The organism is Galbibacter sp. L-19 (assembly GCF_056857615.1).
Genome location: NZ_JBSXNL010000041.1, coordinates 57672 through 171112, shown reverse-complemented (window position 1 = coordinate 171112; position 113441 = coordinate 57672). Strand labels below are relative to the sequence as shown.

The 113441-nt window shown below is 32.8% G+C and carries 92 protein-coding genes, 1 pseudogene and 1 riboswitch (1 of these 94 only partly in view); of the genes and pseudogenes, 35 read left to right on the top strand and 58 right to left on the bottom strand.

Features of this window, described 5'->3' with window-relative positions; all coding sequences use genetic code 11:
• Positions 1-122 (top strand): annotated as a pseudogene (locus AC13CQ_RS05360) (IS982 family transposase); the annotation flags it as partial.
• Here the strand turns inward: AC13CQ_RS05360 and AC13CQ_RS05355 are convergent.
• The 15 genes from AC13CQ_RS05355 to AC13CQ_RS05285 form a co-directional block, all read right to left on the bottom strand.
• Positions 119-412 (bottom strand): hypothetical protein, encoded by a 294-nt coding sequence (locus AC13CQ_RS05355; RefSeq protein ID WP_482882728.1) that lies wholly within the window; start codon positions 410-412, stop codon positions 119-121. The pseudogene AC13CQ_RS05360 and the gene AC13CQ_RS05355 overlap by 4 nt on opposite strands.
• Positions 413-436: 24 nt before the next feature.
• Positions 437-3940, bottom strand: coding sequence for a TonB-dependent receptor (locus tag AC13CQ_RS05350; protein ID WP_008614076.1), 3504 nt, complete (start codon positions 3938-3940; stop codon positions 437-439).
• Positions 3941-4176: 236 nt separating this feature from the next.
• Positions 4177-5310, bottom strand: coding sequence for a FecR family protein (locus tag AC13CQ_RS05345; protein ID WP_008614074.1), 1134 nt, complete (start codon positions 5308-5310; stop codon positions 4177-4179).
• A gap of 70 nt (positions 5311-5380) precedes the next feature.
• Positions 5381-5950: an RNA polymerase sigma-70 factor gene (locus tag AC13CQ_RS05340; protein WP_008614072.1), complete on the bottom strand. Its 570-nt coding sequence runs from the start codon at positions 5948-5950 to the stop codon at positions 5381-5383.
• A gap of 437 nt (positions 5951-6387) precedes the next feature.
• Entirely contained in the window at positions 6388-7338 is a 951-nt protein-coding gene (locus AC13CQ_RS05335; protein ID WP_008614059.1) for a phosphoribosylaminoimidazolesuccinocarboxamide synthase, read from the bottom strand.
• Positions 7339-7564: 226 nt separating this feature from the next.
• Positions 7565-8332, bottom strand: coding sequence for an SDR family NAD(P)-dependent oxidoreductase (locus AC13CQ_RS05330; protein ID WP_008614057.1), 768 nt, complete (start codon positions 8330-8332; stop codon positions 7565-7567).
• A 112-nt stretch (positions 8333-8444) separates the two neighbouring features.
• A complete protein-coding gene (locus AC13CQ_RS05325; RefSeq protein WP_008614055.1) occupies positions 8445-9383 on the bottom strand; it encodes a helix-turn-helix domain-containing protein in 939 nt (312 codons plus the stop codon).
• A 61-nt stretch (positions 9384-9444) separates the two neighbouring features.
• The gene (gene bshA, locus AC13CQ_RS05320; protein WP_008614053.1) at positions 9445-10575 is read right to left on the bottom strand and encodes an N-acetyl-alpha-D-glucosaminyl L-malate synthase BshA; all 1131 of its coding nucleotides are present in this window, start codon (positions 10573-10575) and stop codon (positions 9445-9447) included.
• A gap of 324 nt (positions 10576-10899) precedes the next feature.
• Positions 10900-13824 (bottom strand): serine hydrolase domain-containing protein, encoded by a 2925-nt coding sequence (locus AC13CQ_RS05315; RefSeq protein WP_008614051.1) that lies wholly within the window; start codon positions 13822-13824, stop codon positions 10900-10902.
• Positions 13825-14036: 212 nt separating this feature from the next.
• Positions 14037-14522, bottom strand: a complete 486-nt coding sequence (locus AC13CQ_RS05310; RefSeq protein WP_008614050.1) for a hypothetical protein — start codon at positions 14520-14522, stop codon at positions 14037-14039.
• Positions 14523-14713: 191 nt separating this feature from the next.
• Positions 14714-15505 carry a (Fe-S)-binding protein gene (locus tag AC13CQ_RS05305; protein WP_008614049.1) on the bottom strand — a complete coding sequence of 264 codons (792 nt, stop codon included), beginning with the start codon at positions 15503-15505 and terminating at the stop codon, positions 14714-14716.
• A 138-nt stretch (positions 15506-15643) separates the two neighbouring features.
• Positions 15644-16090, bottom strand: a complete 447-nt coding sequence (locus tag AC13CQ_RS05300; RefSeq protein ID WP_008614047.1) for an LNS2 domain-containing protein — start codon at positions 16088-16090, stop codon at positions 15644-15646.
• A gap of 131 nt (positions 16091-16221) precedes the next feature.
• Positions 16222-17550 (bottom strand): 4Fe-4S dicluster domain-containing protein, encoded by a 1329-nt coding sequence (locus AC13CQ_RS05295; protein ID WP_008614046.1) that lies wholly within the window; start codon positions 17548-17550, stop codon positions 16222-16224.
• Positions 17551-18507, bottom strand: coding sequence for an MlaD family protein (locus AC13CQ_RS05290; RefSeq protein ID WP_008614045.1), 957 nt, complete (start codon positions 18505-18507; stop codon positions 17551-17553).
• A 63-nt stretch (positions 18508-18570) separates the two neighbouring features.
• Positions 18571-19704, bottom strand: a complete 1134-nt coding sequence (locus AC13CQ_RS05285; protein WP_008614044.1) for an N-acetylmuramoyl-L-alanine amidase — start codon at positions 19702-19704, stop codon at positions 18571-18573.
• 42 nt (positions 19705-19746) lie between these two features.
• Between AC13CQ_RS05285 and AC13CQ_RS05280 the strand changes: the two genes are divergently transcribed.
• From AC13CQ_RS05280 to AC13CQ_RS05270, 3 genes are all read left to right on the top strand, one after another.
• Positions 19747-22539 carry a putative LPS assembly protein LptD gene (locus tag AC13CQ_RS05280; RefSeq protein ID WP_008614042.1) on the top strand — a complete coding sequence of 931 codons (2793 nt, stop codon included), beginning with the start codon at positions 19747-19749 and terminating at the stop codon, positions 22537-22539.
• A gap of 74 nt (positions 22540-22613) precedes the next feature.
• Entirely contained in the window at positions 22614-22994 is a 381-nt protein-coding gene (locus tag AC13CQ_RS05275; protein ID WP_008614041.1) for a Rid family detoxifying hydrolase, read from the top strand.
• Between the two features lie 112 nt (positions 22995-23106).
• Positions 23107-24699: a glycoside hydrolase family 10-like protein gene (locus tag AC13CQ_RS05270; protein ID WP_474506847.1), complete on the top strand. Its 1593-nt coding sequence runs from the start codon at positions 23107-23109 to the stop codon at positions 24697-24699.
• Positions 24700-25150: 451 nt separating this feature from the next.
• Here the strand turns inward: AC13CQ_RS05270 and AC13CQ_RS05265 are convergent, their stop codons facing one another.
• The 4 genes from AC13CQ_RS05265 to AC13CQ_RS05250 all read right to left on the bottom strand — a co-directional run bounded on the left by AC13CQ_RS05265 (position 25151) and on the right by AC13CQ_RS05250 (position 32961).
• Positions 25151-26008, bottom strand: coding sequence for an N-acetylglucosamine kinase (locus tag AC13CQ_RS05265; RefSeq protein WP_008614039.1), 858 nt, complete (start codon positions 26006-26008; stop codon positions 25151-25153).
• Positions 26009-26205: 197 nt separating this feature from the next.
• Positions 26206-27207 (bottom strand): type I glyceraldehyde-3-phosphate dehydrogenase, encoded by a 1002-nt coding sequence (gene gap, locus AC13CQ_RS05260; RefSeq protein WP_008614038.1) that lies wholly within the window; start codon positions 27205-27207, stop codon positions 26206-26208.
• Positions 27208-27278: 71 nt separating this feature from the next.
• The gene (gene pfkA / locus AC13CQ_RS05255; protein WP_008614037.1) at positions 27279-28265 is read right to left on the bottom strand and encodes a 6-phosphofructokinase; all 987 of its coding nucleotides are present in this window, start codon (positions 28263-28265) and stop codon (positions 27279-27281) included.
• Between the two features lie 277 nt (positions 28266-28542).
• A complete protein-coding gene (locus AC13CQ_RS05250) occupies positions 28543-32961 on the bottom strand; it encodes a translocation/assembly module TamB domain-containing protein (RefSeq protein WP_474506848.1) in 4419 nt (1472 codons plus the stop codon).
• A 104-nt stretch (positions 32962-33065) separates the two neighbouring features.
• Between AC13CQ_RS05250 and tsaD the strand changes: the two genes are divergently transcribed.
• Positions 33066-34088, top strand: a complete 1023-nt coding sequence (gene tsaD, locus AC13CQ_RS05245; protein WP_008614034.1) for a tRNA (adenosine(37)-N6)-threonylcarbamoyltransferase complex transferase subunit TsaD — start codon at positions 33066-33068, stop codon at positions 34086-34088.
• A gap of 83 nt (positions 34089-34171) precedes the next feature.
• Entirely contained in the window at positions 34172-34876 is a 705-nt protein-coding gene (locus AC13CQ_RS05240) for a 16S rRNA (uracil(1498)-N(3))-methyltransferase (protein WP_008614033.1), read from the top strand.
• On the opposite strand, the gene AC13CQ_RS05235 is transcribed toward AC13CQ_RS05240, so the two are convergent.
• Entirely contained in the window at positions 34873-35604 is a 732-nt protein-coding gene (locus tag AC13CQ_RS05235) for a M15 family metallopeptidase (RefSeq protein ID WP_008614032.1), read from the bottom strand. The genes AC13CQ_RS05240 and AC13CQ_RS05235 overlap by 4 nt on opposite strands.
• A gap of 382 nt (positions 35605-35986) precedes the next feature.
• Between AC13CQ_RS05235 and AC13CQ_RS05230 the strand changes: the two genes are divergently transcribed.
• From AC13CQ_RS05230 to AC13CQ_RS05190, 9 genes are all read left to right on the top strand, one after another.
• On the top strand, positions 35987-36562 hold the full coding sequence (locus AC13CQ_RS05230; RefSeq protein ID WP_008614031.1) for a porin family protein: 576 nt from the start codon (positions 35987-35989) through the stop codon (positions 36560-36562).
• 225 nt (positions 36563-36787) lie between these two features.
• Complete coding sequence (gene nirB / locus AC13CQ_RS05225) at positions 36788-39298, top strand: nitrite reductase large subunit NirB (protein ID WP_474506849.1); 2511 nt, start codon at positions 36788-36790, stop codon at positions 39296-39298.
• A gap of 320 nt (positions 39299-39618) precedes the next feature.
• Positions 39619-39996, top strand: a complete 378-nt coding sequence (gene nirD, locus AC13CQ_RS05220) for a nitrite reductase small subunit NirD (protein ID WP_008614029.1) — start codon at positions 39619-39621, stop codon at positions 39994-39996.
• Positions 39997-40007: 11 nt separating this feature from the next.
• A complete protein-coding gene (locus AC13CQ_RS05215; protein WP_337899989.1) occupies positions 40008-40592 on the top strand; it encodes a DUF4202 domain-containing protein in 585 nt (194 codons plus the stop codon).
• Between the two features lie 5 nt (positions 40593-40597).
• Entirely contained in the window at positions 40598-42409 is a 1812-nt protein-coding gene (locus AC13CQ_RS05210) for a sensor histidine kinase (protein ID WP_008614027.1), read from the top strand.
• Between the two features lie 218 nt (positions 42410-42627).
• On the top strand, positions 42628-43284 hold the full coding sequence (locus AC13CQ_RS05205) for a response regulator transcription factor (protein WP_008614026.1): 657 nt from the start codon (positions 42628-42630) through the stop codon (positions 43282-43284).
• 227 nt (positions 43285-43511) lie between these two features.
• Complete coding sequence (locus AC13CQ_RS05200) at positions 43512-44933, top strand: MFS transporter (RefSeq protein ID WP_335588338.1); 1422 nt, start codon at positions 43512-43514, stop codon at positions 44931-44933.
• A gap of 389 nt (positions 44934-45322) precedes the next feature.
• Positions 45323-48844 carry a molybdopterin-dependent oxidoreductase gene (locus tag AC13CQ_RS05195; RefSeq protein ID WP_474506850.1) on the top strand — a complete coding sequence of 1174 codons (3522 nt, stop codon included), beginning with the start codon at positions 45323-45325 and terminating at the stop codon, positions 48842-48844.
• Positions 48845-48914: 70 nt separating this feature from the next.
• Complete coding sequence (locus tag AC13CQ_RS05190) at positions 48915-50357, top strand: rubredoxin (protein ID WP_474506851.1); 1443 nt, start codon at positions 48915-48917, stop codon at positions 50355-50357.
• Positions 50358-50735: 378 nt separating this feature from the next.
• Here AC13CQ_RS05190 and AC13CQ_RS05185 read toward each other — a convergent pair whose 3' ends face one another.
• From AC13CQ_RS05185 to AC13CQ_RS05175, 3 genes are read right to left on the bottom strand one after another with little or no spacing between them, the layout of a single operon-like run.
• On the bottom strand, positions 50736-51623 hold the full coding sequence (locus AC13CQ_RS05185; RefSeq protein WP_008614022.1) for a molybdenum cofactor synthesis domain-containing protein: 888 nt from the start codon (positions 51621-51623) through the stop codon (positions 50736-50738).
• A gap of 51 nt (positions 51624-51674) precedes the next feature.
• A complete protein-coding gene (locus AC13CQ_RS05180) occupies positions 51675-52112 on the bottom strand; it encodes a molybdenum cofactor biosynthesis protein MoaE (RefSeq protein ID WP_040879745.1) in 438 nt (145 codons plus the stop codon).
• Between the two features lie 36 nt (positions 52113-52148).
• Complete coding sequence (locus AC13CQ_RS05175) at positions 52149-53345, bottom strand: molybdopterin molybdotransferase MoeA (protein ID WP_337899995.1); 1197 nt, start codon at positions 53343-53345, stop codon at positions 52149-52151.
• 343 nt (positions 53346-53688) lie between these two features.
• Here AC13CQ_RS05175 and AC13CQ_RS05170 point away from each other — a divergent pair, with 343 nt between their 5' ends.
• The gene (locus AC13CQ_RS05170; RefSeq protein ID WP_008614018.1) at positions 53689-54957 is read left to right on the top strand and encodes an alginate export family protein; all 1269 of its coding nucleotides are present in this window, start codon (positions 53689-53691) and stop codon (positions 54955-54957) included.
• Positions 54958-55450: 493 nt separating this feature from the next.
• Here AC13CQ_RS05170 and AC13CQ_RS05165 read toward each other — a convergent pair whose 3' ends face one another.
• The 4 genes from AC13CQ_RS05165 to AC13CQ_RS05150 all read right to left on the bottom strand — a co-directional run bounded on the left by AC13CQ_RS05165 (position 55451) and on the right by AC13CQ_RS05150 (position 58649).
• Positions 55451-56179 (bottom strand): LytR/AlgR family response regulator transcription factor, encoded by a 729-nt coding sequence (locus AC13CQ_RS05165; protein ID WP_008614016.1) that lies wholly within the window; start codon positions 56177-56179, stop codon positions 55451-55453.
• Positions 56157-57248, bottom strand: a complete 1092-nt coding sequence (locus tag AC13CQ_RS05160) for a sensor histidine kinase (RefSeq protein ID WP_008614015.1) — start codon at positions 57246-57248, stop codon at positions 56157-56159. Before AC13CQ_RS05160 ends, AC13CQ_RS05165 begins: the two co-directional genes overlap by 23 nt.
• Positions 57245-57541, bottom strand: coding sequence for a DUF4907 domain-containing protein (locus AC13CQ_RS05155; protein WP_008614012.1), 297 nt, complete (start codon positions 57539-57541; stop codon positions 57245-57247). The genes AC13CQ_RS05160 and AC13CQ_RS05155 overlap by 4 nt, the downstream gene beginning before the upstream one ends.
• Positions 57542-57656: 115 nt before the next feature.
• The gene (locus tag AC13CQ_RS05150) at positions 57657-58649 is read right to left on the bottom strand and encodes a Kelch repeat-containing protein (protein WP_008614010.1); all 993 of its coding nucleotides are present in this window, start codon (positions 58647-58649) and stop codon (positions 57657-57659) included.
• A 216-nt stretch (positions 58650-58865) separates the two neighbouring features.
• Here AC13CQ_RS05150 and AC13CQ_RS05145 point away from each other — a divergent pair, with 216 nt between their 5' ends.
• The gene (locus AC13CQ_RS05145; protein WP_008614009.1) at positions 58866-60188 is read left to right on the top strand and encodes a DUF4270 family protein; all 1323 of its coding nucleotides are present in this window, start codon (positions 58866-58868) and stop codon (positions 60186-60188) included.
• Positions 60175-61419 carry a BamG family beta-barrel-assembly machinery protein gene (gene bamG, locus AC13CQ_RS05140; RefSeq protein WP_008614008.1) on the top strand — a complete coding sequence of 415 codons (1245 nt, stop codon included), beginning with the start codon at positions 60175-60177 and terminating at the stop codon, positions 61417-61419. Before AC13CQ_RS05145 ends, bamG begins: the two co-directional genes overlap by 14 nt.
• 42 nt (positions 61420-61461) lie before the next feature.
• On the opposite strand, the gene AC13CQ_RS05135 is transcribed toward bamG, so the two are convergent.
• Positions 61462-62667 (bottom strand): MFS transporter, encoded by a 1206-nt coding sequence (locus tag AC13CQ_RS05135; RefSeq protein WP_418887123.1) that lies wholly within the window; start codon positions 62665-62667, stop codon positions 61462-61464.
• A gap of 87 nt (positions 62668-62754) precedes the next feature.
• On the opposite strand from AC13CQ_RS05135, the gene AC13CQ_RS05130 reads away from it, so the two are divergent.
• Positions 62755-63318: a Crp/Fnr family transcriptional regulator gene (locus AC13CQ_RS05130; RefSeq protein WP_335588327.1), complete on the top strand. Its 564-nt coding sequence runs from the start codon at positions 62755-62757 to the stop codon at positions 63316-63318.
• 84 nt (positions 63319-63402) lie between these two features.
• Here AC13CQ_RS05130 and AC13CQ_RS05125 read toward each other — a convergent pair whose 3' ends face one another.
• Together AC13CQ_RS05125 and AC13CQ_RS05120 are read right to left on the bottom strand one after the other, a co-directional pair.
• The gene (locus tag AC13CQ_RS05125; protein ID WP_008614002.1) at positions 63403-63981 is read right to left on the bottom strand and encodes a YdeI/OmpD-associated family protein; all 579 of its coding nucleotides are present in this window, start codon (positions 63979-63981) and stop codon (positions 63403-63405) included.
• 405 nt (positions 63982-64386) lie between these two features.
• Positions 64387-65343, bottom strand: a complete 957-nt coding sequence (locus tag AC13CQ_RS05120; protein ID WP_474506852.1) for a helix-turn-helix transcriptional regulator — start codon at positions 65341-65343, stop codon at positions 64387-64389.
• A gap of 607 nt (positions 65344-65950) precedes the next feature.
• On the opposite strand from AC13CQ_RS05120, the gene AC13CQ_RS05115 reads away from it, so the two are divergent.
• A complete protein-coding gene (locus AC13CQ_RS05115; protein WP_335588326.1) occupies positions 65951-66451 on the top strand; it encodes a DinB family protein in 501 nt (166 codons plus the stop codon).
• A gap of 108 nt (positions 66452-66559) precedes the next feature.
• Positions 66560-66775 (top strand): hypothetical protein, encoded by a 216-nt coding sequence (locus AC13CQ_RS05110; RefSeq protein ID WP_335588325.1) that lies wholly within the window; start codon positions 66560-66562, stop codon positions 66773-66775.
• A 3-nt stretch (positions 66776-66778) separates the two neighbouring features.
• On the opposite strand, the gene AC13CQ_RS05105 is transcribed toward AC13CQ_RS05110, so the two are convergent.
• The 7 genes from AC13CQ_RS05105 to rpsF form a co-directional block, all read right to left on the bottom strand.
• On the bottom strand, positions 66779-67840 hold the full coding sequence (locus AC13CQ_RS05105; RefSeq protein WP_474506662.1) for a family 20 glycosylhydrolase: 1062 nt from the start codon (positions 67838-67840) through the stop codon (positions 66779-66781).
• A gap of 4 nt (positions 67841-67844) precedes the next feature.
• A complete protein-coding gene (locus AC13CQ_RS05100) occupies positions 67845-68972 on the bottom strand; it encodes a DUF5009 domain-containing protein (RefSeq protein ID WP_245547680.1) in 1128 nt (375 codons plus the stop codon).
• An 809-nt stretch (positions 68973-69781) separates the two neighbouring features.
• Positions 69782-71152: a histidine--tRNA ligase gene (gene hisS, locus AC13CQ_RS05095; RefSeq protein WP_337899998.1), complete on the bottom strand. Its 1371-nt coding sequence runs from the start codon at positions 71150-71152 to the stop codon at positions 69782-69784.
• Between the two features lie 127 nt (positions 71153-71279).
• Positions 71280-71753 (bottom strand): DUF6495 family protein, encoded by a 474-nt coding sequence (locus AC13CQ_RS05090; RefSeq protein WP_337899999.1) that lies wholly within the window; start codon positions 71751-71753, stop codon positions 71280-71282.
• A gap of 98 nt (positions 71754-71851) precedes the next feature.
• Positions 71852-72307: a 50S ribosomal protein L9 gene (gene rplI / locus AC13CQ_RS05085; protein WP_008613963.1), complete on the bottom strand. Its 456-nt coding sequence runs from the start codon at positions 72305-72307 to the stop codon at positions 71852-71854.
• Positions 72308-72319: 12 nt separating this feature from the next.
• Positions 72320-72616 carry a 30S ribosomal protein S18 gene (gene rpsR, locus AC13CQ_RS05080; RefSeq protein ID WP_008613961.1) on the bottom strand — a complete coding sequence of 99 codons (297 nt, stop codon included), beginning with the start codon at positions 72614-72616 and terminating at the stop codon, positions 72320-72322.
• Between the two features lie 5 nt (positions 72617-72621).
• Positions 72622-72960: a 30S ribosomal protein S6 gene (rpsF, locus tag AC13CQ_RS05075; RefSeq protein ID WP_008613960.1), complete on the bottom strand. Its 339-nt coding sequence runs from the start codon at positions 72958-72960 to the stop codon at positions 72622-72624.
• 210 nt (positions 72961-73170) lie between these two features.
• Between rpsF and AC13CQ_RS05070 the strand changes: the two genes are divergently transcribed.
• Entirely contained in the window at positions 73171-73869 is a 699-nt protein-coding gene (locus AC13CQ_RS05070) for a LytR/AlgR family response regulator transcription factor (protein WP_040879742.1), read from the top strand.
• On the opposite strand, the gene priA is transcribed toward AC13CQ_RS05070, so the two are convergent.
• The 4 genes from priA to nadC all read right to left on the bottom strand — a co-directional run bounded on the left by priA (position 73866) and on the right by nadC (position 78774).
• A complete protein-coding gene (priA, locus tag AC13CQ_RS05065) occupies positions 73866-76334 on the bottom strand; it encodes a replication restart helicase PriA (protein ID WP_474506663.1) in 2469 nt (822 codons plus the stop codon). The genes AC13CQ_RS05070 and priA overlap by 4 nt on opposite strands.
• A gap of 194 nt (positions 76335-76528) precedes the next feature.
• Positions 76529-76963 carry a DUF2147 domain-containing protein gene (locus tag AC13CQ_RS05060; protein WP_474507746.1) on the bottom strand — a complete coding sequence of 145 codons (435 nt, stop codon included), beginning with the start codon at positions 76961-76963 and terminating at the stop codon, positions 76529-76531.
• 10 nt (positions 76964-76973) lie between these two features.
• Complete coding sequence (locus AC13CQ_RS05055) at positions 76974-77915, bottom strand: YihY/virulence factor BrkB family protein (protein ID WP_008613938.1); 942 nt, start codon at positions 77913-77915, stop codon at positions 76974-76976.
• Between the two features lies 1 nt (position 77916).
• Positions 77917-78774: a carboxylating nicotinate-nucleotide diphosphorylase gene (gene nadC / locus AC13CQ_RS05050; protein WP_008613936.1), complete on the bottom strand. Its 858-nt coding sequence runs from the start codon at positions 78772-78774 to the stop codon at positions 77917-77919.
• A 119-nt stretch (positions 78775-78893) separates the two neighbouring features.
• Between nadC and rlmH the strand changes: the two genes are divergently transcribed.
• The gene (rlmH, locus tag AC13CQ_RS05045) at positions 78894-79367 is read left to right on the top strand and encodes a 23S rRNA (pseudouridine(1915)-N(3))-methyltransferase RlmH (RefSeq protein ID WP_474506665.1); all 474 of its coding nucleotides are present in this window, start codon (positions 78894-78896) and stop codon (positions 79365-79367) included.
• 25 nt (positions 79368-79392) lie between these two features.
• Here rlmH and AC13CQ_RS05040 read toward each other — a convergent pair whose 3' ends face one another.
• Positions 79393-80466 carry a BamA/TamA family outer membrane protein gene (locus AC13CQ_RS05040; RefSeq protein WP_335589033.1) on the bottom strand — a complete coding sequence of 358 codons (1074 nt, stop codon included), beginning with the start codon at positions 80464-80466 and terminating at the stop codon, positions 79393-79395.
• 110 nt (positions 80467-80576) lie between these two features.
• On the opposite strand from AC13CQ_RS05040, the gene AC13CQ_RS05035 reads away from it, so the two are divergent.
• From AC13CQ_RS05035 to AC13CQ_RS05020, 4 genes are all read left to right on the top strand, one after another.
• On the top strand, positions 80577-81149 hold the full coding sequence (locus AC13CQ_RS05035) for a non-canonical purine NTP diphosphatase (RefSeq protein WP_474506666.1): 573 nt from the start codon (positions 80577-80579) through the stop codon (positions 81147-81149).
• A 127-nt stretch (positions 81150-81276) separates the two neighbouring features.
• Positions 81277-81768: an N-acetyltransferase family protein gene (locus tag AC13CQ_RS05030; protein WP_474507747.1), complete on the top strand. Its 492-nt coding sequence runs from the start codon at positions 81277-81279 to the stop codon at positions 81766-81768.
• Positions 81769-82145: 377 nt separating this feature from the next.
• The gene (locus tag AC13CQ_RS05025; RefSeq protein WP_337900001.1) at positions 82146-83933 is read left to right on the top strand and encodes a DEAD/DEAH box helicase; all 1788 of its coding nucleotides are present in this window, start codon (positions 82146-82148) and stop codon (positions 83931-83933) included.
• 176 nt (positions 83934-84109) lie between these two features.
• A complete protein-coding gene (locus AC13CQ_RS05020; RefSeq protein ID WP_040880091.1) occupies positions 84110-84874 on the top strand; it encodes a carboxypeptidase-like regulatory domain-containing protein in 765 nt (254 codons plus the stop codon).
• A gap of 140 nt (positions 84875-85014) precedes the next feature.
• On the opposite strand, the gene AC13CQ_RS05015 is transcribed toward AC13CQ_RS05020, so the two are convergent.
• Together AC13CQ_RS05015 and AC13CQ_RS05010 are read right to left on the bottom strand one after the other, a co-directional pair.
• On the bottom strand, positions 85015-85554 hold the full coding sequence (locus AC13CQ_RS05015) for an SRPBCC family protein (protein WP_474506667.1): 540 nt from the start codon (positions 85552-85554) through the stop codon (positions 85015-85017).
• A 65-nt stretch (positions 85555-85619) separates the two neighbouring features.
• A complete protein-coding gene (locus AC13CQ_RS05010) occupies positions 85620-86261 on the bottom strand; it encodes a TrmH family RNA methyltransferase (protein WP_474506668.1) in 642 nt (213 codons plus the stop codon).
• Positions 86262-86484: 223 nt separating this feature from the next.
• Between AC13CQ_RS05010 and AC13CQ_RS05005 the strand changes: the two genes are divergently transcribed.
• The gene (locus tag AC13CQ_RS05005; RefSeq protein ID WP_008613927.1) at positions 86485-87171 is read left to right on the top strand and encodes an SIR2 family NAD-dependent protein deacylase; all 687 of its coding nucleotides are present in this window, start codon (positions 86485-86487) and stop codon (positions 87169-87171) included.
• Here the strand turns inward: AC13CQ_RS05005 and AC13CQ_RS05000 are convergent.
• Positions 87140-87607 carry a heme-binding domain-containing protein gene (locus AC13CQ_RS05000; protein ID WP_456867411.1) on the bottom strand — a complete coding sequence of 156 codons (468 nt, stop codon included), beginning with the start codon at positions 87605-87607 and terminating at the stop codon, positions 87140-87142. The two genes, AC13CQ_RS05005 and AC13CQ_RS05000, sit on opposite strands and share 32 nt — an antisense overlap.
• Before the next feature lie 94 nt (positions 87608-87701).
• On the opposite strand from AC13CQ_RS05000, the gene AC13CQ_RS04995 reads away from it, so the two are divergent.
• Together AC13CQ_RS04995 and purB are read left to right on the top strand one after the other, a co-directional pair.
• Positions 87702-88256 carry a hypothetical protein gene (locus tag AC13CQ_RS04995; RefSeq protein ID WP_474507748.1) on the top strand — a complete coding sequence of 185 codons (555 nt, stop codon included), beginning with the start codon at positions 87702-87704 and terminating at the stop codon, positions 88254-88256.
• A gap of 197 nt (positions 88257-88453) precedes the next feature.
• Positions 88454-89797, top strand: coding sequence for an adenylosuccinate lyase (gene purB / locus AC13CQ_RS04990; RefSeq protein WP_008613924.1), 1344 nt, complete (start codon positions 88454-88456; stop codon positions 89795-89797).
• A 439-nt stretch (positions 89798-90236) separates the two neighbouring features.
• Here purB and AC13CQ_RS04985 read toward each other — a convergent pair whose 3' ends face one another.
• The 4 genes from AC13CQ_RS04985 to AC13CQ_RS04970 all read right to left on the bottom strand — a co-directional run bounded on the left by AC13CQ_RS04985 (position 90237) and on the right by AC13CQ_RS04970 (position 92576).
• The gene (locus AC13CQ_RS04985; protein WP_474506670.1) at positions 90237-90788 is read right to left on the bottom strand and encodes a DUF4252 domain-containing protein; all 552 of its coding nucleotides are present in this window, start codon (positions 90786-90788) and stop codon (positions 90237-90239) included.
• A gap of 92 nt (positions 90789-90880) precedes the next feature.
• Complete coding sequence (locus AC13CQ_RS04980; protein ID WP_040880090.1) at positions 90881-91432, bottom strand: DUF4252 domain-containing protein; 552 nt, start codon at positions 91430-91432, stop codon at positions 90881-90883.
• A gap of 102 nt (positions 91433-91534) precedes the next feature.
• Positions 91535-92080 carry a hypothetical protein gene (locus AC13CQ_RS04975; RefSeq protein WP_337900004.1) on the bottom strand — a complete coding sequence of 182 codons (546 nt, stop codon included), beginning with the start codon at positions 92078-92080 and terminating at the stop codon, positions 91535-91537.
• Entirely contained in the window at positions 92064-92576 is a 513-nt protein-coding gene (locus AC13CQ_RS04970) for an RNA polymerase sigma factor (RefSeq protein ID WP_008613918.1), read from the bottom strand. The genes AC13CQ_RS04975 and AC13CQ_RS04970 overlap by 17 nt, the downstream gene beginning before the upstream one ends.
• A gap of 162 nt (positions 92577-92738) precedes the next feature.
• On the opposite strand from AC13CQ_RS04970, the gene AC13CQ_RS04965 reads away from it, so the two are divergent.
• Positions 92739-93932, top strand: coding sequence for a hypothetical protein (locus AC13CQ_RS04965; RefSeq protein ID WP_335587435.1), 1194 nt, complete (start codon positions 92739-92741; stop codon positions 93930-93932).
• Positions 93933-94129: 197 nt separating this feature from the next.
• Positions 94130-95617, top strand: a complete 1488-nt coding sequence (locus tag AC13CQ_RS04960) for a S41 family peptidase (protein WP_008613912.1) — start codon at positions 94130-94132, stop codon at positions 95615-95617.
• Positions 95618-95725: 108 nt separating this feature from the next.
• Here AC13CQ_RS04960 and AC13CQ_RS04955 read toward each other — a convergent pair whose 3' ends face one another.
• Positions 95726-97591: a TonB-dependent receptor plug domain-containing protein gene (locus tag AC13CQ_RS04955; RefSeq protein WP_337900008.1), complete on the bottom strand. Its 1866-nt coding sequence runs from the start codon at positions 97589-97591 to the stop codon at positions 95726-95728.
• A gap of 73 nt (positions 97592-97664) precedes the next feature.
• Positions 97665-97915, bottom strand: a riboswitch (cobalamin riboswitch).
• A gap of 92 nt (positions 97916-98007) precedes the next feature.
• Here AC13CQ_RS04955 and AC13CQ_RS04950 point away from each other — a divergent pair.
• The 3 genes from AC13CQ_RS04950 (at position 98008) to AC13CQ_RS04940 (ending at position 101519) form a co-directional block, all read left to right on the top strand.
• Positions 98008-99171, top strand: a complete 1164-nt coding sequence (locus tag AC13CQ_RS04950) for an ABC transporter substrate-binding protein (protein WP_474506671.1) — start codon at positions 98008-98010, stop codon at positions 99169-99171.
• Positions 99168-100199, top strand: coding sequence for a FecCD family ABC transporter permease (locus tag AC13CQ_RS04945; protein WP_456867415.1), 1032 nt, complete (start codon positions 99168-99170; stop codon positions 100197-100199). Before AC13CQ_RS04950 ends, AC13CQ_RS04945 begins: the two co-directional genes overlap by 4 nt.
• A gap of 525 nt (positions 100200-100724) precedes the next feature.
• Complete coding sequence (locus tag AC13CQ_RS04940) at positions 100725-101519, top strand: ABC transporter ATP-binding protein (RefSeq protein WP_474506682.1); 795 nt, start codon at positions 100725-100727, stop codon at positions 101517-101519.
• Positions 101520-101550: 31 nt separating this feature from the next.
• Here the strand turns inward: AC13CQ_RS04940 and AC13CQ_RS04935 are convergent, their stop codons facing one another.
• From AC13CQ_RS04935 to AC13CQ_RS04900, 8 genes are all read right to left on the bottom strand, one after another.
• Positions 101551-102384, bottom strand: coding sequence for an endonuclease/exonuclease/phosphatase family protein (locus AC13CQ_RS04935; RefSeq protein WP_474506672.1), 834 nt, complete (start codon positions 102382-102384; stop codon positions 101551-101553).
• A gap of 191 nt (positions 102385-102575) precedes the next feature.
• Positions 102576-104237 (bottom strand): sulfatase family protein, encoded by a 1662-nt coding sequence (locus AC13CQ_RS04930; RefSeq protein WP_474506673.1) that lies wholly within the window; start codon positions 104235-104237, stop codon positions 102576-102578.
• Complete coding sequence (locus AC13CQ_RS04925; RefSeq protein WP_474507675.1) at positions 104234-105118, bottom strand: alpha/beta hydrolase; 885 nt, start codon at positions 105116-105118, stop codon at positions 104234-104236. The genes AC13CQ_RS04930 and AC13CQ_RS04925 overlap by 4 nt, the downstream gene beginning before the upstream one ends.
• A 13-nt stretch (positions 105119-105131) precedes the next feature.
• On the bottom strand, positions 105132-107408 hold the full coding sequence (bglX, locus tag AC13CQ_RS04920; protein WP_474506675.1) for a beta-glucosidase BglX: 2277 nt from the start codon (positions 107406-107408) through the stop codon (positions 105132-105134).
• Positions 107409-107462: 54 nt separating this feature from the next.
• Positions 107463-108248, bottom strand: a complete 786-nt coding sequence (locus AC13CQ_RS04915) for a carboxylesterase family protein (RefSeq protein ID WP_008613902.1) — start codon at positions 108246-108248, stop codon at positions 107463-107465.
• Between the two features lie 147 nt (positions 108249-108395).
• Positions 108396-109778, bottom strand: coding sequence for a glucoamylase family protein (locus AC13CQ_RS04910; protein WP_008613900.1), 1383 nt, complete (start codon positions 109776-109778; stop codon positions 108396-108398).
• Positions 109779-109801: 23 nt separating this feature from the next.
• On the bottom strand, positions 109802-111232 hold the full coding sequence (locus tag AC13CQ_RS04905) for a RagB/SusD family nutrient uptake outer membrane protein (protein WP_008613899.1): 1431 nt from the start codon (positions 111230-111232) through the stop codon (positions 109802-109804).
• 20 nt (positions 111233-111252) lie between these two features.
• Positions 111253-113441: the 3' portion of a SusC/RagA family TonB-linked outer membrane protein gene (locus tag AC13CQ_RS04900; RefSeq protein WP_335587441.1), read on the bottom strand. It continues 907 nt past the right edge of the window; the window shows 2189 of its 3096 coding nt (coding positions 908-3096); the start codon falls outside the window, past its right edge; its stop codon occupies positions 111253-111255.

Here is a 113441-nt window from a genome sequence, read left to right as displayed (position 1 = left end):
AATCTTTTGAGGGATTCAAAAACAGAATATTATCTAAGATTACGGCTATGACGGTCATTCAATATATAAACATATTTGAATTCAACAGAAATATCAATAACCTAAAAATCAATATTGCCTAAATGCACAACGGGTTATATTGGTCTATTTCTCCATACACTCCTCCATCATTTGCAGGAGTTTCATCATAAGCATCTTCTCCAGGTATTTCTCCTAATGCTGGAATTGCAATGTCATAATTTCCGCCAAACTGTAAGGTAGCATATACTGCATTTACTCCTTCTTCAAGTTCTGCTTCATTTGTATAAAAGTTATTTGCAACTTTGTCTGTATTTGGGTTTTGGATTAATTCTTTTTCACATGAAACTATAAAGAATAAGCCCCCTATCAATATTATTTTTAATATTCTCATCTCTGGTATTTTATCAGTTAATGATTAATATGCTATTCTTAATCCTACTAAATAGGTTTTTGCTAATGGATAATTAGATCCATCATTATATCCTGAAGTAAGAATATTGGACGATGTTCCATCTGGATTCCATCCTCTATAATCTGTCTTTGTAAATACATTATTTCCAGATACGTATAACTGAAGTTTTGATAAACGTAACCTTTCTAATATTGATTTACTAAAATCGTATGCTATTCTGATATCTCGAAGTCTGATATAATCTCCATTATTTTCCTCTACAACTACCGAGCTACGTAAAATTTTTCTAGAATTTGAAAAGTTTCCAAAATTAGGTTGCCCTAAAAATCCATCTGGATTGTTTACTGGATGGTATCGATTTTCAAAATAATACGTTGTAGGTACAGAAAAGCCTTCTCCAGCTTCCGTTAAAGAAGCCATATCTCCATCCATTAAAGTACGTCCTGAAACTCCATTAAAATTAAAACTAAAGTTAAAACCTTTGTAAGCTACACTTCCTCCAAAACCATAGGTAAAATCTGGTGTATATGTTCCTTTAGACACCTTATCATCATCATTAATCTTACCATCTCCATTAATATCTTTCACTTTGAAATCTCCTGTAAGTGTTCCCGATAAATGTGGGGTATTATCTATTTCTTGTTGAGTTTTAAAAACTCCATCTACTTCATATCCATATATTTCAGCAATAGAACCTCCAACTTTAGTAACAAAAAGTTGATCTCTTCCTGTTGCAATCTCTTCTTGTCCAGGTCCCAAAGCCAATACTTTATTCTGATATGACGTTAAATTAGCATTAAAGCCAAGTCCTACATTTCCTAGCATGAAATTTCTTCCGCTCAATTCAAATTCTAAACCCTTATTTTCCATTTCCCCTATATTGGCTAACACATTCTCATACCCAGTTTGCTGAGGAACAGGAACATTTAATAATAAGTCTTTGGTATTAGTTTTATAATAAGCCATGCTGAAGTTTAACTTATGAAAAAAGCTAAGATCTAGTCCAATATTCATTGCTGATGCTACTTCCCATCCTAAATTAGGATTTGGAGCAGATGTAGTTATATAACCAGCTGCTAGAGAATTCCCGTTAACATAGTTAGAATCTGTAACCAATGCGTACGATCCATAATTCCCTATTTGATTATTCCCTGTTTGTCCCCAACTTGCAGATATTTTACCAAAGGTTAGTATATCTTCTAAAGGCATAAACGATTCTCTAGTGAAAACCCATCCTCCAGATACAGAAGGAAAATATCCCCATCTATTATTACTACCAAATCTTGAGGAACCGTCTTTTCTTATAGCTGCGCTAAAAAGATATTTTGCATCATAGTCGTATTGCAACCTTGTAAAATATGACTCTAAAGCCCATATTGCTAAATTATAATTTGTAGTATGAGAACTTGCTCCTGCTATATTTTTAATATTATCATCGGCAAATCCAGTACCTACAGTACTTGAAAAATCTATGTTTTCCTTTTGAAATGTATAACCTGCTAATAAATCAAAATTATGTTTAGCTAAAGAAAAATCATAATTCAATGTGTTCTCTATTAAATAATTATATCTAGTTTGTTTATCCTGAGTAGCTTCGGCATCAGAACGAGGAGCTGGCGTTCTATATGAACCAACCGAGGATGGATAATAAAAATTGCGAGTGTAGTTTTCATAATCTCCGCCTAATGAAATTTTATATTTTAAATTTTTAACGATTTCAAAATCGGCAAATACGTTTCCAAATACTCTAAATTGTTGCCTATTATCTTTCACCATTGTTGAGGTTGCTAATAAATTTTCAACAGGGGTACCATTAATACGTACTCCTTCAATTTCTCGTTGCTCATTTATTATTTGCTCACTTATATTAATATCTCCATTGTCTGTATATGGACTGTAATAAGAAAAATTTAAAGGAACTAAGGCGATAGCTCCTGAACTTCTACTACCTTGATCTAATGCATTTTGATCTGTAAATGAAGGTTTTACACTTACACCTATATTTATCTTATCTGTTAATTTCGAATTTAAATTTATGTTAGCAGAATATCTTTTTAAATCGCTTCCTATAACAATTCCCTCCTGATTAAAATAACCTAAAGAAGTATAGAATTTTGTTTTTTCATTACCTCCTGAGGCTGAAAGGTTATAATTATACATTGCTGCAGCTCTAAAGGCAACATCCATCCAATCTGTATTTGTAAGACCTGGTTTTCCATCTAGGTAGGGTTGCAGAAAATCTAAATACAATTCTCGTCCGTCTATCCCTTGACCGTTTATAGTTTTAGTAACTCGAACAGAATTAGGATCTGTTGCGCTACGGTTTGCTGGATCTTTGGAAACATACCCCCAATTTCGTGCTTCTGTTATAAATTGTGCAAATTGGTATGCATCCACCAATTCTACACCAGAACTTTGTTCTTGCATCCCAACATAAGTATCTAACGTAATTGTAGTTTTTTCATTCTTACTCCCTTGTTTTGTAGTTACTAAAATAACCCCATTTACTGCTCTAGACCCATAAATAGATGCAGATGCCGCATCTTTTAAAACATTAACTGTTGCAATATCATCTGGATTAATTGAGTTTAATGAACTCCCTTCGGATAATGGAAATCCATCTACAACTATCAATGGATTTGTCCCCGCAGTTAACGTACCAGTACCTCTAATAACAATTTGAGATGCCGCTCCTGGTTGTCCATTTGATTGATTAACTACAACTCCTGACATTTTCCCCGCTAATTGTTGCCCTACAGATGATGACGCTACTTTGGAAAGTTCTTCTTCCTCTATTTTACCTACAGAACCTATTACTTTAGCTTTTGATTGTTGCCCATACCCAATTACTACTACCTCATCGAGTTTTGCAAAATCTTCTTCAAGTGTTACTGTTATATTTTCATTCCCATTTACTGCTACTTCTTTAGCTACAAATCCAATATAAGATACAACTAGAACCGCATCAGAATTAGTAAGTGTTAAAGAAAAATTCCCGTTAAAATCTGTGGTAGCACCATTAGTTGTTCCTTTTTCTAAAATACTAGCTCCTGGTAAGGGTTGCCCATTATCATCTAATACACTTCCATTTACAGATACTTGTACAATAGTAGTTTTTTGCGTTAAAACCTCTGTTTTAATATGCTTATTCGGCTTTAAAATAATTTGGGTTCCAACTACTTGGTAGTCTATAGAAGTATTTCTGAATAAATCTTGTAATACCTCTTCTATTGGCGATTTCTCTACCTTGATTGAAACACTCTTTTTGTAATCTATTTCATCGTCTTTATAAATAAATCGATAATCTGTTTGCGACTCAATAGCTGTTAGTACTCTATCTAAATTTACATTTTGGAGGTTAACGGATACTTTATCTTTTTGTCCGTAAGTTAAATTGGCGTTTACTTGAATTATCATGAAAAAAAATAGTACAACAGACAATTTCATTTTTAAAACATGACTTTGGTGAATAGGAATGTTTTTCCTAATCCTAGTTAGATTTTTCATATTTTTGCTTTTCTTAAAAATGTGGTTAAATAATTTAATCACTCTCTAAATCGGGAAATGTGGCTGCATTTTCCGATTTTTTTATATCAAGAGTTTCTTAGTTAGCTTTCATGTGCTTTTTTATTGTATTTAGTAATCATGCGGAACATCCAGATAAGCATTCCGATGTATGACTAAAAATTAGACATGGATGTTTCATTAGCTTTATTTATTCATAGACTCCATAGTTTTATGTGTTAATATATATTTACTTTATTATTGTTTATTTGATAATGAATTCCATAATATTGTTTAAAAGTTTCTAATACTTCTGGCAACGCCTTATCTTCATTAAAACTTGCTGTAAAAGTTAAATTTGCAATTGAATCTGTAGGCATATCTATTGACACATTGTAGTGTCTTTCTAATTTTTTCAAAATATTTCTAAATGGCATATGCTTAAATACTAACTCGCCTTGCATCCATGAGGTATAAATAGATACATCTGTTTTACCTATTGAGATATTTTCATCAGCCTTCTCCCAGATTGCCATATATCCAGGCTTTAAAAATGTAGTTTCTGTTTTTTTATCTTCATTTTCAGAATACAGCCCTACAGAACCTTCTACCAAAACTGTTTGTACGGTAGCATCTTCCTTATATGCCGACACGTTAAATTTTGTACCATAAACTTGTACTCCAAGGTTATTTGCTCTCACCACAAATGGGTGTAATGTATCTTTTGCTATTTCAAAAAATGCTTCTCCACTAATTAAAACCTCTCTGTGTTTTTGACCGTTAAAATTTGTTGGGTAAGTTATTCTACTCCCAGCGTTTAAGTATATAACAGAACCGTCTGCCAATTCTAGGTTAAATTGTTTTCCGTAGGGTACATTTAAGGTGTTATAAGAAACCGCTTCCGTTTCAATGTTATTAGCTATGTTTTTATATACAATCTTATTTAAACCTTTTACTCCTACCATTTTTCCTGTGCTACTTAGTATTTCTTCTTCAGAGTTTTCAGAAATAACCTTTATTGTACCATCATCTAACGTAAGTGTTATTGCATTTTCTGGAATGGATTTTTGCTGAAAGGAATTTTGAATTAAAAATATATACGCCCCTCCTAACAGCACTATAAAAATAGCTGCGTATTTATAATAAGTCCGTATTGATTTTGAAGATTTGGTCTTGCTCGCTTTAAGCTTAATTAATTCTTTATCTACATTAATTCGGGCTTCGGTTTCCTCAAAGGAATTAATAGTATTAGCAGTCTTTAAAATATTGTAAGTCTTCTGATTTTTATCACTACTAAGAATCCAATTTTCTACAGTCTCCGTTTCTGTAGCATCGGTTTTCCCTTCAATATATTTTTTTAATAATTCTTTCATTTAAAAAATTGCCTCTTTAATTATAGACGATTTAAAATGAAGAATTACCTAAACGAAATTTAGTTTTTTTTTAAAATAAATATGTAATGTATTCTTTTAAATGCAGTCGCATATGCTTTAAAGCATTTGCCAAATGATTATCCACTGTACGTGGTGAAATATCTAATATACTAGCTATTTCTTTTCGTTTTAAGCCTTCATACTTACTTTTTACAAATACTACTTTACATTTTTCAGGTAGTAACGCAATTGCTTCTTCTATCCTTTTACTCAACTCATTTTCTATCAGTAAAGAAGCTGCTTCGTCATTAATTAAGCCTTGTTGAATTTTTTTCTTTTGCTCGGAGAAATTTGATTTAACTTTTAAATGCTTTAAATGATCTAGGCAAGCATTCTTGGTTAAGGTATATAAGTAATTATTAAGATTATTGATTTTAGAGGCAGTATCTTTATTTTCTAAAAGTTGTAAAAATACATTCTGTACTATTTCTTCAGCATCTTCATTAAACACTAAATATCCTTTGGCAATATGAAACAGTTTTCCATAGTATAATTTAAAGATAAGATCAAACCCTTCTTTAGAGTTTATATCTATCTCAGAAGATAATTTTATGTTTCTATGAATTTTATAAGATGCCACTCTAGACGATACCTATTTTATAATGAGACTATTTTCTAAAAGTAAGCAAAAAAAACTATTTTTTATAAAAGGTAAGTTAATACAATGTTATTTGTGTTAAAACAAAAGTTATGTTTTACTTGATAGTATGGATGTCCAGATAACTCATAAGCCTTCTTTAGTTGATCTATTAAAATTGTCAATCTTAAAACGTAAAAGTTTCAACCACTTTTCTCCCTTTTGTTTCCCATATAGGTATCTAGAACAAAAAATACACAAACAAAAAAGCCTCAACATTTACTGTCAAGGCTTAAAATTTATCACTATTATATTATTAAATCAACTATCTTGATTCAAGCGCACGAGGCAGTCAAACCAAACAATCTTAATTTATTTCGAACTTAAGTTTTTCGGTAAACTCGGCACAGGCTTTGGAAATTAAACCCTCTATAAAGGGTTTATGCTTTTAAAAAATTGAGCACATTCTCTTCTATTCTCGATTGAATATTACTAACATCTGCTTTTACAAACTTCTCTCCTGTAATATTTTCATAAAGCTCAATATATCTTTCTGAAACAGACGTTATATAAGCATCGGTCATTTCTGGAATTTGCTGTCCTTCTTTCCCTTGAAAACCATTTTCTATTAACCATTGACGCACAAACTCTTTAGAAAGTTGCTTTTGTGCTTCACTTTTTTCTTGACGTTCTTCATATCCATCAGCATAAAAATAACGTGAAGAATCTGGGGTATGAATTTCATCTATTAAAACAATTTCACCGTCTTTTGTTTTTCCAAATTCATATTTAGTATCTACTAAAATCAATCCGCGTGCTGCTGCAATTTCAGTTCCTCTTTGGAATAATGCACGGGTATATTTTTCTAATACTAAATAATCTGCTTCAGAAACAATTCCCTTTTTTAAAATAGCTTCTCTCGAAATATCTTCATCATGATCTCCTTGATCTGCTTTTGTAGAAGGCGTAATAATTGGTGCTGGAAACTTATCATTTTCTTTTAGTCCTTCTGGCATTGTAACTCCACAAAGCGTTTGTTTTCCTGCTTTGTATTCTCTAGCTGCATGACCCGATAAATATCCACGAATAACCATTTCTACTTTAAAAGGTTCACAAAGCTGACCAACAGCTACATTTGGATCTGGAGTAGCTTCCAACCAATTTGGAACAATGTCTTTTGTAGCATCCATCATTTTGGTTGCAATCTGATTTAAAATCTGACCTTTGTAAGGAATTCCCTTTGGCATAATTACATCAAAAGCAGAAAGTCTATCTGTAGCAATCATCACTAACAAATCGTTTCCAATATTATAAACTTCCCTAACCTTTCCTTTATAAACACTTTCCTGATTTGGAAAATTAAAATCTGTTGCTGTGATGGTATTACTCATGAATAGTATTGTATTATTTTCTTGCTACAAATATAGGGGATATTTTAATTTTTGATGCCTTGTTTTTGATAGTTTAATTGGACAATAATTTAGTTAGGTAATTTAGAAACACATCAAAAGAAAAGGTCTAAAAAGCAATTTCCAATTGTCAAAAGGAGCTTAACAAACTCACTGCAACACGTAGAGATTAGATACTTTTTAGACCTTTTTTTTGCTATATCTGTTTTTAAACCATCATTCCCCCAGAAACCTCTATGCGTTGTCCGTTAATCCAGCGTGCTTCTTCGGTACATAAAAAAGCTACTACACCACCAATATCTTGAGGTAAACCAACACGACCTAATGCTGTTATACCTGCAATGTGATTGTTAATTTCTTTATTATCTCTTACACGTCCACCTCCAAAATCGGTTTCAATAGCACCTGGAGCTACTATATTGGCTGCAATACCTTTTTCTCCTAATTCTTTTGCCAAATATCTGGTAAAAACTTCTACTCCGCCTTTCATTGTTGCATAGGTAGAAGAACCTGGGAAAGAAAAACGAGCCAGTCCTGAAGATATATTGATAATTCGTCCCCCTTTATTTATAAAAGGAACTGTCTTTTGTGTTAAAAAGAAAACACCTTTTAAGTGAATATTAAGCATCTCATCAAATTGCTCCTCGGTAGTTTCTATAAAAGGTGCATACAATGCTGTTCCTGCATTATTTATTAGAAAATCAAAGTTGGGACTTCCTGTATGCTCTTGTAAATGATTAGTTACTTGAGTGATAAAAGCATCAAATGTAGCTATTTTTGAGGTGTCCAATTGGTATGCTATTGCTTTTTGTCCGATTGCCTGAATCTCGGTTACTACGTTATCTGCTTGTTCTTTATTGCTTCTATAAGTAAGTATGACATCAATCCCTTTCTTTGCAAGATTTATAGCCATATCTCTACCTAAACCTCTGCTCCCTCCTGTTACCAAAGCTACTTTGTTGTTTTCTGTTTTCATTTTTTTAATTATTAATTATTATTAAAATTTTGATAGTACAAAGTTCAACTAAAAACAAAGGGGACTGTTTGCAAACATCAAAGGATTGTTTGCAAAATTCAAATAATAAGATTTAAGAACGGAAACTAACTGGAGCTACAGAAGTTTGTCTTTTAAAGAAATTAGAGAAGTGAGCTACTTCTTCAAAGCCCAAACTATAAGCTATTTCAGAAATATTCCAATCGGTTTGCTTTAGTAAAATTTTAGCTTCTTGGATAATTCTACTACTTATAATATCTGTTGTTGTTCTCCCCATATTATCTTTAAGCACCTTGTTTAGGTGATTTACATGAATAGCCAAGCGCTCTGCATATTCTTTTGCTGTACGCAGTACTAGTTTTTGTTCGGGAGATTCTATAGGGAATTGACGTTCTAATAATTCTATAAATAAGGAGATTATCCTTGCTGATGCATTTTTATCGGTATGTAATTGTGTAGCTGGTTGTAATTTTTGTCCTTGATGAATAAGTTCCATTACATAATTCCGAAGCAAATCGTACTTATATACATAATTTGAAGCTATTTCTGTTTTCATTTTATTGAAAATCAGTTGAAGTTCCTCTGCTTCTTCATCTTCTATTTCAAAAACAGGATAGCCTCCAGATTTAAAAATAGGCAACTCGTCTAAAACTATTCCCGTTAAATTTTTTATTAAAAACTCATCCGTAAACACACAAAAAGAACCTGCTTGATTTTCTTCTAATGGAAACCAATGATACGGTACTTTTGGGGTAGCAAAGAGTAGTGCATTTTTTTCAATATCTATAACTTTATCTGCATACTCTGCCCTATTCTTCCCACGTATTAAACTTATTTTATAATAAGCTCTACGGTTATAAGGCATTATATTTTTACGTTTTACCTGCTTTATAGTTTCTGAAATATCGAAAATATTAAAATGCCCTATTTCTTTATTAATTCCAGGTGGTAATAAAGTATCTATATCTCTACCAGTAAATGCAGCAGCTTCTTTATAAAATTCTTCTAAGGAAGTACTTTTTAGTGTTTTCATAGAATTTGTAAAATTCAAAGATACCACAATTCTATAGAAAGTAACTCAAAGTTAAATTATACTAAAAAGCCTTTTTATAAGCTTTTTCATATATTTCTTCATACCTAGGGACTACTTGGTTAATATCAAACAAAGTAGCTTGTTCTCTAGCTTGTTTTTTATACTGATTTAAAACTTTATCTTCTTTTAAAATCTTAATAGCGTTATTTGTCATGGACTCTACATCGCCAACGTTGCTTAAATAACCGCTAAACCCATCTTTATTTACCTCAGGAATTCCTCCTGTATTACTAGATATTACAGGAACTTCATTTACCATTGCTTCTAATGCTGCCAAACCAAAACTTTCGGTTTCAGAAGGCAATAAAAATAAGTCGGAGAAACAAAGTATTTTATCTACTTCATTACTATTTCCAAGAAAAGCAACTTTGTTGCCAATCCCTAATTCATCACACAAAGCTTCTGCTCCTTCTCGTTCAGGACCTTCGCCTACCATTATTAGTCTGGAAGGAATTTCTTTTTGAATTCCGTAGAAAATATTGATTACATCTGAAATGCGCTTTACTTTTCTAAAGTTACTTATATGTGTTATTATACGCTCTTTATCTGTAGCCATCATCCCACGCTGACAATCAGTAAAGCTATGCTTATATTTAGATACATCTATAAAGTTTGGAACTACATGTATTTTCTTTTTTATATCAAAAAGTCGGTTTGTATCCTCTTTTAAACTTTGTGAAACTGAAGTAACCACATCAGATTTATTGATACTAAAAGTAACAGCAGGTTTGTAGAAAGGGTGATTTCCTACAAGGGTTATATCTGTACCATGAAGTGTTGTAACAATAGGAATCTCAATTCCTTGTGTTTTCAGCATCTTTTTAGCCATATAAGCAGCATATGCATGAGGAATAGCATAATGAACATGTAACACTTCCAGTTTATGAAGTTTTACCATATCCACTAATTTACTAGACAATGCTAGTTCATATGGTTGGTAATGAAACAATGGGTATTCTGGTACATTTACTTCATGAAAATGGATTTTTCCACTAAGTAATGCCAAACGAACGGGTTGTTTGTAAGTTATAAAATGAATTTCGTGTCCGCGTGTTGCTAAAGCCATTCCTAACTCTGTTGCTACTACTCCACTTCCGCCAAATGTTGGATAACACACAATCCCTATTCGCATACTTTTTAATTTAAATGAATATACTAAGTTAAAATATTAATTACACCAGAGAGATTTAATGGCAAACTTTTAAGATCTCACTAATTTCTTAGGTGCTAAATAGCTTTTTCTTTTTCTGAAAATAGAACGGTCTTAAAGCTATCTATTAAATCTACAACCTTGGGGCAAGCCCAAGAGGTATTCAAAGGAAAATAATTTAATCCATTTAGACATAAAACCCTTCGGCAAACTCAGAACAGGCTCTGGAAATTAAACCTTAATTATAGATTTAAAACTGAGTCGAAACAATAGGAATATATTTACAAAAGAATTTTTAAATTTCTGTTATCTCTCAATCGATTCATAGATAATCTCCTGAATTACAGTACGCGTACCTTCAGAAATTAATTTTCGATTTAACATGGTTGGATACGTTCTATTAGACAAAAATATATAAACCAAGCTATCTGTAGGATCAACCCAAGCATAGGTTCCTGTAAAGCCACTATGTCCAAAACTCATCATTGATACACAGCCACATGTAGGACCAGATTCTCCCAATTGTGGTTTATCAAATCCTACCCCTCTTCTATTATCTTGGTCGCAATAATAACAGGTATTAAACTTATCTAAGGTTTCGGAACTAAAATAGCGTTTGCCTCCATAATATCCTTTTTGAAGATACATTTGCATCATCTTAGCAAGATCATTTGAAGTACTAAAAAGTCCAGCATGCCCACCAACACCACCAAGCATAGCGGCTCCCATATCATGCACATATCCTTGAATGGTTTGATATCTAAAATAATCATCTACTTCTGTAGGAACAATCTCTCCTTTTCCAAATTTATCTAATGGATTAAAGGTAGTATAATTCATCCCTAAAGATTTATAAAAATTATCTTGAGCTATTTTATCTAATGGTCTATGGTAATAATTTTCTAAATAGCGTTGCAATAAAATAAAGGGTAGGTCGCTGTATCTGTACTGAAGTTTACTCAGCAATTCGCTTTCTTTTATCTGATCAATAATAGAATCTTTATAATCATTTCTAATATAAAGATGATCGGCAACTTGAGTATCAAAATTCTTTGTTGGAGCATCTTTATAATACGTATCTAAGGGCTTTTTGGTCCCTTCATCCAAAGTACTTATATAAAAAGGAATCCAAGGTTTTAAACGAGCGTAATGAGAAAGCACTGCCAACAATTTTAAATCTTCTTTGTTACTCCCTTTCAATTCAGGAAGCATTTCTCCTAAGGTTGAATTAAAAGTAATTTCCTTCTTCTCTACCAATTGCATGATATTTGGCAAGGTAGCCGTTATTTTGGTTAAAGAAGCAAGATCGTATAAGTTATTGCTCCTAACAGGTTCTGAGTCTGCACCATAAGAGAACTTTCCGAAGTTTTTATTATAAATTACCTTTCCTTGTCTTGCAATTAAAATTTGTCCGCCAGGAGTAGCTCCAGAACTAATAGCAAGTTTCATTACAGAATCTACTTTTTTCAGGGTCTTACTATTCATTCCAACCCGTTCAGGAACGCTATACCCTAATCTTGATAAGGAATTGGTTAAAAAACCTCTGTTTTCTGGTAATTTTTCGTGTGCCATAACGGGCAAACTCCCTTTAGAAGCAAGAGCTCCAAATATAAGCTCTGCAGATTTTTCTTGAGAAATAGGATCGTTTAAATAACTTACAATTATAGACTCTATATTATCAATACTTTGAAGGTCTAAAAGTGCATAAGGTTTTACAAAAGCATCAAGAATAACCTTTTTTTGTCGTGCTATTTCATAAATCCAAACCTTCTCTTGATCTGTAAAATCTGCCGCTTTCCAAGGTGTTTGTGTACTTCTATGATGCCCAATAATAACTAAATCATAAGGTTTTATTCTGTTTACAATATCACTTAAATCATCTCCATGAATATAAGCTACAGAGGTATATTTTTTTAATGTTTCTACAAAAGTAGAATTATCTCCATCTCCCATCCCGATATAAGCAATACTTTTCTTATCTAGATCTCTAATTGGAATTGTTTGCTCATCGTTTTTAGCAACTGTAATGGCATTTTCCATTACTTCTTCAAATAAAATTGTATCCTCAACACGATTTAAATCTTCATATAAATGTGCTTGAGCTACCGGTTTATAATTATTTAAACCTACTTTATATTTAGCCTTTAATACTTTTTTTACTGAATATGCTAAACGTTCTTCTGTAATAATTCCATTAGTATAGGCTTCTGTTAACTTTTTTATTCCCTCTGGAGTATCTGCTGATATAAGCAACATATCATTTCCCGCTAAAAAAGCAGAAAGGTCTACATTCCCAGAATCTGCATAATTAGCTACTCCCTTCATCTCTAAAGCATCTGTAAAAATAAGTCCGTTAAACTGAAGCTTATCTTTTAATAATCCTGTTACAATACCTTCTGAAATTGAAGAAGGAAAACCTGGTCGAGACTCTAAACTAGGAACACTTAAATGTGCTACCATAACGCTAGCCAATCCTTTTGGAATAAGTTGTTTATATGGATAGAGCTCTACGCTATCTATTCTTTCTTTACTAAATGTTATTGTTGGTAATGTTTTATGAGAATCTTGCTCTGTATCTCCGTGACCTGGGAAGTGCTTTGCATTAGCCAAAACTCCAGCAGATTGCATTCCTTCCATAAATGCCATTGCTTTTTCTGTAACCTTATCCCTATTTTCTCCAAAAGAACGGTTTCCTATAATTGGATTTTTAGGATTGGTATTAATATCTACATCGGGAGCAAAATTAATATGCATTCCCATCCGTTTTGTATGTTCTCCAATATGTTTTCCTACACGTCTAATTAAATCATTATCCTTAACAGCTCCTAAAACCATGTTGTATGGAAAAGCAAATGTAGAGTCCAAACGCATGGATAAACCCCATTCGGCATCCATTGACATTAACATTTTTACTTTAGAAAGACTTTGTAATTCATTATTAAGTTTAGCTTGACGATACGGACCTCCAGTTGAGAATATTACTCCTCCCACTTGGTATTCGGAAACCAATTTTTTTACATCGTCAATATGTGCTTTTCCTTTGTCGGAAAAAGCTCTGATCATAAATAATTGTCCTATTTTTTCTTGAAGTGAAAGCGAATTATATATACTATCAACCCAAACCTTTTGCTGCTCGCTATCGGTAGTTACTAATGGGTCTACTTGCTGACTAAACCCTTGTATGAAAATAAATAGAAGCCCTAAAACAACACTATTTTTTTTTAAAACCATTGAATAATTTTTACTCAGTAAATGAGACTTAAACCTTCGACTATTTTGTAATATAAAACCTATTATGATAGTTATTTATAAGGTACAATCTTTAAAAATAACCTAATACAGGAACGGCTTTTATACTTTGAGCATATAAAAACATCCCTATAAAACATAAAAACCCCACTAACTTTTTAATTAACGAATCATTAAAAAAGTAGAATAGAGTTCTAATTCATAAATCGTGCATGCCAACTATCTCTAGCTGGAACTTCCCAATAATTTTGGTATTCTTCTTTATTAGTTACCAAATTATTGAATACGATGGTGTTTTGAGAAACGGCTTTTTGTTTAGCCATTTTCTTAAAATCGATAAGGGGCTTGTAGGCAATAAAATCGCCTTGTCTGTAGGAGACATTCATTTTATCGAGGAGATTAACATTGTAATCTACCTCTAGCTGTTGGATAAATCGAACTGAGGCGTCGATTGAGCATCCGCTAGCCATATTAAATTCTTGATCTAATGCAATGATAATAAAACGTTTGTAACGTATTTCAAAAGAGGCTTTTAGATTTGCTCCATGAGCAGTCCATTGCTCTATAAAACTCTCGAGTTTTGTGGTTAATTCTGCTATTTCTTCTTCAGTAAAACTTCTATTTGCTTGGTAAATCCAAACTCTAGCAGATTCTGATAAATCGTTAAAAGCTACAAACATTTTCTTTTTATTTAAAAGATTCCTTTTTCTATTTTTTCTTTAAAGAGTGTTTTTTAATCAACTACCTCGGGGCAAGCCCACAAGGTATTCGGAAACAAATTTAATTCATTTCGACGCAGAGCCCTTCGGTAAACTCAGTAAAGACTCTGGGGAATTAGACCCTCTATGAGGGACTAAAGCAAAAGTTCCGTTTATAAATCTTCTGCATTTGCAATAAGCTCGGCAACATCCATTACTTCAACAGTTCCCTCTTTATCTTTTCCTTTAACCCCATCTGTAAGCATAGTGTTACAAAAAGGACATCCAGCTGCAATAATATCTGGTTTTGTTTCTATGGCTTGCTCGGTACGCTCTATATTAATGTCTTTATTTCCTTTTTCTGGTTCTTTAAACATTTGAGCTCCTCCAGCACCACAACATAACCCTCTTTTTTTACAGTTTTTCATTTCTACTAGTTCTGCATCTAGCTTTTGGATAAGCGCTCGTGGGGCTTCATACACATCGTTAGCTCTTCCTAAATAACAAGGATCATGGAACGTTATTCTTTTACCTTTAAACTTTCCTCCTTCAATAGTTAGTTTTCCTTCTTCTAAAAGAGAACGTAAAAATTGTGTATGGTGAACCACTTCATAGCTCCCTCCCAAAGAAGGGTATTCGTTTTTTAATGTATTAAAACAATGTGGGCAAGCAGTAACTATTTTTTTAATCTCATAACCATTTAAAACCTCAATGTTTGTCATGGCCTGCATTTGAAACAACATTTCATTCCCAGAACGCTTTGCTGGATCTCCAGTACAGCTTTCTTCTGTTCCTAAAACAGCAAAATCTACCTGAGCTTTGTTTAATAATTTAACAAAGGCTTTTGTAATTTTTTTAGCTCTATCATCAAAACTTCCAGAACAACCAACCCAGAATAATACTTCTGGAGTTTTTCCTTCGGCCATCATTTCTGCCATTGTAGGCACTTTTATTGCTTCGCTCATACTGCTTTATTTTCCCTTAATTTGCTGTTATATTTTAAACTGTCATTTCGAAAAAATAATATCCCTATGCCTTAATCGAAATGACAGTAATCAATCCTACTATAGAATTATAAGTTAATAACAGAATTATCTATTATCTTAATCGTGTTTTCCATCGTCAAAAACCTGAATAGTTACTTCCTTGTCAATAAGGTCTGTAAATTTTCCGTTATAACGTGTAGCCTTAACTAAGTGGTTGTCTATCCAATGGTAATTTCCTCCTCTTGGTTTTCCCATTACCATTCCATGATATTTAAATCCGTGACGATTTAACCAATCTTCTGTGGTTTTTCTATGATCTTCTGTACGAGATGTGAAGAAATATATGACATGCCCTTCTTCAAACCACTTGTTTAACGTTTTTAAAGCATCTGGATACACTTGTGCTGTTGCCATACGCTCAGGCTCTTCATTCGGAATATCATCACAAATAGTACCGTCTATATCGATTAAATAATTTTTAATCCCTTTTGGCAAGACAGGACTTATGTGTTCTCCATCTTCCAATTTTTCATTTAGCAATTTTTCAACGTCTTCTTTGTTCATTTTTTAAAGTTATGTTTATTGGTTTCCTCACTTTGTGAGTCCCGAATTCTCGGGGTAAAATTCTCCGACGGTAATGTCGAAATTAATTGGTTATTTTTAATCACTTACAAGATTTAACTATAAGCTAATTTTTATTCATTTTTCCAGTTCAGTCGGTCCATTTGGTTATATGGCCATGGCGCTCCATTGTTTTCTACATTCCCCATCATATTATTAAGTTCCATTGGCGCTGCCGATTGTTCCATTACTAAATAACGACGCATATCCATAATAATTGAAAGCGGACTAATGCTTACAGGGCACGCTTCTACACATGCATTACAGGTGGTACAAGCCCATAATTCTTCTGGAGTGATATAATTGTTTAGTAATTGCTTTCCATCGTCCACAAAAACCCCTTTATTGGCATCCATATTTTTTCCTACCTCTTCCAAACGATCTCTAGTATCCATCATTATTTTTCGAGGAGATAATTTTTTCCCTGTCTGACTTGCAGGGCATTCGCTTGTACAACGCCCACATTCCGTACAGGTATAGGCATTTAAAAGTTGTACCCAATTTAAATCTGTAACATCCGAGGCTCCAAACTTTTCAGGAACATCTTCAACCTCTCCTTCTTCAGGCATTGCAAATGGATCGGCATCTGGATCCATCATTAATTTAACCTCATTGGTAACAGATTCTAAATTATCAAACTGCCCTTTAGGATTTAAATTAGCAAACCATGTATTTGGAAATGCTAAAAGAATATGAAGGTGCTTTGAAAAGTATAGGTAGTTAAGAAAGATTAATATTCCAGTTATATGCAGCCACCATGCGGCTCTTTCTATTATAATTAATGTAGACTCACTAAAGTTTTCAAAAAGAGGTACAAAAAGCTGACTTATAGGAAAAGCGCCTGCTTGCGTGTAATGAGCTGCTCCTGCTAGTTGTAATGTATAGTCGGCTCCATTCATTGTTAAAAATAAAAGCATCAATACTACTTCAAAGTAAAGAATAATATTCCCATCGCTTTTTGGCCATCCTCTCATTTCAGAATAAAAGAAACGCTTTAATTTTATTACATTTCTACGAATCCAAAAAATGGTTACCGATACAATTACTAAAAACGCTAGGATTTCAAAAGAACCTATTAAAAAATTATATACAGAACCTAGAGACGCAAAAACTCGGTGTGTTCCAAAAAGTCCATCTATAATAATTTCTAATACTTCTATATTGATAATAATAAATCCTACATATACAATTACATGCAGAAAACCTGCTATTGGACGAACAACCATTTTTTGTTGTCCTAAGGCTATTCTAGCCATATTTGCCCAACGTTGCGATTTATTATCTGTACGATCTATTGCCTGACCTAGTTTAATATTTCTAACAAGCTTTTTAATATTGCTAGCAAAATAACCTATTCCAGCCAATAAAATTATTGCAAAAAGTATCTGAGGAATATAATTCATCTATTCGTTGTTAGTTTCTTCTTCTGGTGCTTCGTAAGGCTTTGCCTTTTTACCAAAAAGAGAAAAATGGACATATCGTTTCGGATTCAACCTAAGGTCTTCTAAAAGTAATTCCAACTCCATAGAGGCATCTGTTAGGTTGGTATATAACTCTTCATCATTTAATAACTTCCCAACAGAACCATTTCCAGACTCTATTTTCGTCATTATATTATCGAGTTTTGCCATACTACTTTTAAGGTCTCCAACAGCACCGCCAATATCTGAATTTGCAAGCGTATCACTCACTTTAGATAAGTTAGCAGAAAGGTTATCTATATTAGATATGGAACGGTCTAACTTATCTTTATTACTGGCTAATAAAGTATTTAACGTTCCTGAAGCCTGACTAAAATTAGCAATTACTTGGTCTAAGTTTTTTATACTCGATTTTATATTGGCTCTGGTTTCTTCATCTAAAATATCATCAACGCCTACCATTACCGAATCGGCATTTTTGAGTACTCCGTCTAAACTTTTTTGCAATGGCGCCAACTTTTGGGTTACCAAATCTGTTAAGCCTGGTTGCACATTACTTTTAAGTGTATCTCCATCTTTGGATATCGGACTATTATCATAAACAGGAACAACCCGTAAACTCTTCCCTCCAATAATTCCAGTATCATATATTTCTGCTACACTATTTTTTGCAAACTGAAACTCACTATCTACCGTAAAAGTAATAACCAAATTACCCTTGCTGTCTATAAAAGTGATATCGTTTATATTTCCTACTTGTAAACCATTAATGCTTACTGCAGTACCAGAAGATATTCCGTTTACATTTTCGTATACGGCGTAATAAGTACGACTAGAATTGAATAACTTATGTCCTTTTAGAAACGTAAAGCCTAAAATAAACAAGACAATCCCCCCTATTACAATAATCCCTGTTTTAAGTTCTTTAGTTAATTTCAAAAGCTTCTTTTTTTACTGTAAGCAACAAAATTAGAAATAATTTCCGTAAGATTCGTTCTAATTTCACATGGAATTAAGTACGGATTTCACTTTAACTTTTTCTCCATTTTTAAAGGCAACTATAAAACTAGTACCATACCCTTTCTTTTTAGCTTTTTGCTGCAACTCTTTAACACTCTCATAACTAGCTACTTCTCCGTAGTAATAACGATATATATTTCCTTCTTTTTCTCTACTGATAGGAGACAAACCTTTAAAATTGTATGATTTTGTTTCAATAGCGCTCGAACCTGCTGCAATTTGAACCCTAAAAGTAACCCCTTCAACCGTATCTACTCCATCCGAAGAATTTGTAGCGGTGGTATTTGAAGCATGAGAAGTATGGTCTTTAACTTCAAAAGAAAAATCATCTCCAATATTTTCGTCTACAGAATGTTTATATTTTAAAACAGCATCTGCAATAGAAGTTGCCATGTCAGATTTTCCTTTACTAGAATTTAAATAAGACCCTTCTGGCTTATAGGTTAAAAAACCTGTTTCTACCAATACACTAGGCATAAATGTTTGATGTAACACTATAAATCCAGCTTGCTTTACACCTCTATCTACCCGTTTTAGTTTTCCTGTAAAATTATCTTGAATAGATTTAGCCAATAAAATACTATTATCTAAAAACTCTTCTTGCATAATAGTTAATCCAATAAACGATTCTGGAGAGTTAATGTCATAACCAGCATAATTTACTTCATAATCATCTTCTAAATAAATTACAGAGTTCTCATTTTTAGCAACTTCAAAGTTTCTTTTATTAGCATGAAGTCCTAATACAAATGTTTCGGTACCATGCGCACTAGAATTATGAGAATTACAATGTACAGAAACAAATAAATCGGCTTTTGCCTCATTCGCTATTTTTCCTCTAACATATAAGTCTACAAAGCTATCATCCTTCCGAGTATATATTACATTTATATTAGGATCTTTCTCTAAAATTGCTCCTACTTGTAATACTATTTTAAGAGCAATGTCCTTCTCTTTGAAACCGTTACCTAAATTCCCTGGGTCATGCCCTCCATGTCCAGCATCTAAAACTACTGTAAATTTCCCATCGTTCGGTGGCGTTTCTCCATGAGAATATATAATTTGCGATAAGCTTAAACTCATCAATAAAAATAAGGTGCTAAAAAATCTACTCATAAAATAATAACGGTTTAATACAGTTATTTATTTGATTAAAATTTGTTAATCTATAACAAACAGACCAAAAAATATACGTATGTTTGGCACGTCAAAAACCGAGCCATTCTTTATACAAAAATAGGATTAAAAGCTTTGCGAGCAAAGAAACGTAACATACTTTTAGCGCTGTTCTCTCTGTTTATCAGTGGCATTTTTTATGCCCAAGAAAGACCTAAGGTTCAAGCCCTCAATATTGAAGCTCAAAAAGAAGCTCAAGATACTATAAAGATTAATGCTCCCGAGTTATTAATCGATACTGCTGTTATAGATACTACACAAACAGATTCCATACCAAAAGACAGTACAAAACAAGGTTTTCTTCAAGGAAAAATTAATTATAAAGCTAAAGACTACATGAAAATGAGTCGGAAGGAGAAGAAAATCTACCTTTATAATGAAGCCGAAGTACTCTATCAAGATTATGAGCTTAAATCTGGAATTATAGTAATTGACTATGTTACCAATGAAGTTTATGCTGGAAGAATAAAAGATTCCGCAGGCAACCTTACCCAACCTCCTTATTTTAAACAAGGAAATAGTGTTATTGAACCCGATTCTATTCGGTTTAATTTTGACACCAAAAAGGCACTTATCTTTAATTCAAGAACCGAACAATCTATGGGGGAATCTATGAATGTATTTGCCGAAATTGTTAAAAAGGAAAACGATTCTGTATACTTTTTAAAAGAAGGAAAAATAACAACTTCTGAAGATGCCGAAAATCCCGATTATTACATTCGAGTTCGTAAAGGTAAGTTTGTTCCTAACAAAAAAATTATAGCAGGGTTTAGTAATATGTATATTGCAGATGTTCCAACCCCAATTGCAGTTCCGTTTGCATATTTCCCTATGTCTCAAGAGCGAAGAAATTCTGGAATTATAATGCCAACCCCTGGACAAACAAACAGACGTGGGTACTCTTTACAAAATGGAGGGTATTATTTTGCCATAAGCGATTATTTTGACCTAGCGTTGCTTGGAGATTATTACACCAACGGAAGTTATGGTTTTAGAACCGAAACAAACTATGCCAAACGGTACAAGTTTAGAGGTGCTTTAAGGTTTAGATACGAAAACAATATTGAGAGTCAGCGTGGATTTCCAGATTATAGTAGAAGTACTATTTACAATATTCAATGGAACCATAGTCAGGATGCAAAGGCAAATCCAAATTCTAGACTTTCGGCATCTGTTAACTTTGGTAGTAGCCAATATTACCAAGATTCTTTTAATCAATTAAACACCCCTAATTTCTTAAATAACACTTTACAATCATCGATTTCCTACAATAAAACATTCCCAGGCTACCCGATGGTAAATTTAAATGCTACCACCTCTATCCAACAAAACACAAGAGATCAATCGGTTAACCTTACCTTACCAACCCTTCAAGCTAGTATGGAGCGTATTTATCCGTTTGCCAGTAGAGATGGTGGAAAAAGAGGTATTATTCAGAATATAAACTTTCAGTATAACTTTAGAGCAGAAAATAGAATTAGCACTATAGATACTCTTTTGTTTAAAAGTGAAATGTTTGATGATGCTAAAGTTGGTTTCCAACACACCATTCCACTTAGTACAAACTTTAAAATATTTAAGTTTTTTAGTACGTCTGTTGGTGCAAATTATAATGAAGTATGGCAACTTAAAACCATTAAGAGAAACGATTATAACGAGTTATTAGACGAAGCTACCATAGACACTTTAAATAATTTTGATAGGTTTGGAACCTACAACTTTAATGCAAGTATAGGTACAACATTATACGGAACTTTTAACTTTGGAGAGGATAAAAAAATCCAAGCTATCCGACATACTGTTAGACCATCGGTAAGTTATGGATACACGCCATCATTCGACCAATATTACGATGAATATGTTGGAGAGGATGGTGTAGAACGCGAATACACCCGATTTGAAAATGGTATATATGGAACTCCTAGTTTAAGCAATTCCAATAATATTGGCTTCTCATTAAGTAATGTGGTAGAAGCTAAGGTTCGAGACAAAGACACTATGGCTACGGAGCCCAAAAAAGTGATGCTTCTAAATAACTTAAACTTTAGTACCGCATATAATATTGTAGCCGATTCCCTACCATGGAGCCCCGTGAGAGTTAGTGGTGGAACGCAGTTTTTTCAGAATAAAATGAATGTAAACTTTGGCGCCACATTAGATCCTTATGCTATTGATAATAATGGAACTAGAATTGATGTTTTTAACTACGAAAACGGCGGTAGTTTGTTTAGAATGACCAACGCTAATGTAAACGTAAGTTACTCCATTAATAGTAAAACATTTTCTGGAGGAGAAGATAAAGAGCAAGTAGATAATACACAAAGTGGAGGTCGGGAAGACGACTTATTTGGTAGAGCGCAAGACTTTAGTGATGATAGAACTTTTGCCAACGACGAAGAGGAGGAAGACAAGGAAGATTTACCCACAGAAGCGTATGCCGCCAAACTCCCATGGGATTTGAGGCTTGCTTATTCCTTAACCTACTCCAATAGCAATAGGCAAAACGAAATAAGTAATAATTCTCTTATGTTTTCTGGAAATGTAGATCTAACACCGCAATGGAAAGTAGGAGTTTCATCGGGATACGACTTTAAACAAAAAGGATTTACATATACACAGTTAAGATTTTCTAGAGATTTAAAAAGTTTTAGACTTAACTTTAACTGGGTTCCTTTTAGCTCTAGAGCTTCTTGGTTCTTCTTTATCGGAATTAAATCGTCTATGTTAAGCGATCTTAAGTGGGAAAAAAGAAGTGAACCAGATAAGAATCTGTAAATTATATTTCGAGAAAAACTCAATTATCGAATAAAAACATAAAACTTATTCAACCAATAATTCAATAAATAATTATGAAAAAAATAATAAACACCGATAAAGCACCTGCACCACTAGGACCATACAATCAAGCAGTTTTTGCCAATAACACGCTATATATTTCTGGACAAATTGCAATTAACCCAGAAACTAACGAACTTATTACAAGCGGGGTTGAAGACGAAGCAAAATTAGTAATGAAAAACCTAGAGGCTGTTTTAAACGCTGCTGATATGACATTTGAAAATGTAGTAAAAAGTTCTATTTTTTTAAATGATATGAATGATTTTACTACAATTAACAAAATATACGGTGCTTATTTTGATGAAGCTACTGCACCTGCCAGAGAAACTGTTGCTGTAAAAACACTCCCTAAAAATGTAAACGTTGAAATCTCAATGATTGCAGTAAAATAACAAAGTGTTTTACTAGCGCGTTTTGCAAGCGTCAAAAACATCTAAATCTCGGTTTTCGAATAAAAGAGGATCGAAGTTTGCCATTATTTTTTGTTCTTCAATTCTATAATTTATGAAGTCGTTTCTAAAAATAGGTTTCAGTGTATTTATTTTAGTACTGACTTCTGCATGTAAGACTACTTACACTCCTGTTGTTAACAATACTATTAACACTAGCAGTAGTACGTACGTAAATAATCCTGAGGGGATTGATATTTCTAATGATGAAGCTTCAACTTTAAAATGGAATCCTAAAACTCCTTATAATATAGAAGAGTTTAGAGCCGCTTGGATTGCTACTGTTGCTAATATTAATTGGCCTAGCAAACCAGGACTCTCTTCGGAAGAACAGCAAAAAGAAGCTCTTGAACTCTTAGATTTCTTAGAATCTCATCATTACAATGCGGCTATTTTTCAAGTAAGACCGCAAGCAGATGCTCTTTACAAAAGTGAAATAGAGCCTTGGTCCTATTACCTTACTGGAAAGCAAGGATTAGCGCCTTCTCCATACTACGATCCTTTATTATTTTGGATTGATGAAGCTCATAAAAGAGGAATTGAACTTCATGTATGGTTAAATCCCTACAGAGCGCATCATTCTCAAGGAAAAGAAATATCGGAACAATCTATCATAAAAACACATCCAGAACTTGTTGTCAAGTTAGAAAATGGGATGTGGTGGATGGATCCTGCTTTAGATAAAACTAAAGAACATTCGCTTAAAGTTGTAAAAGACATTGTTAGCAGATACGACATTGACGGAATTCATTTTGACGACTATTTTTACCCATACGAATCTTATAATAATGGCAAAGATTTTCCAGATGACAAGAGTTGGAATCAGTACTTAAATTCTGGAGGAAAACTAACTAGAAACGATTGGAGACGAGAAAATGTAAACAGTTTTATCAAAATGGTTTACCAAGCCATTAAAGAAGAAAAGCCTTATGTAAAATTTGGTATTAGTCCGTTTGGAATTTGGCGTCCTGGACATCCAGCTTCTGTTGTTGGCTTTGACCAATACAACAAATTATACGCCGACGCTAAATTATGGCTCAATAAAGGATGGATTGATTATTTTTCGCCTCAATTGTATTGGAAAATAAATAAAGAAGGACAACGCTTCCCTGAGCTATTAACTTGGTGGCAAGAAGAAAATAGTAAAAACAGACATTTATGGCCTGGAATTAAAGTAGATTATGGGGGAGATTTAGAAAATGTTAATGAAATTGATAATCAAATCAACATCACTCGAAATATTCTTCCTAAAAGCAAAGGCTCCATCCATTGGAGTATTGGTCCGCTTTTAAAGTACGATTCCTTAGCTGTAGGTATTTTAACACACTCTTATGCAAAAAAAACTCTTGTTCCTCCTAGTCCGTGGCTAGATAATACCCCTCCAGCAAAGCCTATTGTAAATGCAGTTGTAAAAGAAAATAAAGTAGCTATTATATGGGATCATCCTAACAAAAATGATGTTTCTAAATATGTGCTTTATTACCAATATTCCAACCAAAATTGGAATCATATTATTTTAAATTCAGAAACTACTTCTTATACCCTGCCTTTTATAGATAATCAAAATAATACCTTAAATAAAACAGGAGTTACCGCTGTGGATACTAATGAAAACCAGAGTTTGTTTACTGAAGAAAAACTTCCATAAGTTAATAAACATTTTTATTTAAAAAATCTCCTATACATAGGCTACAAAGTTTTTCTGCCACGAATTCACAAATATTTTTTTGCTTCTTCCTTACCCATAACCTTAATAAGAGAAGAAAAATAAATCTGTGAATCTGCAGCTTAAACTTATAAAACATATTATTGTTGTCCGATAAAGATTAACGAAATTTATTGGACTCCACTTATATCAAGGGTTAATAGAGATTTTTAAAATAGCCCCCTTGCTGTTAATAAAAAGAAAATTTTAACAATGTAACTTCTTTAAACTACTCATTTTATAATAGTTAAGATTTAGTCTTTGTTCTTTTTTCTTACAGCGAAGCGGTCTTGTATTTTTAATCGGACATTAATAAAAACATATCTAAGAACAATAAAAAAGGTTGCTTCTTTACAAGAAACAACCTTTAATTTATAGTTGGTTTTTATTCTTTTTAATCGAATAAAACAGATTTATGATAATCTACCAATCCATCAATCGGCCTCCTTAAAACCTTTCCGATAGACAATCCATTTTCAGAGAGTGTCTGCTTTAATTCGTCTTGTAAATAATAAGCAATACTTCCTATAAAATGAATTGGAACTTCTTTTGCTTGCTCAAATTGAGTAATTGAATTACTAATAAACAATTGCATTCCTTTTTTAATTAAAGACTGACAATATTCTTCATCTTTATTTTGGATTACAAAGCGAGCAAATGTTGCTAAATAAGTATTTGGATTTGGCTGTTTATACAAATGATTTTTAACACTATCCTCTTCAAGATCGTATTCACTTGCAAATTTAACAGCTAATTTCTCAGGAATTTTATGATAGTAATAATCTCTTATTAATTGTCTTCCGAAGTAATTACCACTACAATCGTCCATTAAAATATAACCTAATGAAGTTACCTTCTGAAAAAGCTCTTTTCCATCCCAATAACTACAATTAGAGCCTGTACCCAAAATACAAACGATAGCGTGTTGATCTGGCTCCACAGTAGCGTAGATAGCTGCATATGTATCTTCCTTTACTGAAGTTTTTGCATTAGGAAAGTAATCTGCGAAGATTCCTTTTAAAAATTTTCGCATTCTCTCAGTTCCACAACCAGCCCCATAAAAATAGAGTTGAGTTACTTCTTTTCGATGTTTGTATAGTTCAAAGTTATTAGCCAAACGTTCATTAATAATTTCGCTTGTTAAAACTTCTGGACTTAAGCCCAATGTTTTAGTTACAAATAACTTGTTACCATCTTCATCTAATGCGATCCAATCAGATTTTGTTGCACCACTATCTACAATTAAAATCATACTTTAAGTTTAAGTTAATAGTTTTCTGAAAACTATTAAGTCTGCTTGGAGTTACCCAGAATTCAACAGAAGAAAGCCTTAAATTAATAAGGCTTAAACCTGTCAAATAGTTAGCTTTTGAGTTAGTTTAGTAAGCGTAAGCAGATCTTAATAAAAATTATAATCTTTTCAGATTACTTTTTAGATCCTATTTTAAATTATAATGCAGTGATATATTCTGCTAAATCAACTAGTTTATTTGAGTATCCAGTTTCATTATCATACCAAGAAACTACTTTAAAGAACTTAGAGTTTAATTCAATTCCAGCATCAGCATCAAAAATACTAGTACAAGTTTCTCCCACAAAATCTTGAGAAACTACTAGTTCATCTGTATATCCTAAAATTCCTTTTAATTCGTTTTCAGAAGCAGATTTCATTACTTTTTTGATTTCTTCGTAAGAAGTATCTTTTGCTAATTTTACAGTAAGATCCACTACAGAAACATCGGCAGTAGGAACTCTAAATGCCATTCCTGTAAGTTTTCCTTCCATTGCTGGAATTACTTTTGCTACCGCTTTAGCAGCTCCAGTAGAAGCTGGAATAATGTTTAATAAAGCACTACGACCACCTCTATAATCTTTTCTAGATGGACCATCTACTGTTAACTGAGTTGCAGTAGTTGCGTGAACTGTTGTCATTAATCCTTCTTCAATTCCAAAGTTATCGTGTAATACTTTTGTAATTGGCGCTAAACAGTTTGTAGTACAAGATGCATTAGAAACAATTCTATCTGATGCTTTAACATCTTTATGGTTAACTCCCATAACAAACATAGGTGCATCTTTAGAAGGTGCAGAAATAACTACTTTCTTAGCTCCTGCATCTAAGTGGTATTGAGCAGTCTCTAAAGTAGTAAAAATACCTGTACATTCAGCAACGATATCTGCTCCTACAGCATCCCATTTTAGGTTTTTAGGATCTCTTTCAGCAGTAATTCTGATTGTTTTCCCATCAACTACTAGGTTTCCATCTTTCACTTCGATTTTTCCATCAAATCTTCCGTGTACAGAATCATACTCTAATAAATATGCTAAATGCTCTACATCTAATAAATCATTTATTCCTACAATTTCTACGTTTGGTCTTTTTACTGTGGCTCTAAAAACCAATCTTCCAATACGTCCAAATCCGTTTATCCCAATCTTAACTGTTGACATGTTATTCTAAATTTTTAAATTATTAATTATCATTTTGTCACAATGTGACATTTACTATTTTGGTTTGTTATTTATGTTGACATGATTTCACAAACTCTCATGAGCTCGGAATCAATAGTTGTTTTTCCTTTAATAGCTTGCTCAATTGGAGTAAGAACTATTTCATCTTTAATAATTCCAACCATTAGATTAGATTTACCTTCCATAAGCGATTCTACTGCACGAACTCCCATTCTACTAGCTAACACTCTGTCAAAACATGAAGGAGATCCTCCACGCTGCATATGCCCTAATACAGACACTCTAATATCGTAGTTCGGTAGGTTTTCTTCTACATATTCTGCAAGTTCGAAAACATTTTTACCAGACTTATCTCCTTCAGCAACTACAACGATACTTGATGTTTTTCCACTTTTTCTACTTCTTTCTAGAGAGTGTAATAAACGATCCAATCCTAAGTTAGCTTCAGGAATAAGAATTTCCTCTGCTCCTGCTCCAACTCCAGAATTTAAAGCTAATTGCCCGCAATCTCTCCCCATTACTTCAATAAAAAATAAACGGTCGTGAGAACTTGCTGTATCTCTAATTCTATCAATAGCATCTACCACAGTATTTAAAGCAGTATCATAACCTAAAGTAAAAGTGGTTCCGTCAATATCGTTATCTATAGTACCAGGAATTCCAATTACAGGGTATCCATATTCTTCATTAAAAATCATCCCTCCTGTAAAAGTACCATCTCCACCAATTAATACCAATGCATCTATTTGGTTATCTAATAATTGTTGGTGTGCTTTTGCTCTTCCTTCTTTTGTTCTAAACTCTTTAGATCTAGCCGATTTTAGAATTGTCCCTCCTCGGTTAATAATATTTCTTACACTTCTAGCATCTAATACTTCTAAATCTCCTTCAATAAGTCCTTGATATCCTCTATAGATACCAACACACTCTATATTATGATATGCACAAGTCCTAACAACCGAACGAAGTGCAGCATTCATTCCTGGAGCATCTCCTCCAGAGGTTAAAACTCCTATTTTTTTAATACTCGTAGACATTAATTTTAATATTTGGATCGTAAAACTACCAAAGAAATTTCAATTTTCTCATATTGTTTTGATTAAAAATACAATATTGAAAGTTTCAATCGTTTTCGTTGATAAATTCTTAACAAATGCGTTATTTTTTTTTATATGCTGATTTCCGATTTGATTAAAAAAGTACCTTTTAGAAAGGTAAAATGTTAAATTTTGGGACTATTAATAAGAAAGTAGAAATTTATAAAAATCAAATCTTACAAATTAAGGAAATCGCATTTTACATTTTAGACGAAAATCAAGAAGACTCCTTACGTTTTTTTATCTTGAAATTCACCAATCCATTCCCCATACTTTCCTCTTCCTCTTCTTCTTTTTTAGCTTCTTTTTTAGGCTGATTTTCTTTATCAGGATTGGCTTCAAAAATCTTCCTTAAAAGTTGTCTAAAAGTATCAAACTCTACTTGGTAAGAAATCCCAAACCCTTGTGTATACCCTTGCTGCTGTGCAAAGAATTGCTGAATTTGATCCTCGCGGTTAAATATTCGTGCAATTAAACTTCCTTCTTCATTTAAAAGTATTTGCACTTCCACATCTCCCGCAACAACTGTTTCTGTAACCCCTCCCACAGGAACTCCAATTTTACCATTAATTAAAATCCGTTCACTAATTTGTGTGGAAACGGTAACTCCTAATCGGTCTTCAGAAACAAAATCCAATTCTGGATTCTTTTCTCCAATGTCATAAGATACTCCAACATCAAATTTACCATCTCCAGAATTTAGTACTTGGTTAAATAAACTCGAAGCAGTTTGCACTAAGTTTCCGGTTACAGCGGTTTGATTAATACTTAATTCATTTAAAAATACCCCTTGAGATAGTAATGAAAAAGCTTGGAGCTCTCTTTTAGAGTTATCGTCTAAACGGTATTGTAATTCTGCATTTATAACAGCATTAGCCGACGGAAAATTAATTTCGTAATCCAAAGAAGGCTGCATTAATTGTCCTTGTAATTTTATAATAACATCGGTTTCTAATTTACGAGTAAGCAAACTGTTTTCCAAAAGAACAGCAGGATTTGCGTAAAGCGAATATTTGGCAGCAATATTCATATCTACATCATCTAGTGGATCTCCTTCCCAATTGATAGTTCCTCCTGGTTGTACTACAAAACGTTTGTTTATAAAACCTCCATATTTAAATAGATATTCTCCTGTATAGGTAATAAAATCTCCATACATTCTAAACTTTCCATTGGTATTAATTTCTATAAGTAAGTTTCCTGCGCCTGTACCTTTTAAAGTGCTTCGGGTTTTGGGATCTATAATTATTTCTACCTCGGCATCTGGAGTTACATCTAAATCAAACTGCATTTCTACACCTTTTACTTCTGCAAGTTTTTGACGTTCTGCTTCTTCTTTTGATTCATTTTTATCAATAAAATTAATAATTGAAGTATCTCCTATTTCAGTAATATCACTAACAGGAATTACAAAAGTTGTTCCTTTTTCTGTTCTTGCATTTACATCAATATTTATCATTTTATTGGTAAGCCCATAAATTTGAGCCTTCCCACTTATAAATCCTGTCCCATAATATAAGGATTCTTCTTGCATTTTTGTATTTAGCACCAAAAAGCGTTCGCCTTCAGTATCCAAATAAAGATCGAGATACCAGTCTTTAAAATGATCGTATGTTATAGATCCATTTAGTTTAGCTTGTGTTTTGTACTGGGTGTCTATAATTCCAATATCATCAAATTTAAATGAGCGTCCTTCTAAATTTACATCGGCTATCTTTTCAAAATCAAGATCTACATTTAGATAAGGAATTTTTAATCCGCCATCGGTTATTTGTAGGGCACCATTCATTTCTGGATTTTCTATGGCGCCAGTGAGTTTAAAATCTCCAGAAGCTAATCCACGCATATTAGAAATTACATCTCCTCCAAGCGGACTTAACGCTTTAAGGTTTAAACTTTCCAACCGTCCACTTAAATCTAGTTGTGTACTTTTTTCAGTAGAAATAATGTCTCCTAAAATATTTAACGACTCTCTATCCTGATTTACAATTTTGGCATTTACTGCAAACTGACTCAAATTATCGTTCCCAAGAATGGAGAGAAATAAGTTCCCTAACGGTAAATCGTTTACTTTAAAGTCAGAAATTTTAACATTAGATGAAGGTGTATAATTACTATTACGCTGAAGAATATTTAAGTAACCATCTACAATTCCATCTAGTTTTAAACTATCTACTTCTGGCATTATTTTATCCAAGGTAACCTTATCAAACTGAAGGTCGATATCTTTATAAGTACTATCTCTTAGAGTCCCCTCCAAACTAATTTGCTCGTCTTGGTAATTCATCACTACCCTACTTATATTTATGGTATCTAATGTCTTACTAAAACTTACTTTATTATCTGTATCGTTATCTTCATTTATAATCCAATCTCGTCCTTTAAACCCTAGCTGAGAGCGTTTTAAACCAATTACTGACTCCTGTTTATTATTAAAGGTATGATAAAAATTAAGATTGTAAATATCATTAAATTCTTTCCCTCCTTTAAACTCAGTTCTAAAAAATAGCGTGTCGTTAATTTTGGTATTTATTAAAGAAAAATCGGTAACATCATAAATATTAGATTCGATATTTTGAACTTCTACATAGGTATTATACAGCGGATTTTTATTATCTATTTGAATTTGAATATTATCAAATATATTTCCGTTGGCATTAATTTTAGGAGAATTAAAATTTAGTTTAAAGTCGCCTTCATCTGCAACAATACTTCCTTTTATAAATGTATTACTTCCAAACTCAATTTTTGGGAAAAATACTTCTATAATTTTGTTATAAATTTTAAAATTAAAATCTACATACTGCCCTTCGGCTACGGGTTCTGGCTTATAATTGGTATAAATACTTCCAATAGAATTCTTTACTAAATTCCCCAACTCCCTAACTCTATATTTACCTTTTAACGAGCCCGTTATAATATCTGGAGAATTTACAGTTATAATCCGTTCTTCTTCTTTAAACTCGGAGGTAACCGTAAAATCATCAAAATAATAACTATCATTTTGGTTGGTATAATTTGTTTTATAAAAACTTATTTCTCCTGCAAGATCATACAAGCTATTTCCAGACATATCTGCCACAATATTTCCTTTAAAAACCGAAATACTATCTCTAGAGACAAAATTTAATCGGTTTAAATCAATATTATTTACAGAAGCCACAAATTTAAATTCGTTGGTAGTTCCAGAGAGGTCTGCCAAACCTTTAAAAGCAACATCAAAGTTTTGATCCTTTGAGGTAACAGAACCATCAAACAATTGATCTTTTAAAATCCCAGAAACTTTAAGGTTTTTATATTCGTATCCGTTATAATTTACACTGAAGATTTCTCCTATTATTTCGGTATTAAGCGATTCTTGTTTGAATCCTTGTCCGTCTACATTTACATCTAAATTGGTTAACCCCAACGATTCATCTTCTAGGAAAATTCCCATATCAAAATCTTGTAAAGACAGTAATCCCTTATAAGATGCATTGTCTATATTGTCAATATTTGTAAGTGTTAAATCGGAATACCCTTTTCCTATATCTGAAATCAAATTTACTTTTGCATAAACCGATTGCTCTGTAATTCTCATACTTCCAAAAACGGAAAGTTGACCAAATTTACTAAAAGAAGAAGGTAAGGTTTTACCGAGAATTCCAGGTAATAAATTGGTAAGCTGATAATAATTTGAAGAAACATTATTAATATGAGCATCTATACTAAAAGGCTTTGCTTTTTCGAATAAATTATTAAATACAAAGTCGCCATCAATCAAGGTGTTTCCAGAAGTCATCTTTAAATTATTCATGGCTAACTTATTCAAAACCCCTTCAAAATCTGTTGATAATTCTACCTTTTTTCCGCTTCCAAATTCATCAAAATAAAGATTAATCTCATCCAAAGCTACAGTAGATTCTTCAAAGTTCCCTGTAAGATTTACTTCATTTAAAAAATCTTTAAAATCTTCAATTTTATAATCAAAAACAACATTTCCTTTAATATAAGATTCTGGAGTTTCTATAGATAAACTATCCAATCTCATTGCTGTTTTAGTATAAGAAAAATCTGTCTGCAAACGATTTACAACCACTCCCTTTTTTGTAGTAAAATCTAACTGGTCTACACCAACCGTAACTTTAGGTCCTAAAATTTGAAAAGAATCGGCTTCTATATGAAGGTTTTCTAGGCCAACAATAAGCGGATTTTCTTTATTTTCGTCCACCAACCTAAACTCACTTTTATTAACAGAAATATGAGACGAGGTCATCAAAAAAGGATTATTAGGGTCTCCTTCTCCACTATCCAACTTATCTACAAAAACGTTTAAATTGGTATTATCTTCTCCTTTATGAATTTTTAAATTCAATAATAATTCATCAGCTCGGATATCGCCAAATTCTAGATCGCCTTTAACCACATGGCGTAAACTAAGGATTGAGGTATTTAATTTATTTATATAAACTAAGGTATCCTTTTTATAATCTTCAATATAAACCCCTTTAATATTTACATCTCCAAAAAATGGCATAAACTGAACGCCATCAATATAAATACGGGTATTAAAAGTTTCATTTAAATAATTGGTAGCCCTTTTAGCAATAGAAGTTTGGACAAAAGGTAACGACAGAAAAATACTAGTCAATACCACTATTAGTATTAAAACAAGTAGTACCCTAAATAATATTTTCCTTAGTTTTTTGATAGATTTTAATGTTTTACCTTTGCTTATTAATTTCCAGTTTCAAAGATAGCATGAATACTCAAGATGTTTACATACTAGCGATAGAATCTTCTTGCGATGATACTTCGGCAGCTGTATTACACAACGATAAAGTGTTGAGCAATGTTGTTGCCAACCAAAAAATTCACGAAGAATATGGCGGCGTGGTTCCAGAGCTTGCCTCAAGGGCACATCAACAAAATATTGTTCCGGTGGTTCATCAAGCATTAAGCAAGGCAAATATCGATAAAAAACAGTTAGCTGCAATAGCTTTTACGCGTGGCCCTGGATTAATGGGATCTTTGCTTGTAGGAACTTCCTTTGCTAAGTCCTTGGCGCTAGGTTTAAACATTCCTCTCATAGAGGTTAACCATATGCAAGCGCATATTTTAGCACATTTTATTGACGAGCCTGATACTCCAAAACCTAGTTTTCCTTTTTTAGCAATGACTATTAGCGGCGGACATACCCAAATTGTTAAAGTTTATAACCACTTTGAAATGGAAGTTATTGGGGAAACTATAGATGATGCTGTTGGAGAAGCTTTTGACAAATCGGCTAAAATATTAGGACTCCCCTATCCAGGTGGTCCTTTAATTGATAAATATGCCCAATTAGGTAACCCAAAAGCATTTCCATTTCCTAAACCTAAAGTTGGCGAATTAAACTTTAGTTTTAGCGGCTTTAAAACAGCGGTTCTTTATTTTATTCAGAAAGAGGTAAAGGAAAATCCTAATTTTATTGAAGAAAATTTGTACGATATATGTGCTTCCATTCAATATACAATAATTGGAATTTTAATTGATAAACTGAAAAAAGCCTCCAAGCAAACAGGAATCAAACAAATAGCCATTGGCGGTGGCGTTTCTGCAAACTCTGGAATTAGAAAAGCTTTAAAAGAAGGAGAACAACGTTTTGGTTGGAAAACTTTTGTTCCTAAATTTGAATACACAACAGACAATGCTGGAATGATTGGAATTGTTGGATATTATAAATTTTTAAACCAAGATTTTACAAATCAAACAATTACAGCAAAAGCTAGATTTGCGCTCTAATCTTGATTTGATAAACTAACTTTTCAACTTTCAACGTCTTAACTTTTAAACTTTCAACTTTCAACATATTAACTCACATCTCTATGCAACTTTTTTACGCACCAGAATTAGAAAGCAACGCACAACAATTTACTTTCGACAAAGAAGAAAGTAGGCATATTAGTAAAGTGCTCCGTAAAAAAGAAGGAGATACCTTATATATTACCAATGGTAAAGGATGGCTTTTTGATGCTGAAATAATTAATGCTGACATAAAAAATTGCGTTGTAACTATTAAGGACGCCAATTTAAAATATAAAAAGAATTACTATTTACATATGGCGGTGGCTCCAACAAAAATGAACGACCGCTTTGAATGGTTTTTGGAGAAAGCTACAGAAATTGGTATTGATGAAATTACGCCTATAATTTGCGACCATTCCGAGCGAAAAACTATAAAAATAGAACGCTACGAAAAAATCCTACAAGCAGCTATGAAGCAATCTTTAAATTGCTACTTACCAAAACTAAACGATGCCATAAATTTTACTTCTTTTTTAGATGAAAAAAGAGAGGGTCAATTATTTATTGCACATTGCGAAGAGCAAGAGAAATACGATTTAAAACGAAAAATTATGGCAGACAATAAGGTTTTAATTCTTATTGGACCAGAAGGCGATTTTTCTTTAAATGAAATAAAAACAGCAGTAGATCATGGATTTACTCCTGTAAGTTTAAGCGACAATCGTTTACGTACAGAAACCGCTGCTATTGTAGCCTGCCACATAGTTTCCTTGATAAATTCTTAATTACAATCCCAAGTAAAATTAGCTACTTTATAGTTTAAAGTAGGCTTATAATTATAATGCCACCACTCTGAAGTTATAGCGCCAAAACCGAAAGATTCCATTGTAGTTTTTAATAATTTTCGGTTATCTAACACTTCTTTTGGCAAATCGGTATACGCATGTCTTGCCTTTCTTCCAAAGAAATCAAATGGAGTTCCCATCTCCAGTTCTTTGCCCTCTAAAGTAGTCAACGTAATATCTACAGCGCCTCCCTTATTATGTATAGAGCCTTTTGCCGGATTGGCAACATAAGTAGCATTTGGAACAATTTTCCACATTTTCTTCTGCACATCATGCGGACGGTAGCAATCAAAAAACTTAATCCGATACCCTTTTTCCATAAAAGCCTGATTTGCTTTTAGCAGCCCTCTAGCGGTTACAGCCCGAACATAACATTCTCCACAATCGTAAACTTGTGCTTTTAAAAAATTGTCTTCTGTAGCATACTTCATTTCATAGACAAAATCATCACTATAATCTGCTAATCTTACAAAAGTAGTATCAGAAATAGATGCCAGAGGAGTTATATTTTTTTCGGGTATTGTAGTAGCTTCTTCTTCTACTATTGTGTCTTCAGCTACTTCTACTCCAACTTCAGACGCATTCTCATTAGAAACTTGAGGAGTTTTTGACTTTTGTTTGCAGGATAATAAACCTATAAACATTACTACAACTAATATTTTTTTCATCTGTTACTGTTTATTTGTAAGTATTAGGGAATAAATATGGTTATTTTTTAGCTTCTCTAAATAATTTACCGTTATACCCCTCAAAAAGGTACAATTCCAATTTGTGAGTAAAGGTATAAAAAAGCTAAACATTAAAGTTTTCACAAAACTTAAAACTCATACAATAGAAAATAATATTTAACTAAAATTTTGTAAGACTCTATAGATAAACGGATAGCTAAATCCGTTGAAATACATACACACTTTAATAGTAAATAATCGTTGATAGTTTTAAGCTTTTCTTATAAAACACTTATAAAGTGGTTAACAATTTCGTTTAAATAAGCATCCTACATTTGAACCAGCAAACCAATTTTTAATTAATAATTAAAACTATTTAATCATGAAAAAACACATTTTAGTAATAGCAACTTTATTAGTAGGAACCATAGCAAGCGCACAATCTTGGTCTGATGAGGTCCAATTAGGTGCCCGCGGGGGTTTAAACTTTTCTAGTGTAGCTGGAGATGATATTGACAGTCCAGATAACAGAACCAGTTTTTATGCTGGTTTAGTTGCTGAAGCGCCATTAAGTGAGCGTTTTTCTGTTCAGCCAGAGGTTTTCTATTCAGGTCAAGGATTTGATTTGGATGATATCGATGCAGAATTCCAAGTAGATTATATTCAAGTTCCACTTTTGGCAAAAGTATATTTAGCTGAAGGATTTAACTTACATGCAGGTCCACAAGTAGGTTTTAAAGTGAATGAAGAATTAGATTTTCAACCAACGGAAGATGCTGGAGATTTTGATACCGACCAAATTAATGATATCGATTTTCAGTTAACCGGTGGTGCCGAATATAAATTTGAAAACGGCTTCTTTTTACAAGCCAGATACTCTTATGGATTATCTGAAGTTGTAGAAGATACAGACATTCACAACTCAGTATTTTCAGCTGGTTTAGGATTCATGTTCTAATAACCAAATTTTAAGTTCCCCTAGAACTTACCAATATCCGCACTCTTTATATTTTTAATTTGAGTGCGGATATTTTTATTTAAACCCTTCTATATTACACATCTAAAAATTTTAAATGCCGAAAATCTATGATTCTCTAAAAATTAAAGTCAAAACATGAATTAAGTAATCTACGTATTTAAAATTAAGTATTTTTACTTATATTTGATTCAAAATTACGTAGTCATGAAGAAAATCATAGTAATCGGAAATGGAATGGTTGGTTATAAGTTTTGCGAAAAACTAGTAAATAAAACCAATAGAAATGATTTTAAAATTGAAGTTTTTGGTGAGGAACCAAGACCTGCTTATGATAGAGTGCATCTAAGTGAGTATTTTGGAGAAAAATCTGCCAATGAACTTTTACTTGCTCCAACCAATTGGTATTTAGAAAACGACATTACACTTCATACTTCTTCATTAATTTCAAATATTGATACTCAGAAAAGAGAAATAACTACTTATAAAAATGAAACTTATACATATGATTATCTAGTTATAGCTACTGGTTCGTCTCCTTTTATCCCTCCAATTAAAGGCTCCGAAAAATCTGGGGTCTTTGTATACAGAACGTTAGAAGACTTAGACGCAATGAAAACCTATGCTTCTAAAATAAAAAAAGAAGGAAAAGCACAAGCCGCTGTACTTGGTGGCGGGTTATTAGGTTTGGAGGCCGCAAATGCAGCCAAAGAACTGGGCATGGAAACTCATGTTATTGAATTTGCTCCTAGGTTAATGCCTAGACAACTAGATTTACCTGCCAGTAATCTATTAAAAAGTAAAATAGAACAAATGGATATTAAAGTTCATTTGGAAAAAGCTACCTCAGAAATTATTGGAGAAAATGCTATTGAAGCAATGCAATTTAACGACAATACTTCTTTAAAAGTAGATATGTTAATTATCTCTGCGGGGATTCGCCCGAGAGACGAATTAGCTAGAGAAGCTGGAATAAAAGTTGGAGAACGTGGTGGAATTTGGGTAAATAATAAAATGCAAACATCAGCAGAAAATGTGTATGCCATTGGAGAAGTTGCGCTTTATAATGATGGTATTTATGGATTGGTAGCTCCTGGTTACGATATGGCAAATGTAGCTGTAGAGCAAATTACTGGTGGAGATACTACCATGGTTTCATCTATTGACATGTCCACTCAACTAAAATTAATTGGAACTGAGGTTGCTAGCTTTGGAGATCCTTTTATTGAAAATGATGATGTATCGGTTATCTCTTTTGAAAACAAACACAAAGGAGTTTACAAACGAATTAACGTAACTAAAGATGGTTCAAAACTCTTAGGAGGAATTCTAGTAGGGGATTCTTCAGATTATAATACTTTATTTCAGTTATATATAAATGAAATGAAACTTCCAGAAAATCCTGAAGACTTAATTTTAGGAGCTCGGGGAGGCGAAAGTTCTTCTGTAGGAAGTGTGATGGATTTTCCTGACACTGCACAGATTTGTTCTTGTGAGAGTGTTACTAAAGGGAGTATCTGCGGGATGATAAAAGACGAATCTTGTTGTTCTCTTTCTGATGTTGTAAAAGCAACAAAAGCTACAAGCGGTTGCGGTGGATGTAAACCAATGGTTGTTGATTTAGTAAACGAAACTTTAAAATCTTTAGGAAAAGAAGTAAAAGAAACCTTGTGTGAGCACTTTGCTTATAACCGACAAGAATTATATGATCTTATTAAAGTAAATAAGGTTAAGAATTACGACGAAGCTTTAGATTTATTTGGAAAAGGCGATGGTTGTGAAACTTGCAAACCTGCTTTAGCATCTTTATTTGCAAGCATTTATATGGAAACTGCAAATAAGCAAGTTACCATTCAAGATTCCAACGATAAATTTTTAGCGAATATTCAACGGAACGGAACCTACTCCATAGTTCCAAGAGTTGCTGGAGGAGAAATTTCACCTGAAAAATTAATGGTGTTAGGAAAAGTAGCTCAAAAGTATGACCTCTATACAAAAATAACAGGCGGACAACGCATTGACCTTTTTGGTGCGGAACTCCATGAATTACCTCTTATTTGGAAAGAATTAATAGATGCTGGGTTTGAAAGCGGACACGCATATGGAAAATCCTTAAGAACCGTAAAGAGCTGTGTTGGCTCTACATGGTGTAGATATGGAATGCATGAAAGTGTTTCTTTTGCTATTGAAATTGAAAACAGATACCGCGGATTACGCTCCCCTCACAAACTTAAAGGAGGCGTTTCTGGTTGCATTAGAGAGTGTGCAGAGGCAAGAGGAAAAGATTTTGGACTCATTGCTGTAGATGGTGGATGGAACTTATATGTATGTGGTAATGGTGGTGCAACCCCTAAACATGCAATTCTATTAGCAGAACAATTAGATGATGAAACTTGCGTAAAGTACCTTGATAGATTTTTAATGTATTACATAAGAACTGCCGCACCTCTTACACGCACTGCTCCATGGTTAGAAAAATTAGATGGAGGTATAGAATACCTAAAAAAAGTAATCATAGAAGACTCTTTAGGCATTGCTGAAGATTTAGAAAAAGAAATGCAAAGCCTTGTTAATAAGTACGAATGCGAATGGAAACAAGCTATTGAAGATCCAGAAATGATGAAAAGATTTAAGCATTTTGTCAACTCAGAAGATAGAGATAACAACATTGAATATGTAGCGCTTAGAGATCAAAAAATGCCTAAAGCTTGGATTTAATCTCATTGTAAGGGTTTACTTACTTTGGCATGGCTCAAATTAAAGAATATTCCAACTCATTATCTCTCGAGTGCTTGCACTGAGGTAATTTTTACAGTGGTCAGTTTATCAGTTGGTAGGAAGTTAGTTGTGAGAATCCTGCCAACTGCAAACTGAAAAATAGTTTATAACAATCAACTACCTCGGGGCAAGCCCACAAGGTAGTCAAAGGAAACAAATTTAATTTATTTCGACGCAGAGTCCTTCGGTAAACTCAGGACAGGCTCTGGAGAATAAAACCCTCTATGAGGGACTAATACTAATCTTACAATTTTTAAATTATGGAACAACTACTTCAACAATATCAATCGGTTACACAAAATAAAGTTATGCATTGGTTCAACGCTGGAAATATTAACGATTTCCCAGAAAATGGAGGCGCTTGTGTTAAATACAAAACAAAGCAAATTGCGGTATACAATTTCACCCGAAAATCGGCTTGGTATGCCTGTCAGAATTTATGTCCTCATAAAATGGAAATGGTACTTTCTCGAGGTATGGTGGGCGATTTAAGTGGGATTCCAAAAATTGCTTGTCCGCTACACAAAAAAACATTTTCCTTAGAAAATGGAGAAAATTTAAACGGGGAAGATTATAAAATTGCTACCTATCCTGTTAAAATTGAAAATGAAAATGTGTATATTGGCTTCACAGATTAAGAAAACAATATATGAGCCAGCCCAATTTTAAAGAAGCCATTGAAAAAATAGATCGTGCAAACGCTCAAGATCCGAATACAGAAACCTATCAAGGAAAAGAATACCCAAAAGAATTGTTGTACTCACAACGTATGACAGAAACCTTGCTTTCTTTTGAGCCTAATGCTAGTGAAGAATTACAAATTGCTGCCAGAGCTCAACATATAGAGCGTTGGAAAATAGACAGAAACTCTTACCCTATGGACCGAATTGGGTATTTAAAATGGAGAGAAGAACTCAAAAAAATGCATGCTGAAATTACTGCTGATATTTTAAATGAAGTTGGATACGATGACAGTTTTTCTGAAAGAGTTTCTTTTTTAATTAAGAAGAAATTACTTAAAAAAGATGAAGAAACTCAAACTTTAGAAGATGTAGTATGTTTAGTCTTTCTTCAGTATTATTTTGAAGATTTTGCCGACAAACATTCCGATGAAAAGATAATTGACATTCTACAAAAAACATGGGGAAAAATGTCGGATAAAGGTCATAAAGCAGCTCTAAAACTCCCCTTGAACAACAAGAGTTTATCGCTTATTAAACAAGCATTAGCTTAAAAACTATGAGCACAAAGGTCACTTCCTTAGACCAAAATACTTTTAACAAACTTAGAAAACTGTACATTATAGCCTTAAGTGCTATTGCGGTGTCTGTTATTCTAAGTCAGATTTTAGTACGTAAATATTTAAGGGACCAACAAGATGATGCTAAAATTATTAACATTGCTGGAAGGCAGCGAATGTTAAGTCAGAAACTTACCAAAGAAGTATTATTGTACACAAATGCAAACCTTACTACTAATAAAGGAGAGGTTTTAGACAATATCAAAAGTACGCTCCAATTGTGGGAATCCTCTCACCAATCTTTACAAAATGGGAATGATAGTTTACAAATAGAAGGTAATAATTCTGAAGCTATACAACTTATGTTTAAGGAGCTACAACCTTCTTTTACAAAAATCCAAACTTCTGTAAAAAACATACTTCAGGAGTCAAGTATTAATGCTTCAATTTTTAAAAAGCAAATTCAGCAAGAAACCGCTAATTTAAGAATTCAAGAACAACAGTTTTTAACTATTATGGATCGTATTGTAAATCAATATGATAAAGAGGCTACACTAAAAGTAGAAAAACTTCAGAAATTAGAATTCATTTTACTTATTGTAACCCTCGCCATTTTATTAGCCGAGTTTTTATTCATCTTTTGGCCAGCAGCAAAACGAACAAAACAAACAATTAAAAACCTATTAGTTTCCGAAGAAAAAGCAAAAGAAATGGCTTTTAATGCAGATGCCCTTAGTCAGGCAAAAGAAAAATCTGTAAATCAATTAAAAGCATTAAGTTTAGTTATGGAGCAAACATTATTATTTGCTCGTATCTCCTTAGACGGCTATTTAATTCATCTAGGAAATAAATTTTCCAGTCGGTTTAATTATAGAAGTTTTAGCAATACAACAAAGTTTTCTGAAGTAATTTCTACGGATAAAAAAGAACAAGAATATATCGAAACCCTCCTTGCAAACCATCAAAATACGGGCTGGCAGGGAGAAATAAAAGGAACTCTAGCCAATGGTGAAGCTATTTGGTTAGAAATGTCTATTATTCCTTATCATTCTGGCGAACAAAAAGATGAATTATTGCTTATTTGCTTTGATATTACGGAACGTAAAAAAGCGCAGCTTCAAATAGAACGTCTCACTAAAGAGCGTTTCGAAGCTAAAATTGATCAACAAAAAACACTTTCAGCAAAAATAATTGAAAACCAAGAACAAGAACAAAATCGGATTGCCAAAGATATCCATGACGGAATTGGACAAATGCTAACTGGATTAAAATTTAATATTGAAAGTATTGACGTTAAAAACACAGAGAGAACCGCTGAAAAAATTGAGCATTTAAAGGAGCTAACAACTAATATTATTAAAGGAGTTAGAACAGCTACTTTTAATTTAACACCACCAGAATTAACCGACCATGGTATAGTTCCAGCACTTACAAAGCTCTCTCAAGAATTAGCAAAGTTTACGGGCAAGAATATTGTATTGTTTAATAAAACTGAGTTTAACGATCGGTTGGATTCTCTTACAGAAATTAACATATACAGAATTACGCAGGAGGCTGTTAATAATGCCATTAAATATGCCGAATCTACTCATATAATTATTACAATTTCTCATAGTAAAGAGTTACTTAGCATTACTATTGATGATAACGGTAGAGGGTTTGATACTAATAAATTAAAACCAAGAGAAAATGGCGAGGGTGGTATGGGGCTCACCTTTATGAAAGAGCGTATTAACTACATCAACGGACGATTATTTATGAGCTCTAACCCTGGAGAAGGAACACGAGTAACCATGAATGTGCCTATTTAGAAATAAGGGATTTGTTATAATTGACGAAAAAATTTACTAGCCACCAATTTACAAATACATCTATATTATTTTTTTAATCCTACCATGAACCCCTACAGGAAAAGGGAAAATTTATATCCGTGAATCTGTGGCTAAAATTTATGAGCTCAATAAAAGCATTACTTAGTAGGTTAAGTATTTTTCCGTATTTTCGTACTTAGAATACGACTAACGCAACTATGGAACATATTAATATTATTCTTGCAGACGACCATGTTCTTGTAAGAGATGGAATCAAATCTTTATTGGAAGACGATAAATCAATACATGTAATTGATGAAGCTTCTAATGGCAAAGAAGCATTGGAAATTATTGCGAAAAATAAACCTGATTTATTAGTTGTAGATATTAGAATGCCAGAAATGAATGGTATAGAAGTTGTAAAACGACTCAAAAAATCAAACCCCGAAGTAAAAGCCTTGGTACTTTCTATGCACGATTCTGAAGAATACGTAGTACAATCCATACAATCTGGAGCAGACGGTTATTTATTAAAAGGTTCTAGTAAAGAAGAATTCTTAAAAGCTTTACATACCGTTGCGGAAGGTGGGAAATATTTTTCTGGTGATGTTTCTTCTATAATCATCAATAATTTTGTTGATGGAAAACCTAAAAAAGTTACTGATACTTCTGTTGAAAACGACTTTAATCTTACCAAAAGAGAAAAACAAATTCTGAAACACGTACTTAAAGGATTAAGTAACAAAGAAATTGCCGAAGAATTAAAAATTAGTAAACGGACAGCAGAAGTACACCGCTTCAACTTGATGAAGAAATTAGAAGTGAAAAATCAGATGGAGCTTGCTAACAAAGCAAATACTTATAACCTACTATAACCTCTCCCTCATAAGGAATTCAACTTAAAAACTACGTATTTACAACAAAACCTTCATCTACATCTTTCTTGGTTTTTTAAATATTATTCAATTTAAAACCAAGGAATTAAATAGTTTTTATTTAATTCCTTTAAAATTCAATATTTCATAATTCCGCTCAAATACTTACTTATTATTTTAATTATTACGTATTAATACTTAATTTTATAAAAGAAAATTTAAGTTTTATGAAGACAACAGTAACAACCAAAGCAACCAAGTTAAATTTAACAAATTTAAAGAGCATTCCAATTAGAACATTTTGGATCTCATCAATTGCCTTTTTCATGTGTTTCTTCGCATGGTTTGGTATTGTTCCCTTTATGCCCGATGTGGTAAAAGAATTAGGATTAACTCCAGACCAAAAATGGAATGCAGTGATATTAGCGGTAACAGGAACTGTATTTGCACGCTTACTTATTGGAAAGTTGTGTGATAAATACGGCCCACGTTTATGCTATACATGGCTATTAATAATTGGGTCTATTCCAGTAATATTAAGTGGTTTAGCACAAACTCCTATGCAATTTTTAATTTGTAGGTTTTTAATAGGTTTTATAGGAGCTTCTTTTGTAATTACTCAAGTACACACCTCTTTAATGTTTGCTTCCAATATTGTAGGAACTGCAAATGCAACTTCTGCAGGATGGGGAAATCTTGGTGGTGGTGCAAACCGATTAGGAATGCCTTTAATTGCGGCGGCAGTAATAAGTTTTGGAGTAGCAGAAACCGACGCCTGGAGGTATGCTATGATTATTGCTGGAACCATTTGTTTTTTGATGGGAATTGTATACTTCTTTTTCACTCAAGATACTCCTGAAGGAAATATAAAAGCGCTTAAAGAAAAAGGTAAGAAAATACCGAATGGAAAAAAAGACGAAGTAGGGTTTCTTGAAGCCATTAAAGATTATAGAGTTTGGATTTTATTTATTGTATATGCCGCGTGTTTTGGTATTGAACTTACAGTGTATGGTACTATGGACGACTATTTACAAAACACCTTTCAATTAGAAAGAATTACAGCAGGTAACATTGTTTTATCATTTGCTTTGATGAATATTTTTGCTAGAACTCTTGGGGGATTCTTTGGAGATAAATTTGGAAAAACAAAAGGCTTACGTGGTCGCGTACTCTTTTTGGTAGCCATATTAGCTATAGAAGGCGTTATGCTAACCGTATTTTCTACCATGACGAGCTTGATTGCAGGAATCGTATTCTTAGTTGCCTTTAGCTTGTCTGTACAAATGGCAGAAGGAGCAACATTTTCGGTAGTTCCATTTATAAATAAAAAAGCTATTGGTTCTATTTCTGGAATTGTAGGAGCTGGAGGAAATGTAGGAGCTTTTTTAGCGGCTATTCTCTTAAAATCTAAATCGGCTATTGCAGAAAAAATTGCAATTGAAGATCATCAAGGTATGGGAGAGGCTGTTATAAAAGCAGCACAATCAGAAGCAGCAGCTTCTGCAGTATCTAGTGGTTATTTAATGATTGGAATGTTAGTTGTAGCTACTGGAATTTGTGCGCTAGCAATTAGATTTTCCGCTCAAGATGAAAAAATTGCCCAAAAGGAATTACATCAAACATCTAGAGAGTTTGCAACTGTCAATTAAATCAACTACCTCGGGGCAAACCTACGAGGTATTCAAAGAAAAATAATTTAATCCATTTCGACGTAGAACACTTCGAAATACTCATAACAGGCTCTAGGGAATAAACCCTCAATGAGAGGTTCAAAACAAAACCGAGATGCATTTGTTGTAAGAAGCAACAAGAAAAATCTACGCCAGCGCCGTAGCATTAAAGTCTCTCTGAGTAAGTAAATGGATAAACTTTATGGGGTTAAATTCTGAATATAAAAATCTAAACGCCACTAAATTACTACATCCGTAATAATTGCTTGAACCTATTTTATATCAGAAAAAAATATCGGAAATTGAATTCAAGCTATTATAATTAAGCACAAAATGCGAAGTTATTTTAGCTAAAAAAACAAACATTCATGTTGAAAGAAGAAGTAAAAACTACCTGTTCGTATTGTGGTGTTGGCTGTGGAATTGTTGTTAAAAAAGACGCTCAAAACAAAGTTTATGTGGAAGGCGACAAAGACCACCCAGTTAACAAAGGAATGTTATGTTCTAAAGGAATGAACCTCCATTATGTTGCGAATGATACTTCTGATAGGATTCTGTATCCCGAAATGAGATGGAGTAAATCGCATCCTAGAGAGCGTGTTTCTTGGGATGATGCAATGGAACGAGCAGCTTCAGTTTTTAAATCGATTATAAAAAAACACGGTCCAGATAGTGTTGGTTTTTATGTTTCTGGACAATGTTTAACAGAAGAATATTACATTGCTAATAAACTTACAAAAGGCTTTTTAGGCACTAATAATATTGATACCAATTCTCGTTTATGCATGAGTTCGGCTGTTGTAGGTTATAAAAAAACATTTGGAGAAGACTCTGTCCCTATTGCTTATGAAGATATTGAATTAGCGGATTGCTTCCTTATTTCTGGGGCTAATCCAGCTTGGTGTCATCCTATTCTCTTCCGAAGAATTGAAAAACACAAAGAGGAAAATCCGAATGTTAAAATTATAGTTATAGATCCTAGAAAAACGGATTCAGCAAACTTTGCCGATTTACATTTGCAACTTATTCCTGGAACGGACGTTGTGCTTCATAATGCTATAGGTAGGCGTCTGTTAGAACGTGGTCTTATTGATTATAATTTTATTAAAGAGCACACTGAGGATTTTCAGAAATATAAAGAACAAATTTTAGAAACTTCAATTAAAAAAGCAGCCAAAATCTGTGGAGTTTCAGAAAATGATATAAAAAGAGCAGCCGATATGATTGGTCTCGCCAAAGGCTTTATAAGCATGTGGGCTATGGGACTAAATCAAAGTGTGGTTGGCACAGATAAGAATTTTTCATTACTCAATTTATCGCTCATAACAGGACAAATAGGAAAACCAGGTGCTGGTCCTTTTTCACTTACTGGACAACCAAATGCCATGGGAGGACGAGAAGTTGGCGGAATGGCAAATTTATTGGCGGTTCATAAAAACCTGTTTAATGAAGAGCACCGCAAAGAAGTTGCTCAATTTTGGGGAGTAAATAGTATCTCGGGGAAACCTGGCTACACTGCTACAGAAATGTTTGAAGCGCTAGAAAAGGGCAAACTTAAAGCTATTTGGATTGTCTGTACCAATCCGCTTATAAGTATGCCAAATGTTAGAAGGGTTGAAAAAGCTCTTAAAAATGCAAAGTTTGTAGTGGTTCAAGATATTTCTCACAAATCTGATACTACAAAAATGGCAGATCTCCTACTCCCTGCAGCAGGATGGCTGGAAAAAGAAGGTACCATGACTAATTCGGAGCGCCGTATCTCCTACCTTCCAAAAGCTATAAACGCTCCTGGAGAAGCACGACCAGATGTTGAAATTCTGTGTGATTTTGCCAATAAAATGGGGTTCAGAGGGTTTAATTATAATGCTACCGAAGAAATATATCGAGAATATTGTGCTATGACTAAAGGCACAAATATTGATATTTCTTTTTTAGATTACGACCGACTCAAAAATGAAGGTACCATGCAATGGCCTGTTCCTGAGTATAGACATCAAGGAACTACACGCCTTTTTGAAGATAAAAAATTTTATACTCCTTCTCAAAAAGCTATTTTTAATATTCCTTATAGCGTTGAAAATGCATCCATACAACCGAGTAGTGAATTTCCATTAATCTTAACTACTGGAAGGGTTAGAGATCAATGGCATACCATGACAAAAACAGGCAAAGTAGCTCGCTTACATACGCACTACCCTGCTCCTGTTTTAGAAATTAATTCTGTAGATGCATATGTTTATGGAGTTAAAAACGGAGATATTACAGAAATAAAAAGTAAAAATGGAGTAGTTAGATTACGAGCAAAAATAACAGATTCTGTACGAGAAGGTGTTATTTTTATTCCGATGCACTGGGGAAAAGTCTTAAAAAGCGATCTAAATAGGGCTAATAATCTTACAAATAATATTATTGACCCACAGTCTAAAGAACCTGATTTTAAATTTACAGCTGTTGCCGTTTCAAAATATAAAAAAGAAACTGAAAAAATAATAGTAGTAGGTGCTGGTGCTGCTGCTTTCAGATTTGTACAAAATTATAGGGAGCATAATATCCATGACGAAATTCTTGTTTTCTCACAAGAACCACATCCTTTTTATAACAGGGTTTTATTACCGGAATATATTACTGAAGAACTTTCATGGGAGCAACTTCAGAAGGTAAAAGAAAAAGAACTTGGAAAGCTTAAAATTGCCTTACACGGGAGTACTTCAATAGTTTCTATAGATAAAGACAATAAATTTATTATCGACAGTCACGGAAATAAACATTTTTATGACAAGCTTATTTTAGCCACTGGGAGTCGTGCTTTTGTTCCTAATGATGTACAATTAGAGCTTCCTGGAAGGTTTACAATGCGAAGTAAAAGTGATGCTGATGAATTTAAAAAACATCTAGAAAATACCGCACTTCCTAGTCAGGACCAGCATGTGGTAATTGTTGGTGGCGGACTTTTAGGACTTGAACTAGCTGCTGCTTTAAAACATCAAGGTGTAAAAATTACCATTGTACAACGCTCTTCTAGATTAATGGAGCGCCAATTGGATAAAACTTCAAGTAAATTACTTGCGCTAGATGTGCAAGAAAGAGGAGTTCAAATCTATTTTGATAATGAAGTAAGTACTGTTTTTGACGATGATGAAACAGGAAATTTATCCATCACCTTAAAAAGTGGAAAAAGCTTTAACGCCCATGCTATTGTATATGCTATTGGAACACGGCCAAACATAGAAATAGCAAAACAAGCAGGGATTGACTGTGGTAGAGGCATCAAAATAAATCAACATCTGCAAAGCTCTGATGCTTCCATTTTTGCTATTGGAGAAATTGCTCAATTTAATAATGAATTGTTTGGAATTACTTCAGCAGCAGAAGAGCAAGCAAATATCCTCTCAAACTTTATTGCTGGGGATATAAGTAGCGGTTACAAAGGTTCTGTTTTAATGAATATTTTAAAATTCAACGATTTAAATCTCTGTAGTATTGGAGAAATAAATGTTCCTGAAAACGACTCTAGTTATGAAGAGATCATTTTTATGGATGTTAGTAAACGCTATTACAAAAAATGTATTGTAAAAGACGATCTTTTAGTGGGTGCTATTTTAATGGGCGATAAAGATGAGTTTGCTGAGTTTAAAGAAATGATTGAAGGCAAAATGGAACTCTCCGACAAAAGAAACACCCTTTTACGAGGTGCTACAAACACCAAGCCCGTTTTAGGAAAACTCGTTTGCTCTTGTAGTCAAGTAGGTGCTGGAAATATTGAAGAGGCTATTAACAGCGGATGTAATGATTTTACTGAATTATGTAAGCAAACTGGCGCTGGTTTAGGCTGTGGAAGTTGTAAAACAGAAGTTCGAGAATTATTAAAAAGTAATAGTGTTTTAGCTTAAGATATTTCTGATAAAACTAATAAAGTTTTTTAAATAGTAAAACCTCGATTATCGAGTAAAATAGAATGGGATGAAGAAGGAATTAAATAGATTAATTATAAAAGGAGGCGTTTTATCTCCTGGAGAATTAAAATCGATTGCAGAAGCGGCAGAGAATTCTGGCTTAAAAACAATATCTTTTGGCTCTCGACAAGATATTCTTTTTTCAAAAGAAATAGCTAAAGAAAACATCTCAAATTTTAATAGCTTAGAATGGATTGCTCCAAATGAAAAAGGAACAGAAAACATTATGAGTTCCTACGTTTCTGCTGATATTTTCCCAAAAAGTTCTTGGTTAACGGGCGACCGTTACCTGTATATTTTAGAGCAATTTAGACATCATCCTTTACTAAAAATAAATATTACCGACCCCAAACAACGACTTGTTCCTCTCTTTACGGGACATCTAAATTTTATAGCTTCTCCTCACGAAGATTATTGGTACTTGTATGTAAGATTGCCGCATTGGGAAAAAACAATAATGTACCCAGCGCTTATTTACAGTTGGGATATTTCAAAAGTATCACTTGCTATTGAAGAATTATTACAAGAAGAACCAGAAGAAATTACTATGGTTTTTGAATTGGTGAACGATGCCATCGATACAAATAATAGAACTGTAGACACTCCATTGGATGTACCATTTCATCCTTTCCCTTATTATGAAGGAATGAATAGAATGGGTTCCGATAAATATTGGTTAGGGCTTTATTGGAGAAACAATAAATACGATCTAGATTTTTTAAAAGCTATGTGCGATTTATGCGCTGAGTGCAAAATTGGAAAGATCTGCATTACGCCATGGAAATCGTTTATTATTAAGGGAATTCAAACAGAATTTAAGTTAAAGTGGGAAAAATTTCTAGGAAAACGAGGAATTAACGTTCGCCATTCAATGCTTGAACTTAATTGGCATCTCCCTGTAGCAAATAAAGAAGCCGTAAAATTAAAAAAATTCTTGGTTGCTAATTTCGACCAAAACGACATAAGTACCTATGGTCTTACTTTTGGAATTACAGATTACAATAAAAAAGCATATTACTTTACAGCTATTGTTATTGAAAAAAATAAACAACCAGAAGCGTTAGGCAGTTTTAAAATTAGAAATACTTATAACTTATTATACGCCAAAAACTTCGATCCAAATACGCTAGAGTACATTACACATGTCCAAGATATAGATAAGGTTGAGTTACCAGGATTGTTAATGGAACTGAGTAAAATGTATTTTGAAACTTTAGGCGATGAAAAAGAAACCCCTAAGAAAGAAACTGAAGCTAAGAAAGAAATAGAAACCGAAGTCTACCAATGTAGCGAATGTCTTACTATTTACGACCCAATATATGGAGATTCTACGCAAGATATTCCTACAAATACTCCCTTTGAAGAACTTCCCGAAGCCTATTGCTGCTCGTTATGTGAAGCACCAAAATCTTCTCTTAATAAATTGAATTTGATTAAAGAAATTAGTTAATGGCTTGAAGCAAAAAAATTGTTATTCGTTAATAGTTAATAGTTAATTGTTGTTAGTTAATATCTTTGTCTTTTATAGTTCAACTAACAACAACCTACTATCAGTCAAGACAGGAGACAAAGAGGCAAGAGACAAAGAGACAAAGAGACAAAGAGGCAAGAGGCAAGAGGCAAAAGACAAAAGACAAGAGACAAGAGAAACAACATAAAATCTTTATTCTTTTTCTCTTTAACTCATTAACTTTTTTACTTCGGACTTCGGACTTCCAACTTCTTCAACTATCAATCAAGACAAGAGACATGTACAAATCTTTGTTCTTGATTCTTTAATTCTTGTTTCCTTTAACTTTTTTACTTCTTCCAACTCCCCGACTCTCAACTAATCATGCGATTGCCCTCTTAGAATTTTAAATACATGCAATACATGAGGAAAAATAGCATCCATAGACTCTCGGGCTCCATTGGTAGAGCCTGGCAAAGCTAAAACTAAACAATTTCCAATAGTTCCAGCCACGCTTCTTGAGAGCATTGCAAAAGGCATTCGCTCTTGTCCATAACTACGAATAGCTTCTTCAATTCCAGGAATATTTCGCTCTAGAAGTGGTGCTAACGCCTCTGGAGTGACATCCCTAAATGACAGACCAGTTCCTCCAGTATAAATTAATAAATTATTGGTTTTAGAAAGCTCCAAAGCTTTTTCAGCAATACTATCTTTTTCATCTGGAATCACTTCATAATGAGACACTTTTACAGAAGATTCTTTTAACTTCTCTATTATAGCTTTCCCTGCTTTATCCTCTTTCTTTCCTTCAGAAATAGTATCAGAACAAACAATTACTGCCGCCTTTAAATTAGAAGGAAACATCCTTTTAAAACCTTGTAATGCACTCTTACTTTTTAAAATTTTAACCGCCCCAATGGCAACTCCTGCATGAGTCGTTTCTAGCATTTTTGAAAGAATAATAGCAGCAACAGAAGCACCTAACATAGCCTCCGAATCTAAATTATCTTTATGGATTGCCTTAACTGTTACTGTAAACTTTAAACAAGTTCCTTCTAAAGTATCTAACACTTCTATTGCATCTATTATAGTTGGATAAACCTCTGGAAGTATTGAAAATGCATTCTTTACAGCCAGTTGCACCCCTCCTTTTATAGAAGCAAAAACTTCTTTAGTATATAACGGAATCAACTCTTCGTGCAACTCTATATTAATTTCTGCTACAGAAACACAAGCTGTTTTTATTTCGTTGGAAATATCTTTCATTTACTAAAGTTTGGGTATTTGGTAAGTGTATTTAATTTTATGTTTAGAATACTAACTATTCACTTTCCATTGATGAGTTTCATCTTCAAAAATTTCTTTGCCAAAAATGGGAACTTCCTCTTTTATCATATTAACTATAGCTTCTGTTGCTTCATAAACCTCTTTTCTACGTTCTGAAGAAACAAAAACAAAAAGACAAATTTCTCCAGCATTTACTTTTCCTAGACTATGATAAATATGCATACATGTTAAATTAAATTTTGCAAAGGCTTTCTCTCTAATTTCATATAACTTTTCGTCGGCCATACTTTCGTATGTTGTATATTCAATAGCGCTTACTTTTTTACCTTCAATTACATCTGCACGCACTTGTCCCAAAAAAATATTATGAGCTCCAATAGAATGTTTTGACTGGTGTTTTGCAATAGAATTAGCTATAAAGTCTGGCAAAATAGCCCCTTCCATAAATACATTTTTCTTTTTCTTCATCTTAAAATCGTGTAAAAATCTATTCGGATTATAAAGTTACTGAAGAATCTCTAGATAATGAACTTCTTCTCCCTTTTCTATTTTTTTTATAGTTTCTGGAATATATACTAAGGCATTTGCAGCTACCAAACTTTGAAGCATTGCAGAATTCTGATTCTCGCTTATTTTCACTGAACCCCCTCTTACTTCAGCTCTCAAAAACAAACTCTTATTGGTAGGGTTTAATAATTCCTCTTCTAAGGTTGCCTTTTTTAATAATAGAATAGATTCGTTACCAAGAGCTAATTGAATTGCAGGCAGTACATATACTTGATAATTTATAAAACAAGCGGCTGGATTTCCTGGTAATCCAAATACCAATGTATTTTCTTTCTTTCCAAAATAAATAGGTTTTCCTGGACGCTGATTAATTTTATAAAACTTCTCACATACACCATTTGTTTGAAAAGCATTTCGCATTAAGTCGTAATCTCCCACAGAAATACCTCCAGATGCAATTAGCAGATCATAATTTTCTATTGCTTTCTTTACCACCTCAACAGAATCCTCTTCGGTATCTTTTACGTTATAACAGGCAATTTTTTCTATTCCAGCTTTTTTTAATAGCATTTTTAACATTATGGAATTACTGTCATAAATTTTCCCTCGTGTTAAACTCTCACCGGCAGATTCTAATTCATTTCCTGTTATTAAAATTGCAACACTAGGTTTTTTATTAATTTTTACTTTAGCAATTCCTAAACCACTTAAAAAAGCCAATGCTGCACTGTTTAATAAAGTCCCTTTTGGCAATGCTAACGCACCCTTTTTTATTAATTCTCCAGGGATTCTAATATTATTTTTTTCTGTTTTTTTCTGAAGAAAGATTTGCTCTTCTTTTTCCAAAACATGCTCTTTCATAATAACATTATCTGCGTCATCTGGAACTTGTGCACCTGTAAAAATCCGAGCTCCTTCTCCTACTTCCAATTTAATATCTTTTGAATCTCCAGCCTGAATTTCCTCTTTAATTGTATAAAATCCTCCCTGATGAGATCGAACTGCAAAACCATCCATTGCCGATTGCCGAAAAGGAGGTAAATTAATTGGGGAAAACACAGCCTCCGATAAATATGAGTCTAATGCTTCTGATACACTTACCTCCTCTACTCCTAACGAAATAGAATTATTTTGAATTAACGCAAGAGCTTCCTTTACAGAAATCATTTCTTTATCTTTAACTGTAACAAACATAATGAATATTTTTAACCAACTATAAAATAATTACGTATTTATACTTAATAATTAAGTTTAAATACGTAGATTTGATTAAGATTCATTTTTTGAAACCCTCATAAGAGGATTTATTATAACCAAAACCTGTGCTAAACTTAGCCGAAGTATAATCGTTTTAACAAAATAAATTGAATAGAACATAGGTTTTTACAAAGTATGACTCTTTGCTTAATTAAGTAACTACCTCGGGGCAAGCCCACAAGGTATTCAAAGGAAACAAATTTAATTCATTTCGACGCAGAGCGTCGGGGAACTAGCCCTCTATGAGGGATTAAAACACTGAAAAATTAAATCTAATCGTATGAAAAAAATTACTACAACCTTAATTGTTTTGCTCTGCTTTTCTAATCTAATTTTAAGTCAAACAGTAGAAGTATCCGCCGATATTCGTCCGCGTTTTGAATACCGACATGGTTATAGTTCGTTATTTCCCGATGATGCAGACCCTGCTGCATTTGTTGCCCAACGATCGAGATTAAATATTGATTATAAATCTGAGTTGTTAGCTGTTATGATTAGTGTGCAGGATGTTAGCACATGGGGAGATACCAGACAAATATTGCCTATTGATGGTAATGATTCTTTCTCTTTATTTCAGGCTTGGGCTGAATTGAATATAAATAAAAATTGGTCGACTAAAGTAGGGCGCCAAAGTATTGCTTACGATAATGAGCGTATTTTTGGAGGACTTGATTGGGCAATGCAAGGTCGTTTTCATGATGCTGCATTGATAAGATACCATAACGAATCTTTTATGGCAGATGCAGGCTTTGCATTTAGCCAAACAAGTCAGCAAAACGAAGGTACAGCATACAATGTCCCTGGCTTTTTTACTTACAAAACTATGCAGTATTTATATGCTAAAAAGACTTTAGAAAACGCTTCTGCAAGTTTTTTATTTTTAAATACAGGATTTCAAAAATTTGATATCAATGATGAAGCCGACGGTGTTTATTACACACAAACAGCAGGTACATATTTTACATTTCCAATTTCCGTTATAAATATGTCGGGGAGCTTTTACTATCAATTTGGAAAAGCATATCCTTTAAATGTTGATTTAAATGCTTATGAATTTATGTTGGAAGGAAGCTACAAACCACAAAATACTTTATTCGCATTAGGATTTGAATTATTAAGTGGCTCCGACCAAGGAGGAGCAGATAATAATTCCTTTTTCCCTTTATATGGAACCAACCATGCTTTTAACGGATTTATGGATTATTTCTATGTGGGAAATTATACCAATAGCGCAGGTTTAAATGATGTTTATGGTAAAGTAGTTTTTAAAACAGGAGAAAAATCAAACCTATTAACCTCGGTACATTACTTTGGAGCTAATGGAGACCTTGCTAATAATGCAGATTCTTATTTGGGTACCGAAATAGATTTACAATATACTCATAAACTTATGAAATTTGCTACTTTAAAAGTAGGATATTCTCATATGTTTGCTTCGGAAAGTATGAGTTTAATAAAAGAAGGTAGACCAAACGACAATACAAATAATTGGGCTTGGGCAATGCTGGTAATTAATCCTAAGTTATTTACCCACTCGGTAGGTAATTAAACTAAAGAGGGGTTGTATAAAAAGTACTATCATTTCGTTTAGCGATTTCCGCCCGTTTGCTTATAGGTTATTGCGGCTAGTGCTTTACCATTATTCTTTGGATTTCTTTCTTCGATTAAATCAATTTGTCGCTGAAATAATTTTTCTAAATTCTCTTTAAGTTGAAAATATAAGTTCGTGTATTTAAAAGAGTCCGTTTCTTCAAAATCTACAATAAAGTAATATCAGAATCGTCTTTAAAATCGTTACGAGTCGCTGAGGCAGAAGCGAAAAACGTTTTGACCTTGTATTGCTTAAAAAGCTTCTTAATTTGATTAATATTTTGTTTAGATATTTTAATAAGTCAAAATACTCAAAAATTAGTTCAGATCACTAATTCAAAATTCTTTCAGCATTAGTCACTGCAAGCAGATAAACTTCCCAGAAGAAAAGTAAGAGTTCTAAGACCTAGTACTCCTCACTTTAAAAATTTCTTTCTATCCATTTTTAGCTATTATTTAATTCCTAATCGGTTATAGAATTCCTCTTTATAGCTTTCTCCTATTGGAATCCGTATATCATCAATAACTACTTTATTTTTCTGAATCGTTTTCACAAAAGGTACATTAATTACAAACGATCTATGAATACGTACAAAATTCTTTTCTGGAAGTTTTGATAAGAGCTCCTTAAAACTCATCAAGGTTAGAATAGGTTTATTAGTCCCATCAACATGAACTTTTAAATAATCTTTCAGGCCTTGAATATATTTTATTTCTTCTAAATTAACTTTCACATTTTCGTAATCGGCTTTAATGAAAATATAATCGTTTTCTAATTTTTTTTCTCCTGCGGAAGAAAATACATTTGTAATCATAGTAGAATTTTTGTTTGAAATAATTTCTTTTGCTCTCGAAACAGCTTTTATAAACCTGTGGTATGGAATAGGTTTTACTAAATAATCTACTGCATTAAGTTCAAAACCTTCAACAGCATATTGTGAATAGGCAGTGGTAAAAATAAACAGCGGCTTATTGTCTAGAGAATTAATAAAATCGATTCCATTAATTTGTGGCATTTCAATATCCGAAAATATCAAGTCTACTTTTTTCTCTTTAATGGTAACAATAGCGTCTAAGGCATTAGTAAAAATGCCTACTACATCAATAAAGTCTAATTTGCTACAATATTCTTTTATTAAATCTATTGCCAATGGCTCATCATCTATTATTATACACCTCATCACTTTGAATATTTAGTATCGTTAAATTTATGGTATAGTAATTCCCGTCGTTTTCTATGTCTAGTTTATGCGTTTCAGGATATAATAATTTGAGTCTATTCTGAATATTTTTCAATCCAATTCCCGAACTTTCAGGGGATTTTTGTATAATTCCTATTTTATTTTTTACAAACAAGTGAACCTTATCCTCCTGAATAGAAATATTTATTTTAACCCATGTATTTCCCGTATAATCAGTTCCGTATTTAAACGCATTTTCAATAAATGAAATGAATAGTAAAGGTTTGATTGTTTTCCCTTTATCATCGCCATAAATATTAAAATAAACATCTTCTGCATTAGGCAATCTCAATCTTTGAAGTTGAATATAACTTTTAATGTATTCCAGCTCTTTTTCCAAGTAAACCACCTCCTTATTTGCCTCATAAATCATGTAGCGCATTAATTCTGAAAGACTTATAATGGCCTCCGGAGTATCTGGAGATTTTTTAATAGATAACGTATATACTGCATTTAAAGAATTAAACAAAAAGTGAGGATTTAATTGCGTTTTTAAAAACTGAAGTTCAGAATTAATCTTCTCATTTTCTGTCTTTTCCCGAATACGTTCATTTTTATTCCATTCAATATATACTCGTATAATTGTTCCCACAACAAAATAAAATGCGCCACCTATTGCAGGGCCAATAAACATTTTAAATTTAAACCAATCGTCTCTAGGAAATCTTCTTGCAAAATCTTCAGGTCGAGGCAATCCTTTAATTTCCTCCCGATGAAATAATAAATCAGGAGGTAATGTTAACTCCATAATATAGTTTACTACCACTATAATTGCTAGGGAAATAAATAAATATGGAAGTATTTTTTTTTTCAATAAAAGCTTGGGCACTAAATAGTAATAGTTAAAGTAAAAAAGTACAATATTAATGAAAAATCTAGGCGATAAATTGGAGGTGAAATCTATAGTACCTGTTCTGCTATACGACTGAAATAACATAACACCAAACCAACAAAGCCACACTAAAAAGTGTAGTAAAACTTCATTAACTAATTTCTTCGGAGCTTTCATTTATTTATATTAACATCTAAACTATCTAAGTCTTTTATTGCTATAATTGGCTTTTCTCTCTGTTTCAATTTATATTTTACTAACGTAGCAACCTTCCATGCATCTGCTTCACTTACAAAGACTTTTCTATAACTAATTGCTGGGATATACTCTTGCTTTATTATAACATTCTCTTTATATAATACTTCATAACCATATCCGTTGTTAACTTTTATAACCTTTGCGGAGAGTAATTCGTCCTTCTTAAAAATCCAAAACGCGGATAATAATACTAAAGAACTGATAATAAGCAAGTAGCTTTTTGTTTTATTTAACCTCATCTAAAAGAATTCTTAAATTTATTTTAAGAGGTGCGGATCCAGCGCACCTCTTAATCTACTCAACAAACAAGTAAGAAATTTTCTCACTTTAATCTTCATCGTCGTATTCCATATCAGGAAAAAACTCATCTAAATCGTCTAAATAAAGACTTCCCGTTCTTCCTAATCCAACAAAACTTCTTGTACCATTTGAAAATCCAATAGCATCCAATCTAGAAGAACCTTCAAAACTTGTCATTTCTTCCCAAACATCTGTTAGAGGATTGTATTGCCAAGCACTTGCAACTGCCCCATTTTGTTCTCCGCTTACTACATACCCATAACCATTCATTGTAAAACTTACGGCATTACTTCTAACAACGGAGTAACTATCTTCTTCATCTAAATCTAATAATTTTGTCCACTCATTTGTAGCTGGATTAAACTTCCAAAAGTCGTCTGTATATACCCCGTTAGAAACTCCGGTTCCTAGGTATACAATTCCATCAATAACAAAAGCTGTAGCAGCTCTCTTTTTATTTCCTCCATACCCTTCAAGCTCTACCCAAGTATCGGTTGAAGGATCGTATTTCCAAAAATCTTTACGGTCGTTATCTCCATCGAAACCTGTTCCAAAATATCCGTATCCATCTACACTAAAAGCTGTAGCGCTACGTCTGTGTGTTCCTGGAAAATCTGCAATAGCATTCCATGTATTTGTAGTTGGATTGTATTGATAGAAATCTCCTAATTCGTCTAGTCCATCATAACCAGAACCTATATATCCTTTTCCGTCTATTTGAAATCCTACCCCAGCACTTCTTGCTACCCCAGGAAAGTCTGCTTTCTGCGACCAGTAATTTCCATCCATATCATAAGCCCAGAAATCATTTAGATAATCATCTCCGTCATAACCAACGCCCATATATCCAATATTATCTATTGTAAAGGCAGACGATCCACTTCTTGGAGTACCATCAAAAATGGAACGGTCTATCCAATTCCCTAATTCTTCGTCGTCATCATCAGACGAACAAGCTGTAAATGTTGTGCTGGTTACTGCTAATAGTACTAATAATTTTAAACTGTATAAACGCTTCATAGATTTAATTTTCAGGTAAAACTAAAGCAGTGATAAAGTCTAAAAAAATTGAATATATAAACCCTCAATTTTAATATACCAATAGGATGAATTTATCTATCAGTGCTTTTTAAAATATTAATCGGCTTCTTAACAGTGTTGATATACAAAATTCCCTGAATAATATATTAAGATTTTTCATGACTCATAGCTCCGTTACATTTACCAAAAAAACATATGCGAACACCTATTTACATTTCTATTCTAACTTTATTTTTTCTGTGTTCCTGCACAGACGACAGTAGTTATGACCCAGACTTTAATGCGGGAAACTCTTTTGCCAATAGTCAGATTAGGGTTATTGAAATTGATACGCTTACTATTGAAACCGCTACCATAAAATTTGACAGTCTTATTACCTCCAATAGCAACCGAATTTTAGTAGGAAAATATACCGACCCCGAATTTGGGAATGTAAAAACAGCTAGTTTTTTTGAAATGCTTCCCAATAGCTATACTATAGATAGTGAAGCTACTTACGACAGTATTAATTTGTACTTACATTACGATAATTATTATTATAACGACACCATTTCTTACAACGAAATTCATATAAAAAGAGCTAGTGAAGCTATAAAACCTAAAGAAGATGCCTTTTATAACACTAGTAAAATTGAATATGATTTAGAAGATATCGGAATGCTTACCTACAGCCCACGTCCAATGGAAGCTGATACTTTAGAAATAAAAATCAATGACGATCTAGGCAAAGAGATATTTGACAAACTACAAACAAAACTGATTACAAATACCGATGAGTTTAAAAATTATTTTAGAGGAATTACATTACAACCTGGAATTAATGACGATGGGGCAGTAATTGGTTTTTCTACTGAAACCACCTCTTGCTATATGAGGCTCTATTATTCAGTAGAAGAAGATACATACACCTCTCAGAGTTATATTGATATCCCTATAAATAAAGGAACAGATTATGTTTCATTTTTTAATCAGATTTCAACAGAAAATTCTAACGAATATCTCCAACAACTAACTAATCAAGAAGAAGGACTTTCTAGTAATCTTTCAGAAAATAAATCTTTTATTCAATCTGGAATTGGAGTTGCTACTACAGTTAAATTTCCTACCATAAAATCTCTTTTTGATATTGAAGGAACAGGAACTATTCTTGATGCTACGTTAAAAATAAATCCAGTATTACAGTCGTATAACGATAATCTCTCCCTTAGAGATACGCTAAATGTATATGCAATAGACAACAATAATAACATTACACAGCAACTAACCTATAGCGACGGTAGCGCTGTACAAGCTATTCTAAATAAAACAGATCAAGAGTTTAATAATATTTATTATGCGCTTCCCTTTGGAACCTATGTTGAAGAACTTTTAAACAGTCAGACCGACGATATCCAAGCCTTTGCTTTACTTCCAAATAATTACCAGTCTAGTGTTGATAGAATGGTAATTTATGGAAATACCAATACTAGTTACAAAATTGAATTAAACTTAATATATACTGTTTATGATGAAGATTAACCTCGTACTCATACTCTCTTTTTTATCCCTTACTGCAGCTGCACAATCGGAAAGCTTAACAAGTTCCCCCTATTCCTTATACGGGCTTGGTGTAATTAATCAAAGTAGTATTGGAAAAGTAAATGGGATGGGGTTTACTGGAATTGCCATGAAGTCTAATGGCTATATCAATAATTTAAACCCCGCCTCCTATTCGGTTATACCTCAAAATAGCTTTCTATTTGATGTTGGAGGAAAAGCAGAAATGAACACCTATGCTAATAAAAATAATTCTGAGAATAACAGTAGTTTTAATTTTTCTAATATTGCGATAGCTTTTCCTATAAATAGTAAAATGGGGATGGGATTAACCCTTATTCCATATAGTCAAGTAGGTTATTCTTTAATTGGTTTAGAAACCAATATTGAAGGTTCTACAGAAACTTTTGAGAGTAATATTTCTGGAAATGGAGGCTTAAATGAATTTACTGGGAATTTTGGGTATTCCCTTATTCCACGTATTAGTTTAGGAATGAGCGCCTCTGTATTGTTCGGAAATATTCAGGAAAATGAAGACTTTAGTATTAGTAGTGCTTCTTTTTCTTTAGAAGAAGAAACTGCTTACTCTGGGGTTCAATTAGGCTTTGGCACACAAATTGACGTTTTAAAAAACCTTACAATTGGTAGTACCATAAAGCTTCCCACTACTTTAAACGGAAACCTAAAACGTTCTACTTATAAAACTTTAGAATATAATAGCATTACTATTGAAGACCAAGCGGAAGATGATGCCGCAGATTTTAAACTTCCCATGCAATTCGGACTTGGATTTAGTAGTCGCCTATTTAATAATCAGCTTACTATTAATGGAGATTATAAGAAGAGTTTTTGGGACAATACCAATCAAACAGACCATATTGGCACATATACCGACCAAAATATATACGGAATCGGATTAGAATACACCAATGGCGCTAGAAATAAAAGTTACTTTAAACGGATTTCTTACAGAGCAGGTTTTAATTACGACGATGGATATTTAGAAATAAATAATAGTAAAATAAGTAATTACAGCATTACTGGTGGTTTAGGTTTACCTATTAGCAACAGAAATAATTCAACCCTAAATATTTCCTACAGTTATGGAACCAAAGGACTTGTTAAGAATATATTGGTAAAAGAAAATTATCATCTTATAACTGTCAATTTAAACTTACACGACTTTTGGTTTGTAAAACGCTTAGTTGATTAGCGTTAGAATGGCATGGAGAAAAGTTCTCTCCATGCTTTTTCTTTATTTATGTATGTTATTTTTAGTTACTGAAATTTTTCTAAGCATATAAACAAGTCCAATTATAGCAATTATTGATGAAGCATAAAATGCATTCGGGATTCTTTCAATTGTTGTTTGATAATACCATCCAGAAAATAACGCTCCAATACCTATTCCTGCTTCTAAAGCTATGTACATAGTTGCCATAGCCTTTCCTCTAGCTTCAGCTTTACTCATATCTATAGTCCAAGCATTCAAAGACGGCGTTAAGCCTCCCATTCCAATACCATATAGAATAGCACCTACAATAAATAAAACATAGGAGGTTGCCATTCCAATAACAATAACTGCAATAGCCAATACAATTAATCCTAATGTAATTACCACCGTACGCCCATACTTATCGGAAGCTTTCCCTCCGATAAATCGGATAATTAAAGATGAGATAGTAAATACAATGAAGAATAATCCTTTATTTGCTATTCCTAAATTTGTAGTCCAATCTGGAATAAGCGTAAGCATTACCCCATAAGAAACATAGCATAAAAATGTTACCAAAGCCGCTGGTAAAACTTCAATAGCTATAATATCTCTTCGTGTTATTTTTAATAATTTCCATGTAAATTTTTTCTTGGGTTCTAAGGTTTCTTTCATGTTTAAAATAATTAACATCGAAAGAAAAGCACATGCAGAAGAAAGGTAAAACAATGTATTATAGGTATAATTCATTTTAATAAAACTTCCAACTGCGGGACCAACAGCCATTCCTGTACTGTAAAACAAACTTTGCATCCCAATAGCCTCTCCCCAAGAGCGTTGAGGTGTAATATCTGCAACATAAGCTGAGGTTGCAGTAGGTTTAAAACCTGTAGAAAACCCATGTAAGAGTCGCAGTAGCAAAAAACCTACAACTGTGTTTAAAACAGGATATAACATTCCACAAAGCACACATACTAATGCTCCAAAAACCATTACTGGCACACGTCCAACCGTATCGGTTATGCGTCCGCTAAAAGGTCTAGAAATTCCTGCTGTTAATGTAAACAAGGCTATAATAAGTCCTATGTATTTTGCGCCTCCTAAAGAACTTAAATACGCAGGAAGCTCGGGAATTAGCATATTGTAACTCGCAGAAAACAATAACGAACTCGAACATACCATCGCAAATTTTAAATTATAAATAGGATGTGTATTATATTTTATCGCGATATTTTTTAAGAAGCCCATGCGTATTGAATATCTTTTTTTAATTTTAATTTGCAAAGAAATAGATTGTAATGCTACCAAAAAAGGACATTTGTCCGAAGTGATAAAATGATACGAAAAAACGCCGACCTCCTTCAGTATATAACAGAAAAACTCCTAAAAGAATCGGAAGATACTATTATAGCTCAGTCCTTTTCTTCAGGAGAAAAGATAGTAGACCAAAAGAAAAGAGTTTTCTCGGTATATATTATAAAATCTGGTATTACAAAATGTTATTTAACAGAAGATAATGGAGTTGATTTTATCCAAGAGTTTTTTGGCGAAGGAGAAATTTTCGGAGAATTAGAAGCCATTAATGGCGAGGTTAGTTTTTGTTGTATTGAAGCCATAAACGCTGTTGAAGTCTATAAAATAGAAGCTTCTTATTTCGACCAATTATTAGAAAAAGATATCACTTTTAATAAGCATATTTTAAAAGCATTAAGTAAAAAACTCACCTATACGGCTGTGAGACATGCCTACAATCAATCTCATACGTTAGAAGATAATTTACTGCGATTAATCCATCAATTCCCTACTCTTATAGACGAAATATCAAAACAAGATATTGCTAATTACTTAGGAATTACCCCTCGGAGTTTAAATAGAGTTTTGAGTACTATAAAACCCTGAATTAGTTAATGCTGCTATCTCAAAACTCTCATTAAATAAGTCCACAAAGAGTCCTTGAACAGTTTTAATTCAAGCATTTAGGAATTAATCGTTCAATCCTAGTCCTTCCATAATTTTTGGAATATATTTCTCTACTCTTGCCCCCCGAGTTTTAGACTGCTTGGCTTGAGAAAAATATAATAAATACCCGCGTTGCCTCCCTGGAGTTAAGGCTTCAAAAGCAGTTTTTAATTCTGGATCTTCATTTAGCTTTTGCTGAAATTCTTCTGGAACTTCATACTCCTTAGTCTTTTTTAATTCAACTTTCAACCCTGCTTTTTCTACTTCTACAGCTTCAAAAATATAGGTTTTTATAATCCGTTCTAAGTCTACTATTTCTTGCAGACTTGTAAAACGAATTTGCCGAGCCGACTGTACATTTTCTGTTTGCTGAATTAAAATAGCATGTCCATCGTTTAACAATACCCCTTTATGGAACAAGAGCGCACAATACTCTTTAAACCCGTGTATTAAAACTACATTGCTTCCATTGTATGTATAGCAAGGAACTCCCCATTTTAGCTCCTCTGTTAGTCCGCAATCCAATACTATAGTTCTCAATTTCTTGTATGCGGCTTGCCACTGTGTATCTTTTTCAAAAAAGAAATCAACTTTAGGATTCATCATTTTATTGATTAAAAGTCGTTAATGTCCGAGTAAAAATACAAGAATGCTTCGCTATTAGAAAAAAGAACAAAGACTAAATTTTAACTATCACAAAATAAGTGTTTTAAAGAAACAAAAGACGCTAGTTAAAAACAATGAAAAAAATAAAGTCACTGGCATTTGGATTGGTATTAGAGCTAAACAAAATTATTAAAATTATCTTTTTATTCATTTGTATTAATAGCAAGGTGTCTTATTTTAAAAACTTCAATCAACTACCTCGAGGCAAGCCTACGAGGCATTCTAAGGAAACAAATTTAATTCATTTCGACGTAGAACACTTCGATATACTCAGAACAGGCTCTGGGGAATAAAACCCTCAATGAGGGGTTAAAAATAACTACTCAAATACAACAATACCTCCTACAACCTAGAAGCGGCTTCTGTAATAATCTCTTTTACTCTGTGTTTTAGCGACTGTGGTTCTAGAATGGTAGCATAATCGGAAAACATTAAAAACCAGCGTGCAAAACCACCTTTTACATCGGCAGTTAGAAAAGTCATCTCTACATCTTTCCCTTTTACTTTCTCAGAAATAAGTCCGTAATAATTGGTATTACTTTTCATGTATTTTGAAACCTGCTTATCTACTAAAATCACAATCTTAGTTTTATTTGCAGGATCTTCTTTTTTCAAATAATTGTCTAATGCCCCATGAGCTAATAAAAATGGCGTTTGCGTTCTTTTTATTTGTAGGATTCTATCGGTTCGAAATTGGCGGTAGTCTTTTCTTAAATGGCAATACGCCATCATATACCAATAATTGTGCTCATGAAAGAGCCCTACAGGTTCTATCAATCTCTCAGAATGTGTATCTGCATGGAGTGCTTGGTATTGAAGGTAGATTTGGCGCTTCTCTGCTATGCTTTCAAAAATTATTTCTAAGGCATTTGGAATGTCTTTATTAAAAAGTTCTCGAGACGAATTTATAGTAATCTGAGACTCTATAGCATCAATCCAATCCTTTTCATAACCTCTTAAAACCGATTTTATTTTGTACATAGCAGCTTTATAATACGCCCCCAAAGAATCGTCTGTAAACTGTTGCATTAACTTTTCCGCAGCAACAAAGCTCCCCGCTTCTTCTTTAGTAAACATAACTGGCGGAAGTCTATACCCCTCCATAATACTATATCCAATTCCAGCTTCACTAATAATAGGAACTCCAGAAGCTTCAAGGGTTCTAATATCTCTATAAATTGTACGTAAACTTACTTCAAAGCGGTCTGCTAAGTCTTGTGCTTTCACTATTTTTTTCGACTGTAATTGTGTCAAAATAGTAACTATTCGGTTAAAGCGTTTTATGGTAGTATCGCTCATAATGTTTTGGCATATCTTCCAAAGATAAGACTTCCAGAAAAAATAAAATTCTCCAGAAGCCCAAACTTCGTCATCAATATATAATGCCATTTTTTTAAATGATTTTATACAAAATTAACCTAGTCTTGTGACAGCCTTTTGTCAGTATTATTTTTTTACACATCCCCTAAATGTTACTTATATTAAAACTATAAAAACATCCCTGTATACGTTTACTATCTATCTTTATACGTAGGCAGACGTATACGCATACGTTAATAATCCAAATTTTTACGTTTTAAACGTATTCCTTTACACTACTTACGTATAATTTTACGTACTAAGACGTATTCGTTTACGTCTGCGACCTAAAATTATACGTTGCCATACGTAAAAACATGAGTAAACAATCTCGGGGTAAGTCCTTTTGTAAACTCAGGATAGGTTTTGGAGCATTCAAATCTCGATTATTGAGTAAAACATTTCTTATTATAAGTTAATGTACCTATACAAGAAGAAAAATATCTATAATTTTAAACTTCAGTAAAAAACTTTTTTTACTACTGACATAAGGCTGTCATCCCCCTCCTCTAATTTTGTTATCAGATAAAAAACAAAATCTTTTATTATGGAAAATTCAAACAATCAAACCAAGGAAAATGTAACTACAATACTAACTCCAGATGAGTTATTAAAACATTGGCAAGGGCATAGAACTCTTACCCGCCGTGTTATTGAACTATTTCCTGAAAAAGAATTCTTTACCTATAAAATTGGGGGAATGAGAACTTTTGCAGAAATGACTATGGAGCTTATTGGAATAGCTGCTCCAGGTATGAAAGAAATTGTAATTGGTAACACCGAAAAGCTAAGAGAAGATTTTGACCATGGAGGGAAAAAGTCGGCTATTTTAGAATTATGGGATAAATCTACCGAAGAAATTAATAGCTACTGGGAACAACTTGAAACAAAAGATTTTTCAAGAGAAATGAAGCTTTTTGGAGAATATGATGGCACCGTAATGTCTTTTATCTTGTATTTTATAGATAATGAAGTGCATCACCGTGGACAAGGCTATGTTTACTTAAGAAGCTTAAATATTGAACCTCCATTTTTTTGGGAGCGTTAAGCATTAATTTATTATGAAAGCCTATAATGGTGATTTAATAGGTAATGATTAACACCATCCAAAATAATTAAGTTACTAGATAACAATTAATTGCGGAATTTTAAATCAATGAAATCAGTATTAGTATTTAAAACTTCTGTAGGGAAAGAAAAAGAAGTACAACAAATACGTCCTTCTTTAAATAAACTAATGCAAAAAAACGAACAGTGGAATTTTGACCTTGAGGATTGTGATAAAATCCTCAGGGTCGAAACTGTACATCTAACCGCTAAAACCATAAAGAATACTTTACATACTTTTGGTTATCAATGCGAAGAATTATAAGGTTTATGAGGCTTTAAACAGCGCTTTAAATGTTGTTGCCTCATTTACCTCTTTGCTATCTTCGGCATAAAACATATCTAAGAAATTGCCAGCACTTGTCCATACCGTATGCAACATTCCTCTATAACGGTTTTTCATTTCGTCGGTGGCATTTGCTTTAAGGTCTTTAAGCATTTGTTGTTGCTTGAGGGCTACTTCTGGTTTTCTCCAAGAGCAGGTAGCCACATCAAAACCGTTCATTGCAAAATACACTGCCGTTGGATCGGCACGCTCATAATGCCAATCGCAAATCATAACATCCTTAGGAATTAAATTAATGGCTCGGTACGTATTATTCATACTTGCTTCCCACATTCCCATTCCAGTGGTTTTACCATCTATTAATCGGTCTCCCCAAATCCAAAGTCGCTTTCCATTACTTGCCAAATGGTTTCTAATTTTGGTAACTTCTCCAGCGTATAATTCGGCTTTATCCCTTCCGCCACATCGAGGGCATTTAGTATCTCCAATATAAAATACTTCGTCCATTCCTGCATGAAAAGCATTGGCTTGAAAAACTTCTACAATTTCATCAACTAAATCAAAAACTACTTTATGTACTTCTGGATGAAGCGGACAATAACTCTTGCAATACAACCCATCTTCATTAGGCCATTCGTATTCCTCTGGAATTTCAACATGTGGAGTTTCATCAAATTCGGGATATACCTCTAATAGTTTTTCTATAGAATCTGCCCACGACTGGTGCCCTAATAAATTTATCTGCGGAATAATATCTATTTGATGATTTTTACAAGCCTCCACTATTTTATTAATTTCTTCTGAAGAAAGGGCACTTTTATTTACCAGTTCAGGATGCGATTTATACTCATAATTATAATCCACTCTCAATACCATGGTATTAATATTTCGAGGTGCAAGCTCTTCATTTATAAATTTAACAAACCGATTAACATCTTGTTTTGCGGGCGCTGCAATAGCAATTCCTTTTAGAGGGAGCTCATTTTGAGCCTGTAATAAACAGCAGCTAATCAAAAATGTAAGTACTAAATAAATCTGTTTCATTTTTTTAAAGTTTTAATCTGATATAAATTTTTGAAAGTAAGGCAGCAAAACCAATCATAGCAATTGCCCAGAGAATAGACCCTCCTACAGCGATTAATACAGATTCTTCTTGCTTGTATATAAGAATATTCCAACCTAGTCCCCAAATAGTATAATAAATAATATCTGGAGCTAAATAGGTTGTTAATGAATTTTGACCAGCAGGTTTAAAGAGGGCAGTCCATCTAGACAATTTTAAATAATCTATTACATAAAATAAAAAACAAAATACTAGAATGCTTATTCCGTTACAAATCATGGCCCAAGAGGGAGTTCCTTGGATTTTAGAAATAATAAACCAATTTCTAAATGCAAAACCAATAAGAAGCACTATTATTCCTAATGGTAAAAGAATCCTAATGAGTCTTTTAAAATTAGATTTGTTTTCTTTTAAAAGTATTCCAACTCCCAAACCACAGAGCACAATGGAAGGCGTATTACCACTTATTAAAACTCCAAAATAAGGTTTTATAGGATTTAAAAAACCTAATAATTCTAATTGAGATAGTACATTTAGTAAAACAAAGCATCCCCATAACAGCACTACTCCAACTAACTTTCCTTTTGTAAATAAATAAGTTAACGCCCCAGCAAAATACCCCCATCCTATGAGTCCTAAAATACCCCACCATCCAGTAGTTAACCAAGTTGGATGGGCTTCGGTTCCTCCTTTAAAAATATAGGCTAATACTACTAAACCTACTATCCCTAGTCCTTTTAATACTTTGAAAAGCATATTATATTTGGAGTTTTCTGGATATTTATTCCAAATTAAAAAAATAGATATATACACTAAAATTGCCCATAAATACTTATTAATTCCTGAAAGCTCAGCATTAATCTCATGGATATTAATCATAAAAACACCTATTAATAAAAGGCTCAAAGTTCTTACTAAAATATGTTTGAGAATTTCAAGGTCTCCTTCTCCCTTTTTTCTTCTAGATAGGAATGCAAAAGGAATAGAAAGTCCCACCATGAATAAGAACCCTGGGAACACCCAATCTGCGAGTCCCATAGCATCTTCGGTAGCTTTGCTATGTACTAGCCATTTTGGAACTCCAGGCTCAAATAAATCATTAACAAAAAGCATGAGAAAGAGGGTTAAGCCCCTCATAATGTCGATAGAAAGTATTCTAGTAGGTGTTTTCAATCTAAAAAATATAAGCGCTAAATGAAGTTAAAAAAGCATAGTACTTCCTTAATAATTTGGAATCCAAACAGATTTCATTTAGTAGGTTGGTTAAAATTTAATTATAAAATAACCTTCTAAAATTAGAAATTTATTATGCTAATTCCTTTGATTAAAGCGCTTATTTTTAAAAATATATTTCTGTATGTTGTTCAGCTACAGCTTACTGTTGTTGGTCTAAAAAAATGTTGTTACTTCTTAATTATGTTGGATATTGATGTCTTTTTTTAACTGAAATTAGTCGGAAGACAAGAGACAAGAGACAAGACTGAAGACTGACAAAATCATATAGACTTTGTGTTCGTATTCTTTTGAAAGTTCTTAGTTTACCATAAACCTACTACTTATTGAAAAATTGAAAGATTGAAAGATTGAAAGATTGAAGAAATCGGGAGTCGGTAGTCGGAAGTTAGATTTTAGTTTACCAGAAACCTACTGCAATCTGCCTACTGAGCACTGCCTACTATTATAGAAGAAGTCGGAAGTCAGATTTTAGTTTTCCAAAACCATAAACTAAAAACCAAAAACCTACTGCAATCTGCCAACTGAACACTGCCTACTATTATAGAAGGAGTCGGAAGTCAGATTTTAGTTTACCATAAACCATAAACTAAAAACCAGAAACCTACTGCAATCTGCCTACTGAGCATTGCCAACTGAATACTGCCAACTGAGCACAGAACACTGAACAACAGCATAAAGCCTATATTCTAGCTTACTTTTTCTATTAATTCTTCTGTAGTTACTTCAAATTGTTCTCCGGTCTTCATGTTTTTTAATGTAAACTTTTCTTCTTGGATTTCTTTTGAACCTGCTAATACTACAAAAGGAATATTTCTTTTGTTAGCAAAATTCATTTGTTTTTTCATCTTAGCATCATCAGGATACATTTCCGATTTTACGTCTACTTCACGCAGTTTTTTAAGTGCTTTTAAACAATATAAAGCTTCTGTTTCTCCAAAGTTTAAGAATAATACTTTTGTACTTTCTAACACCTCTTCAGGAAAAAGATTTAATTCTTCTAAAACCAAATAAATTCTATCCAATCCAAAAGAAATTCCAACGCCACTCACGTCTTTTAAGCCAAAAATACCCGTTAGATCGTCATAACGACCACCGCCACCTATAGAGCCCATTTTAACTTCGGAAGGAGCACTTACTTCAAAAATAGCACCTGTATAATAATTTAAACCACGCGCTAGCGTAACATCCAAATCTAAGGTAGCAGTTTTAAGTCCCAAAGTAGCAATTGCTTCCATTATAAAACTTAATTCTTCTACTCCTTTCATCCCTTCTTCCGATGTTTCCAGTAGAGAACGAAGGCTGTTTAATTTATCTGTATTACTCCCTGTAAAAGAAAATAAAGGTTGAACTTTAGTAAGTGCTTCCTCGCTAATTCCTTTTTCCAACATCTCCCTTTTCACACCATCTTCGCCAATTTTATCTAGCTTATCTAATGCTACTGTAAAATCTATGAGTTTATCTTTAGCACCAATAACTTCTGCTATTCCAGAAAGTATTTTTCTATTATTCATTTTAATAGTTATCCCCTCTAGCTTCAAACTATTAAAAACAGCGTCATACAACTGTACAAATTCCACCTCTTGCCAAAGCGATTTAGAACCTACCACATCGGCATCACACTGATAAAACTCTCTAAAACGTCCCTTTTGAGGTCTGTCGGCACGCCAAACAGGTTGCACTTGATACCGCTTAAAAGGCAAGTCAATTTCGTTTTGGTGCATTACTACATAACGAGCAAAGGGAACAGTTAAATCGTAACGCAATGCTTTTTCCGAAATTTTTGAAGTTAAAACATTTGCATCTTTCTTTTCGTACAAAGCATTGTCTACCTTAGAAAGAAAGTCGCCAGAATTCAGAATTTTAAATATCAATCGGTCACCTTCATCCCCGTATTTCCCCATTAAAGTGTCTGAGTTTTCAAAACTAGGCGTTTCAATTGGAAGGAATCCAAAAGTTTCAAAATGCCTTTTAATGGTACTAATTATATAATTACGTTTTGAAACTTCCTCAGGAGTAAAATCTCTAGTTCCTTTTGCTATACTGGGTTTTTGTGCCATTGTATCTATTGCTCGTTGTTGCTTTATTACTAGTAATTAAAATCAAGTTATAAGTTAATGATATAAGTATAACCCTCTGTTTTTTAACTTTTTAACTTTCTACTTTTTAACTTTCTACTTTTTCACCTCAATTAGGTAAAATCTCATCAAAATAGGTAAATAATTCTCCTTTGGTAATTACTGCACCTTTTTCAATAAGCTCAAACTTATCTTTATTTCTATCTTCGGTATATGCTTTTGCGGCTACCATCATTTCAACAGCATCCGTTAAAAAGTTGTTTTTAAACCAAGTAAAACCTTCTTTAGTAGTTAGGTTTACCCCTGGTTGATGTACACGTACTGCAATTAATCTCATTTCCTTTTCGCCTAAATGAAATAAATGCATTTCGGTAGCTGAAATATTTTCTAAGTAGGTTACTTTACTTAAAACACCTTCCCAAACCAAATCGCTAAAAACATCTATTTCGTCTTCAGCCACTTGCGGTTTATTCTTTTTAATATCGTTCCATTCATCAACAGTTATAGTTTGTGCTGCCAAGAAGTTTATAAATTCTTGATGCATTTCTTCTAACTGCTCCTTTGTAAGTCTTCTATACTTCACTAAAAAAATATTATGAGTTTGTAAAAATAAGAAAGAGGCTGATTAAAAACTAAATTTTAATACAGCCTCAAGCTATTTCTTATAAAGAATGATGTTTATTATTTTCCTTCTACAACTACTTCGAAAGGGAAATTAACAACTACTTCTCTGTGTAATCTTATAGTAGCCTCATAAGGACCAGCAACTTTTACGTTACCTCCTAAGATGCTGATATATTTCTTTTCTACTGCTAAATTAGCTTCTTTTTGAATTGCTTCAGAAAGATCTGCATTTCCAATAGATCCGAATAATTTATTTCCTGCTCCAGCTTTTGCTGTAATTTTTATAGTAAGATCTTTAAGTTGATCTGCAACTTTTTGAGCATCAGCAATTACTTTCTTTTCTTTAAAAGCTCTTTGCTTTAAGTTTTCAGCCAATACTTTTTTTGCAGAACTGGTAGCCAAAATTGCTTGACCTTGTGGGATTAGAAAGTTACGTCCGTAACCATTCTTTACAGTCACCACATCGTCTTTAAAACCTAAATTCTCTACGTCTTTCTTTAATATTAATTCCATGGTTACCTTCTTTTATTTTAATAAATCTGCTACGTATGGCATTAAAGCTATGTGACGACATCTTTTGATTGCTACAGACACTTTTCTTTGATACTTTAATGATGTTCCGGTTAACCTTCTTGGTAAAATTTTACCTTGTTCATTAACCAATTTTAATAAAAAGTCTGGATCTTTATAATCGATATACTTGATACCTGACTTTTTGAAACGACAATATTTCTTTGTCTTATTGGTTTCTATATTAAGTGGAGTTAGATATCTAATCTCTCCGTCTTTTTTTCCTTTTGCTTGTTGCTCTATAGATGACATAATTACTAAGCTTTTTGTTTAAGTTTTGTTCTTCTTTTTTCTGCCCAAGCGATAGCGTGTTTGTCTAACTTAACAGTTAAATAACGCATTACACGCTCGTCGCGTCTAAATTCTAATTCAAAAGGCTCAATTGCTTCTCCAGCAACTTGAAATTCAAAAAGGTGGTAGAATCCACTTTTTTTGTTCTGGATAGGGTACGCTAATTTTTTTAGCCCCCAATCTTCTTTAGATACAAACTCTGCCCCTTTAGAGGTTAAGAAATCTTCAAACTTCTTAACTGTTTCCTTTATCTGAGTCTCAGATAAAACGGGATTAAGAATGAAAACAGTTTCGTAATGATTCATAACTTATATTATTATTAATTTTTAAGGGTGCAAAAGTACAATTAATTATTTTAATAAAAAAACCTCTCTTGGTTATTTCGATAAAAGAAGGATGATTTTCCCCTCTAAGCCACAAAAATAAGGTATTTGACAACATTTTCTTTGTTTTACCTCTAATTTTTCACTAAAATTGTACTATATATTATCCAACCATATACCTAGTTTGTAAAAATGAAGATGAATTGTATTATTGTTGATGACTCTAGTATCCAACGTATGTCGGTTGCTAGGTTAATAAAAAACCACCCGATGCTAAACTTAGTAGCGGAATACAGTAATGCTATTGAAGCCAGAAATGGACTTAAAAAACAAACAATAGATCTCATTTTCTTAGATATTGAGATGCCAGTAGTAAATGGTTTTGATTTATTAGAGGCTTTAAATGAGCCTCCCCAAGTAATTTTAATTACTGGTAGCGCACAATATGCCTTAAAAGCTTTTGATTACGATGTTACCGATTACCTCCACAAACCAATTACACAAGAACGCTTCGAAGCATCTGTTAAAAGAGCGCAGGAAAACTTCAAATTAAAAGTAGCTTCCAAAGAAGACGACGATCATATCTTTGTGAAAAGTAATTTAAAGAAAAGAAAAGTTTTTTTAAATGAAATAAACTGGGTAGAAGCCTTAGGAGATTATATTAAACTTGTAACCGACGATGCTAACATCGTTATTCTTTCTACAATGAAGTCTTTTGAAAAAGAACTCCCACAGGAACGTTTCTTAAGAATTCACAAATCTTACATTGTGAATTTAGACAAAGTAGAAAAGTTTAATAGTAAAAATGTGGAAGTAAATGGAACACAAATTCCTTTAAGCAGAAACAAAAAGCAAGAACTTTCTGAAGCACTTAGTAGTCAGCAGCCTTAATAAGCGTCTACATTATAAATTATTCTTACACTTCTGTAAGCAGCAATTGCATTAAAAGTTTTATCAATTTTCCTCAACGCATCTTTAGTTTGTTTTGTAGATTGATTTTGAGGCATCTTAATAACAATATTTTTTAAATATTCATTTCTAATACGAGAAACTGGCGGAAACTCTGGACCTAAAATTTCAGTCTTCGTATAACTATCAAAAACAGTATGCAGGGCTTTAGCATACCAACTACTAGCTTCGTTTACCTTATTATAGTCTTTATTTTTAAAAACAATTTTTATAATTCTTGTAAAAGGCGGATATTTAAATTGTCGTCTTTCATTAACTTGATCCGTAAATAATTCTTCATACCTATTCAATGAAGCTTGCTGTAAAACTTGATGAAAGGGATTGTAAGTTTGAATAATAACTTTTCCTCTTTTCTTGGTTCGTCCTGCCCTTCCAGAAACTTGTTGTATCAACTGAAAACTTCTTTCATGAGCTCTAAAATCGGGGAAATTCAATAAATTATCGGCATTCATTACTCCTACTAAACTAACATTCCGAAAATCTAGTCCTTTAGTAAGCATTTGTGTTCCTACCAAAATATCTATTTCTTGCTGCTCAAAAGCAGTAATTATTTTTTCATAACCATATTTTCCTCGGGTAGTATCGGAATCCATTCTCCCAATTTTTAACTTCGGAAATATTTCTTTTAGTTCTGCCTCAATCTGTTCTGTACCAAAACCTTTGGTATCTAACTCACTACTCCAACAAGCTCCACATGCAAGTTGCTTAGCCATAGCATACCCACAATAATGACAGCGTAACTGATTTTTATATTGATGGTACGTTAAACTTACATCACAATTAGGGCATTGTGGCGAGTGCCCGCAAGTATTACATTCTAAAATAGGTGCATAACCTCTTCTATTTTGAAAAAGGATAATCTGCTCTCCTTCTTCTATAGCTTCTTGCATAGCCTCGATTAACCGATCTGAAAAATGACCCGTCATTCGTTTTTTTCGATGCTTTTCTTTAATATCTGTAAGTTCAATATCTGGCATCAATACATTTCCGTAACGCCTATTTATTTCTACTAACTTATACTTCCCAATTTTGGTATTGTAAAAACTTTCTATACTTGGCGTAGCTGTTCCAAGTAAGGTTTTAGCTTTATGTAAACTTGCCAAAACAATAGCAGTATCTCGTGCATGATAACGTGGCGCTGGATCAAATTGCTTAAAAGAAACCTCATGCTCTTCATCCACAATAACCAATCCTAAATTGGAAAACGGTAATAAAACTGCAGAACGTGCTCCAATTACAATCTGCGCCTTGGAAACCGATTTCAATATATTATTCCACACTTCCACCCGCTCATTAACCGAATATTTAGAATGGTACACACTCACCTTCTCTCCAAAATAATCCTGCAAGCGCTTTATAAGCTGCGTTGTAAGTGCTATTTCTGGCAATAAATACAACACCTGCTTTCCTTCATTTATTACTTTCTCTATCAATTTGACGTACACTTCTGTTTTTCCAGAAGAAGTAACACCATGCAACAAAACAACCTCATCGGTTTTAAAATGAGTATTGATTTCGGTTAATGCAGATGCTTGGTATTCATTTAAATCTTTCAAGCTAGAAACTTTATCCCCTTCATATTGAATCCGATCTTGCTGAAGGTGATATTCTTCTAAAATACTTTTCTCAATCAATGTTTTTACCACTGCGGAAGATGCACCACTTTTTCCCTCTAAATCCTTTACTTTAATAGGCTTATTTGTAGTAGCTTCCATAGAAAAAAGGGTCATTATCACCTCTCGCTGCTTATGAGCTCTATTTGATAAAGAGGCTAATAATTCGCTTAACTTTTCATCAGAAGTATACGCATTCCCCAATTTTATATAGCGCACTAATTTTGGCTTGTATTGCTCGTAAACTTCTTCTTTTAGATGAATTACATTTTTTTCTAGAAGTCTTTTGAGTACAGGAAGAATATTCTTCCGATCAATAATACTACTTACCTCCTGCACTTTTAGCATTGATTGATGCTGAAGCGCCTCATAAACCAACCATTCATCATCAGCCAAACTATTTTCTTCGCCTACATTAAAACTTTCATTTTTAAGAATTAGCGTTTCACTTTCTAGCAAAAAAGCAGAAGGAACTGCAGCTTTAAAAACCTCTCCTAACGAACACATATAATAGGATGCTATCCACTCCCACTCCTTCAATTGCTTTTCAGAAATTATAGGTGCTTCATCTAAAATCTGATCTATTTCTTTCGGAACATAGGTCTCTGGAAGCGTTTGATGCACTCTATACACTAACGCTGTATAGATTTTGGTTTTACCAAAAGGAACCGCTACCCGCATTCCCGTTTTTAAAAAAGAAGCTTCCTTTTCTGAAACAACATAAGTAAATGTTTTTTCTAACGGAATCGGTAAAACTACATCTATAAAGTGCATTCTTTGAATACTGGGTTTTAAGTGTTGGATTTTTTTGGACTCTAAATAGACTCTATTTATGCCATTTTCTCCAGAATGGATTCTAAACAAAAATAAGAAAAGAGAATAAGAATATATATTTTCTTAGTTCTCTTTTCTTTATTAGTATTATTTTTTTGAGACGTATTTCTTCTCTAATTACGCCTTATAGCAACTTAGTTAACCCTGTGCCATGTTTGTGTTCTAAATAAAAATGCAATATATCCTCTTACATTTAAGATATTGGCATCGTCCTCATCAACCCATATTTTACATTTATACTCCTTCCCTTTTTCAGGATCTAGTATGGTTCCACCAGCATATTCGTCGTCATCTTTTTCAAGGTTTTCTATAATTACCATTCCTAAAACTGGAGCATCTTTTTTGGCTCCATCGCATTTATCACAAACAGCATCTTGACGGTCTTTATTGAGCAGCTCAACCACCTTCCCGAATACTTTTCCATCTTTTTCATAAATTTCCACGATGGATTTTTCTTTTCCGCTTTCATCATCAATAGTTTTCCATTTTCCAAAAACACTTTGGGAAAAAGCAGTAAATCCGCATAAAACAACAAATGTTGCAAACAAAAATAATTTCTTACTCGTCATAATTATAAATTTAAAAGTTACGTTTTAGGCTTCTCAAAGAAGCATTTAACTCAAATCCTAAAAGCAAAATATTCGAATTAATCCAAATATATAGCATTAAAATAAGTAACGCTCCGATGGAACCATAAATTTCATTGTATTGAGAAAAATTCTCTATATAAATACCAAACAGATACGTAGTTACAATTATCAATATTGTTGTTAATAATGCACCAGGCGAGAAAAACTTTGTTTGTCTACCTTCTGTCGTTCCAAAATAATATAAGATTGCAGTGGTTAAAAACGAGATAATCACAAAGAACAAAAATCTTCCTATTCGTGCCCCAATAACATCTCCTCTTGCAACATCCATACCATTTGTTTTGGACGCCAACTCACTTAAATACTGAACAATATAGATTTCATAAAAAATAAATCCTATTACACTAGCCAAAAATAAAAAGGCCATTAACAAAGCTACCCCAACAGCTACAAAATACTGCTTAATAATATTTCTAGTAATAACAACATGGTAAGAAGTCTCAAAGCCTCCAAAAATGGCATTGATACCGTTTGCCATTAAAAAAATAGACAAAAAGAATACCGATGAAAGTAATCCGCCACGTTGTTTACTAACAATATCTTCTATAATAGAATCGAAAAAATTTGCGGTTTGCGGTGGCAATAGGCTTTCTATAAAATGAATAAAGTCTTGTTGGAAACCCTCTATTGGAACATACGGAATTAAGTTTAGAATAAATAGAAGAAAAGGAAAAAGAGCCATAAAAAAACTAAAAGAAATAGCACTTGCTCTGTATGTTAAAGCCCCTTTTACTATTCCTACAAAATACATTTCGGTTAAATCATAAACCGATAGCCCTTCAAAACCAGGCAATTTTATATTTTTTAATAGTTTTACGAAGTAATTTACTACAGGTATTTTAGCTAATTTCTCCTCTATTTCTACTGACATATTATACCGCTTTTAAACTCAAATCCATATTATAAATGGAATGTGTTAGCGCACCAGAAGATATATAATCTACCCCACATTCGGCATACAAACGCAAGGTTTTTTCATTAATTCCACCCGAAGATTCTGTGAGACATTCATTGCCTATTAATTTCACGGCTTTTCGCGTCTCTTCATAATTAAAATTATCTAAAAGAATTCTATACACTCCTCCAGCTTTTAAAATAACCTCCACTTCTTGAAGATCTCTAGCCTCTACAATTATTTTTAAATCTCTTTTAGTTTCTTTTAGGTATTTTTTTGTTTTCTCTATAGCCTGAGAAATTCCACCAGCAAAATCAATATGATTATCTTTCAACATAATCATATCATACAAAGCAAACCTATGATTCTCTCCGCCTCCAATTTTTACCGCCCATTTTTCAATAGCACGAATTCCAGGAGTTGTTTTTCGAGTATCAAGAATTTTTGTTCCTGTTCCTTCCAACAATTTTACATAGCGCTGTGTTTTAGTAGCAATAGCACTCATACGCTGCATAGCATTGAGCACCAAACGCTCTGCTTTTAAAATTGACTGAGAACTCCCTTCTACATAAAATACAATATCTCCTTCTTTTACTGTAGCCCCATCGTTTATTAGCGTTTCTATTTCCAGAGAAGCATCTACATAATTAAAGACTCGTTTAGCAAATTCCACGCCCGCAATAATACCTTTATCTTTAACTAAAAGTTTTGCTTTTCCTTTTGCCTCAGATGGAATACAAGCTAACGAACTATGATCGCCATCTCCTACATCTTCTCGTATGGCGTTTGTTATTATAAGCTCGAGTTCCTCTTGAAATTGTTTTTCAGAAATCATTCCCTAATGTTTTGCGCTAATTTATTAAAAACCTTTTTAGCTAGTAGCCTGAACCGACTTATTTTATGTAATTCTATTGCAAACTCCGAATATTTTATAAGATTTCATAATTTTGCATCATGAATATCAAATTAATTGCTGTAGGCAAAACCGACGGAAAGGAGCTTAATTCGCTTATCGACCAATACGTTAAACGTTTAGGTTTTTATGTAAATTTTGACTTTGAAATTATTCCAGATATTAAAAATGTAAAAAACCTTTCCGAAGCTCAGCAAAAGGAAAAAGAAGGGGAATTAATTTTAAAAAAGCTTAATCCTACAGATATTTTAATTCTATTAGATGAGAATGGAAAAACATTTTCTTCGGAAGTTTTTGCAAATTACCTACAGAAACACATGAATAGCGGAGTTAAGCAACTCGTTTTTGTAATTGGTGGTCCGTACGGATTTTCGGATACTATCTATAAAAAGTCTCAAGGGAAAATCTCACTTTCTAAAATGACATTCTCACACCAAATGATTCGTTTATTTTTTGTTGAACAACTGTATAGAGGATTTACAATTTTAAGAAATGAACCGTATCACCACAGGTAAAAAAATTGGTTTTAATATTAATCTACTAAAAGGCTTCTCCAATTCTAAAATAAATTCCCCAATCGTCTTTTCCTACAGCAGCATCAAGTCCGATATTAAATTTTGCTTTTTTAAACGCTTGATACCTATAACCAACCCCTGCTCCAGGATACATTTTCCAGTTATTATCTTCCACATCCGACCCATATAAAGTTGCCATACCTGCAAACCCAACAAGCCCCATTTTTCCTCCAAAATTATATCGATATTCTCCCTGAATAGCCATTATTCCATCGCCACGAAATTCCCCTTGAGAATACCCTCTAATATCTTTATTACCAATAGTTACTTGCTGTTCAAAAGCAATATCTCCTAACCCTACCTTAGCAGAAGCTCGTGCAGCAATAATATCTTTTCCATTCTTCATTGGGATATACTTATTATACTCCATCAATATTTTATTAGCTTCCATATCATTGCCAAACCACTCTGGGTAAGAAATCCAGCGAAGCTGCGCTTTATGTCCGTTCATTGGATAGTAAATAGCGTCTCTGGTATCATACAATAAATTCATTTCAATAGCATTAGTAGTTACCGCTGTTGAAGGATTTCCATTATCATAATTGGTATCATAATCTGCATACGTATAAGTAAGACCTCCATATAAACTCTCAACAATTCTTCGTTGGGCTCCTACACTTAAAACAGTAGTGTTAGTGGCATATTCATAAAATCCTGGCACTTCAGTATCATCATCATAAAATTGTGAAATATGGTCTCCTTTTACAGCAAAAAATTTGGCTCTCCATTTATTTTCAGCAAAGAAAAACCTATTAAAAAAAGCAACAAAGTAAGAACCATTAGTAGTATAAACTGCCGAAACACCTGACATAGATTTTGGAGAAATATCATCATTCTGATCCAATTTATACATCATCATTGGAATAACTCCAAACATAAACTCTAAATTTCTATTATAACTAAGAAATGGCATCACGGTAAAATCAACGCGTTTTTCTGGCTTTACCTCTTCCGAGCTTGTAGAATCTACTACTTGAATTTGTGAAAAACCAAACTGACTTAACAAGAAAAAAGAAACTATTAATGTATACTTTTGCATATATTCTTTTTGATTTATTTGTAAGTAATAGTTAAAATCCAATAATTTTACTCTAAATATACAATCAAAAAACAACATAAAGTAATTTAATTCTTATAAAGTCCTCCTAGATGAAACTAGTTTTTGCCACTCATAACTTAAACAAATTAAAGGAAGTAAAGTCCATATTACCAGATTATATAGAACTACTATCTCTTGAGGATATTGGTTGCACTGAAGAAATTGAAGAAAACGGAGATACTATTGAAGAAAACGCCGCTATAAAAGCTAATTATGTATTTGATAATTACAATCTAAATTGTTTTGCAGATGATACTGGACTAGAGGTAGAAAGTTTAGACAATGCCCCTGGGGTATACTCTGCACGCTATGCGGGATCTCAAAAAAATAGTGATGACAATATGGACAAGTTATTACAAGAACTAGCAGAAAAAGACAACCGTGCTGCAAGATTTAAAACTGTAATAGCACTTCGTACAGATCAAGAAAAAATTATTTTTAATGGTATCGTAAATGGAGTTATTACCACTGAAAAAAAAGGCGACAATGGTTTTGGATACGACCCTATATTTCAACCAGAAGGAACTACAAAAACATTTGCTGAATTTTCTTCAGAAGAAAAAAATAAAGTGAGTCACCGTGCAAAAGCAATGAAACAACTCATTGATTATTTAAAACCATAATCAAAAAATCTATTGTCTATTGCAAATAGTAGATTATAAAGTATAGAGAAGAGAGAAGAGAGAAGAGAGAAGATAAATAAAACAAATAGCTAAGCTAATTAATAATCCTAAAAATTAAGTATAATTGATGAAACTTGACTTTAAAAACATTCAAGAAAAAGACTTACCATTAGTAAAAGAAATCTATGATTGGTATATTGAAAACTCTACTGCCACTTTTCATACACAACCAATTTCTTTAGATGAATTAAAGGAATTGCTTTATTTTGACCATCATCTATACCATTCCTTTTTAATTTATGCTGATGAAGAATTAGCAGGTTATTGCTTTACCACACATTTTAAAAAACGCCAAGCATATAACCGTACCGCAGAAGTAACTATTTATCTTAAAAACGGATTTAGCGGAAAAGGAATAGGTAAGAAAACACTGCATTTTATAGAAGAAAAAGCAAAGAATAACGGTATTAAAAACTTACTAGGAATAATTACTGGTGACAATACCGGAAGCATAGCATTATTCTCTAAATGTGGTTATTTTGAATGCGCTAATTTTAAAAATGTAGGAGAAAAATTTGGTAAAATATTAGACGTAGTAGGCTACCAAAAAGAAATCTAATTTACTTAAAATAATCAATAGCACCTTAGAACATCTTTATTAATCTCTTTTGGATCTTTCCAATGTTTTCCAAATAAAGAGGTAGGATTACTTTGTTGTTAGAAAAAAGAGTGTAAAGTAACCTTGCTTATCTTCTAAAAAGTTTTTTTGCAACACTAAACCATTATCAATTCCTCACTTATTCTTCAATTAAGTTGTTAAATAATCAACTTTCAACCTATATTGTACTACTTTTTGACATCCAATAGCTTTCTATATAAAAAAGCAACCACTAAAAACCTCATAATCAACAACAAAGAATTAAAATAATTCTTAAGATATATAGTGTAGTGTCAATTAATAAACCTACCTTTGCGCCCTTATTTTTAAACACATATATGAACAAATTTGAACAATTAGGACTGAACGAACAGCTACTTAAAGCCATTACAGATATGGGCTTTGAATCGCCTTCTGAAGTACAGGAGAAAGCTATTCCGGTCCTACTAGCCAATGATACCGATATGGTTGCTTTGGCACAGACAGGTACGGGGAAAACAGCTGCTTTCGGCTTTCCTATGATTCAGAAAATAGATGTAAACAGCAGAACCACTCAAGGGCTTATTTTATCGCCTACGCGTGAACTTTGTTTGCAAATTGCTAATGAATTAAAACTATACTCTAAATATTTACCAAATATAAATGTGGTAGCTATTTATGGTGGTGCGAGTATTACCGACCAAGCGAAACAGGTAAAAAGAGGAGCACAAATTGTTGTGGCTACTCCAGGGCGAATGAAGGATATGATAAGCCGTAATATGGTTGACATCTCTAAAATTGAGTATTGTGTACTTGATGAAGCAGATGAGATGCTAAATATGGGATTCTATGAGGATATCAATGAAATTCTTTCTCATGCCCCAAAAGAAAAAAGCACATGGCTTTTCTCTGCAACTATGCCGAGAGAAGTTGCTACCATTGCTAAAAAGTTTATGAAAAACCCACAAGAAGTTACTGTGGGAGCAAAAAATGCAGCTACTTCTAATGTACAACACGAATATTATGTTGTTGGTGGAAGAGACCGTTATTTAGCACTTAAACGATTGGCAGATACAAATCCTGATATATTCTCTGTAATTTTTTGTAGAACAAAACGCGATACACAAAAGGTTGCCGAAAAACTTATTGAAGACGGATACAATGCTGGGGCTTTACACGGAGATTTAAGTCAGAATCAACGAGACATGGTAATGAAATCTTTTAGAAGCAAGCAAATCCAAATGCTTGTTGCTACAGATGTTGCCGCACGTGGTATTGATGTAGACGATGTAACACACGTAATAAATTACCAACTTCCAGACGAAATAGAAACTTACACTCACCGTAGTGGTAGAACAGGAAGAGCTGGTAAATCGGGAATTTCAATGGTAATTGTTACCAAAAGTGAATTACGAAAAATTGGAGCCATAGAACGTATTATTCAGCAAAAATTTGAAGCCAAAAAAGTTCCAAGTGCTGAAGAAATCTGTGAGATTCAATTATATCACTTAGCTAGCAAAATAAAGAATACAGAAGTTAACAAAGAAGTAGAACATTACTTACCTGCAATTAATGATGTTTTTGACGGTATTGATCGTGAGGAACTTATTAAAAAAATGGTTTCTGTTGAATTTGGTCGTTTTGCTGAGTATTATAAGAAAGCTGGAGATATTAATGTTTCTGCTAATTCTAGTTCTAGAGATCAAGATTTCTCTGGAGGCGAAGGAAAAGTACGTTACTTTATAAATGTAGGATCTAGAGATGGTTACGATTGGATGGTTTTAAAAGATTTCCTTCGTGAGCAATTACAATTAGGTCAAGACGATATTTTTAAAGTGGATGTTAAAGAAAGTTTCTCTTTCTTTAATACAGATGCTAACCACACAGAAGCTATTTTAGCTTTCTTTACCGACTTTAAATTAGACGGACGCTTTGTTAATGTTGAAGTTTCTAAAAACTCTAGAGAGAACTCACGCGGACGCGGAGGACGTTCTGGAGGTGGAGGTGACAGAAAAAGAAGCCGTAGAAGCGATAGTGGTTCCTCTAAAGGTTTTGGAGAAAAACGCTTTGGTAAAAAAGGCGGAAAAGGAAACAATTCTGGAGGTAACAACAATGGTGGTAACAGAAGATCTAAAAAAAGATTTTAGTTAATAATAAATTAAAAATGCGCCTTATGGCGCATTTTTTTGTTTTGTTTACTACTTTTAGCTCCAATTAATAACTATGTAACGAACTGTTGGTCTATTGTGATCCCTACTATATTTGTATATAACCAAATCACTTTCTTTAGGCATCAGCTTACTTTTTTAGTATGTTTGAAGTAATGAAAAAAATATTTTTAATAATTACCCTTCTAACTTTTGGTATTGCATTTTCTCAGCATAGTGGTGAGGAACTGAAAGGATCTGTTGTTAATACAAGCGACGATAGTACTATTGATAATGTCCATGTATTAAACTTAAACCAAGTTATTGGTACTGTTACCGATGAAAATGGTGACTTTATAATTCCAGCACGTGTTAATGATACGCTATACTTTTCTTACATCGGTTTTAAATCGATTAAGGTGCGCGTTACTAATGATATGTTGAAATTTCAAAACACTAAAATAGGCTTAACAGAATTGGCTTTTGCTTTAGAAGAAGTGGTTGTTAGACCTTTTCAGCTAACAGGTTTCTTAGAAATTGATGCTAAAAATATTCCTATTAATCAATCTGCTAGATACAGTATCTCTGGTTTAAATGTTGGTTATGAAGGAGGAAGTAGAAATCCGAGTGCCTTTTCTAAAATTATGGGTTCTATTTTTAACCCCGCAGACTTTCTGCACAATCTCTTCGGAAAGAAACCACAACAAATGAAGAAACTCCGAAAAATGCAAGAAGATGACAAGATTCGAAATTTACTTTCTTCTAAATTTGATAGAGAAACTTTAATGGCATTACTTCAAGTTGACAAACAAGAAATTGAAGAAATTCTTATTAACTGTAATTATTCTGACAGTTTTATTGAAACTGCAAACGATTTACAAATTCTAGATGCTATAAGTAATTGCTATGAAGAATATAAGGTTTTAAATAGAGGGAACTAAGCTTTCTATTTTGTTTACAGCATTAAGTTTTTTCTGATAATTGTAAAATGATTCAATCTTTTATACGTAAAAGAATATTCAGATATAAATTCCTTTCTAATACGGTTTTCAATACTATTAGTTTAAAAATAATTGGGAAGCTATTGATGTTCTCTTTCTAACAATTGTTTTAAATCTGCTAAACCAGCTTCAAAGTCTTTTCCTACTGCCTTATCCATATTCATAAAAATCATAAAAATACTTATAGGAAACTTATAATCTCCAGAAAAACCCCACTCTACTGTAGTTACTTCTGGTAGTACTTTTTCTACTTTTAGATAAGCATTAGATGTTGATTTATACGGCTTTATAAATCGTAATTCACTTTGCACTAATTCATTCGGAATAATTTTAAGTAGTTCCTGCTCCCCTTCTCCTACATCTTTATTTCCCTTCCAAGTACTAATAGCCCCAACAGCACCGTCCACTCCGGTAAAAGTTTGTATCATTTCAGGATCTTTCTTAGTCCATGGCGACCATTGATCTTGATTCTTCAAAAACTTGATGTATTCAAAAACTTTAGGCAACGGTTTATTAATCTGTATACTCCTACTTATATTGTAGGTTTTAGGAGCAATTAAACCCAAAAAAGCAACTAAAAGAATAACTCCTCCAAGAATGTACAATAAAGTTGAAATCATACGGATCCTATTTAAATCTAAAAATTTATAAAAAATAGTAAAAATATTACAATTTAGTAAATAAACTAAAATCTTTTTAATACATCATCTAGACTTCTAATAGATTTTTTAGTCCAATCGATTCTTTTTTCTATTATTTCTTCTGAAGTTAATTTCCAATTAATGTCGGAACTTCGTAATTTGGTAGTAAGGTCTTGGAGGATGATAGCTGCTGAAACCGAAATATTTAAACTCTCCGTAAAACCATACATCGGAATCTTTAAAAAACCATCTGCTTGCTTGATTAATTCTGGCGTCAATCCGCTTTTTTCTGTTCCGAAGAAAAGTGCAGATTTTTTATAAAAATCAAAATCCTGTAGCATATTAGCGTCTGCATGAGGGCTCGTAGCAATTATTTGATATCCTCTTTTTCTTAATGCCTCAACACAATCTGAAACATTGTTATACTTTGTGGTATCCACCCATTTTTGAGAGCCCATAGCTATATTTTTATCCAATCTTTCCCCAAATTGCTTTTCTACAATATGAACATTCTGAATTCCAAAAACATCACAACTACGAATAACAGCACTTGTATTATGGAGTTGATACACATCTTCAATTGCAACTGTAAAATGATTCGTTCTTTCGGCTAATATTTCTATAAAACGCTTTTTCCTTTCTTCAGTAATAAAACCCTCCAAATATTTTAATAACTCTAATGACATCCACAACTGCTTAAAATTTCCTCCCTCAATTAATAAGATAAGTTACTTCGAGAAAAGCCTCGGAACGTTCAAATCTCGATTATCGAGTAAATTTAAAAAATTTATTCCTTCTTATGCTCCTCAACCTTTTGAGAGCATAAATAATAAAATTATTTACTATCAACTCTTTTTATAAAACTTGGTTGTTCTATTTTAAAACTATAACTTCAAATAAAAAATTAAGATGAAAAAAATTGTAGTTCTTACTGGAGCGGGGATTAGTGCGGAAAGCGGACTCAAAACTTTTAGAGATGCCGATGGATTATGGGAAGGACACGATGTTATGGAAGTGGCTTCTCCCCAAGGCTGGAAAAATAACATGGAATTAGTTTTAAAGTTTTACAACGACCGAAGAAAACAATTACTAGAAGTGAAGCCTAATAAGGCACATCTTGCAATTGCTAATCTTGAAAAAGACTACAAAGTAACTATTATTACTCAAAATGTAGACGACCTACATGAGCGTGCTGGGAGTACCAATGTAATCCACCTACACGGCGAACTGTTAAAAGCGAGAAGCACATTTGATGAAGATTTAGTTTTTGATTGGACCAAAGATATTAATGTAGGAGATTTCTGTGAACATCACCATCAAATAAGACCTCATATTGTATGGTTTGGAGAAGCTGTCCCTCTCATAGATAAGGCTATTGAAGAAGTTAGTGTTGCAGATATTATTATGATTGTGGGCACTTCAATGCAAGTCTATCCTGCTGCAGGATTAATAAACTACAAAAAAAGGAATACTCCTATCTATTTTATAGATCCTAAACCATCAATGTCAAAAAAGACCATGGAAGGAGTAGAAATTATTGCAGAAAGGGCTACTGTAGGTGTCCCTATTGCGGTTGAGCACTTGTCTCGTATTTAAGTCGCAACATATTTGCCCAATTTGCTACTGCTTGACTCTGCTCTTCTGTTAAAGTAGCGTCTGCATGAAGCCATTTATAAGAATCTAGAGGCATCCAGCCTTCGGTTACAGCTTCATTTATTTCTTCCAATTTATGAGCTTTCTTTTTTGCTGAATATAAATCCCATTGAGAAAAATCCAAGTGTTCTTTTCCATCATTTATATGTCCAGAAAGCCAATAAGAAACTGGCTCTATAGATGCATACCAAGGATAATTTGTGTTGTTAGAATGGCAATCATAACATGCGTTTGTTAAAGTTGCCTTTACATTCTCTGGTACATTTTCTACTAATAATAAGTCTGTTGGAGGTGTTGTATCTGATTTATTTTCTACTGGAGGAAAAAACTGCATCACTACAATAATTACAATCAATACGGTTACGATTTTTTTAAGCATTTTAATAATTTTATTAAAAACTATACTTCTATAAATTAAGAAATAAAGCGGGTATATTAGTATATTTATAATCATAAATTTAATGAAATAAAAATTGAAAACTAATTTAGAGAAAAAACTTTCCTACGTTAGCGGCTACAGAAAATACCGTATAGAAGTAGCGGAATACATTCTTTTAAACAAAGAAGAGTTCCCTACATTATTAAATCTATGTTTTTTAGACAACAAAGAAATCTCACATAAGGCATGCTGGGTTACAGAGTTTGTTTGTAAGAGTAATTTGACAATGCTTTTTCCAGAACTTAACTATTTTATTAAGAATTTAGCTAGTCTAACAAACGATTCTTCTATACGACCAATGGCTAAAGTTTGTGAAATTTTATGCGAATCTTATTTTCAGAAGAAAAATAAAGAATCTATTTCTTATTTAACAGAGCCACTTTTAGAAAAACTTATAGAAATTAACTTCGATTGGCTTATTTCTGATGTAAAAGTAGCTACTAAGGCATATGCCATGAGAAATTTATACTTACTAGGAAAAAAGTTCGATTGGATTTACCCCGAACTGAAACCTATTCTTTTAAAAGACATCCCAGACCATTCTGCCGCCTACAAAGCCAGAGCAAAACATATTCTTGATGAAATTTAATTTTTCAACTTTCTTTAATTTAACTCTCACTCTATTCTCTATCTCTTCACTTTTCTCTATCCATCTCTTTAACTTTCAACTTTTTCACTTTCAACCCTTATACTTTCAACTTTTATACTTCTCCTAACAACTTTTCCTCAAAATAGTTGACCCTTTTATTATATAAGGTTAAATTTGCACTTTCTTAAAATAAAGACATGCAACTAACACCACTTAACGCAGTTTCTCCAATAGATGGAAGATATCGTAATAAAACTGAAAAATTAGCAGACTTCTTTTCTGAAGAAGCACTTATAAAATATAGAGTTCGTATTGAAATCGAATATTTTATTTCGCTTTGTGAACTGCCTTTACCTCAATTAAAAGACTTTAATAAAAATCTTTATGCTGATTTAAGAGCTATTTACAACGATTTTACTCCTATAGATGCAGCTGCAATTAAAGAAATTGAGAAGGTAACAAACCATGATGTTAAAGCAGTTGAATACTTTATAAAAGAAAAATTTGATGGACTAGGAATTCAAGAATACAAAGAGTTTATTCATTTTGGATTAACATCTCAAGATATAAATAACACAGCAATTCCACTTTCTATTAAAGAAGCTCTAGAGCAAATATATTTGCCTGTTTACGAAGAAATTATTAATAAACTAAACAGTCTAGCAAAAGAATGGAAGGATGTTTCAATGTTGGCTAGAACACATGGTCAACCAGCTTCTCCAACAAGATTAGGAAAAGAAATAGAGGTTTTTATTGTACGTTTAAGTGAACAGTTTAATGGTATGAAAAACATTCCGATTGCTGCTAAATTTGGAGGCGCAACTGGGAACTATAATGCTCATAAAGTTGCTTATCCTTCTATCGATTGGAAAGCTTTTGGAACTCAATTTGTAGAAGAATCTTTACAATTACGACACTCCTTTCCTACTACACAAATTGAACATTATGATCATATGGCTTCTCTATTTGACGCCTTAAAACGTATCAATACAATTATTATTGACTTCAATAGAGATATGTGGACATATATTTCTATGGATTATTTTAAGCAACAAATTAAAGCAGGAGAAGTTGGTTCCTCTGCGATGCCTCATAAAGTAAATCCTATTGATTTTGAAAATTCTGAAGGGAATTTAGGTATTGCAAATGCAATTTTTGAACATTTGTCGGCTAAACTTCCTATTTCTCGTTTGCAACGAGATTTAACAGACAGTACGGTACTTAGAAATGTAGGGGTTCCTTTTGGGCATACCTTAATTGCATTTCAGTCTACCTTAAAAGGATTGAATAAATTATTACTGAATACTTCTAAATTTGAAGAAGATTTAGAAAATAATTGGGCTGTTGTTGCAGAAGCAATCCAAACTATTTTAAGACGTGAAGCCTATCCAAATCCATATGAAGCTTTAAAAGGACTTACACGTACTAACGAAAAAATAAATCAAAAATCTATTGCATCTTTTATAGAAACTCTTGATGTTTCTGATGCTATTAAGGCTGAATTAAAAGCTATTACTCCTGCAAATTATACAGGAATCTAATTTATAAGGTTTAAATATTTCATTAAATAATAAAGGTCTAAAAAGTATCTAAACTCTAAATGTCATCCTGAGCTTGTCGAAGGTTTTTTTGAGTGTTAGTTGTTTAAACTTCGACAAGCTCAGTTTGACAACTATGAATTACTTTTTAGACCTTTATTTTTACTTCTTCAAAAAATAGGGTTAACTCATTTTAACCCAAAAAGGGGATTTTCTGTAATGAGATGTCTCCCGTTGGTCGACATGACTGTTATCTATAAAAATATTGTTGTCCGATAAAAATTAACGGAATTTATTAGACTCTACCTATATCAAGGTTTAAATGAGGTTTTCAAAATAGAGCCTTTGCTATTAATAAAAGTGAATAAAAAGAAAATTTTAGTAATGCTGTTTCTTTAAACTACTTATTTTAAGATAGTTAGGATTTAGAGGAATTAACTCTCTACGAAGGATTAAAAATCCCTTTTAATTGCGATTCTAAAGCTCCTGAGTCAACCGCTCCTTTTTGAACTGCTTCTACTAAAGACATCATATTTTCTGGTTTCATTTTGTTCCCTAAAACACGAATTAGTGCAAAGCCCATCTCGTCGTCACTTCCAAAAAGGATAACTTCATCAACAGTATCGTCATCTCCTAAATATTTTACAACTCCTTTATGCTTTCCACTGTTAATTACCATCAGTTCTTCATATTTAGTATCTTTTAAAATAGATTGAACTGTAGTTTTTTCTGATTCATAATCAGTTTTATTTTCTTCATTTACTCTAAAAGCTAGAACATTTAATTTCTTAACAGAGTTAAAAGCTTCCTGTTGTTTTTCATTTAAAGAATTACTAGCAACACCCAATATGCTAGCAGGAATATCCAAAGAAATAAAATTTGGATTGTCAGCATTGTTTACATAATACTCCTGCAAACTTGGCGTTCCATTTCCGCAGGAAGCAACCACTAAAACAAGAGTTACTAATGCTACTATATTTTTTAAGATTTTCATTTTGATTGATTTTTAAGTTCTATAATTAATACATGCCCCATCAAGCGAAGTCGAAATAAATGCTCAACTTCGCTCAAAAGGCAGTATCATTTTTATTTATTATTCCCTGCTTTTCCTAACTGGTCTCCTCCAGGAAGATCCATTTTACTAGTAAGTTTAGAAATCTGACGTAAATCTATATTTCCTGTTAAGGACAATAGTACAGTTTCAGGCTTTTTACCGTTAAATTCTAATTCCTCATAATTTAAATCGGTTACAAACATGAGAAGTTCTTTTACATGGTTCTCATCTGCTCCTTCTTTTACATAAAACTTAACGTTAGACTCCCCATCTCGAACACGCATTAACTCTTCAAAAGAAGAACTTTTTAAATGATTGGAAACCCAACCATCAATATCTTTCGTTATTTTTGCATTTTCTGTAGTAATAACCTTAAAGCTTGTAATATTATTAACAAGTTCAAATACTGCAGCAGCATCTGGATCTTCGGTACTGATATTGATTTTACTCAACATCTGAAACATTTTTGGTTGTAGCGCTACAAATGTTACCTCATTATTTTCTGAGTACTTATCAAAAATTGATTGTGCTTGAGATAAAAACGGTACTACCGTTAGTGCTATTATTAAAACTATTTTTTTCATGTTTTCCTTTTTATTGTTTTTAACTGCCACATGGAACATCCAAATTATTTTTTTACTGTATGCCTATAAACTAGACATGGATGTTTCATCTGATTTTCTTTTTTAATTATTCAAAAAACGATTTGTATTCTTTTCAAACTCTTTTAAATAAGATGCTCCTTGAGTTCCTTTACTAAAATTATCGGTTAGCAAAGCCAACGCCAATTGCGCAGACCTAATTTCTTCTGGTGTATACTCCTCCTCTAGCGCTATAGTTGGAGTTACTTGAGTAGATGGTCTATTATTTAAATATATTCCAAAAACAAATACAGCGACAGCGGCGACAGAAATCCATTTTAAATAACTTCTATTTTTTCTAGGTTTTAATGGTATGTCTTGTGTGCTTTTTTCTTCTTTGGCTATAGAAAAATAGTTGAACAAAGGTTTATATTCTTCAAGATGAGGCGCAACTTCTTCTTGAGAAAAATAAACTTTTAATTCGTTTTCTTCAGCTACCGTTGTGGTGGCTTCAAAATACTTCTCTAATATTGTCTCAATCTCTTTTTCCGATATTCCTTTTTCGGAGTGAACGCCAGCAGATAGAGAATTTTCATAAATCTTTCTCACTTGCTTATCTTCAGATTGATTATTTTTATTTACTGATGCCATAACTATGTTTTTTTAGTAATTGTTCCCTAACAGCTTTTCGAGCTCTCGATAATGTAACTCTAATTGCAGTTGGATTCATTTCTAACATTTCTTCTATTTCATTATATTCATATTGCTCTATATCTCTTAATTGTAATACCATTCGTTGTTGTTCTGGAAGCGTATTCATTATTTTTTGCATCCATTCTAAGCTATCATTTACCTCTACTTTCTTCTGCAAAGATGTGTTATTATCTTCATAATTGGTATGAACCAATTTTAAATTTCCAGCCTGTTTTGACTTTAAACGATCTAAACAATAGTTCTTCGTCATTGTCATTGCAAACGCTTCCACATTATTATAATTGTCGATCTTTTTTTTATTAGACCACAATTTCATTAAAACTTCTTGCGTAGCGTCCTCTGCTTCTTCCGTAGAAACTAATAACCGTTTTGCTAATCGAAACAGCTTATCTTTAAAAGGCATTACTTTATGTAAAAACTCCGTTTGTTGCATTTTGTTGGTTGATTAGACAGCTTTTAACTGCTCTCTACTTTCTAGACGAATAACAATAACTTTTGTTACAATTAATTTTATATTTTTTAAAATATAGATTAAAAACTCTGTTTAAGGGATAAAATATATATTTATAGAATATTAACTCTTAAATAATTTATTATGAAAACTAAAATTACATCAATATTACCGATATTTCTGGTTTTGCTTCTAATATATAATAACTTATACTCTCAAATAGGCTTTCCAATAAGACAACAAGTTATATATGATGGATACACTAGTGATTATGATGTATATCACCTAACTATTGAAAATAAAGAATGCTCAACATGTTATGAATATAACTTTGATATAAGAAATGAATTTAACAAAAAATATGAACGTTTTAATAGCAAGGCTTATATCGAAGTATTAATAAGATTTAAAAATAAATTGGTGCTTATAAAAAAAGTAAACTTCACAAAATATTCTGGAACAAATCCTTATACAAATATTAACTATAAAGGTATAATAGATCTAAAGAATATAAATGACTCAAACTTTGCTATGGATAAGAATCCTTATATAGTATATTCTATTAGAGTAATAAAAATTATTACTTGCCCATTTGCGGGTGTAAATGATCCATGTGAAAAAGATGTCTTGTTTAGAGATGAGGTGCCAGGAAATCTACGTAAAATAGTAAGCCTTAACAATAATCCTACATCACCTCCCACCCCTGCTCCTAAGACTAAAGCCAATTTAAAAATAAAAAGTATTACTGTAAAAGAATCTGGCAGCTCAAAATCTATAAATGTGTATAGCGGACAAGTGTTAACATTAGAATCAGGAAAGAGTTATGAATTTAAAACTACCATAGAAAATAACGGAGGTACTACAGCAAACAATGTTAATTACCAACTTCTATTTTCTGAATCACACAATTATACTAATCCAAAAACAGCTGTTTATCCAGTCTCTAGTAATAACATTAATAGTATTAGTGCTAATTCTAGTAGTTCTTCTACAGAAAGATTATATGTTAGCGATAATATTGCCTCTCTTCAATTAAGATCAGGGATGGCATATTATCTAACTTACGACATAAATTTAAATAGAAAAGTAGAAGAGAGTAATTATAATGATAATTATTTCACTTTTAATTTTAACTATATAAAGCCCTCTAAAAAATCAAATTGTTTTGATTGTGAGATGTTAGAACCTTATAAAGTCCAAGTCTTTGATTTTAATGGTCAAAGAGTTCTTTCAAAGCAAGTAAGCAGTGAAGCTGAAGAACGATTATTGCTAAGTCAACTTCCAAAAAATAGATATATTGTGAAGAAAAAAGAAACCACTATTAAAGTGAATAATTAATAAAAATAGTATAAGTACTACAAGAAAACTCTGTCGCAAGGCAGAGTTTTCTTATTTAAAAAATTTTATATTTCAATAAATGTAAGTAATATTACGTTTATAACGCTAATTATAAACTGGAATGGATTTTGATATTTTAGAGTTGCTTAGGCAGTACATATTAAAATGAAACCAGATAATTTTTTAAAAAATAACAAATGAAACACCTATTTAAACTAAGATGGGCTTTACTTTTTGTACTAATTTTCTCTTACAGTTGTAGTAAAGATGATGATGCTACAGACGGTGGCGGTGGCGAAGAAATAACTTTAGAGAGTGATGTTAATGACTTTGTATGGAAGTCTATGAATTCTTGGTATCTATGGCAGTCTGAAGTTGGCAATCTTGCAGACTCTAAAGATGACAATACCAACTCTTATTATGAATTTCTAAACGGATATGACACTCCAGAAGGTTTATTTTCTAATGTTTTATCGTCTAAAGATAGATTTAGTTACATAGAAAGTGATTACAATAATTTATTTAATTCATTTTCTGGGGTTGCTAAAACTAATGGTGTTCAATTTGTTGTAACTAGACCTCCTGAAGGAGGTACTAAAGTTATTGGTGTTGTTAGATACGTAGTCAATGGTAGTGATGCTGATGTTAAAGGAATAAAAAGAGGAGATATTTTTTATGCTATTGACGGAACGGAATTATATGCCGTTACAGATTCTCAAGGTAGAATTACTGAAAGTAATTTTTCGCTTTTTGACTCAGATTCATATACAATGAATTTTGCTAACATTGAAAATAATCAAGTAGTAGCAAATAATGTGAATGTAGAACTTAATAAAAGTGAACTTACAGAAAATCCTATTCACATCCATAAAACTTTAGATGTAAATGGAACAAAAATTGGCTATTTAATGTATAATCAATTTGTAGCCGATTTTGATGAACAGTTAAATGATGCCTTTAGTCAGTTTAAATCTAGTGGTGCTACAGAACTTGTTATAGATTTAAGGTATAATCCTGGAGGCTCTGTAACTTCTTCTACAAGACTAGCAAGTTTAATTACAGGGCAATTTACAGGAAGTTTATTCTCCAAGGCTACATGGAATTCAAAATGGAGCGACTTTGATGAAAATAATAATTTTGTAGATAATATAGATGGTACTGCACTAAACAGCCTAAACTTATCGAAAGTATATATTATTGCTACTGACGATAGCGCCTCTGCTAGTGAATTATTAATAAATGGTTTAGATCCTTGGATTCAAGTAATTCATATTGGAGATACAACAGTAGGTAAAAACGAATTTTCAATTACTTTGATAGACAATCCAAGTGGAGCTACACCATATGCATATACAGGTGAAAACTCTTTGGCTAATGCCAATCCAAATCATAAATATGCCTTACAACCTTTAGTAGGGACTAATGAAAATGCTGATGGTTTTTCTGACTTTACCACTGGATTAATTCCAGATATTGAAAAATTTGAAGTATTAGGAGATTTAGGAACTTTAGGAGATATCAATGAACCTCTTTTAGCTACTGCAATTGAACAAATTACTGGAGTTAGCGCTAAATCTTTAAAGCGTAAATTTTCAGATGATTTAAATATTAAAACTCTAAAAAGTTCTAATGATTTCTTACCATATAGAAAAATATCAAATTACGATTTATATAGACTGAAGTAATACAAACTAAGCTTCATAACATAAAAAAAGTCTCAGAAAATCTGAGACTTTTTTGGTTAACAACAAAACAAAAGTTCGGGATGTTCCCTCAATTAACCCCCGAACTTTCTACAAACCTAACCTAAATCCTACACGTATATTTCTTCCTCTTGTAGTATATCCTACAAGCTCTGCATACTCTTCATTGAAGATATTATCCAGATTAAGAAACACCGTAAATTTGTTTGAGAATTGATGATTTACATTAAAATTTAGTAAAGAAAAAGCATCCAATTCTACATTTTCAGAAGTAAAATCTGGATTGTACTGAATATCTAATCGTTTCCCTGTAAATTGATATTGAAGTCCAAAGTTAGTTTTCTTCAATAATTCATACTGAATTCCAGCATTTACTTTATGTTTAGGAATACGTAAAGACACTTTATCTCTATTTTCAGTAAATGTATAATTGGCATCTATAATTAAAGATTCTATTGGAGTTACTGTAGTTTCTATCTCCACTCCATTTACTGTAAAATCTTCTTCAGAATTAGAATATCCTATGTCAGTATAACTAATAAAATTCTCTTCATATCGGTTAAAATACACTCCGCTAACTCTAAATTTATCGGTATTATATTCCATTCCTCCTTCTAAAGTTCTATCTTCTTCTGGCTCTAAATCTGGATTTGCACCATAAGCTCCAAAAAGTTGAGATAATGTTGGCGCTATAAACGAAGTACTATAAGACCCTAAAAATTTTAAGTAGCTATCTGTAAATTTTAAAGTATAAGATGGGTTTAAATTATAGGTAAAATTACTTCCATAGTCACTATGGTTATTCATACGTCCACCTACATTCATATTTAAACCAAAATCGGACACCCAAACAACATTAGCATACGGATCGGTCATATTAAAATCTGTTTCAGCTCCTAAAGTTGCTTCACTTTTAATATAATTTAACCCAACTATTGTGTAGAATTTATCGCTAAAATTGTATTTATTAAATAAATCTACCACTGTACTATTGGCTTCATATGCACTTGGATATGCAGAATAAATATCTCTATCAATAGTATTGTAAGAAGCATTTAAAGTTACACTTCCGTTCTTGTAAGTATACTCTGGTGTTATAGCTACTCGAAATTGTTCGCTTTCAGAATAATCATCGGTATCCATTTGTGGAGATGAACTATCAAAATCAGCTTTAAATTTATCGTAATATCCTAATACTTTAAATGAAAAATGATCTGAAAATGTATACCCTAAATTAATATTAGAATTAACTCTATTAAAAGGGTCTTTCTCTTCTCCTATAACTGCAGAAAGTCCGTTTGTATATTGATTTCCAAAACCAGCTAAATAAGTAAATTTCCCTAAAGTTCCATTTACAGATGCTCTATTAGAGAAATCAGATAAGTTATAATCGTTTTCTTCTGAAGATTGATTAGAGCCAATACTACTCTCAAAATTAGCTCCTATTTTATTCTTTCCTGCGCTTTTAGTTGTAATATTAATTACCGCTGTAGCCGCTCTATTTCCATAAAGTGTACTCGCTGCTCCTTTTACAATCTCAATAGATTCTATCTGGTTAAGATCTAACAAACGTAAATCAAAGTCCATGGCAATTTGTGAAGGATCACTTACTTGTACTCCATCTATCAATACTAATACTTGTCGGTTGTTTCCTCCCCTAACAAAGTAAGATAAATTCTGACCAGCATTACTTCTACTTCCATTAATTTCAATTCCACTTTTGGTATTAATAACTTCAGCTACAGAACGCCCTTGATTACGCTGTAGTTCTTCTTGAGAAATTTTAATTACTGTTTTTCCTGAATGCTCGCGCTTTAATGAAAATCGCGAATCGGATACTACTACTTCTTCCAACTTTTGGATGTCTTCATCCTGTTGGGCATTCGTTTTTTCTTGTGCAATGGCCAATGTAGATACAAATCCTAGTGCACAAAGAGAAAAAATTCTTTTGTTCATTCTAAATTTTTATAAAGGGAAAAAAGTATGAGTTTACCCATACGCAAACCTTTATCCCGAAAGTTTGACATAACTAAAATTTGAATTTTGGCAGGTCTCCTGGCTTGCTTTTATAGTATCTCACCTTCCCATTTCAATTTGAAACAGTGGTTTCTAGTAGTCAATACTATACTTTTAAAAAATAATCTTACCTTTTTAAAAGACACCAAAAACAAATTTGGCATAAAGCTTACAGTTGCGGGAACAGCCACGGTTTTTCACCGTATTCCCTTTTAATTTAAACCTGTTGACAACAGATTTAAAACCATAAATTCGGCACGAAATTAAACATTTTCCTTAAGCTTACCATCAGAAAGATATATTAATCTTAATTTTATTGCTGAATTTTTCTGACACCAATACTTAAGAACCTATAAATGAAAAAAATATTATTCCTAACCTTTATACTATTTTGGGCTTGTAAAGAAACTCCCAAAAAAAACACTCAAATCACAAACAATGTAGTCAAACAAAAGGAAAAATTTGACGCTCTTCCTATTAAGTATGCAAAAGGGTTTACCATTGAAAAACATGAAAAAATAACTGTAGTAAAAGTAAATGCTCCTTGGCCAAGTGCTAATAAAACCTTTACATATGCCTTAATTTCAAGAGAAAATTTTAAAACAATTACCCTTGATGCCTCTAAATATGATGCTGTAATCCCTATTCCGGTTAAACGCATGGTGGCTACATCTACCACTCATATTCCTTCTATTGAAGCACTAGGAATAGAAAATACTTTAATTGGTTTTCCTGGAACAGATTATATTTCTTCAAAACCTATTAGAGAAAAAATTGAAGCTGGAAAAGTAAAGGATTTAGGGCTTAATGAGTCTTTAAATACCGAAGTTCTAATAAACCTTGAACCCGATTTAGTAATGGGTTTTACTGTTGAAGGCGAAAATAAAACCTATGAAAATATTATAAATTCTGGAACTCCTGTAGTGTATAATGGCGATTGGGTTGAGGCCACTCCCTTAGGAAAAGCAGAATGGATTAAATTTTTTGGTGCTTTTTTTAATAAGCAAAAAGCAGCCGACAGCATTTTTAATAGCATTGCAAAATCTTATAACCAAGCAAAAGAACTGGCTTCTAAAGCTCAGAAAACACCTTCTGTTTTAAGTGGTTCTATGTTTAAAGATATTTGGTATGCTCCAGCAGGAGAGAGCTGGGTTGCTCATTTTTTAAAAGATGCGAATGCCAATTATATTTGGAAAGATTCTTTTGGGAGTGGAAGTTTATCTTTAAACTTTGAAAGTGTTTTAGCAAAAGCAAAAACTACCGATTACTGGATTGGTCCTGGGCAATTTACAAGTTATAATCAATTGCAAGAAAGTAATATCCATTACACGCAATTTGATGCTTATAAAAACAAAAACATTTATACATATAGTTTAACAGCGGGCGCTACGGGCGGTTTACTTTATTATGAACTAGCTCCAAATAGACCAGATCTTGTTTTAAAAGATATAATTCATATTTTGCATCCCGAAATTTTATCAGATTACAATCCCGTTTTCTTTAAGCCTCTAAAACCTTGAATTCAATAAAAACATACCGATTACAATTTATCGTACTGGCTATTTTATTAGTTGTTTTTTTTCTGATAAATATAAGTTTAGGTTCGGTTAAAATTCCTATAAAAGAAATTGTAAATATTCTTACAGGAAATCAAATAGAAAAACAATCGTGGGAATATATTATTTTAAATTACAGACTTCCAAAAGCATTTACTGCTATTTTAGTTGGTAGCGGACTCTCAATTAGTGGTTTATTAATGCAAACCCTCTTTAGAAATCCGTTAGCTGGCCCTTTTGTTCTTGGTATTAGTTCTGGTGCCAGTTTGGGAGTTGCCATTTTAATTATGGGATCTTCTCTTTTTGCAGGAATTTTTAGTGGTTTTTTATTAAATAGTATTTCTATTGCTATTGCTGCTACTATAGGAAGCTTTTTGGTACTCCTTGCCATATTTATTGTTGCAAGTAGTATTAAAGATAGTATGGCACTACTTATAATCGGACTCATGTTTGGGAGTATTACTACAGCCGTTGTAAGTGTACTTTCTTATTTTACTAGTAAAGATCAATTACAACAATATATCTTTTGGTCGTTTGGAAGTTTAGGAAACTTAAGCTGGAACCAATTAGCGCTCCTTGCCATTCTATTTGTTATTGGAATTATCATCACAATTCTTGTGCTAAAACCTTTAAACGCACTTTTATTAGGAGAAAACTATGCGCAAAGCATGGGAATTCAGTTAAAAAAATCTAGATATTTAATTATTATTGCTACAAGTCTTTTGGCGGGGAGTATTACCGCATTTGCTGGACCAATTGCTTTTATAGGTTTGGCGGTACCGCATTTAACCCGACAGTTATTTAACACACAAAATCATCATGTTTTAGTACCTGCAACAATTTTATTTGGAGCAATTTTGATGCTCCTTTGCGATACCATTGCCCAACTACCAACAAGTGAATATTCATTACCTATTAATGCTATAACTTCTATTATTGGAGCTCCTGTGGTAATATGGCTTTTGGTACGTAAACGAAAAATGATTTTTTAAAAAGAGTAACCTATTATTGAAGCAAGCTTAAAAGGCATTAGAAAAAAGTATGAAAATAATTTAATCCATTTCAACGTAGAGTCCTTTGGTAAACTCTGGACAGGCTTTGGGAAATAAAGCCCTCAATGAGGAATTTAAGTGTAAGCATTTCGATAAATCATTATAAGATTTTATTGTTGTCCGATAAAAGCAGACAGCATTTATTGCATTCCACATATATCAGGGTTAATAAAGGTTTTTAAAATAGCCCCCTTGCAATTAAGAAAAATGAATAAAAAAAGGAGTTTAATATTTTTTTCTTTAAACTACTCTTTTCGTAATAGTTAAGATTAAGTCTTTGTTCTTTTCTCTTACAGTGAAGCGGTCTTGTATTTTTACTCGGACATTAATGATAAGATTTAAAGCAATCAAACCTCGATAATCGAGTTTACAGAAAATATTTATACTTTTACTTACATTTTTTCGGAGTCATTTTAACTTTTCAGCTAACTAAATATAACTCCTTCATCTAAAACTTATTCAAACATCAATACGCAAGAGCAAAATATCATTTTACAAACCAAAAATTTAGCGGTAGGATATCCTTCTAAAAAAGGAAATAATATTATTGCCAAGGATATTAATTTTAAATTATCCGCAGGAGAACTTACTGCAATTGTTGGTGCAAATGGAATTGGAAAATCTACCTTATTGCGAACTTTAGCAAAAGTTCAACCTAAACTTTCGGGTGAAATTTTGTTAAAAAATAAACCGATTAGCAGCTATACAGAAATTCAATTAGCAAAGGAAATAAGTATTGTTTTAACCGAACATATTCCTGCTAAAAATTTAAGCGTTCTAGAAGTTATTGCCTTAGGAAGACAGCCCTATACAAATTGGATTGGGATTCTCTCTCAAACCGATCAAGAAAAAGTAAAAGAAGTAGTTAGTCTTGTGGGACTTGAACATTTAAAACATAAAAAGTGTTTTGAATTAAGCGACGGACAATTACAACGTGTAATGATAGCGAGAGCTTTGGCGCAAGATACCTCTATTATTATTTTAGATGAACCTACTACTCACTTAGATATTTACCACAAAGCATATATTCTAAAACTCCTAAAAACCATTGCTCAAAAAACAAGAAAAGCCATTCTATTTTCTACACATGAAATAGAATTGGCTATTCAATTATGTGATAAAATGCTCATATTAGATACTCAGAAATCTACATTTGGAGAACCTTGCCAACTTATTGAAAGAGGAAGTTTTCAAAATCTTTTTCCTGAAGATTTAATATCTTTTGATGCTACCACAGGTTCTTTTAAAGTGAAAAAATAATGATTCCTCTTTAAATATGATTTTCTTAATCCTATTTAAAATCTAAATATGCTATTACAGGAAAATGATCTGAAGGATATTTTAAATTTTTAGAATCGCTTAAAATTCCACTTTTTAAAACTGAAAAATCGTTTTTTGAGATAAATACAAAATCGATTTTATTTTTTACAGGTTTCTCAAAATGAAATCCGTTAAAAGTTCCATCAGGTCCAAAAGCATTTTCACCAGCTTCTAAATGACTGTCGAGCATTTCTTTTTTGATAGCAACAACTCCTTCCGAAGTACTGTCTAAATTAAAATCTCCTGTTAAAACTACTGGAAGGTTTTTGGGATTTAATTCTTTCATTTTTTTCAAAATCAACTTAGAACTTTCAAGTCGCGCAACGTTACCTACATGGTCAAAATGTGTGTTAAAAACCAAGAATTCTTTCCCAGATTCCTTGTCCTTAAAAGTAGCATACGTACAAATTCTATTTAAAGCAGCATCCCATCCTTTAGAAGGCTTTTCTGGCGTTGGAGACAACCAAAATGTACTTTCATTTTCAACTTCATACTTTTTTGTATTATAAAAAATAGCAGAGTATTCTCCCTTTGTATCTCCTTGATCTCTTCCAATTCCTATGTATTTATAGTTTTTCAACTCCCTCTGAATGTCTTCTAATTGGTTGTGAAGTCCTTCTTGAGTTCCAAAAATATCAGGAGCATAAAAATTTAATTGAGAAATAAGAAATTCCTTACGACTTTGCCAATTATTGGCTGTGTCAGAAGGATTATCATATTTAATATTATACGTCATTACTTTTAAATCCTGAGCACTTAACAAAGAACAAACAGTAAAAAATACAACAGATAAAATTTTATTCATTTTTATTTATATTAAAGCTTAATATTAACTTTTTCTAGACAATACTAGAGATACACAAAGAAAACAAATTAATTTATTTCGGTCCTTAATGGAACATTAAATTATCTTGGAGGGAACCCACTAAGTATCCAATGGAAACAATTTCAATTCAATTTGATGCAGAAACTCAGCACAGGCTATGAGGGATTGAATTATTCAATTGGAGTGCCACGCATTCTATCAAAATTCTTGAAATTATTATCTATTTTCTTTTCTGATGCTTGCTCAAATTCTTTTTCTGTAACTCCGTACTCTTTTTGAAGTTCTTTTAATCTAGCATGTAATTTTGCTATTACCTCCTCATAATCCTCGTCATTAATGGCATTATGAAGTTCATTTGGATCTTCTTCCAAATCGTAAAACTCCCAAGTATCTATATCATCATAAAAGTGCATTAATTTATAACGCTTTGTTTTTACTCCATAATGCTTTTTCACCATATGAAAAGCTGGATAGTCATAATAATGATAATAAATGGCATCTCTAAAATCGTCATCCTCAACAGCTCCCTCTAGTAAAGGCTTTATAGATTTTCCTTGCATACCTTCTGTTAAATCATTCCCCCCCGCATAATCCAAAAATGTTTGTGCAAAATCTAAATTCTGAGTCAAAGCATCTACCACAGTTCCTGGTTTTATTGCTTTAGGATACTGAATTAAAAAAGGCATTCTAAACGATTCTTCATACATAAATCGCTTATCAAAAAAACCTTTTTCTCCCAAATAAAACCCTTGATCCGAAGTATAAACAACAATTGTATTATCAGACAATCCATTTTCTTCTAGGTAATCTAAAACTTTTCCAACGCCATCATCAACAGCTTTTACCGTTGCTAAATAATCGTGTAAGTAACGTTGTCCTTTCCATTCATCCAATGCCTTTCCGTGGAGATTAGCTTCCCAAAAAGCATTATTTTTTGGCAGATAAGCTTCATCCCAAATTCTTCTTTGTTCGGCATTCATCCTATCAAAATCGTTTGTCCATGGGTTATTTGACAATTCAGTACTAGCAAACTTTTTACTCAACTTTAAATCATGCCCTTCATACATATCGTCATAGATAGTTTGCAATTGCTGTTGCGCAGCAACTTGGCTTTCATGTTTATCAAAATAACTATCGGGCAAAGGAAATTTTATCGAATCGTAAACCGTTAAATAACGTAAAGGTGGCATCCAATTTCTGTGCGGTGCTTTATGATGCAACATCATAAAGAAAGGCTTATTATCCACTTTTTTATTTTCTAGCCAACTTATCGCATCCTCTGTTATAATATCTGTTGCATAGCCTTCTATTTGTATAGAATCGCCCATTTTAACAAAATCAGGGTTGTAATAATGCCCTTGGTCGTCTATTATATTCCAATAGTCAAACCCTTGTGGATATCCATACAAATGCCATTTCCCAACCAAAGCCGTTTGATATCCTAGCGTTTGTAGCTTTTTTGGGAGGGTAGGCTGGTCTCCATCAAAGCGCTCTCCATTTTGCCTGAAACCGTTAATATGACTATGTTTTCCAGTTAAAATTACCGCTCTACTTGGACCACAAATAGAGTTTGTACAGTAGGTATGATTAAAAATTGCGCCATTTTTAGCAATTCTATCAATATTTGGAGTTGGAGCCAATTTACTTATTTCAGAACCATAAGCACTAATAGCTTGAAAAGCATGATCATCTGCCATTATAAATAAAATATTAGGCTTTTCTGCTCCTGATGTAACCTCCGAATTGTTTTCTTCCTGATCAGTTTTTTCCTTACAGCTTGTAAGTAAAATAGCTAAAATTAAAAAAGGTATTAATTTAGATATGCTTTTCATTTTTTAGATGCTAATTGAAGATTATATGTAATTTGCTCTGTATGAATTATTGCATTCGATATAAAATCTGCTATTTCATCGGTGAATTTGTAAGCTAAATTTGCCCAATCATGATTTCCCTCAGGATCTGTTGCCAACAAATACGAAGCTCCTAATTTTTGAAGTTTCTCTGTAATTGCTTTAGCTCCAAATAGCGTTAAAAAACCAGGCTGATTAGGTTTACAATAATGATGTGGTGCAATGTAATAAGGAACTAAATTGTCTTTCTTTCCGTGGAAAAAAACCGAAGGAATAGCAGTCTCCTTGGTTAAATGCTCTAAACTTACAAGCGCTCCCGCAAAAGAAACAACTCCAGCATACTTAATTTTTGAACTATTAGGCATATAGACTGTATTTAAAACAGCTTCTGCTCCCGCGCTACTTCCTACTAATACAATCTGACTTGGATCAAACTTTAGATTTTTTGACTTCTGAATTAAAAGATCAGTAGCGTCAAGAATATCATTAGTTACCGAATCAAAGGTTTCTATTTTCCCTTCTGAAGAATAATCACACCCAAAAGATTTTCCTTTTCTGGTAAGATGATAACTCATAGAAGCCACAGCGTACCCTCTTTTTGCCATCTCTCTACAAAACTCTTTCTCCATTGGATTGTCTCTTTTTCCAGAAGAAAAACCGCCACCATGTACTAATATAAGTAGCGGTTTTTTTGCTAACATATCCTGTTTTGAACTGTAAAAATCTAATTGAAGCGTATCTGAATACGTAAAAGTTTCTGACTTCACCGTATTAAAAACAACGTCTTTAAAACGTTCTTGAGCTTTTATTTGCATAGTCACAAATAAAAATCCTACTAAAAATAAAACGTATGTTTTCTTCATTATAAATTCTTTTTTATTCTAAAATAAATTCTTTTTTCAAGCTTGCATTAGAATCTCCACCTACAAAAACTTCAAAAGTTCCTGGTTCTGCAACAAATTCTAAATCAGAGTTATAAAATTTTAAATCTTCAGGCTGTAAAGTAATTGTTACCTCTTCACTTTCATTTTTCTTTAAAAATACCTTTTTAAATCCTTTTAATTCGCGATTAGGAGGCGTAATACTTCTCACCACGTCATGTAAGTATAATTGTACAACTTCTTCCCCATCGAAATTCCCAGTATTCTTTAAAGTAACAGATACTTCTACTGCCTCTCCCTGAGAAATTTTATCCTTATTAATTTTTAAATCAGCATATTCAAAAGAAGTATAACTCAATCCATATCCAAAAGGAAATAAAGGAGAATTTTTCTCATCTAAATAATTCGATTTAAACTTTTGAAACTCTTCAGAAGCTGGAGCTGGTCTTCCGGTATTTTTCATGCTATGGTAAACAGGAATTTGTCCAACAGAACGAGGCCATGTAGCAGTTAATTTTCCTGATGGATTATAATTTCCAAAAACTACATCTGCAACTGCATTCCCTGCTTCTACTCCTGGATGCCATACTTGTAATATGCTCACTGGTAAATTAAATTCTTCTGGAATTGCTAATGGTCTTCCACTCATTAAAACTAATACAACAGGTTTTCCAGTTTCAACTAGTGCTTTTATTAATTTTTTCTGAGTATCTGGAATTGTAATATCTGTTCTACTTGCTGCTTCTCCACTCATTTCTGTTGCTTCTCCAACTACGGCTACTACAACATCCGATTTTTTGGCTGCAGCTAAAGCTTCATTTAATAAAGCTTCTGAAGACTCTTTACTTATTTCAACACGAGGACCAAAAACATTTATCTTTTTAGCCATTTCAGCATCATTTAAAATATTACTCCCTTTTGCATATGTTATGGTTGCATTTGGAGCTACATTTTTAAATCCTTCTAAAATAGTTATTGCATTTTTAACATCTCCCGTTGGTGCCCATGTTCCAAGCATATTATTTCTGCTATCTGCTAATGGTCCAACTAAAGCAATTTTTGTTGCCTTTTTAAGAGGTAACACATTATTTTCATTTTTTAATAAAACAAACGAATGTGTTGCTGCTTGTCGAGCTACGTCTCTATTCTCTTTCGTAAGAATATCTTTTGCAGGGCGACTATTATCAATGTAACGATATGGATTATCAAATAATCCTAACTTATGTTTAGCTTCTAAAACTCTTCTACAAGCATTTGTTATATCAGCTTCGGTAACTTTTCCTTCTGATAAAGATTTTTTTAAAGTCGATAGAAATCCTTCTCCAACCATATCCATATCTAAACCAGCCTTCAATGCCAAAGCAGAAACTGCCTGTAAATCTCCTAATCCGTGCGCAATCATTTCATTTAAGGAAGTATAATCTGAAACTACAAAACCTTCAAACCCCCAACGATCTCGTAATAAATCGGTTAACAACCACTTATTCCCAGTTGCAGGAACTCCATCAACATCGTTAAAAGATGTCATTACACTTGCTGCACCAGCATCAATGGCAGCTTTATAAGGTGGTAAATATTGATTAAACATTTTTACACGACTCATATCAACCGAATTATAATCGCGTCCTCCCTCAATAGCTCCATACAATGCAAAATGTTTTACACAAGCCAACATTGTATTAGCATCGGTAAGGTTATCTCCTTGGTAACCAGTTACCATAGCTCTAGCAATGGCAGAACCTAGATAAGCATCCTCTCCTGCTCCTTCTGCTATTCTTCCCCATCTTGGATCTCTAGCAATATCTACCATTGGAGAAAAATTCCAATTTATTCCATCTGCAGTAGCCTCTTTTGCTGCTATTTGTGCTGTACTTTTAATTAAATCCATATCCCAACTAGAAGAAAGTCCGAGTGGAATTGGGAACGTTGTTTTGTATCCATGAATAATATCCGACCCAAAAAGTAATGGTATTTGCAAACGGGTTTGCTTAACTGCAATATCCTGAGCAATTTTCATTTTAGAAGGACTAGCCACTCCAAAAAGTCCCCCTACATTACCAGCTTTTATTTTGGCTTCTACATTTTCACTCACTACAGACCCAGTGGCAACACCACCTCCAGGAGTTAATAAGTTTAATTGCCCTATTTTTTCATCAATAGTCATTTTTTTTAATAAAGCTTCCACTTCGGGTATTTGCTTTTTACTTTGAGCAATTCCAATAGTAGTAAGGCTTAAAACAAAAGCAACTAATATGGGTTTCAATACATTCATTTTCTTTATTTCTATTTAATTTTTATTCTCTTATGAATTTTAAAATATTCTCAATTATTTGTCCTTCTGATGCGAAAATAACCATGGTAAAAAGTCAGGCTCACTAAAAGCAGAATCCCAACTATTATGGTTTGCATCGTTGTAAAGTGTAAACTTAGGATGCCCTCCTGCTTTTAAAATAGCTTCTACCATTTTTACAGAATGTAACGGATTTACAACATCATCTTGTGCGCCATGAAATACCCACATTGGTGTATTTACGTATTTACTTACAGCTTCTTCACTACCGCCACCACAAATAGGCATAGCTGCGGCAAAGGTTGTAGGCATTCTAGATAATATTTCGAAAGTTCCCATTCCTCCCATAGACAATCCTACAACATATACTTGCTCTTTTTTTACAAAGGATTTTTCTATAAATTGATTTAATAAATCCATTGTTAAGCTCAAGGCCTTTGTAGGCTTTTTATCATCATGAAAAACAAGTTTCACTCCCTCGCCAGAGCGATCAACATCAGCATTAGACCAATAATCGTTTTTTGGACACTGTGGAAAAATTACAATAGCTGGGAAATTAGCTCTATTTTCTTCAGAAGTAAATAGACTACTTCCGTGTGTTAACTGACTCTCATTATTGTCTCCACGCTCTCCAGCACCATGTAAAAAAAGAACCAAAGGATATTGTTTGTCTTCTGAAAAGTTATCAGGCAGCAGTATTCTGTATTTCAACGTTTCCTTTCCTTTTACAAAATTATCCTTTTGATAAAGCTTCGTTTGAGCTATCATTAGTACTGGAAAGCACATCAGAAAAAAACTAATTAATCTAATTTTATTTTTCATTTAAGCATTTATTTTAAAAAGTCATATTAAATTAACTATATAAATTAGCTGCCGCTCCCAATGAAAACGAAGATTTAACATCTGAATTACAGATAGTTATAAATATTTCGAGAATCAACAAAAATGATACAGAGTACTACTTTCTTTTTATTTAGTTATGGTAAACCCCAATTTATCTAGTCCTTTTTGAACATCTTCATTCTTCATAAATAATTTCCAAAATAAACCTGTTCTATAATTTTCAATCATAACAGGAATTGGTCCTTGATCTATTGCCAAATACCTAGGTAAATACCAATTATCTTGTAAACTAAAAGCATCGTACGGTCCATATTTACCTATTAAAGAATCTTGCTCTTTATACATAAATCTTAAAAACTGCATACTCTCTTTTGGCGTATATGGCATTGAAGACAATGCTGCCGTTGGAGAAATAACTCCTAAATCTTTATCTCCTGGATGGTGACCAGCATATCCTTTCATAGAATAGCTAGAGGTTAGTCCCCAACAATTCTCTCCATAACCTTTATAGTTATGAGGATTGTCAACACAATATTTATATTGAATCATAGCATGGTTACGGTTTAATTTCCAATAATCTCCATACTGGTCTTTAAGTCCTTCTGGATTTAATCCTAAATAAGAATAATGTGCCCAGAACATTGGCCCTACAGGGTCTTTATCATATTCATAATGATCTAAAACTGTTTTTAAACCATAATATGTTGTGTCCTTTGCTATAGCTCCACCACGAGCCCATCCTTGTTCATAAACTTCTTTAGAAATAGGATGTGTAGGAGAAGCTGCTGCAAGTACATACATTATTAAACACTCATTGTATCCACCAACAGGAAAATTCATTTTCCAACCATTATTAGGCGACCAGTGCCAGTATAAAACATTCTCTCCTTTAGTATACCAATCCCATTCCACCTCTTCGTATAGTTTTTGGATATCTGCAACCAATTGTTTTGATTGTTCCGAATTGTCAGTTTTATAATATTCAGCAACTGTTAAAAGTCCTTGAATTAAAAAAGCAGTTTCTACTAAATCTCCTCCATCATCATATTTACTAAAAGGTTTTACTTTTCCTGTGTTATCATCCATCCAATGTGGCCAAGCCCCATGAAAACGATCTGCATTCTTTAAAAAATCTACAATTTTTATATACCTCTCTAATGCCTGATCTTTGGTTATATACCCACGTTCTACCCCAACTAAAATAGCCATGATACCAAATCCACTACCTCCAGTAGTAACCACATGCTTGTCTTTTGAAGGGTAAATTCCATCCAAATGAATCCGCTCTGCTGCAAGTCCAGAGTTTGGTTGCGCGCCACTCCAAAAATATTCGAAGGTTTGCTTTTGCACCTTATCCATCAAAGCTTTGTCTTCTGTTGAAGGATGAAATTCTCCATCTTCCACAGCTACTTCATCTGACTTTGATGTTTCTTTTTTTTCTGATTTTTTAGAACTGTCACATCCAACTAATGTGAATGTGACAGCTATAAATGCCAATAATAATCGCATATTATATATTTTTTAAAATTTTCTTACCACCCTGGATTTTGAGGGATTTCTGGAGTTTGAATTAATTGGTCATTAGGAATTGGAAAAAGTTCATGCTTACCTGTAATAAATGTTTTCCCATCTTCAGCCATTGCATCTTTTGCCTGACCAGTTCTTAACAAATCAAACCAACGGTCGTGCTCAAATGCTAACTCAAGTCTTCTTTCATTCCAAATTTTCATTCGTAATGCAGTTTGATCTGTGTTAGTATATTCTGGTAAATTAACACGATCTCTAACTTTTTTCAAAGAAGCTAACGCTGCTGAAGCGTTTCCTTGTTCATTTGCTGCTTCCGCATGAATTAACAACACCTCTGCATAACGGATAATCCTAATATTTTTATCCGTATCACTAGCTCCTGCGTTTGCACTAGAATATGCTTTTTCATTATAAGCAGCATTTTCTACAGAAGCACTTACTTCTCTCCCATCCCAAAGGGTTTCTCCAGGAAAAATAATCGTAGCATTTTTTCTTATTTCATCTCCTTCAGCATCAAAAGCATCTACTAAATTTTGAGATGGAGTATTGAAGCCCCAGCCCCAACCACTGGTTCCTCGAGCTCCTTGTGTTTGAGAATACTGTTGTACTCCATGAGCAATTGATTCTCCTCTTGCTTGAACTTCAAAAATAGATTCTACTCCATTTTCAGTATAAACTCTCCAAATATCTTCATAATTAGGTTCTAAGCTATACTCTCCAGAATTTATAACCATTTCGGCATACGTTTGCGCCTCATCCCATTTTTCTTCATATAAAAAAACTTTAGAAAGTAAAGCTTGTGCCGCACCTTTAGTAGCTCTCCCTAAATCTTTACTTGCATATTCGCTTTTCTTTGGAAGGGCGTCTATAGCATCTTTCAAATCCTGCTCTATATAAGCATAAACTTCTTCTTTAGGAGCTCTCTCTGAAGGCTCTGAAACTCCTTGAATTGTTACATCCCCAAAAGAACGTACCAACCAAAAGTAATTTAAAGCTCTTAAAAATTTAGCTTCTCCAATCAATCTATTTTTTAAGGCAGCATTTTCCATGGAAGATGTTTCTAGAAACTCTATTGAACTTGTAGCGCGACCAATAGATTTATACCATAATTCCCACATTGCTCTAACAGACCCAGCAGATGTTGTGTGCTGAAGATTATCTAAAGCCTCTTTATCTGCTCCAGAATCGGTTGGAGAACTTCCCTTGTCTGCATTATCCGAAATAATTTCTGTAACTCCCAAGTAGGAAAAAGCATAGGAAAAATCTGTTAACATTCCATATACTCCTGTCACAAAATTCTCTCCTTTCAAGGTTTGTTCGCTATCTTCCTGAGAAATGTCTTCTCTAGAATCTACATCTAGGTAATCTTCACTACAAGCAACTAATGTAACTATAGCTGCCAATAGTAAAAGCGATTTATTATATTTTATTTTCATGATTTCTATTCTTTAATTTTTTACAATTCTATATTAACCCCGAGTATAAATGTTTTCACATTTGGATATGCAGAAAGCTCTATCCCAGCAGTCTCATTTGGTGCTCCAGATTGTAATAATTCTGGTGTAAATCCTGTGTATTTAGTAAATAAAAATGGATTTTGAGCTGTAGCGTAGATTCTTAATTTAGAGAAATATTTTATAGCATCTTCAGATAAAGTATATCCAATAGAAATATTATTAATCCTTAAATAATCTCCGTTTTCTAAATAATAACTAGAAGCTACCGCATCTCTATCTGCTCCTGGGTTTACATTTGTAGATCCTGGTCCTGTCCAACGGTTATCGTAAACTTCTTTGGTTACATTTTCTCCACCATCAATACGCACTCCTTTAAGTCCGTTATAAACTTTATTTCCTCCAACACCAAATGCATCTACGTTAAAATCAAATCTTTTATAATTTAATCCTAAATTAATTCCGTAGTTAAATTTAGGTAAATAAGAATCCATAAAAACCTTATCTCTATCATCTATAATACCATCTTCATTTTGGTCTTTATATTTTAAATAACCAGGTTTTGCACTTTCTAAACTCGCACTATTATCAATTTCGTCTTGTGTTTGCCATACACCATCTGCTTCATACATCCACCAAGCGTAAAGAGGCTGACCTTCTTGCAGTCTTTTGGTTATTTGTCCATTTGCCAAACTACCTCCTGTATTACCATCGTATGCTGGTTTAACATCTTGCAAAACATTTTTGTTATATCCGTAGTTAACTCCAATGCTGTATGAAAAATCTTCACTTACCTGATCTTGCCAGTTTAAAGCAACTTCAAAACCTTCGTTATTTACCTCCCCTCCATGATCATAATAAGAAGCTTGGAAAGCAGAGTTTAATAAAGGTTTTACATTCATAATAGCATTTTCGGTAGTTCTATTATAGTAATCTAAATTAGCAGACAGTCTACTTTCTAATATTGAAATATCTAATCCTGCAAAAATCTCATTTGTTTTTTCCCAAGTTAATTCTGTTACTGGGGTTCCAAAACTAGAACCAAAAATTAAAGATTGGTTTGGTCCAAACACATAGTTATTACTATTACTCCCAGGATCTGTACTCACTGTATTTGTGTTTAATTGAGGTACATTTGCATTTCCTAATTTACCGTATCCTCCACGGATTTTTAAGAAATCAATCCCTGAATTACTCATAAATTCTTCACGAGAAATTACCCAACCTGCACTGAATGATGGGAAATTACCCCAATATTCTTCATTCTCTTTAAAGAAACTGTCTCCATCTCTTCTAAAGTTTGCAGTAATAAAATATTTATTATCAAAGTTGTATTGAAGTCTTCCAAAATAAGAAAGCTTTGTTCTGATATTACTGTAGCCTTGTTCAGCTATTTTATCATAATCTGATGAAGCCATATCGATATTCCAATATTGTTCTTGACTTGGAACATCATACCCTTTTACATAACTTCTATAATTATCATTTCTTAAATCTCTAGTAAGCCCAAGTAACATATTAAAGTTATGCTTGTTGAACGACTTATCTATGGTTATAAAAGTATCCCAGTTATAACGAAATTCCTCTCTATTTTCATAAGAAAGATCGTTATTGACATAAGTTAATGAGGTAGGATTTTCTTCTTTTAACTGATCAAATTGACCTGATGTTCTTGTAGGGTCTGAAGTTAACCATCTCCCTTTAACATCATTAAATACTCTCTTTTTGTAGTAATATTTTGTAGCCCCAAATCTAGAACTCAATTTTAACCAATCTGTAACATCAAATTCCGCCTTAAATAACCCTTGAAGGTTTGTAGTTTGAATCTTCTGATTATCATAAAAAGCATTAGCAACTGGATTCCCAATAGAATTTAAACGTCCAATTGTTTCTCCCGGAGCACCTTGATAACCAACTAATCCAGTAGATTGATTTACAAAGCTTTGCCCATATTGACCGCTTTCATAATAAACAGGAACTAAAGGAGATTGTCTGTAAGCATCATTAAATACTCCATATCCTTTAGGATTCTCATTTGTAAAAGATAAGTTTACATTAGGAGTTAATTTTAATCTTCCTTCAAAAAGCTTAAAAGTATTGTTAGTCCTAATAGTAGTTCTATTATATCGTTGATCTTTTAATAAACCATCTTCATTATAATTATTTACACTGAAGAAATAATCAACATTTT

What these genes read in the sequence shown, in the direction of transcription:
- AC13CQ_RS05010 (WP_474506668.1), bottom strand. Translation starts at nt 86,261, where the DNA reads ATGTCATTAGAGTTATTAAAATATTTGGAGGGTTTTATTACTGAAGAA.
- AC13CQ_RS05120 (WP_474506852.1), bottom strand. Translation starts at nt 65,343, where the DNA reads ATGAGCGATACTACCATAAAACGCTTTAACCGAATAGTTACTATTTTG.
- AC13CQ_RS05160 (WP_008614015.1), bottom strand. Translation starts at nt 57,248, where the DNA reads ATGAAAGCTCCGAAGAAATTAGTTAATGAAGTTTTACTACACTTTTTA.
- rpsF (WP_008613960.1), bottom strand. Translation starts at nt 72,960, where the DNA reads ATGAATCATTACGAAACTGTTTTCATTCTTAATCCCGTTTTATCTGAG.
- hisS (WP_337899998.1), bottom strand. Translation starts at nt 71,152, where the DNA reads ATGGCACAAAAACCCAGTATAGCAAAAGGAACTAGAGATTTTACTCCT.
- AC13CQ_RS05185 (WP_008614022.1), bottom strand. Translation starts at nt 51,623, where the DNA reads ATGAAAGATATTTCCAACGAAATAAAAACAGCTTGTGTTTCTGTAGCA.
- priA (WP_474506663.1), bottom strand. Translation starts at nt 76,334, where the DNA reads ATGCACTTTATAGATGTAGTTTTACCGATTCCGTTAGAAAAAACATTT.
- AC13CQ_RS05015 (WP_474506667.1), bottom strand. Translation starts at nt 85,554, where the DNA reads ATGATTTCAACTTTATTGTACATTCTTGGAGGAGTTATTCTTTTAGTT.
- bglX (WP_474506675.1), bottom strand. Translation starts at nt 107,408, where the DNA reads ATGAATGTATTGAAACCCATATTAGTTGCTTTTGTTTTAAGCCTTACT.
- gap (WP_008614038.1), bottom strand. Translation starts at nt 27,207, where the DNA reads ATGTCAACAGTTAAGATTGGGATAAACGGATTTGGACGTATTGGAAGA.
- AC13CQ_RS05205 (WP_008614026.1), top strand. Translation starts at nt 42,628, where the DNA reads ATGGAACATATTAATATTATTCTTGCAGACGACCATGTTCTTGTAAGA.
- AC13CQ_RS05200 (WP_335588338.1), top strand. Translation starts at nt 43,512, where the DNA reads ATGAAGACAACAGTAACAACCAAAGCAACCAAGTTAAATTTAACAAAT.
- AC13CQ_RS05285 (WP_008614044.1), bottom strand. Translation starts at nt 19,704, where the DNA reads ATGAGTAGATTTTTTAGCACCTTATTTTTATTGATGAGTTTAAGCTTA.
- AC13CQ_RS05230 (WP_008614031.1), top strand. Translation starts at nt 35,987, where the DNA reads ATGAAAAAACACATTTTAGTAATAGCAACTTTATTAGTAGGAACCATA.
- rlmH (WP_474506665.1), top strand. Translation starts at nt 78,894, where the DNA reads ATGAATATCAAATTAATTGCTGTAGGCAAAACCGACGGAAAGGAGCTT.
- nirB (WP_474506849.1), top strand. Translation starts at nt 36,788, where the DNA reads ATGAAGAAAATCATAGTAATCGGAAATGGAATGGTTGGTTATAAGTTT.
- AC13CQ_RS04935 (WP_474506672.1), bottom strand. Translation starts at nt 102,384, where the DNA reads ATGAATAAAATTTTATCTGTTGTATTTTTTACTGTTTGTTCTTTGTTA.
- AC13CQ_RS05355 (WP_482882728.1), bottom strand. Translation starts at nt 412, where the DNA reads ATGAGAATATTAAAAATAATATTGATAGGGGGCTTATTCTTTATAGTT.
- AC13CQ_RS05060 (WP_474507746.1), bottom strand. Translation starts at nt 76,963, where the DNA reads ATGACGAGTAAGAAATTATTTTTGTTTGCAACATTTGTTGTTTTATGC.
- AC13CQ_RS05175 (WP_337899995.1), bottom strand. Translation starts at nt 53,345, where the DNA reads ATGTTTGTTACAGTTAAAGATAAAGAAATGATTTCTGTAAAGGAAGCT.
- AC13CQ_RS05035 (WP_474506666.1), top strand. Translation starts at nt 80,577, where the DNA reads ATGAAACTAGTTTTTGCCACTCATAACTTAAACAAATTAAAGGAAGTA.
- AC13CQ_RS05350 (WP_008614076.1), bottom strand. Translation starts at nt 3,940, where the DNA reads ATGAAAAATCTAACTAGGATTAGGAAAAACATTCCTATTCACCAAAGT.
- AC13CQ_RS04960 (WP_008613912.1), top strand. Translation starts at nt 94,130, where the DNA reads ATGAAACACCTATTTAAACTAAGATGGGCTTTACTTTTTGTACTAATT.
- AC13CQ_RS05165 (WP_008614016.1), bottom strand. Translation starts at nt 56,179, where the DNA reads ATGAGGTGTATAATAATAGATGATGAGCCATTGGCAATAGATTTAATA.
- AC13CQ_RS04980 (WP_040880090.1), bottom strand. Translation starts at nt 91,432, where the DNA reads ATGAAAAAAATAGTTTTAATAATAGCACTAACGGTAGTACCGTTTTTA.
- AC13CQ_RS05190 (WP_474506851.1), top strand. Translation starts at nt 48,915, where the DNA reads ATGAAGAAGGAATTAAATAGATTAATTATAAAAGGAGGCGTTTTATCT.
- AC13CQ_RS05125 (WP_008614002.1), bottom strand. Translation starts at nt 63,981, where the DNA reads ATGAATCCTAAAGTTGATTTCTTTTTTGAAAAAGATACACAGTGGCAA.
- AC13CQ_RS05305 (WP_008614049.1), bottom strand. Translation starts at nt 15,505, where the DNA reads ATGAGCGAAGCAATAAAAGTGCCTACAATGGCAGAAATGATGGCCGAA.
- AC13CQ_RS04970 (WP_008613918.1), bottom strand. Translation starts at nt 92,576, where the DNA reads ATGCAACAAACGGAGTTTTTACATAAAGTAATGCCTTTTAAAGATAAG.
- bamG (WP_008614008.1), top strand. Translation starts at nt 60,175, where the DNA reads ATGATGAAGATTAACCTCGTACTCATACTCTCTTTTTTATCCCTTACT.
- purB (WP_008613924.1), top strand. Translation starts at nt 88,454, where the DNA reads ATGCAACTAACACCACTTAACGCAGTTTCTCCAATAGATGGAAGATAT.
- AC13CQ_RS05135 (WP_418887123.1), bottom strand. Translation starts at nt 62,667, where the DNA reads ATGGGCTTCTTAAAAAATATCGCGATAAAATATAATACACATCCTATT.
- AC13CQ_RS05170 (WP_008614018.1), top strand. Translation starts at nt 53,689, where the DNA reads ATGAAAAAAATTACTACAACCTTAATTGTTTTGCTCTGCTTTTCTAAT.
- tsaD (WP_008614034.1), top strand. Translation starts at nt 33,066, where the DNA reads ATGAATACTCAAGATGTTTACATACTAGCGATAGAATCTTCTTGCGAT.
- rpsR (WP_008613961.1), bottom strand. Translation starts at nt 72,616, where the DNA reads ATGTCATCTATAGAGCAACAAGCAAAAGGAAAAAAAGACGGAGAGATT.
- AC13CQ_RS05100 (WP_245547680.1), bottom strand. Translation starts at nt 68,972, where the DNA reads ATGCTTTTTGTTAATGATTTATTTGAGCCTGGAGTTCCAAAATGGCTA.
- AC13CQ_RS04965 (WP_335587435.1), top strand. Translation starts at nt 92,739, where the DNA reads ATGAAAACTAAAATTACATCAATATTACCGATATTTCTGGTTTTGCTT.
- AC13CQ_RS05270 (WP_474506847.1), top strand. Translation starts at nt 23,107, where the DNA reads ATGAAGTCGTTTCTAAAAATAGGTTTCAGTGTATTTATTTTAGTACTG.
- pfkA (WP_008614037.1), bottom strand. Translation starts at nt 28,265, where the DNA reads ATGTCTACGAGTATTAAAAAAATAGGAGTTTTAACCTCTGGAGGAGAT.
- AC13CQ_RS04985 (WP_474506670.1), bottom strand. Translation starts at nt 90,788, where the DNA reads ATGAAAATCTTAAAAAATATAGTAGCATTAGTAACTCTTGTTTTAGTG.
- AC13CQ_RS04915 (WP_008613902.1), bottom strand. Translation starts at nt 108,248, where the DNA reads ATGAAAAATAAAATTAGATTAATTAGTTTTTTTCTGATGTGCTTTCCA.
- AC13CQ_RS05335 (WP_008614059.1), bottom strand. Translation starts at nt 7,338, where the DNA reads ATGAGTAATACCATCACAGCAACAGATTTTAATTTTCCAAATCAGGAA.
- AC13CQ_RS05275 (WP_008614041.1), top strand. Translation starts at nt 22,614, where the DNA reads ATGAAAAAAATAATAAACACCGATAAAGCACCTGCACCACTAGGACCA.
- AC13CQ_RS05020 (WP_040880091.1), top strand. Translation starts at nt 84,110, where the DNA reads ATGAAAAAAATATTTTTAATAATTACCCTTCTAACTTTTGGTATTGCA.
- AC13CQ_RS04910 (WP_008613900.1), bottom strand. Translation starts at nt 109,778, where the DNA reads ATGCGATTATTATTGGCATTTATAGCTGTCACATTCACATTAGTTGGA.
- AC13CQ_RS05300 (WP_008614047.1), bottom strand. Translation starts at nt 16,090, where the DNA reads ATGAACAAAGAAGACGTTGAAAAATTGCTAAATGAAAAATTGGAAGAT.
- nadC (WP_008613936.1), bottom strand. Translation starts at nt 78,774, where the DNA reads ATGATTTCTGAAAAACAATTTCAAGAGGAACTCGAGCTTATAATAACA.
- AC13CQ_RS05315 (WP_008614051.1), bottom strand. Translation starts at nt 13,824, where the DNA reads ATGGTTTTAAAAAAAAATAGTGTTGTTTTAGGGCTTCTATTTATTTTC.
- AC13CQ_RS05070 (WP_040879742.1), top strand. Translation starts at nt 73,171, where the DNA reads ATGAAGATGAATTGTATTATTGTTGATGACTCTAGTATCCAACGTATG.
- AC13CQ_RS05110 (WP_335588325.1), top strand. Translation starts at nt 66,560, where the DNA reads ATGAAATCAGTATTAGTATTTAAAACTTCTGTAGGGAAAGAAAAAGAA.
- AC13CQ_RS05180 (WP_040879745.1), bottom strand. Translation starts at nt 52,112, where the DNA reads ATGAAGAAAAAGAAAAATGTATTTATGGAAGGGGCTATTTTGCCAGAC.
- AC13CQ_RS05000 (WP_456867411.1), bottom strand. Translation starts at nt 87,607, where the DNA reads ATGCTTAAAAAAATCGTAACCGTATTGATTGTAATTATTGTAGTGATG.
- AC13CQ_RS04905 (WP_008613899.1), bottom strand. Translation starts at nt 111,232, where the DNA reads ATGAAAATAAAATATAATAAATCGCTTTTACTATTGGCAGCTATAGTT.
- AC13CQ_RS05055 (WP_008613938.1), bottom strand. Translation starts at nt 77,915, where the DNA reads ATGTCAGTAGAAATAGAGGAGAAATTAGCTAAAATACCTGTAGTAAAT.
- AC13CQ_RS05215 (WP_337899989.1), top strand. Translation starts at nt 40,008, where the DNA reads ATGAGCCAGCCCAATTTTAAAGAAGCCATTGAAAAAATAGATCGTGCA.
- AC13CQ_RS05150 (WP_008614010.1), bottom strand. Translation starts at nt 58,649, where the DNA reads ATGAAGCGTTTATACAGTTTAAAATTATTAGTACTATTAGCAGTAACC.
- AC13CQ_RS04975 (WP_337900004.1), bottom strand. Translation starts at nt 92,080, where the DNA reads ATGGCATCAGTAAATAAAAATAATCAATCTGAAGATAAGCAAGTGAGA.
- rplI (WP_008613963.1), bottom strand. Translation starts at nt 72,307, where the DNA reads ATGGAATTAATATTAAAGAAAGACGTAGAGAATTTAGGTTTTAAAGAC.
- AC13CQ_RS05030 (WP_474507747.1), top strand. Translation starts at nt 81,277, where the DNA reads ATGAAACTTGACTTTAAAAACATTCAAGAAAAAGACTTACCATTAGTA.
- AC13CQ_RS05025 (WP_337900001.1), top strand. Translation starts at nt 82,146, where the DNA reads ATGAACAAATTTGAACAATTAGGACTGAACGAACAGCTACTTAAAGCC.
- AC13CQ_RS05240 (WP_008614033.1), top strand. Translation starts at nt 34,172, where the DNA reads ATGCAACTTTTTTACGCACCAGAATTAGAAAGCAACGCACAACAATTT.
- AC13CQ_RS05235 (WP_008614032.1), bottom strand. Translation starts at nt 35,604, where the DNA reads ATGAAAAAAATATTAGTTGTAGTAATGTTTATAGGTTTATTATCCTGC.
- AC13CQ_RS04925 (WP_474507675.1), bottom strand. Translation starts at nt 105,118, where the DNA reads ATGAAGAAAACATACGTTTTATTTTTAGTAGGATTTTTATTTGTGACT.
- bshA (WP_008614053.1), bottom strand. Translation starts at nt 10,575, where the DNA reads ATGCGAATAGGGATTGTGTGTTATCCAACATTTGGCGGAAGTGGAGTA.
- AC13CQ_RS05130 (WP_335588327.1), top strand. Translation starts at nt 62,755, where the DNA reads ATGATACGAAAAAACGCCGACCTCCTTCAGTATATAACAGAAAAACTC.
- AC13CQ_RS05195 (WP_474506850.1), top strand. Translation starts at nt 45,323, where the DNA reads ATGTTGAAAGAAGAAGTAAAAACTACCTGTTCGTATTGTGGTGTTGGC.
- AC13CQ_RS05210 (WP_008614027.1), top strand. Translation starts at nt 40,598, where the DNA reads ATGAGCACAAAGGTCACTTCCTTAGACCAAAATACTTTTAACAAACTT.
- AC13CQ_RS05105 (WP_474506662.1), bottom strand. Translation starts at nt 67,840, where the DNA reads ATGAAACAGATTTATTTAGTACTTACATTTTTGATTAGCTGCTGTTTA.
- AC13CQ_RS05040 (WP_335589033.1), bottom strand. Translation starts at nt 80,466, where the DNA reads ATGCAAAAGTATACATTAATAGTTTCTTTTTTCTTGTTAAGTCAGTTT.
- AC13CQ_RS05345 (WP_008614074.1), bottom strand. Translation starts at nt 5,310, where the DNA reads ATGAAAGAATTATTAAAAAAATATATTGAAGGGAAAACCGATGCTACA.
- AC13CQ_RS04955 (WP_337900008.1), bottom strand. Translation starts at nt 97,591, where the DNA reads ATGAACAAAAGAATTTTTTCTCTTTGTGCACTAGGATTTGTATCTACA.
- AC13CQ_RS05295 (WP_008614046.1), bottom strand. Translation starts at nt 17,550, where the DNA reads ATGAATTATATTCCTCAGATACTTTTTGCAATAATTTTATTGGCTGGA.
- AC13CQ_RS05115 (WP_335588326.1), top strand. Translation starts at nt 65,951, where the DNA reads ATGGAAAATTCAAACAATCAAACCAAGGAAAATGTAACTACAATACTA.
- AC13CQ_RS04930 (WP_474506673.1), bottom strand. Translation starts at nt 104,237, where the DNA reads ATGAAAAGCATATCTAAATTAATACCTTTTTTAATTTTAGCTATTTTA.
- AC13CQ_RS05005 (WP_008613927.1), top strand. Translation starts at nt 86,485, where the DNA reads ATGAAAAAAATTGTAGTTCTTACTGGAGCGGGGATTAGTGCGGAAAGC.
- AC13CQ_RS05330 (WP_008614057.1), bottom strand. Translation starts at nt 8,332, where the DNA reads ATGAAAACAGAAAACAACAAAGTAGCTTTGGTAACAGGAGGGAGCAGA.
- AC13CQ_RS05310 (WP_008614050.1), bottom strand. Translation starts at nt 14,522, where the DNA reads ATGTTTGTAGCTTTTAACGATTTATCAGAATCTGCTAGAGTTTGGATT.
- AC13CQ_RS04950 (WP_474506671.1), top strand. Translation starts at nt 98,008, where the DNA reads ATGAAAAAAATATTATTCCTAACCTTTATACTATTTTGGGCTTGTAAA.
- AC13CQ_RS05325 (WP_008614055.1), bottom strand. Translation starts at nt 9,383, where the DNA reads ATGAAAACACTAAAAAGTACTTCCTTAGAAGAATTTTATAAAGAAGCT.
- AC13CQ_RS05265 (WP_008614039.1), bottom strand. Translation starts at nt 26,008, where the DNA reads ATGATTTTAATTGTAGATAGTGGTGCAACAAAATCTGATTGGATCGCA.
- nirD (WP_008614029.1), top strand. Translation starts at nt 39,619, where the DNA reads ATGGAACAACTACTTCAACAATATCAATCGGTTACACAAAATAAAGTT.
- AC13CQ_RS05145 (WP_008614009.1), top strand. Translation starts at nt 58,866, where the DNA reads ATGCGAACACCTATTTACATTTCTATTCTAACTTTATTTTTTCTGTGT.